Origin of the sequence: Sphingomonas soli NBRC 100801, assembly GCF_001591025.1 — a bacterium.
In the GTDB taxonomy this organism is placed as follows: Bacteria; Pseudomonadota; Alphaproteobacteria; order Sphingomonadales; family Sphingomonadaceae; genus Sphingomonas; species Sphingomonas soli.
Map to the genome: position 1 here is coordinate 223,092 of NZ_BCTZ01000001.1, position 112,136 is coordinate 335,227.

Annotated in this window: 104 protein-coding genes and 4 tRNA genes (2 of these 108 cut by a window edge); 65 read left to right on the forward strand and 43 right to left on the reverse strand. The window is 65.4% G+C overall.

Going from position 1 to position 112,136, the window contains the following annotated elements; genetic code table 11:
* Positions 1–388 carry the end of a D-alanyl-D-alanine carboxypeptidase/D-alanyl-D-alanine endopeptidase gene (gene dacB, locus SSO01S_RS01070; protein WP_066793850.1) on the forward strand. 1,043 nt of this gene lie to the left of the window's left edge, so the window shows 388 of its 1,431 coding nt (coding positions 1,044–1,431); the start codon falls outside the window, past its left edge; the stop codon is at positions 386–388.
* Between the two features lie 503 nt (positions 389–891).
* Here the strand turns inward: dacB and SSO01S_RS01075 are convergent.
* From SSO01S_RS01075 to SSO01S_RS01085, 3 genes are all read right to left on the reverse strand, one after another.
* Positions 892–2,091, reverse strand: coding sequence for a dipeptidase (locus tag SSO01S_RS01075; RefSeq protein WP_157073571.1), 1,200 nt, complete (start codon positions 2,089–2,091; stop codon positions 892–894).
* 129 nt (positions 2,092–2,220) lie between these two features.
* Positions 2,221–3,219, reverse strand: coding sequence for a serine hydrolase domain-containing protein (locus tag SSO01S_RS01080; protein WP_066793855.1), 999 nt, complete (start codon positions 3,217–3,219; stop codon positions 2,221–2,223).
* The gene (locus tag SSO01S_RS01085) at positions 3,216–4,793 is read right to left on the reverse strand and encodes an MFS transporter (RefSeq protein WP_245646542.1); all 1,578 of its coding nucleotides are present in this window, start codon (positions 4,791–4,793) and stop codon (positions 3,216–3,218) included. Before SSO01S_RS01085 ends, SSO01S_RS01080 begins: the two co-directional genes overlap by 4 nt.
* Before the next feature lie 257 nt (positions 4,794–5,050).
* Between SSO01S_RS01085 and SSO01S_RS01090 the strand changes: the two genes are divergently transcribed.
* The gene (locus tag SSO01S_RS01090) at positions 5,051–8,119 is read left to right on the forward strand and encodes a TonB-dependent receptor domain-containing protein (RefSeq protein WP_066793858.1); all 3,069 of its coding nucleotides are present in this window, start codon (positions 5,051–5,053) and stop codon (positions 8,117–8,119) included.
* An 81-nt stretch (positions 8,120–8,200) separates the two neighbouring features.
* On the opposite strand, the gene SSO01S_RS01095 is transcribed toward SSO01S_RS01090, so the two are convergent.
* The 6 genes from SSO01S_RS01095 to SSO01S_RS01120 form a co-directional block, all read right to left on the reverse strand.
* The gene (locus tag SSO01S_RS01095; RefSeq protein WP_066793861.1) at positions 8,201–9,259 is read right to left on the reverse strand and encodes a glycosyltransferase family 2 protein; all 1,059 of its coding nucleotides are present in this window, start codon (positions 9,257–9,259) and stop codon (positions 8,201–8,203) included.
* Positions 9,256–11,727 (reverse strand): DegT/DnrJ/EryC1/StrS family aminotransferase, encoded by a 2,472-nt coding sequence (locus SSO01S_RS01100; protein ID WP_369404234.1) that lies wholly within the window; start codon positions 11,725–11,727, stop codon positions 9,256–9,258. Before SSO01S_RS01100 ends, SSO01S_RS01095 begins: the two co-directional genes overlap by 4 nt.
* Before the next feature lie 43 nt (positions 11,728–11,770).
* Complete coding sequence (locus tag SSO01S_RS01105; protein ID WP_066794259.1) at positions 11,771–12,232, reverse strand: YaiI/YqxD family protein; 462 nt, start codon at positions 12,230–12,232, stop codon at positions 11,771–11,773.
* 8 nt (positions 12,233–12,240) lie between these two features.
* A complete protein-coding gene (locus SSO01S_RS01110) occupies positions 12,241–14,055 on the reverse strand; it encodes a DEAD/DEAH box helicase (RefSeq protein ID WP_066793867.1) in 1,815 nt (604 codons plus the stop codon).
* 175 nt (positions 14,056–14,230) lie between these two features.
* Positions 14,231–14,545, reverse strand: coding sequence for a YdeI/OmpD-associated family protein (locus tag SSO01S_RS01115; RefSeq protein ID WP_066793869.1), 315 nt, complete (start codon positions 14,543–14,545; stop codon positions 14,231–14,233).
* Positions 14,546–14,610: 65 nt separating this feature from the next.
* The gene (locus SSO01S_RS01120) at positions 14,611–15,774 is read right to left on the reverse strand and encodes a BaiN/RdsA family NAD(P)/FAD-dependent oxidoreductase (protein ID WP_066793871.1); all 1,164 of its coding nucleotides are present in this window, start codon (positions 15,772–15,774) and stop codon (positions 14,611–14,613) included.
* 79 nt (positions 15,775–15,853) lie between these two features.
* On the opposite strand from SSO01S_RS01120, the gene SSO01S_RS01125 reads away from it, so the two are divergent.
* Positions 15,854–16,258: a hypothetical protein gene (locus tag SSO01S_RS01125; RefSeq protein WP_066793873.1), complete on the forward strand. Its 405-nt coding sequence runs from the start codon at positions 15,854–15,856 to the stop codon at positions 16,256–16,258.
* Here SSO01S_RS01125 and SSO01S_RS01130 read toward each other — a convergent pair.
* Entirely contained in the window at positions 16,255–16,434 is a 180-nt protein-coding gene (locus SSO01S_RS01130; RefSeq protein ID WP_066793875.1) for a hypothetical protein, read from the reverse strand. The genes SSO01S_RS01125 and SSO01S_RS01130 overlap by 4 nt on opposite strands.
* Before the next feature lie 68 nt (positions 16,435–16,502).
* On the opposite strand from SSO01S_RS01130, the gene SSO01S_RS01135 reads away from it, so the two are divergent.
* Positions 16,503–16,901 (forward strand): hypothetical protein, encoded by a 399-nt coding sequence (locus SSO01S_RS01135; RefSeq protein ID WP_066793878.1) that lies wholly within the window; start codon positions 16,503–16,505, stop codon positions 16,899–16,901.
* Positions 16,902–17,013: 112 nt separating this feature from the next.
* On the opposite strand, the gene SSO01S_RS01140 is transcribed toward SSO01S_RS01135, so the two are convergent.
* Complete coding sequence (locus SSO01S_RS01140; protein WP_066793879.1) at positions 17,014–17,271, reverse strand: SWIB/MDM2 domain-containing protein; 258 nt, start codon at positions 17,269–17,271, stop codon at positions 17,014–17,016.
* Between the two features lie 261 nt (positions 17,272–17,532).
* Between SSO01S_RS01140 and SSO01S_RS01145 the strand changes: the two genes are divergently transcribed.
* The 4 genes from SSO01S_RS01145 to SSO01S_RS01160 all read left to right on the forward strand — a co-directional run bounded on the left by SSO01S_RS01145 (position 17,533) and on the right by SSO01S_RS01160 (position 21,206).
* Positions 17,533–17,772 (forward strand): hypothetical protein, encoded by a 240-nt coding sequence (locus tag SSO01S_RS01145; protein ID WP_066793881.1) that lies wholly within the window; start codon positions 17,533–17,535, stop codon positions 17,770–17,772.
* A 161-nt stretch (positions 17,773–17,933) separates the two neighbouring features.
* Positions 17,934–19,592: a 2-isopropylmalate synthase gene (gene leuA / locus SSO01S_RS01150; protein ID WP_066793883.1), complete on the forward strand. Its 1,659-nt coding sequence runs from the start codon at positions 17,934–17,936 to the stop codon at positions 19,590–19,592.
* Between the two features lie 26 nt (positions 19,593–19,618).
* Entirely contained in the window at positions 19,619–20,131 is a 513-nt protein-coding gene (locus SSO01S_RS01155) for a hypothetical protein (protein ID WP_157073572.1), read from the forward strand.
* Between the two features lie 124 nt (positions 20,132–20,255).
* The gene (locus tag SSO01S_RS01160; protein WP_066793889.1) at positions 20,256–21,206 is read left to right on the forward strand and encodes a homocysteine S-methyltransferase family protein; all 951 of its coding nucleotides are present in this window, start codon (positions 20,256–20,258) and stop codon (positions 21,204–21,206) included.
* 18 nt (positions 21,207–21,224) lie between these two features.
* Here SSO01S_RS01160 and SSO01S_RS01165 read toward each other — a convergent pair whose 3' ends face one another.
* From SSO01S_RS01165 to folE, 4 genes are read right to left on the reverse strand one after another with little or no spacing between them, the layout of a single operon-like run.
* A complete protein-coding gene (locus SSO01S_RS01165; protein WP_066793892.1) occupies positions 21,225–22,334 on the reverse strand; it encodes a zinc-binding dehydrogenase in 1,110 nt (369 codons plus the stop codon).
* A gap of 54 nt (positions 22,335–22,388) precedes the next feature.
* Positions 22,389–22,742 carry a dihydroneopterin aldolase gene (locus SSO01S_RS01170; RefSeq protein WP_066793894.1) on the reverse strand — a complete coding sequence of 118 codons (354 nt, stop codon included), beginning with the start codon at positions 22,740–22,742 and terminating at the stop codon, positions 22,389–22,391.
* Complete coding sequence (locus SSO01S_RS01175; protein ID WP_066793896.1) at positions 22,735–23,499, reverse strand: SDR family oxidoreductase; 765 nt, start codon at positions 23,497–23,499, stop codon at positions 22,735–22,737. The genes SSO01S_RS01170 and SSO01S_RS01175 overlap by 8 nt, the downstream gene beginning before the upstream one ends.
* Positions 23,499–24,119: a GTP cyclohydrolase I FolE gene (gene folE / locus SSO01S_RS01180; RefSeq protein WP_066793899.1), complete on the reverse strand. Its 621-nt coding sequence runs from the start codon at positions 24,117–24,119 to the stop codon at positions 23,499–23,501. Before folE ends, SSO01S_RS01175 begins: the two co-directional genes overlap by 1 nt.
* 230 nt (positions 24,120–24,349) lie before the next feature.
* On the opposite strand from folE, the gene SSO01S_RS01185 reads away from it, so the two are divergent.
* Positions 24,350–26,974, forward strand: a complete 2,625-nt coding sequence (locus tag SSO01S_RS01185) for a TonB-dependent receptor domain-containing protein (protein ID WP_066793902.1) — start codon at positions 24,350–24,352, stop codon at positions 26,972–26,974.
* 101 nt (positions 26,975–27,075) lie between these two features.
* Here SSO01S_RS01185 and SSO01S_RS01190 read toward each other — a convergent pair whose 3' ends face one another.
* From SSO01S_RS01190 to miaA, 5 genes are all read right to left on the reverse strand, one after another.
* A complete protein-coding gene (locus tag SSO01S_RS01190) occupies positions 27,076–27,717 on the reverse strand; it encodes a YceI family protein (RefSeq protein WP_083942776.1) in 642 nt (213 codons plus the stop codon).
* A 157-nt stretch (positions 27,718–27,874) separates the two neighbouring features.
* Positions 27,875–28,894: a ketol-acid reductoisomerase gene (gene ilvC, locus SSO01S_RS01195; RefSeq protein WP_066794265.1), complete on the reverse strand. Its 1,020-nt coding sequence runs from the start codon at positions 28,892–28,894 to the stop codon at positions 27,875–27,877.
* A gap of 117 nt (positions 28,895–29,011) precedes the next feature.
* Positions 29,012–29,527: an acetolactate synthase small subunit gene (gene ilvN / locus SSO01S_RS01200; protein WP_066793904.1), complete on the reverse strand. Its 516-nt coding sequence runs from the start codon at positions 29,525–29,527 to the stop codon at positions 29,012–29,014.
* Between the two features lie 3 nt (positions 29,528–29,530).
* Positions 29,531–31,276: an acetolactate synthase 3 large subunit gene (locus tag SSO01S_RS01205; RefSeq protein ID WP_066793907.1), complete on the reverse strand. Its 1,746-nt coding sequence runs from the start codon at positions 31,274–31,276 to the stop codon at positions 29,531–29,533.
* 78 nt (positions 31,277–31,354) lie between these two features.
* Positions 31,355–32,281, reverse strand: a complete 927-nt coding sequence (miaA, locus tag SSO01S_RS01210; RefSeq protein ID WP_174520743.1) for a tRNA (adenosine(37)-N6)-dimethylallyltransferase MiaA — start codon at positions 32,279–32,281, stop codon at positions 31,355–31,357.
* Here miaA and serB point away from each other — a divergent pair.
* Positions 32,280–33,158: a phosphoserine phosphatase SerB gene (gene serB / locus SSO01S_RS01215; protein WP_066793913.1), complete on the forward strand. Its 879-nt coding sequence runs from the start codon at positions 32,280–32,282 to the stop codon at positions 33,156–33,158. The genes miaA and serB overlap by 2 nt on opposite strands.
* Before the next feature lie 16 nt (positions 33,159–33,174).
* Here the strand turns inward: serB and SSO01S_RS01220 are convergent, their stop codons facing one another.
* Both SSO01S_RS01220 and SSO01S_RS01225 read right to left on the reverse strand, forming a co-directional pair.
* A complete protein-coding gene (locus tag SSO01S_RS01220; RefSeq protein WP_066793916.1) occupies positions 33,175–33,978 on the reverse strand; it encodes a MipA/OmpV family protein in 804 nt (267 codons plus the stop codon).
* Positions 33,979–34,091: 113 nt separating this feature from the next.
* Positions 34,092–35,027: an SPOR domain-containing protein gene (locus SSO01S_RS01225; protein ID WP_066793918.1), complete on the reverse strand. Its 936-nt coding sequence runs from the start codon at positions 35,025–35,027 to the stop codon at positions 34,092–34,094.
* Between the two features lie 177 nt (positions 35,028–35,204).
* Here SSO01S_RS01225 and SSO01S_RS01230 point away from each other — a divergent pair, with 177 nt between their 5' ends.
* From SSO01S_RS01230 to SSO01S_RS01240, 3 genes are read left to right on the forward strand one after another with little or no spacing between them, the layout of a single operon-like run.
* Complete coding sequence (locus SSO01S_RS01230) at positions 35,205–35,921, forward strand: AAA family ATPase (RefSeq protein ID WP_066793920.1); 717 nt, start codon at positions 35,205–35,207, stop codon at positions 35,919–35,921.
* Positions 35,922–35,923: 2 nt separating this feature from the next.
* Complete coding sequence (locus tag SSO01S_RS01235; protein ID WP_157073584.1) at positions 35,924–36,442, forward strand: hypothetical protein; 519 nt, start codon at positions 35,924–35,926, stop codon at positions 36,440–36,442.
* A 13-nt stretch (positions 36,443–36,455) separates the two neighbouring features.
* On the forward strand, positions 36,456–37,802 hold the full coding sequence (locus SSO01S_RS01240) for an SPOR domain-containing protein (RefSeq protein ID WP_066793925.1): 1,347 nt from the start codon (positions 36,456–36,458) through the stop codon (positions 37,800–37,802).
* A 556-nt stretch (positions 37,803–38,358) separates the two neighbouring features.
* Here the strand turns inward: SSO01S_RS01240 and SSO01S_RS01245 are convergent.
* The 4 genes from SSO01S_RS01245 to SSO01S_RS01260 all read right to left on the reverse strand — a co-directional run bounded on the left by SSO01S_RS01245 (position 38,359) and on the right by SSO01S_RS01260 (position 42,889).
* Positions 38,359–39,591, reverse strand: coding sequence for a dihydroorotase (locus tag SSO01S_RS01245; protein ID WP_066793927.1), 1,233 nt, complete (start codon positions 39,589–39,591; stop codon positions 38,359–38,361).
* Between the two features lie 151 nt (positions 39,592–39,742).
* On the reverse strand, positions 39,743–40,732 hold the full coding sequence (locus SSO01S_RS01250; protein WP_066793929.1) for an aspartate carbamoyltransferase catalytic subunit: 990 nt from the start codon (positions 40,730–40,732) through the stop codon (positions 39,743–39,745).
* A 334-nt stretch (positions 40,733–41,066) separates the two neighbouring features.
* Positions 41,067–41,531 carry a Holliday junction resolvase RuvX gene (gene ruvX / locus SSO01S_RS01255; protein WP_066793932.1) on the reverse strand — a complete coding sequence of 155 codons (465 nt, stop codon included), beginning with the start codon at positions 41,529–41,531 and terminating at the stop codon, positions 41,067–41,069.
* A 266-nt stretch (positions 41,532–41,797) separates the two neighbouring features.
* Positions 41,798–42,889 carry a DUF3089 domain-containing protein gene (locus SSO01S_RS01260; protein WP_066793935.1) on the reverse strand — a complete coding sequence of 364 codons (1,092 nt, stop codon included), beginning with the start codon at positions 42,887–42,889 and terminating at the stop codon, positions 41,798–41,800.
* A 140-nt stretch (positions 42,890–43,029) separates the two neighbouring features.
* Here SSO01S_RS01260 and SSO01S_RS01265 point away from each other — a divergent pair, with 140 nt between their 5' ends.
* The 6 genes from SSO01S_RS01265 (at position 43,030) to SSO01S_RS01290 (ending at position 49,346) form a co-directional block, all read left to right on the forward strand.
* Positions 43,030–44,772 (forward strand): DUF4153 domain-containing protein, encoded by a 1,743-nt coding sequence (locus SSO01S_RS01265; RefSeq protein ID WP_066793938.1) that lies wholly within the window; start codon positions 43,030–43,032, stop codon positions 44,770–44,772.
* Positions 44,773–44,810: 38 nt separating this feature from the next.
* Positions 44,811–45,098, forward strand: coding sequence for an Asp-tRNA(Asn)/Glu-tRNA(Gln) amidotransferase subunit GatC (gatC, locus tag SSO01S_RS01270; protein ID WP_066793941.1), 288 nt, complete (start codon positions 44,811–44,813; stop codon positions 45,096–45,098).
* A complete protein-coding gene (gatA, locus tag SSO01S_RS01275; RefSeq protein ID WP_066793944.1) occupies positions 45,098–46,582 on the forward strand; it encodes an Asp-tRNA(Asn)/Glu-tRNA(Gln) amidotransferase subunit GatA in 1,485 nt (494 codons plus the stop codon). The genes gatC and gatA overlap by 1 nt, the downstream gene beginning before the upstream one ends.
* Entirely contained in the window at positions 46,579–47,133 is a 555-nt protein-coding gene (locus SSO01S_RS01280; protein WP_245646543.1) for a TIGR00645 family protein, read from the forward strand. The genes gatA and SSO01S_RS01280 overlap by 4 nt, the downstream gene beginning before the upstream one ends.
* Before the next feature lies 1 nt (position 47,134).
* Positions 47,135–48,637: an Asp-tRNA(Asn)/Glu-tRNA(Gln) amidotransferase subunit GatB gene (gene gatB / locus SSO01S_RS01285; RefSeq protein WP_066793951.1), complete on the forward strand. Its 1,503-nt coding sequence runs from the start codon at positions 47,135–47,137 to the stop codon at positions 48,635–48,637.
* 109 nt (positions 48,638–48,746) lie between these two features.
* Positions 48,747–49,346, forward strand: a complete 600-nt coding sequence (locus tag SSO01S_RS01290) for a peptidylprolyl isomerase (RefSeq protein ID WP_083942777.1) — start codon at positions 48,747–48,749, stop codon at positions 49,344–49,346.
* Between the two features lie 3 nt (positions 49,347–49,349).
* On the opposite strand, the gene SSO01S_RS01295 is transcribed toward SSO01S_RS01290, so the two are convergent.
* On the reverse strand, positions 49,350–50,069 hold the full coding sequence (locus SSO01S_RS01295; RefSeq protein ID WP_066793954.1) for a Crp/Fnr family transcriptional regulator: 720 nt from the start codon (positions 50,067–50,069) through the stop codon (positions 49,350–49,352).
* 28 nt (positions 50,070–50,097) lie between these two features.
* Positions 50,098–50,286 (reverse strand): hypothetical protein, encoded by a 189-nt coding sequence (locus SSO01S_RS01300; protein WP_066793956.1) that lies wholly within the window; start codon positions 50,284–50,286, stop codon positions 50,098–50,100.
* Between the two features lie 109 nt (positions 50,287–50,395).
* Between SSO01S_RS01300 and SSO01S_RS01305 the strand changes: the two genes are divergently transcribed.
* The 3 genes from SSO01S_RS01305 to SSO01S_RS01315 all read left to right on the forward strand — a co-directional run bounded on the left by SSO01S_RS01305 (position 50,396) and on the right by SSO01S_RS01315 (position 53,203).
* A tRNA-Leu gene (locus tag SSO01S_RS01305) sits at positions 50,396–50,480 on the forward strand.
* A gap of 60 nt (positions 50,481–50,540) precedes the next feature.
* Positions 50,541–52,157 carry a trigger factor gene (tig, locus tag SSO01S_RS01310; protein WP_066793959.1) on the forward strand — a complete coding sequence of 539 codons (1,617 nt, stop codon included), beginning with the start codon at positions 50,541–50,543 and terminating at the stop codon, positions 52,155–52,157.
* A gap of 113 nt (positions 52,158–52,270) precedes the next feature.
* Positions 52,271–53,203: a glycosyltransferase family 2 protein gene (locus SSO01S_RS01315; protein WP_066793961.1), complete on the forward strand. Its 933-nt coding sequence runs from the start codon at positions 52,271–52,273 to the stop codon at positions 53,201–53,203.
* A gap of 6 nt (positions 53,204–53,209) precedes the next feature.
* On the opposite strand, the gene SSO01S_RS01320 is transcribed toward SSO01S_RS01315, so the two are convergent.
* Positions 53,210–54,214, reverse strand: coding sequence for an SDR family oxidoreductase (locus SSO01S_RS01320; RefSeq protein WP_066794269.1), 1,005 nt, complete (start codon positions 54,212–54,214; stop codon positions 53,210–53,212).
* A 189-nt stretch (positions 54,215–54,403) separates the two neighbouring features.
* Here SSO01S_RS01320 and SSO01S_RS01325 point away from each other — a divergent pair, with 189 nt between their 5' ends.
* The 3 genes from SSO01S_RS01325 (at position 54,404) to SSO01S_RS01335 (ending at position 57,151) form a co-directional block, all read left to right on the forward strand.
* On the forward strand, positions 54,404–55,042 hold the full coding sequence (locus SSO01S_RS01325) for an ATP-dependent Clp protease proteolytic subunit (RefSeq protein ID WP_174520744.1): 639 nt from the start codon (positions 54,404–54,406) through the stop codon (positions 55,040–55,042).
* Between the two features lie 96 nt (positions 55,043–55,138).
* Positions 55,139–56,395 carry an ATP-dependent Clp protease ATP-binding subunit ClpX gene (gene clpX, locus SSO01S_RS01330; protein WP_066793969.1) on the forward strand — a complete coding sequence of 419 codons (1,257 nt, stop codon included), beginning with the start codon at positions 55,139–55,141 and terminating at the stop codon, positions 56,393–56,395.
* Between the two features lie 99 nt (positions 56,396–56,494).
* Positions 56,495–57,151, forward strand: coding sequence for a hypothetical protein (locus SSO01S_RS01335; RefSeq protein WP_066793972.1), 657 nt, complete (start codon positions 56,495–56,497; stop codon positions 57,149–57,151).
* On the opposite strand, the gene SSO01S_RS01340 is transcribed toward SSO01S_RS01335, so the two are convergent.
* Both SSO01S_RS01340 and SSO01S_RS01345 read right to left on the reverse strand, forming a co-directional pair.
* Positions 57,148–57,726, reverse strand: coding sequence for a hypothetical protein (locus tag SSO01S_RS01340; RefSeq protein ID WP_066793975.1), 579 nt, complete (start codon positions 57,724–57,726; stop codon positions 57,148–57,150). The genes SSO01S_RS01335 and SSO01S_RS01340 overlap by 4 nt on opposite strands.
* A gap of 1 nt (position 57,727) precedes the next feature.
* On the reverse strand, positions 57,728–59,170 hold the full coding sequence (locus SSO01S_RS01345; protein ID WP_066793978.1) for an NCS1 family nucleobase:cation symporter-1: 1,443 nt from the start codon (positions 59,168–59,170) through the stop codon (positions 57,728–57,730).
* Positions 59,171–59,352: 182 nt separating this feature from the next.
* Here SSO01S_RS01345 and SSO01S_RS01350 point away from each other — a divergent pair, with 182 nt between their 5' ends.
* Both SSO01S_RS01350 and SSO01S_RS01355 read left to right on the forward strand, forming a co-directional pair.
* Positions 59,353–59,712, forward strand: a complete 360-nt coding sequence (locus tag SSO01S_RS01350; protein ID WP_066793981.1) for a hypothetical protein — start codon at positions 59,353–59,355, stop codon at positions 59,710–59,712.
* A gap of 143 nt (positions 59,713–59,855) precedes the next feature.
* Positions 59,856–60,590, forward strand: a complete 735-nt coding sequence (locus SSO01S_RS01355) for a hypothetical protein (RefSeq protein ID WP_157073573.1) — start codon at positions 59,856–59,858, stop codon at positions 60,588–60,590.
* A 129-nt stretch (positions 60,591–60,719) separates the two neighbouring features.
* Here the strand turns inward: SSO01S_RS01355 and SSO01S_RS01360 are convergent, their stop codons facing one another.
* Positions 60,720–62,435, reverse strand: a complete 1,716-nt coding sequence (locus SSO01S_RS01360; RefSeq protein ID WP_066793987.1) for a M1 family metallopeptidase — start codon at positions 62,433–62,435, stop codon at positions 60,720–60,722.
* A gap of 11 nt (positions 62,436–62,446) precedes the next feature.
* The gene (locus tag SSO01S_RS01365) at positions 62,447–64,168 is read right to left on the reverse strand and encodes a M1 family metallopeptidase (RefSeq protein ID WP_066793990.1); all 1,722 of its coding nucleotides are present in this window, start codon (positions 64,166–64,168) and stop codon (positions 62,447–62,449) included.
* A 172-nt stretch (positions 64,169–64,340) separates the two neighbouring features.
* Between SSO01S_RS01365 and lon the strand changes: the two genes are divergently transcribed.
* From lon to SSO01S_RS01380, 3 genes are all read left to right on the forward strand, one after another.
* Positions 64,341–66,737 carry an endopeptidase La gene (gene lon / locus SSO01S_RS01370; RefSeq protein WP_066793993.1) on the forward strand — a complete coding sequence of 799 codons (2,397 nt, stop codon included), beginning with the start codon at positions 64,341–64,343 and terminating at the stop codon, positions 66,735–66,737.
* A 138-nt stretch (positions 66,738–66,875) separates the two neighbouring features.
* A complete protein-coding gene (gene hbs, locus SSO01S_RS01375; RefSeq protein ID WP_066793995.1) occupies positions 66,876–67,148 on the forward strand; it encodes a non-specific DNA-binding protein Hbs in 273 nt (90 codons plus the stop codon).
* A gap of 99 nt (positions 67,149–67,247) precedes the next feature.
* A tRNA-Val gene (locus tag SSO01S_RS01380) sits at positions 67,248–67,322 on the forward strand.
* 55 nt (positions 67,323–67,377) lie between these two features.
* Here the strand turns inward: SSO01S_RS01380 and SSO01S_RS01385 are convergent.
* On the reverse strand, positions 67,378–67,950 hold the full coding sequence (locus tag SSO01S_RS01385) for an alpha/beta hydrolase (protein WP_066793997.1): 573 nt from the start codon (positions 67,948–67,950) through the stop codon (positions 67,378–67,380).
* Between the two features lie 273 nt (positions 67,951–68,223).
* Between SSO01S_RS01385 and SSO01S_RS01390 the strand changes: the two genes are divergently transcribed.
* Complete coding sequence (locus tag SSO01S_RS01390; RefSeq protein WP_066793999.1) at positions 68,224–69,846, forward strand: beta-helix domain-containing protein; 1,623 nt, start codon at positions 68,224–68,226, stop codon at positions 69,844–69,846.
* A gap of 95 nt (positions 69,847–69,941) precedes the next feature.
* On the forward strand, positions 69,942–72,620 hold the full coding sequence (locus SSO01S_RS01395; RefSeq protein ID WP_066794001.1) for a TonB-dependent receptor domain-containing protein: 2,679 nt from the start codon (positions 69,942–69,944) through the stop codon (positions 72,618–72,620).
* 9 nt (positions 72,621–72,629) lie between these two features.
* Here the strand turns inward: SSO01S_RS01395 and SSO01S_RS01400 are convergent, their stop codons facing one another.
* On the reverse strand, positions 72,630–73,295 hold the full coding sequence (locus SSO01S_RS01400) for a prolyl hydroxylase family protein (RefSeq protein WP_066794002.1): 666 nt from the start codon (positions 73,293–73,295) through the stop codon (positions 72,630–72,632).
* 94 nt (positions 73,296–73,389) lie between these two features.
* On the opposite strand from SSO01S_RS01400, the gene SSO01S_RS01405 reads away from it, so the two are divergent.
* From SSO01S_RS01405 to SSO01S_RS01445, 10 genes are all read left to right on the forward strand, one after another.
* Positions 73,390–73,466 (forward strand) — tRNA-His (locus tag SSO01S_RS01405).
* A gap of 25 nt (positions 73,467–73,491) precedes the next feature.
* Complete coding sequence (locus tag SSO01S_RS01410) at positions 73,492–74,541, forward strand: Leu/Phe/Val dehydrogenase (RefSeq protein ID WP_066794005.1); 1,050 nt, start codon at positions 73,492–73,494, stop codon at positions 74,539–74,541.
* 312 nt (positions 74,542–74,853) lie between these two features.
* Complete coding sequence (locus SSO01S_RS01415) at positions 74,854–76,437, forward strand: M20/M25/M40 family metallo-hydrolase (protein WP_083942779.1); 1,584 nt, start codon at positions 74,854–74,856, stop codon at positions 76,435–76,437.
* A gap of 124 nt (positions 76,438–76,561) precedes the next feature.
* Positions 76,562–77,284, forward strand: a complete 723-nt coding sequence (ccmC, locus tag SSO01S_RS01420; protein ID WP_066794009.1) for a heme ABC transporter permease CcmC — start codon at positions 76,562–76,564, stop codon at positions 77,282–77,284.
* The gene (locus SSO01S_RS17960) at positions 77,281–77,412 is read left to right on the forward strand and encodes a hypothetical protein (protein ID WP_281178659.1); all 132 of its coding nucleotides are present in this window, start codon (positions 77,281–77,283) and stop codon (positions 77,410–77,412) included. The genes ccmC and SSO01S_RS17960 overlap by 4 nt, the downstream gene beginning before the upstream one ends.
* Before the next feature lie 148 nt (positions 77,413–77,560).
* Positions 77,561–77,992 carry a cytochrome c maturation protein CcmE gene (gene ccmE / locus SSO01S_RS01425; protein ID WP_066794271.1) on the forward strand — a complete coding sequence of 144 codons (432 nt, stop codon included), beginning with the start codon at positions 77,561–77,563 and terminating at the stop codon, positions 77,990–77,992.
* Complete coding sequence (locus SSO01S_RS01430) at positions 77,989–79,911, forward strand: heme lyase CcmF/NrfE family subunit (protein WP_066794011.1); 1,923 nt, start codon at positions 77,989–77,991, stop codon at positions 79,909–79,911. Before ccmE ends, SSO01S_RS01430 begins: the two co-directional genes overlap by 4 nt.
* Positions 79,908–80,429, forward strand: coding sequence for a redoxin family protein (locus tag SSO01S_RS01435; protein WP_066794012.1), 522 nt, complete (start codon positions 79,908–79,910; stop codon positions 80,427–80,429). The genes SSO01S_RS01430 and SSO01S_RS01435 overlap by 4 nt, the downstream gene beginning before the upstream one ends.
* Positions 80,426–80,833, forward strand: coding sequence for a cytochrome c-type biogenesis protein (locus SSO01S_RS01440; RefSeq protein WP_245646544.1), 408 nt, complete (start codon positions 80,426–80,428; stop codon positions 80,831–80,833). The genes SSO01S_RS01435 and SSO01S_RS01440 overlap by 4 nt, the downstream gene beginning before the upstream one ends.
* Entirely contained in the window at positions 80,830–81,519 is a 690-nt protein-coding gene (locus SSO01S_RS01445; protein WP_157073574.1) for a tetratricopeptide repeat protein, read from the forward strand. Before SSO01S_RS01440 ends, SSO01S_RS01445 begins: the two co-directional genes overlap by 4 nt.
* Positions 81,520–81,773: 254 nt before the next feature.
* Here SSO01S_RS01445 and ald read toward each other — a convergent pair whose 3' ends face one another.
* Positions 81,774–82,877 carry an alanine dehydrogenase gene (gene ald, locus SSO01S_RS01450; protein ID WP_066794019.1) on the reverse strand — a complete coding sequence of 368 codons (1,104 nt, stop codon included), beginning with the start codon at positions 82,875–82,877 and terminating at the stop codon, positions 81,774–81,776.
* A 133-nt stretch (positions 82,878–83,010) separates the two neighbouring features.
* Between ald and SSO01S_RS01455 the strand changes: the two genes are divergently transcribed.
* The 5 genes from SSO01S_RS01455 to SSO01S_RS01475 all read left to right on the forward strand — a co-directional run bounded on the left by SSO01S_RS01455 (position 83,011) and on the right by SSO01S_RS01475 (position 87,694).
* Complete coding sequence (locus SSO01S_RS01455) at positions 83,011–83,478, forward strand: Lrp/AsnC family transcriptional regulator (RefSeq protein ID WP_066794022.1); 468 nt, start codon at positions 83,011–83,013, stop codon at positions 83,476–83,478.
* Positions 83,479–83,623: 145 nt separating this feature from the next.
* Positions 83,624–85,555 carry a potassium transporter Kup gene (locus SSO01S_RS01460; protein WP_066794025.1) on the forward strand — a complete coding sequence of 644 codons (1,932 nt, stop codon included), beginning with the start codon at positions 83,624–83,626 and terminating at the stop codon, positions 85,553–85,555.
* Entirely contained in the window at positions 85,552–86,064 is a 513-nt protein-coding gene (locus tag SSO01S_RS01465) for a 2'-5' RNA ligase family protein (RefSeq protein ID WP_066794027.1), read from the forward strand. The genes SSO01S_RS01460 and SSO01S_RS01465 overlap by 4 nt, the downstream gene beginning before the upstream one ends.
* A gap of 54 nt (positions 86,065–86,118) precedes the next feature.
* Positions 86,119–86,195 (forward strand) — tRNA-Met (locus SSO01S_RS01470).
* Between the two features lie 71 nt (positions 86,196–86,266).
* Positions 86,267–87,694, forward strand: a complete 1,428-nt coding sequence (locus tag SSO01S_RS01475; protein WP_083942762.1) for a tyrosinase family protein — start codon at positions 86,267–86,269, stop codon at positions 87,692–87,694.
* Here the strand turns inward: SSO01S_RS01475 and SSO01S_RS01480 are convergent.
* The 3 genes from SSO01S_RS01480 to SSO01S_RS01490 are packed head-to-tail and all read right to left on the reverse strand — an operon-like array spanning position 87,686 to position 89,450.
* Complete coding sequence (locus tag SSO01S_RS01480; protein WP_066794031.1) at positions 87,686–88,471, reverse strand: hydrolase 1, exosortase A system-associated; 786 nt, start codon at positions 88,469–88,471, stop codon at positions 87,686–87,688. The two genes, SSO01S_RS01475 and SSO01S_RS01480, sit on opposite strands and share 9 nt — an antisense overlap.
* Positions 88,459–89,181 (reverse strand): hypothetical protein, encoded by a 723-nt coding sequence (locus SSO01S_RS01485; protein ID WP_066794032.1) that lies wholly within the window; start codon positions 89,179–89,181, stop codon positions 88,459–88,461. The genes SSO01S_RS01480 and SSO01S_RS01485 overlap by 13 nt, the downstream gene beginning before the upstream one ends.
* Positions 89,178–89,450, reverse strand: a complete 273-nt coding sequence (locus SSO01S_RS01490; protein ID WP_066794035.1) for an acyl carrier protein — start codon at positions 89,448–89,450, stop codon at positions 89,178–89,180. Before SSO01S_RS01490 ends, SSO01S_RS01485 begins: the two co-directional genes overlap by 4 nt.
* A 74-nt stretch (positions 89,451–89,524) precedes the next feature.
* Here SSO01S_RS01490 and SSO01S_RS01495 point away from each other — a divergent pair, with 74 nt between their 5' ends.
* The 12 genes from SSO01S_RS01495 (at position 89,525) to SSO01S_RS01550 (ending at position 105,023) form a co-directional block, all read left to right on the forward strand.
* On the forward strand, positions 89,525–91,015 hold the full coding sequence (locus SSO01S_RS01495) for an acyl-CoA ligase (AMP-forming), exosortase A system-associated (RefSeq protein ID WP_066794036.1): 1,491 nt from the start codon (positions 89,525–89,527) through the stop codon (positions 91,013–91,015).
* A 44-nt stretch (positions 91,016–91,059) separates the two neighbouring features.
* Positions 91,060–92,208, forward strand: coding sequence for a pyridoxal-dependent decarboxylase, exosortase A system-associated (locus SSO01S_RS01500; RefSeq protein WP_066794281.1), 1,149 nt, complete (start codon positions 91,060–91,062; stop codon positions 92,206–92,208).
* 136 nt (positions 92,209–92,344) lie between these two features.
* The gene (locus tag SSO01S_RS01505) at positions 92,345–92,989 is read left to right on the forward strand and encodes an XrtA/PEP-CTERM system exopolysaccharide export protein (protein WP_066794039.1); all 645 of its coding nucleotides are present in this window, start codon (positions 92,345–92,347) and stop codon (positions 92,987–92,989) included.
* A 13-nt stretch (positions 92,990–93,002) separates the two neighbouring features.
* The gene (locus tag SSO01S_RS01510; protein ID WP_066794041.1) at positions 93,003–94,520 is read left to right on the forward strand and encodes an XrtA system polysaccharide chain length determinant; all 1,518 of its coding nucleotides are present in this window, start codon (positions 93,003–93,005) and stop codon (positions 94,518–94,520) included.
* A 4-nt stretch (positions 94,521–94,524) separates the two neighbouring features.
* Positions 94,525–95,526 carry an AAA family ATPase gene (locus SSO01S_RS01515; RefSeq protein ID WP_066794048.1) on the forward strand — a complete coding sequence of 334 codons (1,002 nt, stop codon included), beginning with the start codon at positions 94,525–94,527 and terminating at the stop codon, positions 95,524–95,526.
* Entirely contained in the window at positions 95,523–97,130 is a 1,608-nt protein-coding gene (locus SSO01S_RS01520; RefSeq protein WP_066794051.1) for a hypothetical protein, read from the forward strand. Before SSO01S_RS01515 ends, SSO01S_RS01520 begins: the two co-directional genes overlap by 4 nt.
* A gap of 10 nt (positions 97,131–97,140) precedes the next feature.
* Positions 97,141–98,265 carry an AAA family ATPase gene (locus tag SSO01S_RS01525; protein ID WP_066794054.1) on the forward strand — a complete coding sequence of 375 codons (1,125 nt, stop codon included), beginning with the start codon at positions 97,141–97,143 and terminating at the stop codon, positions 98,263–98,265.
* A gap of 5 nt (positions 98,266–98,270) precedes the next feature.
* The gene (locus tag SSO01S_RS01530) at positions 98,271–99,113 is read left to right on the forward strand and encodes an XrtA system polysaccharide deacetylase (protein ID WP_066794057.1); all 843 of its coding nucleotides are present in this window, start codon (positions 98,271–98,273) and stop codon (positions 99,111–99,113) included.
* The gene (locus SSO01S_RS01535; protein ID WP_066794284.1) at positions 99,110–100,183 is read left to right on the forward strand and encodes a FemAB family XrtA/PEP-CTERM system-associated protein; all 1,074 of its coding nucleotides are present in this window, start codon (positions 99,110–99,112) and stop codon (positions 100,181–100,183) included. The genes SSO01S_RS01530 and SSO01S_RS01535 overlap by 4 nt, the downstream gene beginning before the upstream one ends.
* Complete coding sequence (locus SSO01S_RS01540; RefSeq protein ID WP_066794060.1) at positions 100,183–101,439, forward strand: TIGR03087 family PEP-CTERM/XrtA system glycosyltransferase; 1,257 nt, start codon at positions 100,183–100,185, stop codon at positions 101,437–101,439. The genes SSO01S_RS01535 and SSO01S_RS01540 overlap by 1 nt, the downstream gene beginning before the upstream one ends.
* Entirely contained in the window at positions 101,436–102,974 is a 1,539-nt protein-coding gene (xrtA, locus tag SSO01S_RS01545) for an exosortase A (protein ID WP_066794062.1), read from the forward strand. Before SSO01S_RS01540 ends, xrtA begins: the two co-directional genes overlap by 4 nt.
* 156 nt (positions 102,975–103,130) lie before the next feature.
* Entirely contained in the window at positions 103,131–105,023 is a 1,893-nt protein-coding gene (locus SSO01S_RS01550) for an XrtA/PEP-CTERM system amidotransferase (RefSeq protein ID WP_066794066.1), read from the forward strand.
* Positions 105,024–105,102: 79 nt separating this feature from the next.
* Here SSO01S_RS01550 and SSO01S_RS01555 read toward each other — a convergent pair whose 3' ends face one another.
* Positions 105,103–105,531, reverse strand: coding sequence for an MAPEG family protein (locus tag SSO01S_RS01555; RefSeq protein ID WP_066794069.1), 429 nt, complete (start codon positions 105,529–105,531; stop codon positions 105,103–105,105).
* Positions 105,532–105,685: 154 nt separating this feature from the next.
* Between SSO01S_RS01555 and SSO01S_RS01560 the strand changes: the two genes are divergently transcribed.
* Entirely contained in the window at positions 105,686–106,243 is a 558-nt protein-coding gene (locus tag SSO01S_RS01560) for a hypothetical protein (RefSeq protein WP_066794071.1), read from the forward strand.
* Between the two features lie 63 nt (positions 106,244–106,306).
* Here SSO01S_RS01560 and SSO01S_RS01565 read toward each other — a convergent pair whose 3' ends face one another.
* Both SSO01S_RS01565 and SSO01S_RS01570 read right to left on the reverse strand, forming a co-directional pair.
* Positions 106,307–107,389 carry a 1,9-bis(guanidino)-5-aza-nonane synthase gene (locus SSO01S_RS01565; protein WP_066794073.1) on the reverse strand — a complete coding sequence of 361 codons (1,083 nt, stop codon included), beginning with the start codon at positions 107,387–107,389 and terminating at the stop codon, positions 106,307–106,309.
* A 151-nt stretch (positions 107,390–107,540) separates the two neighbouring features.
* Complete coding sequence (locus tag SSO01S_RS01570; RefSeq protein WP_083942763.1) at positions 107,541–108,761, reverse strand: type III PLP-dependent enzyme; 1,221 nt, start codon at positions 108,759–108,761, stop codon at positions 107,541–107,543.
* A gap of 152 nt (positions 108,762–108,913) precedes the next feature.
* Here SSO01S_RS01570 and SSO01S_RS01575 point away from each other — a divergent pair, with 152 nt between their 5' ends.
* Genes SSO01S_RS01575 through SSO01S_RS01580 form a run of 4 tightly spaced genes read left to right on the forward strand, consistent with a single transcriptional unit; the run spans position 108,914 to position 110,460 of the window.
* On the forward strand, positions 108,914–109,882 hold the full coding sequence (locus SSO01S_RS01575) for a threonine ammonia-lyase (protein WP_174520745.1): 969 nt from the start codon (positions 108,914–108,916) through the stop codon (positions 109,880–109,882).
* The gene (locus tag SSO01S_RS17410; RefSeq protein WP_157073575.1) at positions 109,882–110,058 is read left to right on the forward strand and encodes a hypothetical protein; all 177 of its coding nucleotides are present in this window, start codon (positions 109,882–109,884) and stop codon (positions 110,056–110,058) included. The genes SSO01S_RS01575 and SSO01S_RS17410 overlap by 1 nt, the downstream gene beginning before the upstream one ends.
* Positions 110,058–110,222 (forward strand): hypothetical protein, encoded by a 165-nt coding sequence (locus tag SSO01S_RS17415; RefSeq protein WP_169798294.1) that lies wholly within the window; start codon positions 110,058–110,060, stop codon positions 110,220–110,222. The genes SSO01S_RS17410 and SSO01S_RS17415 overlap by 1 nt, the downstream gene beginning before the upstream one ends.
* Positions 110,223–110,244: 22 nt before the next feature.
* Positions 110,245–110,460, forward strand: a complete 216-nt coding sequence (locus SSO01S_RS01580; protein ID WP_066794080.1) for a DUF2093 domain-containing protein — start codon at positions 110,245–110,247, stop codon at positions 110,458–110,460.
* 84 nt (positions 110,461–110,544) lie between these two features.
* Here the strand turns inward: SSO01S_RS01580 and SSO01S_RS01585 are convergent, their stop codons facing one another.
* A complete protein-coding gene (locus SSO01S_RS01585; RefSeq protein WP_066794083.1) occupies positions 110,545–111,201 on the reverse strand; it encodes an alpha/beta hydrolase in 657 nt (218 codons plus the stop codon).
* 92 nt (positions 111,202–111,293) lie between these two features.
* Here SSO01S_RS01585 and SSO01S_RS01590 point away from each other — a divergent pair, with 92 nt between their 5' ends.
* A protein-coding gene (locus SSO01S_RS01590; protein ID WP_083942764.1) for a cysteine desulfurase family protein crosses the window boundary here: on the forward strand, positions 111,294–112,136 show its 5' portion. The gene runs 222 nt beyond the window's last position; the window shows 843 of its 1,065 coding nt (coding positions 1–843); it begins with the start codon at positions 111,294–111,296; its stop codon lies beyond the right edge, outside the window.

The following is a 112,136-nucleotide window of genomic DNA, read 5'->3' on the forward strand; positions in this document are numbered from 1 at the left end:
GATGCTGAGGAGCGCCGGCGTGGCGCGCACCGCCTGGGACCTGTCCGACGGATCGGGCATGTCGACCTATAACCGGGTGAGCCCGCGCGGCATGACGCAGTTCCTTCGCTGGATTGCGGCGCAGCCCTGGGGCGCGCAGTGGCGCGATACGCTGCCGATCGGCGGGGTGGACGGCAGCCTGCGCAGCCGCTTCAAGGGCACGCCGCTGGAGGGCAGGATCTTTGCCAAGACCGGCACGATCAACGCCACCAACGGGCTGGCGGGCTATATGATCGCGGCGAGCGGCAAGCGGCTGACCTTTGCGATGTACGCCAATGACGTGCCCTCCGGCGCATCGGCGACGCGGATCATGGACGCGGCGCTGAACCTGGTCGCGGCGGCGAACTGAGCGCGGAAGGTGACACTAAGGTGACACCAACGCGCGCGTTTTGCGGCGTGGAGATTGCGCGGGTTTTTTGCCGTCACGGGGCCTGTTGAACCGACGATTTGAAAGAGCGGCGGCAATGCCGACCGGCTGAGCCAAGCAGGCGAAATCCTACATTGCAAGGGTAATGTGGGGGCGGTGGCTGGTGCGTAAGTCGTCATCCCGGCGTCCGTGCCGGGATCCCCGGTTCGGCGGGGGGGGGGATGGAGGCGCAAGGGTTGCGCGGGAGGCGCGGTGGACCCCGGCACGGGGCCGGGGTGACGGGGGGAGTGCGGTGCGTTCCCTGAGCACATGCTGCGGGGCGTGGTCTCCTTCCCTGTGGGGAGTGGCATCCAAAAATCGTCATCCCCGCGGAAGCGGGGATCCAGGGCCGCGCAGGGTGTCGGCTGTAACCCTGGGTCCCCGCTTTCGCGGGGATGACGGTTATCAGTTAATCTGACTTCGGCCGTCCTTTCGCCGGCGTCGGGCTACTTCGCTGCGTTCTTCGCGGCCCAGTCTTCGGCGGCCTTGAGGAGGCGGAGGGTGTTGCCGCTCCAGATCTTCTCTATGTCGGTGTCCGAGAAGCCTTCCTTGCGGAGGCGGGCGGTGATGCGGGGGAGGCGGGAGATATCTTCCATGCCGCGGACACCGCCGCCGCCGTCCCAATCGGCGCCGATGCCGACATGATCGACGCCCATCACCTTGATGGCGTGGAGCAGGCTCTTCATGAACAGCTCGAAATCGGGCGCTGCATAGGGATCGGTGGCATCCGCCACGGCCTTGTCCGCGATCAGCTTGCGCTGCTCGGCGTCTGACAGCGCCCACCAGTCATCCTGCCTGTCCTGCACAGCGCCGCGTGCCTTGTTGTCATCATAGGCGACGAGGAAGACGCTGTTGATCTGCATCACGCCGCCCGCCTTGGCGAGCTTGCGCATCCGATCGTCATCGAGGTTGCGTGGGTGATCGAAGATCGCCTTGGGCCCGGAATGCGAGAGGATGATCGGCGTTTTCGACAGTGCCAGCGCCTGATCGAAGGTCTCATCGCTCGAATGGCTGAGATCGACGACCATGCCCAGCCGGTTGACCTCGGCCAGCCACTGCTTGCCCAAGGGGCTGAAGCCGCCCCAGGTCCTGGTTTTGCCGGTGGTGCTGTCGGCGAACTGGTTGTTCCGCGAATGGACGGGCGAGGCCATGCGGACGCCGTGATCGTAGAACCATTTGAGCAGCGAGAGATCCTCGCCGAGCGGATAGCTGTTTTCGATGCTCTGATAGACGAAGCGCTTGCCGGTCTTGGCGATGCGCGCGGCATCGGCGGCGGTGGTCGCGAAGGCCAGTTTCTCGGGATTGGCGGCGACGACGCGCTGGATCCACATCGCGCGGGTGAGCGCGGCGTTGCGCGCCTTGGCATAGCCCTCCGCCGTGAGATCGCCTTGCCCCGTGTAGATCACGAAGAAACCGCCATCGAGCCCACCCTGCTCCATGCGGGGAATGTCGACCTGGCTCTTGTCGAAATCCACGTTGTGCCAGCGATTAAAGTCCCAGCCGGGGTGCTCGAAGAATTCGGGGGTGTCGAGGTGCGTGTCGAGCGTCAGCATCTGCTCATGCGCGAGGCGATCGGCGGGGGTGACGGGATCGTCCTGGAGCGGGGTGGCCGCGAGTGCGAGGCTGAGTGCGAGCATAGAGAACATGGTGACTTCCTAACGTCTTCGTCATGCTGAACTTGTTTCAGCATCCATCGTCCAACAAGCAAATTCCGCCCCCTGTTGAGGGTTGGACCCTGAAACAAGTTCAGGGTGACGGGCCGCTTCGGGCCGTCGTCATGCCAAAGCTCCGATCACTGCATCGCCCGTGGCAGGGCGCAGCGTGAAGATGCCGCTGTCGAAGTGACGGGTCGGGTGCACGCGGTTGGTGAGCAGGGTCCATGCCGTGCCGCGCTCGAAATCGATCCAGAGGCCGGTACCGGTGAAGCCGGTATGGCCGATCGTCTCGTCCGAGCAGGCCTGACCGCCCGACCAGCCGGGGAATTTACGCTCCCAGCCGCAGGTGCGGTGTTCATATTGGCGCGTGCGGATCGCTTCGAGCATCGCGGGGGACGCGCCGGTGCCGTCGAGCAGCCCCTGCGCGAAATCGAGTACGCCGGCGAGCGTGCCGAACAGGCCGGCATGGCCGGTGTCGCCGCCCAATGCCGAGCAATTCTCGTCATGCACCTCGCCCTTCAGCACGCGACCGCGCCAGTGGCAGAATTCGGTGGCGACGGCGGGTCCGGGAGGCGGGCCGAAGGTGAGGCCGGGAGGGAGGGGCCATTCGCGCAGCGACTTACCGGTGATCCGCTCGATCGCGATGCCGAGGATGATGAAGTTGATGTCCGAATAGACCGGCGGGCCATGCCGCCATTCGCGCTGGAGGACGAAGGCGCGCAGGCGCTGGGGATCGTCGCCATAGGTGTAGATCGGCTCGACCGCGGGGAAGAAGCTGCGATGGGCGATCATGTCGCGGAAGGTGAGCTTGCGCTCGGCCGCGTTCGCGACGTCATATTGGCGCAGATCGGGGATCGCGTCGGTTACCGGGCGATCGAGATCGAGCTTCCCCTGATCCGCCAGTTGCAGGATCGCGGTGGTGGTGAAGATCACCTTCGAGACCGAGGCGAGATCGAACCAGTGGTTTTCGGTGACCGTCTCGGGCTCGGGCACTTTCGCGGCGAGACCGGCATGGGTGGTCCAGCGGCGGCCGTCGGCGGTGACGACGCCTAGAGCGGCGCCGGGAATGCGGCCCTCGGCGATGGCGGCGGCGGCGGGGGCGAAGGCAGTTTCGATCACGCGGTTACAGGCTCTCTATCGTCGGGGCGGGGCTTCGCCTTGGCGAGCAACGGAAGGAACAGGAGGGCGGCGAGGCTGATCACGCCCGAGGCGTAGAAGAAGATATCGAAGCCGTTATAGCCCGCGGCATCGAGCTTGCTGACGATCGATCCGCCTGCTCCTGCGAGCAACCGGGCGAGGAGGAAGGCGAAGCCCGAGAGGAACGCATATTGCGCGCCGGGGAAGCGCGGATTGCACAGCATCGAGAGGTAAACCACGAAGACCGCGCCCGCCATGCCGTTGCCGAACTGATCGGCGGCGGTGGCGAGGTAGAGCGTGTTCTGGTTGACCGGCATGTGCGCCAGCCAGACAAAGCCGAAATTGCCGATCGCGGCGAAGACCGCGCCCAGCGTGAGCGTGATGCCCCAGCGCCATTTGGTGACCATCCAGCCGCCAAGCCCGACGCCGACGATGCTGGAGAGCAAAGCTACCAGACCATCGGCCCAGCCGATCTGCGACTTGGTATAGCCGAGATCGAGGATCATCGGCTTGGACAGGTTGAGCGCGAGCACGTCTCCCATCCGGTAGATCGAGACGAAGGCGAGCACGCCGATCGCGAGGAAGCCGTAACGCCAGAAGAAATCGGCATAGGGGCCGATGACGGTGGAGGCGCGGATCGGATCGGTCGGCTTGGCGTCGCGGATCCAGGGGAGCGCGAAGGCGAGCACGATGAACGGCGCCATCGCGATGCCGAGCACCCAGGGCAGCACGTTGGTGTCCGCCGTGATGCCGATGCCCGACGCGGCGGAGAGGATCACCCAGCCGATTGCCGCGGTGCCCGCAACGATCGCCAGCAGGATGCCCGCGCTGGCGGCGAGGCCGGTGAGCAAGGCGGGAATGCGCGCGCCGGTGCAACCCGGCTGGCGCGGGAGCAAGGCGAGGATGGGGAGGGGGATGAAGGCGCCGGCCGCGATCAGCAGATAGGAAGTGGTCCAGCCCGGCTCGATGCCGAAGCCGCGCAAGGTGCCCGAGATGCTGCCCGCCATGTCGGCGAACAGGAGCGCGCCGCTGCCCGCCGCGACCATTGCGGTGCGATAGCCCCACAGGTTCGACGCGGCGACGGGGCCCTGCTCCTCGGGCGTGGGGGCAAGCTCGATACGCCAGGCGTCGGCGGCGACTTCCAATGTGGTGGTCCAGAAGGCGAGGAGGACGGCCCAGAGCGCGGTTACCCACAGGTTTCCGTCCGACGAAGTAAGCGCCATCGCCAGCATCGAGGTGAAGATGCCGAGCTGCGAGAGCATGATCCAGCCGCGGCGCTTGCCCCAGAAGCGCGCGAAGCCGGGCACGTCATATTTGTCGAGCAAAGGTGCCCAGAGGAACTTGAAGGTGGGCAGCAACTGCACCCAGGCGAAGAAGCCGATGATCGCCAGCGCGACGCCATGTTCGGCCAGCCGCACGCTGAGCACGGTGGAGAACATGTAGAAGGGCAGGCCGGCGGAGAAGCCGAGCAGCACATAGAGAGCCATGCGGCCGGCGCCGGGCGGAATCGCGGGCGGCGGCACCAGGGTGTGCGGATCGGGCAGGGCCTCAGCCACGAGCGATCGTCCTGATTTGGGGCAAGCTACGCGGCATCGAACACTTCCTCCGGTGCCGCCACGCCTCCGGAAAGGGGCGCGCAAAGTCAATAAGGGGGGAAGTGTTGCCGCAGCGCAACGCTTAAGGGGCAGAGTGCACCTGTTAATGCCCCGAGGTTATGGCGCAGCGAAAAGAAACTATGATGCCGAGCCACAATTTTGTTACTTAATGCCATGGTCCGCAGGGCCCAAAGTCCGTGCTTCAGGGGGAATTCATAATGGCTGTATCGTCGCTTAAGCTCATTCTGGCCTCGGGCTCCGCGCTCGCGGCGCTCGCGGGCGCAATGCCGGCGTTGGCGCAGGACACCGCGACAACCGCTGCACAGCTGCCCCCGACGCAAGACGAATCCGCAGCGGAGGATGATGGCAAGGGCATCATCGTCACCGGTTCGCGCATCCGCCAGGACCCGAACCGGTCGGCGCTGCCGCTCCAGATCATCACCACGCAGGAACTGTCGCGCGAGGGCATCTCGAGCCCCGAGCAGCTCGTCATGTTCCTGTCGACCAACGGATCGGGCCCGGACAACCTCGCCTCGAACGGCGACGTGGTCGCGGGTGCGGCGCGCGGCGGCAATAACGGCCTTTCCTCGGCCAACCTTCGCGGACAGGGCGCAGGCGCAACGCTGGTGCTGCTCAACGGCCGCCGCGTCGCGGCGCACGGCATCGGCGGCGGTTCGGTCGACGTGAACCAGATTCCGTTCGCGGCGATCGAGCGCATCGAAATCCTGAAGGACGGCGCATCGGCCATCTACGGCACCGACGCAGTCGGCGGCGTGATGAACTTCATCACCAAGAATAACTTCCAGGGCATCTCGCTCTCGGGCTTCACCGACATCACCCAGGAAGGCGACGCCCCGATCTATCGGATCAGCGGGACCGCCGGCTATGGCGATCTCGACGAGCAGGGCTTCAACATCATGGCCGCCGTTTCCAAGAGCTGGAACGGCGTGCTCTATGGCCGCGACCGCGATTTCGTGAACGTCTATCAGCCGAACCGCGGCCTTTCGGTCGACACGCGCGGCACGCCGATCGCGACGGCGTTCGCGATCAACCCGACCGCAGCCGGCATCGGCATCACCCAGGGCGGCACGCTGCTGGGCAGCGCGAATGCGACCGGCAACCCGTACTTCCTGAGCGGCTTGGTCCTTCCCGGCACGACGACCTTTGCGGGCAGCGGCGGCATCAACCCGCTCAACCTGCCGGGCGGCGCGGGCTGCGACTCCTATGACGGCGGCATGCCGTATGACTATCAGCTGTGGAACATCCCCGGCGCCCGCTATGCCTGCGGATACGATACGGGCCGCGCTGCCGTGCTCCAGCAGCCGATCGAGACGCTGACCTATTATGGCCGCGGCACCGCCCGGATCGGCTCGCACGAGCTGTACGCCGAAGTTACCGGTTCGAAGGCGACGTCGCACAAGCGCTTCTCGGAGAACCAGTACACGGCGAGCAACACGGCAATGCCGATCGCCTTCCCGCTCAACTCGCTGACGGCGACGACGTATAACGACGTCTATGATCGCATCGCGGCAGTGTTCCCGGCGATCGGCGCCGTGGGCGACCGCACTGTCGATGCCGTAGGCAATTACGGCAAGCCGATCACTTTCCGCTACCGCTGCATGGATTGCGGCCTTCGCGAATACACCACCAACACCAAGACCTTCCGTGCCGCGATCGGCGCCGAAGGCCCGCTCTTCGGTGATTTCGACTATCGCACCGGGGCATCCTATTCGCGCAGCGAAGCCTCGTCGGTGCTCGGCACCGGCTATCACTATCGCGGCGTGTTTGCGTCCAACGCCACGGCGGTGGCCTCGGGCACCGGCGCGACGCTGGCAGGCCAGGCCGATCCGCGCGCGCCGACCGCGCCGGGCGCAACCGCGCCGGGCATCGTCGGCCTGTTCAACAGCGGCATCCTGAACCCGTTCTCGCTGACGCAATCGGCGCAGGCGCTGGCGGGTCTGGAGGCGATCTCGGCCAAGGGCGTGACGCTGTATGGTGGCCGCTACGAAGTGAAGCAGGCGGACGCATCGATCTCCGGCCCGCTGTTCGGCCTGCCGGGCGGGCAGGTCCAGATGGCGGTCGGCGTCGATTACCGCAAGGAAACCTACAGCTTCAACGGATCGGCTGCCGCTGCGGCGAACCAGCCCGACATCTTCAACGTGGCGTTCGATAACGCGAACGCGCTCACGCCGAAGAATCGCGACGTGAAGGCGGCCTATGCCGAGCTCCTCGTGCCGATCTTCCCGTGGTTCGAAGTCAGCGGTGCCGTGCGCGTCGACGATTATTCGGGCTTCGGCACGACGACCAATCCGAAGGTGACGGCCAAGTTCCGCCCCTTCGACTGGATCATGTTCCGCGGCTCATACAACACCGGCTTCCGCGTTCCGGCGTTCAACCAGATCTTCAACGGCGTCACCCAGTCGCCGAACCCCGGCAACGCGCGCGCCGACCCGACCACCTGCCCCGCAGGCGGCGTGATCAACGTGACTCCCGGCTGCGCCGCGATCACCCCGGATTCGCTGACGGGCGGCAACCTGAACCTGGGGCCGGAGACGTCGAAGCAGTGGAGCACGGGTGTCGTGTTCCAGCCGATCAGCAACTTCACCGCGTCGGTCGATTACTGGAACATCGCAGTCGACAACACGATCGGCTCGCTGACCATCGATCAGCTGCTCAACAACCAGTCCTTCTTCCCGGATCGCGTGACGCGGACCGGTGGCGTCATCACCCTGCTCGACGTTCGCGCCGACAATATCGGTTCGCGCCGCACCGAGGGCCTGGAAGTCACCGTGCGCGGCAATATCGAGGCGTTCGGCGGGCGGTTCGTCGCCGGTCTTGACGGCACCCGCCTGCTCAAGAAGCGCGAGAAGTTCCTGCCTTCGTCGCCCTACGGCCCGAGCCTGATCGGCGTGTTCACCTTCGGCGGCGACCTTGGCGTCGAGTGGAAGCACAATGCCTTCATCTCGTGGGCGAACGATGACATCAGCTTCTCGCTGAGCAACATCTTCCGCAAGGGCTATCGCAACTACCAGATCGGCGTCGTCGGCGGTGCCCGCCCCGATTACAACCGGTATGTGAAGGACTATTCGATCTACAACGCGGCGATCAGCTATACGGGTCTCGGCCCGAACTATAAGCTGACGCTGGGTGTTCGTAACCTGTTCAACACCGATCCGCCCTTCGCGATCACGTACAACACCGACACCGGTGCAGGCAGCTCGTGGGAACCCCGCGTTGCCGATCCGCGTGGCCGTTCGTTCACGGTCGCGGTGGAAACCAAGTTCTAAGACTATGCGACGGAGCGCCGCAGGGCGCTCCCGAGCAACCCGAAAAGGCCCGCTGCGCACCCGGTGCGCGGCGGGCTTTTTCTATCGGCGCCCGCCGAAGCTGCGCACCAAAGCGCGCGCCTGGCCGATCAGCGGCGACACGATCAGATCGGGATCGGCGGGGTGGATGCGCACGACACCGGGCCGTACGCCCAGCGCGCCGCGCAGCCCGACATGCCCCTGGCGCAGCGCCGGGCGGGCCAGCAGCCACCATAAACGGGCATATTCGCCATCAATTTCGGTGCGGGACTGGGGGGTGAGTTCGTTCTCTGCGACGAAGCAGGTGTGCAGCTTGCTCAGGATACGCGACAGTTTGCCGAGCGTCGGCAGGTCCGGCACCGGATCGCGGCCCATCAGATATTGCGCGACCAAGGCGGCATGGCCTTCGGCATCCTCGCCAAAGATACGGGCGTAGCGCCCGGCCAACACTGCGGCGGCGCTGGCCTGCATCAACGTGCGGAATTTCTGCGAAGCGCCACCCGGGTGGCAGCGATAGGCGAGCAGCGGCTCGTCGATCCGCGCGAGACGGCCAAAGGCGCGGATGCGGTGATAGAGATCGAAATCCTCGGCATAGCGCAGTTCCGGGCGCGTGAAGGGCGTGAGCGCGCGTGCGGCGTCGGCGCGGAACATCGAGGTCGACCATACGAGCGGGTTCTGCGTGAACAACAGCCAGTCGATCATCGCCGGGCTGAGCGAACGTTCGTTGGGCCAGCGGCCGGGGATGCCGTCTTCCATCAACAGCGCGGCGGAGGCAACGAGCACGGTTTCGGGATGCGCATCGAGATACGCGGCCTGGCGGGCGAAGCGATCGGGGGTGCACAGATCGTCCTGATCGAGCGCGGCGATATAATGGCCGCGCGCCTCTGCGATCGCGATGTTGCGGGCGCAGACCGGCCCCTGGTTCCGCTCGGAAGCGATCACGCGGATGCGCGGATCGCGGATGCTGCGCAGGACTTCGAGCGTGTTGTCGGTCGAGCAATCGTCGACGACGATCAGTTCCCAATCGGTGCGGGTCTGCTCGCGCAGCGTGGCGATCGTTTCCTCGACCAGCGACGCGCCATTATAGGCGGCCATGATGACCGAGATGGCGGGAAGGGTCATGCAGCCGCCCTCGCGCGGCGCTCCAGCAACTGGCCGACGATCAACTGGCCGACATCGTTCTGCCAGAGCCACAGCCCGTTCGCCTTGCCCTTGAAGCTCTTTTCGCCGCCCAGCGCGCCCATCGGCACGAAGCCCGCGGCGAGCCCGATGCCATAGGCACCGGGAAGCGGATGGCCGCTCGCGTCGATCACGCGGCATTGCTGATCGACGAGGCGCGGGCAACCGGGTGCGTGGGCGCTGAGCGCGATGCGGCTGCCGTCTGCTTCGAACAGCGGCAAGGCATGCGGCCGATAGCCGAGCGCGCCGATCACGATATCCGCGTCATCGAGCAAAGCGGCGGCCCGTGCATCCGCATCGCCGGTGATGCGATGCGTGTGGAGGCGCGGATCGGCGACGCGACCGCCCACGCCCAGGATGCGGAGGACCAGCTCGCGCGCTTCCAGCCGGAAGCCAGCGAGTCGATAGACGAAGCCTGAGACCGGGCAGATATCGTCGGGGCCGAAATCGGTGAAGCCATCGGCGCGCGCGGCTTCGGCGGAAGGATAAAAGGGGCGCAGCGCTTCGCGGTGGAGGAGCGTCAGTGCGCCTGCGCCGAGGGGCAGGCCGGATTTGAGCAGCAGGGTCGCGGTGGCGAGCGCGCTGGTCGAGGCGCCGACAATCGCGATGCGCGGGGCACGATGGCCGGCAAGGCGTTCGCGGATCGCGTCGACCCCGCCGATGCGCAGCGCGTCGTCCGACAGAACGAGGCGGTCGCCTACGCGTTCGCCGAGCGGCATGCCGGCGACGCGGGCCGCCGCGACATCCCCTGGTGACTGATAGCCGCCGGTGGCGAGGACCAGATTGTGCGAAAGCAGGTCGTGCTCCGCACCGCTGGCGCGATCGCGGACGCGCGATTGCCACAGGCCCGAGGGCGTGCGCCGCGCTTCGAGGACCTGGTGGCCGGTGAGGATGGTGCCGCCATTTTCTCGTACGGCCTGTCCGACGCGATCGCCCATCGCGTCGAGAAACGGTCCGGTGCGCGCGAGCGGGACGCCCAGCGAACCGGCATAGCGACCGATCTCGACGGCACCGGGATGCTCGATCAGCGCGGCGATGGCGGGGTGCGGATTATCCTTCACCGCGCTCAGGAAGGTTTCCGCCGTGCTGTCGGACGTGATGGCATAACCGCCAAGCTGGCCGCCGCCGAGCCGATCGCTGCCTTCGACGATGACGAGCCCTTGCGCCAGTTCGGCAAGCCGGTTCTGCTTGCTGGCCGAGATCAGCATCGCGGTACCCGCCGGGCCGCCGCCGACGAGCAGGGTCTGGTGGATGCGGGGCTTTGCCGAGGCGACGGCATGGACGCGGCTGCGGAGAGCGGTGCGGAGGGCGTGGGCGATGGTGGTGACGTCGGGGGTGGTCATCACATCGGTGACCGGAAGGGAGAGGATGCGGGCGGCGATGTTGTCACTGACCGGTGTCGGCTCGATCACACTGTGCTGCTGGAAATAGGGATGGTTTGCGAGGTGCGGGCTGAAATATTTGCCGGAGCCGATGCCCTGCGCGGCGAGGCTGGCCATGACCGCCTCGCGATCGACATGCGCGGGAAGGAGCAGCGGCATGAACTGGCTGACCTGGCGCGTGCCGTGCACGGCCTGGAACTCGAATTCGGGGAGCGCGGCGCGATAGGCGGAAGCGAGCGCGGCGCGGTGTTCTGCAACCTCCTCCATGGCGGCAAGGCGTGCTTCGGCCAGCAGGCCCAGCACTTCGGGAAGCTTGGCGTTCATGCCGATATCGGTGGCGGTGCGCGGCGCGCCGAAACCGAAATTGTGCATCACGCGGAACTGCTCGATCAGCGCGGTATCGGCGCTGTAGAGCACGCCGCCCTCCGCGACCGCGAAGGGCTTGGTCGCGTGCATCGAATAAACGCAGGCAAAGGGCGCACCGCTGCCATAGCCGCGCCCGTGCGCATCGAGCCCGCCGAGCGATGCGGCGGCATCGACGACCACGCCGACGCCGTAGTGCCGCGCATATTGAGCATAACGTTCGAGATCGAGGCCGGTGTTGAAAATATCATAGGGGACGACGACCGCGACCTGATCGCCATAGCGATCGAGCAGCGCCCGTTCGGCATCGGCCGAGGCTGCCCAGTCGGCGGGATCGATATCGCAGAGCAAAGGGGTGAGGCCGGCCCAGATCGCGGCATGCGCGGCCGCGGCGAAGGTGAAGCTGGGCATCAGCGCGTAGCGGCCCGGACGTCCCGCGCGCGCCTGGCGGATGGCGAGCATCAGGCCGAGCGTGGCATTGGCGACGGCGAGGCACGCGCCTTCGCCGCCAAAGCATTGTTCGACGAGCTGTTGCTCGAAGCGGCGCACGGCAGGGCCGCCATTGCTGTAGATCCCCGCGGCCTCGATCGCGCGCAACGCCTCCGGCATTTCGCTCAGCCTTGGCGGCCTGGTCGCTATCAGCGGCAGGTTGTGCTTCCCCGGCAAATTGACCCCCTTCTTCCCGTCTGAGAAGATATGCGGATCAATCCTAATATTGCGTAAGGGATCGCCGCTTGAGGGCCACGAGCGCGGTGTCGAGCGCCTGGAGGAAGCGCGATCGATCGGCAGCGGCGAAGGGGGCGGGGCCGCCCAGTTGCTCGCCGCCGGCGCGCAGATCGGCCATGATCGCACGGGTGGCGATGGCCGATCCGATCGAGCTGGTGGTGAAGGGCTTGCCGGTGGGGGCCAGCACGGTGGCACCGGCCTTGAGCGCGCGATCAGCCAGCAGGATATCGGCGGTGATGACGATGGCGCGCGCATCCGCCTGTTCGGCGATCCAGTCATCCGCCGCGTCAAACCCGTCGGTGACCACCTGGCGGGTGATCAGCGGGTGCTGGGGGATGCGCAGCCAGCTATTGCTGACGATCACCACAGGCACTTCGTGCCGCCACGCGACCTTGTAGATTTCGTCCTTTACCGGGCAGGCATCGGCATCGACGAGGATCCGCATGTCGGCGCTCACCGGGGACGCGGACCCTTGGGCGGACCCTTCTGATAGGGCTTGGCGTGGTGGCGCGGGGCCGGGCGGCCATCATTGCCGCGCGCATTGCCGGTGCGCGGCGGGCGGGGCGGCGCGGGAGGACGCGGACCATCGACGCGGAAGCCGCCGTCGGAAGGGGCCGCGCGGTGCAGCGTCGCGCGGGGCGCGGGGCCGGGGCGCGGTCCGCCGGCGGGCGGGCCATCGGAGGGGATGATGCGGACGTCATCGTCGCCCTCGGCGGTGCGCGAGATCGCAGCCTGGAACTTGCCCGCAATGGCGCGCGGGATCTGGAACGCGGTTTCGTTCGGGCCGATGCGGATCGCGCCGATCTCGTTCTTGGTGACATGGCCACGGCGGCAGATCAGCGGCAGGATCCAGCGCGCATCGGCATTCTGGCGGCGGCCGATATCCATGCTGAACCAGACAATGTCCTCAAACCCGGCGCGGTGCTTGTCCTGCTGGGCCTGGCGGCGCGCCTCGGGGGTCTGCTGGATCAGTTCCTCGGGCTGCGGCATCGCGGCGCGGTGGGCGCGGACGAGCAGGGCGGCGATATCCTCGGGCGACTTTTCGGCGAGCAGGCGCTGCGCGAGCTCGCGATCATCGTCCTCGATCTCCACGGGTTCGAGCAGGGTGGCGAGCAGGCGCTCGCGATCGTTCGCACGGATCGCCTCGGCGCTGGGCGGATCGATCCACTCGGCGTTGATCCGCGCGCCACGCAGCATGGATTCGACGCGGCGGCGGCGCTGGAACGGGACGATGAGCACGGCGGTGCCCTTCTTGCCCGCGCGGCCGGTGCGGCCCGAGCGGTGCTGGAGCGCCTCTGCGTCGCGCGGCAGCTCGACATGCACGACGAGGCTGAGCGTGGGCAGATCGATGCCGCGCGCCGCCACATCGGTGGCGACGCAGACGCGGGCGCGGCGATCGCGCAGCGCCTGGAGCGCGGCGTTGCGCTCATTCTGGCTATGCTCGCCCGAAAGCGCCACGGCGGAAAAGCCGCGCTCGACCAGAGTGGCGTGGAGATGGCGAACGTTGTCACGCGTCGCGCAGAAAAGGATCGCGGTTTCCGCCTCATGGAAACGCAGCAGGTTGATCACCGCATGCTCGATCTCGGACGGGCTGACAGTGACGCACTGATAGGCGATGTCGCCATGCCCGCGATCTTCGCCAACGGTGGTGATGCGCAGCGCGTCGCGCTGATAGCGCTTGGCGAGCGCGACGATCGGCTTGGGCATGGTCGCCGAGAAGAGCAGGGTGCGGCGTTCGGACGGCGAGCCATCGAGGATCGCTTCGAGATCGTCGCGGAAGCCCATGTCGAGCATCTCGTCGGCTTCGTCGAGCACGGCGGCCTTGAGCGCCGAGAGATCGAGCGCGCCGCGTTCGAGATGGTCGCGCAGGCGCCCCGGCGTGCCGACGACGATATGCGCGCCATGATTGAGCTGGCGGCGTTCCTTGCTGGCGTCCATGCCGCCGACACAGGTGGCGATGCGCGCGCCCGACTGGCCATAGAGCCACATCAGCTCGCGGCTGACCTGGAGCGCGAGTTCGCGGGTGGGGGCGATGATCAGCGCGAGCGGCTCGCGGCTGGGGAGGATGCGGCCGTCCTCTCCCAGCAGATCGCCGGCCATGGCGAGGCCGAAGGCGACGGTCTTGCCCGATCCGGTCTGTGCCGAGACGATGAGGTCGCGGCCCTCAGCCTCGGGCTGGATGACCTGCGCCTGCACGGGCGTGGGCGCGGCGTAACCACGCGCTGCGAGCGCTTCGGCGAGAAGCGTGGGGAGATTTGAGAATGGCATGGAGCGGCCCAGATGGGCGCGAGGGGGGAAAAGGGCAAGCTTTATGTAGGGGAAGGGGCCGGTAGTACGTAGTTTTACGCCGGTTGGGCGCTGCCTTGAGCCGAAGGGTTTGGGCCGGAAGAAGCGAGGCCCGGCCTCAAAGGCCCGGGGGCGGGGCTGTCCGGCTGAAACGCCGTCAGGAGTCGGGCTTCGACTTCTGATCGATCAACACCGCCTGTTGCCAGCGGCTGGGGGCCTTGTCGGTGCGGTGGATGCAGCCTGCCCAGCAGCAGGGGCGCTTCTTGCCCTCGATCAGCTCCTCGCAGGTGCGGCGGATGCGGCGCTCGCGGGTGGCGGGCTGCTTGGCATCCTCGACCCAGCAGATGAATTCGTTGCGTCCGAGCGGGGAGATGCTCTCCCACAGGGAAAGCACGTTCGCATCGGCGCGGAGCGCGGCCTGGAGATCGTCTGCAGCCTGATGGACCGTGCCGTGGGAAAAGGGTTCTGCCATAGAAGCTCCGCAGCGAAGGGAGCATAGTGCACCGATCGGGCGCTCCGTTCTAGAGGGCCTCTCTTCTAGAGGGCTTGTCCGGCCGCCCAGCCGCTGGCCCAGGCCCATTGGAAATTATAGCCGCCGAGCCAGCCGGTGACGTCGACCGCCTCGCCGATTGCGTAGAGGCCGGGAACCTTGCGAGCCTCCATCGTCTGCGACGAAAGTTCGGCGGTGGAAATGCCGCCGACGGTGACTTCGGCCTTGGCATAGCCTTCGGTGCCGTTGGGGGTGAAGGACCAGGCGGCGAGGCGCTGTTCGGCGGCGAGGAGCGCCTTGTCGGAATGGCTGTGGAGTTCGCCCGTCAGCGCGAGCTGTTCGGCGAGTTCGGATGCAAGGCGATCGGGCAGGGCTTCGCCGAGCAATTTGCGCAGCGTGGTGCGCGCGCGCGCGCGCTTGGCTTCGGTGAGCCAGCCGGGGCGGACATCGGGGAGGAAATCGATCGCGATGCTCTCACCGTGCCGCCAATAGGACGAGATCTGGAGGATCGCCGGGCCGGAGAGGCCGCGATGGGTGAACAATGCGGCTTCGCGGAAGGCGGCCTTGCCAGCGCGGGCGATCACATCCGCGGAGACGCCGGACAATTCCTTGAACAATGCCTGTTCGCCGCTGAGCGTGAGCGGCACGAGCGCGGGGCGTGGCTCGACGATCTTTAGCCCGAACTGGCGGGCGAGATCATAGGCGAAGCCGGTTGCGCCCATTTTCGGGATCGAGGGGCCGCCGGTCGCGATGACGAGCGACGGGGCCTCGGCGGCACGATTGCCGCAGGCGATGCGATAGCGGCCATCGGCATGCTCGACGGTCGCGGGCTGGCCGAGCCAGATCTCCACGCCGCCGATCGCGCATTCGCCGAGCAGCATATCGACGATCTGCCGCGCCGAACCGTCGCAAAAGAGCTGGCCCAGGGTCTTTTCGTGCCAGGCGATCCCATGACGCTCGACCAGATCGAGGAAATCGCGCGGGGTGTAACGCCGCAGCGCCGACTTGGCGAAATGGGGGTTTTGGGAGAGGTAGCGCGCCGGATCGGTGCCGATATTGGTGAAATTGCAGCGCCCGCCGCCGGAGATCAGGATCTTCTTGCCGACCTGATCTGCATGATCGACGAGGAGCACCCGGCGGCCGCGCTGACCGACGGTGAGCGCACACATCAGGCCGGCTGCCCCTGCACCGAGGATGATGGCGTCGTACATTTTGCGGGCCCTAGCAGTTGTTCAGGCGCGGGCAAGCGGCGGCGGGCGAGGGTGCGCGCGATGGGGAAGGGAGAGTGAGATGCACGTCGTTGCTGCCGTGGCATTGCTGGCCGGGCTGGGGCAGGCCGATCCGATCTGCGCCGACTTGCAGCGGCTATCCGCTGCGACCGCCGATCCGACGGCCTATGCCGAGCTTTACCGCTCGGACTTCGCGCCCAGGCTGCTGAACGGCTGCTTTCGAAGCGATGGCTATTTCTGCGGCCAGAGCATGTTGCCGCCGGACGTCACGCACGAGACGATGGCGGCGCGCATCGCGGCCTGCCTGCCGGGCGCGGAGATATCGCCGGGGGAAGAATGGCCGGGATTGCGCCGCACGAACGTTACCGGAGGCGGTTTGAGGTTCGAGCTTGCGGAAAGCGGATCCGAGCGTGCGCAGGTTGGGCGGACGCTGAAGATACGCATCCGGCCCGCAGCCAGCCGCTAGTGCAGCTTGGCGATGCCGAGCCCGTCCTGCTTGGCGCGTTCCTTCACCGATTCCTCGCTGCGGGTGAGCGCCTTGGCGATCTGGCGCAGCGGCATGCCCTTTTTGGCGAGCGTGTGAAGCTTCTGGATCTCGTCGGCGCGCCAGGGCTGGCGGTGACGCTCGAATTTCTCGGCCATGCGTTCTCTCCGTTCAGAGCCCGGCAATGCCAGCCGCGCTAATGATTGGATAGAGATAAGGAGCCGATATGCATTTCGCCGCCGCATTGCTTGCCCTGACCGCGCTGGCCGATCCCTTTTGCGGGGATATCGCCAAGCTGGTGGAGGGCGGGCGCGAGCCGATCCCGTTCCAGGAACTGCGCGATGCGGACTTCAAGCCGCAATTGCTGCGTTATGGCTGCTTCCCCGGCGGGGTCGGCTATTTCTGCCAGCAGAGCAAATTGCCGCCCGAGATCACGCGCGACGGGACCGCGAGCCAGATCGCGGCATGCCTGCCCGACGCCAAAATTACTGTGGAAAAGCAGCGCGGGGGCCTCCCGAAAGCCGTGGTGAGCGGCTCCGGGCTGCGATTCGAGCTACAGGAGACGGGCGGAGAGGGCGCGCCAGCGGGCCGAGTCCTGCGCATCGAGGTGGCCGCCGACCGCTGAGTCGGAGGGGCGCGGCGCTTCCGGAACTGCCCGAACGAGAACGGGGCGGCCCTCGCTGAGAGGGCCGCCCCGCTTCGTTTCAGCGCTGGCCGGCTGACGCCGGCCGAGCGGCTTACTTCATGTGCTTCGAGAGCAGCTTGTTCATTTCGAACATGGTGCACTTGTCGACGCCGAAGATCGGCTTCAACGTGTCGTCCGCCAGAATTTCCCGCTTGTTTGCAGGGTTTTGGAGGTTGTTCTTCTTAATGTAAGCCCAGATCTTGCTCACCACTTCGCTGCGCGGGAGCGCTGCCGAGCCGGTGATCTTCGCCAGCTCGGGCGAGGGGGTGACGGGCTTGGCGATGCCGCCGCGTGCTTTGGTCTCGGCCATATTCTCATCTCCTGTTCCTGCCCGCATTCGGGCTAAAGCTTGGTATGTGCGACCGGTTTCCCGCGACGCTCTCCCGCCGCTGATGCTCCCGACAAGCCGTCGCGAAGCATCTGCCGATGCACGTACCTGACGCCCTTTGATCTTGGTATCGCGCGTCTGTCTAGAGAGGAGTTTGCTCGGTGGCGCGCCTCCGCTCGATTTCCGGCCCGCCTGGCGCTTTCGTACGGCGCTGGACCGGGGCGCGGGGCATGCTATCGTGCCATGGCTGCGACTGGGGAGACGAAGATGCGGGCGGTGATCGGGCTGGGCGGACTGATGATGCTGGCGGCATGCGGCGGCGGCGGCACCACGGGCACCAATTATTCGGACGCGCCGCCAGTGGCGGAAATCGTCGCGACGCCTGCACCCCGGGCCAGCGAGACGCCGGTGCCCCCGCGCGAGGTGAACGCTAGCGAGACCATGGTGCCAAACCCCGACTTGGCCGCGGGCAACGCCAACTAGCTGGACAGGCGGCCTCGCGCGCGGCAATAAGCGCGCATCATGACCGCCACCGCGCTTCTCGGACTGCGACTTATCCGCCCTTAGGGGTGTGTCGCTGCGCGCGCGTCCCTAAGGGCCTTACCGACCTTTACCGACACCGCATAATCCGAGAGTTTTGAGCCATGTTGCGCGACCCTAGCGTCAAGTACCGCCCTTTCCCCCAGATCGACCTGCCCAATCGCGAATGGCCGGGCCGGACCATCACCCGTGCGCCGCGCTGGCTTTCCACCGACATGCGCGACGGCAACCAGGCGCTGATCGACCCGATGGACGGGGAGAAGAAGCAGCGCATGTTCGAGCTGCTCTGCAAGGTGGGGCTGAAGGAGATCGAGGTCGGCTTCCCGAGCGCTGGGGCGACCGAATTCGACTTCATCTCGGGGCTGGTGCGTGAGGACAAGATCCCGGACGACGTGCTGGTCCAGGTGCTCACCCAGTCGCGCCGCGACCTGATCGAGACCAGCTTCCAGAGCCTGAAGGGCGCCAAGCAGGCGATCGTGCATCTGTACAACGCCGTGTCGCCCGCATGGCGGCAGATCGTGTTCGGGATGACACGCGAGGAAGTGAAGGCGATCGCGATCGCAGGCGCGAAGGTGCTGCGCGACGAGGCCGCCAAGCAGCCCGACACCGACTGGCATTTCGAATATAGTCCGGAGACTTTCTCGACCGCCGAGCTCGATTTCAGCCTCGAGGTCTGCGAGGCGGTGATGGACATTCTCCAGCCGACGCCGGAGAAGCCGATCATCTTCAACCTGCCCGCCACCGTCGAGTGCGCGACCCCCAATATCTATGCCGACCAGATCGAATGGTTCGGCCGAAACATCCGCAACCGTGACTCGGTGGTGATCAGCCTGCACACGCATAATGACCGCGGCACCGGCGTGGCGGCGGCAGAGCTGGGCATGATGGCGGGTGCGGACCGCGTCGAGGGCTGTCTGCTCGGCAATGGCGAGCGCACCGGGAATTGCGATCTCGTGACAGTCGCTCTCAACATGTACACACAAGGCATTGATCCAAAGCTTGATTTCTCGAACATCGATGAGATCGTGAACACCGTGACCTATTGCACCAACCTGCCGGTGCATCCGCGCACGCCCTATGCCGGCGATCTGGTGTTCACGGCGTTTTCGGGAAGCCATCAGGACGCGATCAAGAAGGGCTTTGCTGCGCAGGGCGCGCGCAACGACGAATATTGGAGCGTGCCCTATCTGCCGATCGATCCCAAGGATCTGGGTCGCGATTACGAGGCGGTGATCCGCGTCAATTCGCAGTCGGGCAAGGGCGGCGTCGCCTGGGTGCTGGAGCAGGACAAGGGGCTGAAGCTGCCCAAGCGGATGCAGGCCGATTTCTCGCGCCATGTGCAGCAGCTCGCCGACGACACCAGCCGCGAACTCAACGCGGGCGATATCGGCGCGCTGTTCGAGCAGGTCTATCTGCCGGGCGACGCGGCGCGCATCCAGCTGGTCGATTATGAAGAGAGCGGCACGGTGGGCAATCGCACCTTTGTCGGGCGGCTGTCGATCGCGGGCGAGGAAACATCGATCTCCGGACGCGGCAACGGCCTGATCTCGGGCGTGATCGCGGCGCTGGCAAGCTCGACCGGCCCGGTGCTGGAGGTGGTCGATTATAGCGAGCACGCGATCGGTCACGGCGCCGATGCGCAGGCGGCGGCCTATATCGAATGCCGCACCGAGGACGGGCGCACCGTATTCGGCGTGGGCATCGATGCCGACATCGCAACGGCCAGCGTGCGCGCGGTGCTGAGCGCAGCCAACCGGGCCTGACGGCGGTGCTGATCGTCCAGCACATCATGCACCGCTGGACAAAGGCAAGCCGTGGGGCCGATCGCAGCGACCGGCGTCCGCTGCTGGAGCCAGTCTATCCGCTCCCCGAGATGGCGATCGAGGGCAATCCGCAACAGGTTGCCCTCGTCCATGAGGTCATTGCCGATTGCTGGGCCGACGAGCCGGTGGCGGTTCGCAGCGGCCCGGTGACGCACGAGGCGTGGACGCAAGGACATGCCTCGCTCGACTGGCGGCCCAGAGGCAAGGCGATGGGGATTTCGCTCAATGCTCCGTCGCGCTGGCGCCTCCAGACCAAATGGCCCGCATGGCTGCCGAGCCCGCTCTTCGTGCTGGAGCCGGAGGAGACCGCGCGGATCGAGTGGAACGGACGCTTCCGCTACTCGCTGTTCGGGAGCAATCGTTCATCCTATTTCGAGCAGCATATCTATTGGCTGGCGCTGACCGATGCGGCGCACCCCCGGCTTTTTCTGGATGCGGAGCCGCGCAAGAACCTCGATTACACGACGCATATTTATTGAGAACGGATGCGGGGCCAGAGAGGCCGGGCATTTCCTGCGACTATTTTCCGTTCTGGCGCTATTCGATGGACGAACTAAGGTTCAACGTTGCCAGTACGGGCAGAATAGCCGCAGGGGAATTCGGATGAGATACGCGACGCTTCCGCAGCTTGATCGTCCGTTTCTCACCGATGCCGGGCTTGAGACCGATCTTCTCTTCAACCACGGGATCGATCTGCCCTATTTCGCCTCGATCACCTTGCTCCAGTCGGAAGCGGGGCGGGCAGCGCTGAACGCCTATCTGACCGGCTTTCTCGACCTGGCGGCGCGGATGCGGTGCGGGCTGATCCTGGAAAGCGCGACGTGGCGGGCCAGCCCGGACTGGGCCGCGCCGCTGGGGCTTTCGGTGGACGCGCTCGATGCGCTGAATGGCGAGGCGATCGCCGGGCTGATCGCGCTGCGCGAGCAGTATCGGGACGCGGTGCCCGAGATTGTCGTCAGCGGCTGTATCGGACCGCGCGGCGATGGCTATGATCCGGGGCAGATCATGGCACCGGAGGAGGCGGAGGCCTATCACCGCCATCAGGGCGCAGTGCTCGCCGCTGCGGGCGCGGACATGCTTTCGGCGATCACGATGACCAATGTGCCCGAGGCGATCGGAATAACCCGAGTGGCGCAGAAGCTGGGGATTCCGGTGGCGATCAGCTTCACCGTGGAGACCGACGGGCGGCTGCCGACCGGCGACACGCTGGCCGATGCGGTGCGCGCGGTGGACGCGGCGACGGGCGCGGGGCCGGCCTATTACATGATCAACTGCGCGCATCCGGCGCATTTCTCCGATGCGCTGGAGCCGGGGGCGGCGTGGACCTCGCGGATCCGGGGCGTGCGTGCCAATGCATCCCGATGCAGCCATGCCGAGCTCGATGTGATGACCGAGCTGGACAAGGGCGACATGGCAGAACTGGCGGCGCTACATGCCGATCTGCGCCGCCGCGTGCCCGGGATCACGATCCTGGGCGGATGCTGCGGCACCGATCTTTCGCATGTGACGGCGATTGCCGAGGCGTGCCTGCCCGGGCAGACGGCGGCGCGCTGAACGCCGCCGCGCGCGCGTTCAGAGCGAGGGATCGATCAAGAACTTCTCGCCGGTCGCCTTCTTGTTGTACTCGGCTGCCACCTCCGGCTTGAGCACGTCGGCCAGGCTGATCGTCTGGCTGTAATGGCTGGCGAAGGTGGTGGTCAGCTCGGTGGCGACGCGGGCGCGCAGGCGGCCGATCGTCTCCATGCCGGCCTTCATCAGGAACGGCGTGAGCAGGAAGCCGCTGACGCTCCAGCTGAAGCCATAGCCGCGATCGAGCGTGGTCACGCCCGTATCGAGCATGCCGTAGATATAGACCTGCTTGTGGGTGAACGAGCCGTAGCGATTATAGGCGGTGAGCTTGCGCGCCTCGGCGGTTTCCATCGCGTGGAGGATGGTGTTCGCCATCGCGCCGCCGCCGATCGCGTCGAAGGCGAGGGTGGCGCCGGTTTCGGCGACGAGTTCGGTCAGTTGCTCGCGGAAATCGGGGGCGTTGCTGTCCAGGATATATTTCGCGCCGAGATCGCGCAGTATCTGCGCCTGCGCCTCGCTGCGGACCACGTTGATCAGCGGCACGCCGTCCGCGATGCAGATGCGGTTGAGCATCTGGCCGAGATTGGATGCGGCGGCGGTGTGGACCATCGCCTTGTGCCCTTCGTTGCGGAAAGTCTCGACGAACGCCAGGGCGGTCAACGGATTGACGAACATCGACGCGCCATCGGCGGCGGTGGCGTGATCGGGAAGGGGGATGCAATCGCGGGCAGCGATCTTGCGGTGCGTGGCGTACATCGCGCCGCCGATCATGCCGACCTTCTTGCCGAGCAGATCCTGCACATTGACGCCCGCTTCGATCACTGTGCCAGCGCCTTCATTGCCGACGGGCAGCGCCTGGCCCATCCGCGCCTGGACCGAAGCGAGGCGGGCCGGGAGGATGGCGCCGGTCAGCGCGCCGCCCTCGCTTCGCAGGCTGGCTATGTCGACCGGGCCGAGCAGCAGCGCGAGATCGGAAGGGTTGATCGGGGCGGCCTCGATCCGGACGATGACTTCGTCGGGGCCGGGGGCATCGATCGCGATGGGCTCCAGCGCCACGCGCAATTGGCCCTCTGCGCTGATCGTCGAGCGCAGCTCCAGTCCATCCACGGCCATTCCAGTCACTCCCAAATTTGAAGCTGTTTTCATCGGCCGCTGGCGGGGAATTGTCTACTGCCGTGCGCGTTCGATCTCGCAGCCGATGCGGGCGTCGGGGTAGATGTCGGGCTTCATGGAGCGGACGCGGACGCGGATGACGCGGGGGTCGGCAAAAGCGAGCGCGGCGATCTGGTCGCAGAGGGTCTCCTGAAGCTCGAAATGCTTTGAACTAGCGAGCATATGTATCTCGTTACGCAGGAAATCATAATCGACCACTGCGTCGATCCTGTCTTCGGGCGGCGCATCGTAGCGGCAGGTCATGGCGACGCTCAGCACGACCCGCTGAGGGGCGGCGCGTTCGACGGCGTGGATGCCGAGGCCCATGGTCACCGTGAGTTCTTCGAGGTGGATCGTATATTCAGGCATCGGGGCGCTCGCGGCCGGAGAACATGACATCGCCATCCCGCTTTATGAAGCGCTGGCCGCAATCGACGAAGACATTCTGCCCGGTGATGCTCCGGCTGGTGAGCAGATGCTCGACCGTGGCGGCGATATCGTCGAGCGCGACAGGCTGCTGGAGCAGGTTTTCGCGCGAATGCTCGGCGAATTCCTCGGCGCTTTGATCGAGGCTGGGGAGGGTGAGGCCGGGGGAGACGGCGTTGACCCGGATGCGCGGGCTCAGCGCCTGGGCCATCATCTCGGTCGCGGCGGCCAGGGCGGCCTTGCTGCAGGTATAGGTGAAGAAATCCGGATTGAGATTGGCGAGCTTCTGATCGAGCAGATTGACGATCGCGCCGGATTCGAGATCCTCCTGTGCAGCCATTGCCGAGGCGAGCGCGACCGGCGCACCGAGATTGATCCGCATGTGCCGGTCAAGCAGCGCGAAGCCGGTGAGCGGGATCGCGTCATAGGCGAAGAGCGACGCATTGTTGACGAGCCCGTCGACCGGCCCGCCAAGCCCTTCGCGCGCGGCATGGATCAGCGCAGCGGCGGTGGCGTGTTCCTCAAGCTCACCCGTCACGATGCAGGAAGAGCCTCCGGATGCTGCGATCAGATCGCGCAACGCTTCGGCGTCCTGCGGCGAATGATGGTGATGGATGGCGACATGGTGCCCGCGCAGCGCCAGGCGGCGGACGATGCCCGCGCCGATGCGCCGCGCGCCGCCGGTCACCAATATCCGCATCAATAGCCCATCAGCTTGAGCACTTCGGCCCGGCTGCGCTCATCATCGCGGAACACGCCCATCATCCGGCTGGTGACCATGCCGACGCCGGGGGTGCGGACGCCCCGCGCAGTCATGCAGGCATGGGTGGCGTCGATCACGACCGCCACGCCCTGGGGCTTCAGTTTTTCCCAGATGCAATCGGCGACCTGGGCGGTGAGCCGCTCCTGTACCTGGAGCCGACGGGCGAACCCCTGGAGCACGCGCGCCAGCTTCGAGATGCCGACGACGCGATCCTTGGGCAGATAGGCGATCGAGGCCTTGCCGATGATCGGCGCCATGTGATGCTCGCAATGCGACTGGAAGGGGATGCCGTTGAGCAGGACGATATCGTCATACCCGCCGACTTCCTCGAACACCCGGCTCAGATGATGCGCGGGATCCTCCGAGTAACCCTGGCAATATTCCTTCCAGGCGCGGGCGACACGCTCGGGCGTATCGATCAGCCCCTCACGCGAGGGATCGTCGCCAGCCCATTGAATCAGCGTGCGGATGGCGTCCGAAACGTGCGGCGGCACGGGAATCTTCGCCGCAGGGGCGACAATGTCGCCATCTTCGGGCTCGCCATGCAATTCCGCCATTTTCTCGTCCTTTCCGGCCGTGGCCGACTTTACGCTACGGCAACTTGCTTTTCCCTATTCCGGGGGTGTTGCCAATCTGTATCGCCCCGGGAAAAATGGCCGAAAACCGCAGAGTTCCGCCGTTCATTCCCGTTGACGGGTGCAAAAATGCAGCGTTAGTTGCGCAGGTAACAAAAGCATAGCCGTTACCGGACATATCGGGACGGACGCCAAGGAGGGGGACTGATCCCATGAAGAAGTTCGAATTGCTTGCCGCAACGGCTTTCTCGCTTTTCGTCGCGGCACCGGCGATGGCGCAGGATGCGCCCGCCCAGGACACGCAGGTAACCCAGGATTCGGACGAGATCGTCGTCACCGCCACCAAGCGCGAAACGACTTTGCTCGATACCCCGATCGCCGTGAGCGTCACCAACGCAGACACGATCGAGCGCGCGCAGATCCGCGACCTTATCGACCTCCAGTCGGTGGTGCCGTCGCTCCGCGTCTCGCAGCTCCAGTCTTCGGCCAACACCAACTTCATCATCCGCGGCTTCGGCAACGGGGCGAACAATGCCGGCATCGAGCCTTCGGTGGGCGTGTTCATCGACGGCGTCTATCGCTCGCGCTCGGCGGCGCAGATCGCCGATCTTCCTAACCTGGAGCGCGTCGAAGTGCTGCGCGGCCCGCAATCGACCCTGTTCGGCAAGAACGCGTCGGCCGGTATCATCAGCATCGTGACCGCGCGTCCGAAGTTTGAATTCGGCGGCAACGTCGAAGCCTCTTACGGCAACTACAACGCCATCGTGCTGAAGGGGAACGTCACCGGCCCGCTTAGCGATACGGTCGCGTTCAGCCTGGGCGGCAATTACAACAAGCGCGATGGCTATGTCCGCGACGTGGCGCTCAACAAGGACGTCAACAATCGCAACCGCTGGGGCGTGCGCGGCCAGCTGCTGTTCGAGCCGAATTCGGACTTCAGCATCCGCCTGATCGGCGATTACGACAAGATCGACGAGAATTGCTGCGCCGTGGCCAACGTGATCAACGGCCCGACCGGCGCGATCATCGCGGCGCTGGGCGGCAATCTCGACCGCGCCAATCCCTTCTCGTACCGCGTGTACAACAACATCCTGTCGAGCAACAAAATCGACAATTATGGCGGTTCGGGCGAAATCAACTATGCGCTGGGCGACGGGCTGAGCCTCACCTCGATCACGTCGTACCGCAAGGTGAAGGCGCTGACCGACCAGGATTCGGACTTCACCAGCGCCGACCTGATCGGCCACAACGCCCAGCAGCTCGACATCGGTACCTTCACCCAGGAATTCCGCGTCGCGTCTGACTTTGACGGCCCGATCAACTTCCTGGTCGGCGGCTTCTTCTTCGACGAGCGGATCAAGCAGGCGAACCAGATCAATTTCGGCGCCCATTTCCGCCCCTATGGCGATCAGCTGATCCGCGCTGCCAGCGGTAACGCGCTCAACGTCGCGCTTCTCGAATCCACCTTTGGCGCGCTTGAAGGTGCGCCGGCCCGCTATACCAACGCGTTCTTCCGCCGCGGTGACGGGCTGAACGAGAATTATCGCATGCACGATCGCTCGTTCTCGCTGTTCGGCACGGTCGATTTCGAAGTCACCGACAAGATCACGCTGACCGGCGGCCTGAACTACACCGACGATCGCAAGCGCTTCTCGACCAACGTGATCAGCACGGACGCGTTCGCGGGCATCAACCTCGACGCGCCGCAATATGCGCCGTTCCGCAACACGCTGTTGTTCCAGGGCGGACTGGCCGCGCAGATCGGCACGGCGCTCGGCCTCGGCCGTTCGGCGACCGCTGCGGAAATCGGTGCATTCGCGGGCGCGAACCCGGCAGCCTATGGCGCGATCTCGACCGCGGTGCAGGCCTATGCGACCGCAAACCAGAACAATGCGGCCGCAAACCCGCTTGCCGGCCTGCGCGCGCTGCAGTTCCTGCCGCCGTTCCTGAACGTGCCGAACTCGGTCGAGCCCGGCCGTACGCATGACAGCAACCTTTCGTACACGCTGCGTGCCGCGTACAAGGCGAACAACAACCTGAACTTCTACGCAACCTATGCGACGGGCTTCAAGGCAAGCTCGGTCAATCTCTCGCGCGACAGCCGCCCGACGATTGCCGACCTGGCGCTGATCCGCTCGGCGGGCTTCGCCACGGTCAACCTGGGTTCGGGTTCGCGCTTCGCGGGTCCGGAAAAGGCCAGCGTCTATGAAGTGGGCATGAAGGCTTCGTATCAGCGCTTCGCGTTCAACGCGGCGGTGTTCAAGCAGTACATCCTGGGCTTCCAGAGCAACGTCTTCACCGGCACCGGCTTCTCGCTGCTCAACGCGCCGAAGGAATCGGTGTTCGGCGTCGAGCTCGACACCAGCGTGACCCCGGTCGATGCGCTGAACCTCACCTTCGCAGTCACCTATCTCGATCCGAAATATGACTCGTTCGCAGGCGGCGGCGCGATCGGCGGCGCGAACCTGAGCGTCGTTCCGACCAACCTGACGGGCACGCGCCCGGCCGGCATTCCGGAATTCACGCTCTCGAGCGGCATCAACTTCACCCAGTCGCTTGGCGAGAGCGCCACGCTGCTGCTGCATGCCGATTTCGACCATAGCAGCCCGGTGCAGATCGCCGAGGGCGTGATCACCACCAAGCGCACGATCAACATGCTCAACCTGTCGGCGGGCATTCGCCTCGACAACGGGCTGGAGCTGTCGGTCTGGGGCCGCAACGTGACGAACGACAAGTACCTCTCGACGATCTTCTCGTCGGTGGCGCAGGCGGGCAGCATCTCCGGCTATCCCAGCATGCCGCGTACCTATGGCGTGACCGGCCGCTTCGGCTTCTGATCGGCCGCCCGTCAGGGCACAAAATAAAACGGGCGCCCCGATTGGGGCGCCCGTTCTCGTTTGCGGTCACGTGCTGCCCGGAAGGGCAGCGGGCGAGGCGGTCAGCTCTTGTAGAAGCCGACGGCGATCTTGAGCTTCACTTCGTCTGAAACCAGCGGGATCGCGTAGCCGATGCCGAACTCGCTGCGCTTGATCCTGGCTTCCGCCTCGAAGCCCAGCCCTTCCTTGCCGCCCATCTGCGCGGGCATCTTGCCGGCGCCATAGAATTCCACGTCGAGCGTCACCGGCTTGGTGATCCCATTCAGCGTGAGATTACCGGTCACCTTTGCCTCATCGCCCTTCGCCACGACCGAGGTGGAGACGAAGCGGGCATCGGCAGGCGATGGGCCGAAGAAATCGGGCTTGCCACCGGCTTCCTTGGGCGCGCGGAGAAGGTGATCGGTCAGCCCGGCACTCGCGGTGGTGACCTTCGAGACGGGGATGGTGATATCGACCTTTGCGGCGTTGGGGTTCTTTGGATCGATCTGGAGCGTGCCGGTGCTGCTGCCGAAGATGCCGAAATAGGGGGTGAAGCCGAAGTGATCGACTTCCCACGCGATGAGCGTGTGATCGGGATCGACCGTGTAGGTGCCCGCAGTGACGCGTGCAGCGTCCTTCGCGCCGGGCGTCTGCATCGCCTGCTGAGCGATGAGGGGCGTGGCGACGAGCAGGCCGGCGGCGAGGACGATCGAGCGAATGCGCATGTTGGTCTCCTGTTGAATCTCGCGGCCATGGTCGGGCGCTCTGCGCGCGGGGTCAAAGGCCAAGTTGGAAACGCTTGGTTTCGGCCGTCCGTTGCAGACGCAAAGGGGGCCGCAAGCGCGAACGCCCGCGGCCCCCTTGTTCCCGGTAACGCGAAGGTCAGTTCTTGGCCTTGTCCACCAGCTTGTTCGCGCCGATCCACGGCATCATCGCACGCAGCTCGGAGCCGACCTGCTCGATCGGATGGGCCGCAGCGGCCTTGCGGCTGGCCTTGAGCTCGGGCTGGCCGGCGCGGTTGTCGAGCACGAAGTCCTTGACGAAGCGGCCCGACTGGATGTCGGCGAGGACGCGCTTCATTTCCTTCTTGGTTTCTTCGGTGATGATGCGCGGGCCGGTCTTGATGTCACCATATTCGGCGGTGTTCGAGATCGAGTAGCGCATGTTGGCGATGCCGCCCTCATAGAGCAGGTCGACGATCAGCTTGGTCTCGTGGAGGCACTCGAAATAGGCCATTTCGGGAGCGTAGCCGGCCTCGACCAGCGTCTCGAAGCCCGCCTGGATCAGATGGGTGATGCCGCCGCACAGAACGGCCTGCTCACCGAACAGGTCGGTTTCGCATTCTTCCTTGAAATTGGTCTCGATGATGCCTGAGCGGCCGCCACCGACGCCCGAGGCATAAGCCAGCGCAACGTCATGCGCATTGCCGGTCGCGTCCTGATGGATTGCGATCAGGCACGGTACGCCGCCACCGCGCACATATTCGCTCCGCACGGTATGGCCCGGGCCCTTTGGCGCGATCATGATGACGTCGATGTCCGCAGGCGGCTCGATCAGGCCGAAATGCACGTTGAGGCCGTGCGCGAAGGCGAGCGCAGCGCCGGGCTTCATATTGCCCTTGATGTCGTTCTCGTAGATCGCGGCCTGATGCTCGTCGGGTGCGAGGATCATCAGGATGTCGGCCCACTGTGCCGCTTCCTTGTTCGACTTCACCGCGAAGCCGGCGTCGATCGCCTTCTTGGCGGTCGCCGAGCCTTCGCGCAGTGCGATCGCCACGTCCTTGACGCCGCTGTCGCGGAGATTTTGCGCATGGGCATGGCCCTGCGAGCCATAGCCGACAATGGCGATCTTCTTGTCCGAGATCAGGTTCAGATCGGCGTCGCGATCGTAATAGACACGCATTTTCATTTTCCTTTCGTCACCCCGGCCCCTGAGCCGGGGTCCCGCTTCGTGCTACCCGCTGCGAGAAAGCGGGACCCCGGGTCAAGCCCGGGGCGACTGTGGTGGGTGGTAGAAAAACTAGGCCGCTTCGGCTCCGCGCGAAATTGCGACGATGCCGGTGCGGGCGACTTCGACCAGGCCGACTTCGCCCATCAGCTCGACGAACTTGTCGATCTTTTCGGAACCCCCGGTGACTTCGAACACGAAGCTGGCGATCGTCGCATCAACGACGCGGGCGCGATAGACTTCGGCGAGGCGAAGCGCCTCGATCCGGTGATCGCCGGTGCCGGCGACCTTCACCAGCGCAAGCTCGCGCTCGACATGGGGGCCGAGCACGGTGAGGTCCTTGACCTTGTGCACCGGCACCAGCCGCTCAAGCTGCGAATGGATCTGCTCCATCACATGCTCCGACGCGGAGGTGACGATCGTGATACGGCTGACTGATTTGTCCTCGGTGATCTCGCTCACCGTCAGGCTCTCGATATTATAGCCGCGCGCGGTGAACAGGCCGGCGATCCGGGCGAGGATGCCGGGCTCGTTGTCGACGATCACGGCGAGCGTGTGCCGCTGCCGGGTTTCTTCCTTGATATGCATGGTTCAGACCAGCGCCTTGGCTTCGTCGTCCATTTCGCCGGAAACTTCGGCGGCCTGGAGGAGCATTTCGGTGTGGGCGGCGCCCGACGGGATCATCGGGAAGCAGTTTGCGAGCTTGGCGACGCGGCAGTCGACAACCACGGGGCCGTCATAGTCGAGCATCGCCTGAATGCCGTCTTCCAGCTCGCCGCGCGTCTCGATGCGGATGCCCTTCCAGCCATAGGCTTCGGCCAGCTTCACGAAATCGGGCAGGGCGTCGCTATAGCTCTCCGAATAGCGGCTCTGGTAGGTCAGTTCCTGCCACTGGCGGACCATGCCCATATATTCGTTGTTGAGGATGAAGATCTTCACCGGGAGGCGATATTGCGTTGCGGTCCCCAGTTCCTGGATATTCATCTGGATCGATGCCTCGCCGGCAATGTCGATGACCAGATCGTCGGGATTGCCGAGCTGCGCGCCGATCGCGGCGGGCAGGCCATAGCCCATCGTGCCGAGGCCGCCCGAGGTCAGCCACTTGTTCGGCGCTTCGAAATCGAAATGCTGTGCTGCCCACATCTGGTGCTGGCCCACTTCGGTGGTGATGATCGGCGCACGGCTCTTCGTCGCCTCATAGAGCGAGCAGATCGCCTGTTGCGGCATGATGACGTCGGCCTTGTCCTCATATTTGAGGCAGCCGACCTGACGCCAGCCCTCGATCCGGCCGAACCATTCGGTAAGGTCGGGCTTGGGATGCTGGCGCTCTTTCCAGCAATCGACCATCGCCGCGAGCGCGCGGCCCACATCGGCGATGATCGGCAGATCGACGCGAACGATCTTGTTCACGCTCGACCGATCGATATCGATGTGCACCTTGCGCGAATTGGGGGCGAAGGCGTCCAGCCGGCCGGTGACGCGATCGTCGAACCGCGCGCCGAGCGCGATGATCAGATCGGCCTTGTTCATCGCCCAATTGGCTTCATAGGTGCCGTGCATGCCCAGCATGCCCAGCCACTGATCGGACGACGCCGGGAAGGCGCCGAGGCCCATCAGCGTGGAGGTGACCGGCGCGCCGGTAAGCTCCGCGAGCTCACGCAGCAGGCGTGAGGCCTCCGGCCCCGAGTTGATGATGCCGCCGCCGGTGTAGAAGACCGGGCGCTCCGCCGCCGCGATCATATCTACGGCTTCCTGGATCTTTGCCTTGTCCGGGTCGGTTTGCGGACGGTAGGTCTTGTGCTGGATCGCCGCAGGCTTCGCATAGGTCGCAGACGCCACCTGCACGTCCTTCGGGATATCGATGACCACGGGACCCGGACGGCCCGAGGTGGCGATATAAAAGGCTTCGTGGATCACCGAGCAGAGGCTGGCAGGATCCTTCACCAGATAATTGTGCTTGGTGCAGTGCCGCGTGATGCCGACGGTATCGGCTTCCTGGAACGCATCGGTGCCGATCAGCCCGGTGGGGACCTGGCCGGTGATGACGATCATCGGGATCGAATCCATCAGCGCATCGGTGATCCCGGTGACGGCGTTGGTCGCGCCCGGGCCGGAGGTGACGAGCACCACGCCGGGCTTGCCGGTCGAGCGCGCATAGCCCTCTGCGGCATGGGTCGCTGCCTGCTCGTGGCGGACGAGGATGTGCTTGATGCGATCCTGCTTGAACAGCGCATCATAGATGGGGAGCACCGCGCCACCCGGATAGCCGAAGACGACCTCCACGCCGAGGTCGGTCAACGCCTCGATCAGAATGTCTGCTCCGCTTTTCTCGGCCACTGGTCTGCTCCTTGTTGCGGTGCGCCATAGCACCGCCCGAAGGGTGCTGCTAGTCGCACGAATATGTTGCGTCAAGACCTATAGAAGACATTTAATTTCAAAATAGCCTATCAGATCGTTTGTTTCCGTCTCTTCGCTGCGGTGCCATGTCGGCGGTGGCTGGCGGCGAAACCAGGTGTACTGACGCTTGGCATATTGGCGGGTGGCGAGGGCGCCTGCGGCCTCTGCTTCTTCGAGGTCGATCTCTCCGCGCAGAACCTGTCCGATCTCCGCGACGCCGATCGCGCGCAGCACCGGCGCATCGGGGGGAACATCGGTGCGGCCAAGCAAAGCCGCGACTTCGGTGCGGCCGGTATCGACCATTTCGCGGAAGCGCCGGTCTATCCGTTCGCCCAGCCATTGCCGATCGGGAAGCAGGACCAGCGCCGCAAGCGCGATCTCGCCGCCGATCCCGCCGATCCGCTCGGACTGCCACTCGTGGAGCGCACGGCCGGTGGAGCGGATCACTTCAAGCGCGCGGGCGACACGGGTGCTGTCGGTCGAGCGCAGGCGGGCTGCGCCATGCGGATCGAGATGCGCCAACTGGGCATGGGCATCGGCAACCGGGGTGGCGCGCACCTCGGCGCGGATTGCTTGGTCGATCTCCGGCACGGGCGCGATGCCATCGAGCAGCGTCCGCATATAAAGGCCGGTGCCGCCGACAAGGATCGGCAATCGACCCTCTTCATGCGCCTCATGGATCGCGGCGCGGGCCTCGGCCGCCCAGCGCGCGGCGGAATAGGCATCTGCGCCATCGACATGGCCGAACAGCCGGTGCGGCGCGCGAGCCTCTTCGTCGGGGCTGGGGCGCGCGCTGAGCACGCGGAGATCGGCATAGACCTGCATCGAATCCGCGTTGATGATCGTGCCCCGATGCTTTTCGGCAAGCGCAAGCGCGAGCGCGGACTTGCCGCTCGCGGTCGGCCCTGCGATGAGCGCCACCTTCGGAAGATCAGGGGAAGCCATGTTCATCGCCACGCTCATAGCAGAGACGCTTCGTTCGGGGCAGCTTTCGGATGCGGCGGACCGGCTGGCGGCGGCTGGCTGCGCACCGGGGGAGTGGCGCTGGCTCGACGAGGGCAAGGCGGCGGACGTCGCATTCGACGAAAATCCGAATCTTGCTCGCGAAACACTGGAAAGGGCGTTTGGTGGGACTGACGTAATCGTCCAGCCGCTCGCGAACCGCGAGAAGAAGCTGCTGGTCGCGGACATGGATTCGACCATGATCACCGTCGAGTGCATCGACGAGCTTGCGGACTATGCCGGGATCAAGGCGCAGATCGCCGAAGTGACCGAGCGGGCGATGCGCGGTGAGCTGGATTTCGGCGCTGCGCTCGATGCACGGGTGGCGCTGCTCAAGGACCTTGACGAAGCAGCGATCGATCAATGCCTGGCCGAGCGCGTTCGCGATTCAGTGGGCGCCGAGACGCTGGTCAAGACGATGGCGGCGCGCGGCGCGAGGACCGTGCTGGTGTCGGGCGGGTTCACCCGCTTCGCGGAGCCGGTGGGTGCGCGGCTGGGCTTCCAGCGCGTGATCGCCAACGTGCTAGAGATCGGTGACGGCAAGCTGATGGGCACGGTGGCCAAGCCGATCGTGGACAGCGCGACGAAGGAGACCACGCTTCTCTCCGTCCGCGCCGAACTTGGCCTGAGCCCGGATCAGACGCTGGCGGTAGGCGACGGTGCCAATGATCTGGCAATGATCCGCCAGGCTGGCCTGGGCGTCGCCTATCGCGCCAAGCCGATCGTTGCCGCCGCCGCAGGTGCGCGCATCGATCATGGCGACCTGACCGCCTTGCTCTATGCTCAAGGCATATCGCGCAGCGAATGGGTGACGGGCTGACCGGACGGCTGCCGGTCTAGCGGGCGATCCGCCCGAAAGTGTAGGTCAGCCCGACGCCGCCCGAGAACTGATCGCGCTTGCCATAAGCGGCGATCAGCGGCGAGCGTTCGGCGTCGCGGACGAGCCGGTCATATTTGACATAGCCGATCAGCCCCCAGCGCTCGTCGAGCGCATAGGTCGCGCCGCTGGCGACGCCGACCGAGTGGACGCCGCCGCCGGGACGATAGATGGGCAGGCCGGTGCGGGCGGAGGCGCCGGGGCTGACGCCGAAATAGGCCTGCTGATAGGTCCGATCGGAAAGCCCGAGGCGCGGACCGACCGAGACGACATATTTGTCGCCGTCGCGCACGACATAATCGGCGCTGAGCGAGCCGGTAATTCCGCCGTGGCCGTTAACGCCCTTGCGGCCCTCGGCACGGATTCGGAAGGAGCCCGTCAGCCAATATTGGACGAAGGCACCGGCTTCGAAGGTGGTGCCCACCTCATCGATCGGGGCACCGGCATGCTTGCGGCGGCGGCTGCTTTCCAGCGCCAGCGCGGGGCCGGCTTCCAACCCCGAGGCGCGCAGGATCGGAAAACCGAAGCTTTCGTCGGGCGCTTCATAATCGAAGGGCTTGGCCCCGCGCGTGACGGCGAAGTCCCAGAAGGGCTTTACCGACATATCCTCCGCGCCGGGGAATTTGGGGACCACCTGCGCGCCCAGCCCGACGCGTACGCGAACCGGCTCGCTGGTGCGCGGAGCGTTGTCGGTTTGGGCCAGGGCAGGGGAGGAAAGCAGAGCGCAGGAGACGAGCGCTACGGACAATATGGCTTTGATCATTGCGCCCTAACGAAGGCAGAAGGCATTTGTTGCGCAGTCGTACCGCATTATTCTCAATCATTACGGCGGCTTATTCGCGCCTGGTGTAGCGTTCCCGGCTTGCTTGCCCTGCTCTATTTGGAGACCGGCACGCAGGGGCTCACGCCGCCGCATGCTCCTGCCGCCTCGCCGCGGCTGGCATAGGGGCCGACGAGCACCCGGGTGAGGTTACCCTGCTTCACATAGCTGACCGAGCGGCCGGGGAAGCGGGCACCGACCTGTCCCCAGAGCTTGCGGGCGTTGTTCGGATCGCCGAACGCGCCGAGCTGGAGGCGCCAGCCGCCATCGCGGACCACCGGAGGCGCGACCGGCGGCTTGGGCGTCGCGGCCACGACCGGGCCGGGCTGCGCGGGGCGCGGGGTTGGGCGCGTTGCAGGTACGGCGGGTTCGTTCGACGCGACGCGCACGGGCGGCGGCAGATCGATATTGGGAGCGCGGTTGAACTCTTCCTCATATTTGCGCGCGAGGGTCAGGCCCTGCTGGCGTTCCTGCAACGACATATATTTGTCCATCTGCGCCAGCGCGGTGGAGGCTTCGTTCAGGCCGGTCTGCGACGAGCGGGTGACGAGCGCATAGGCGCGAACCCAATCCTTCGCGACCACATCGCCGTTGAAGTACATGGTGCCGAGAACATATTGCGCGCGGGGATCGTTGCGCTGGACGGCGCGCTGGAGCCAGGTGAGCGCTTCGCTGCGCTTGCCGTTCGCGAAGAGGGCGAGGCCATAGCTCGCCTCGGCTTGTTCGTGGCCCTGCCACGCGGCCTTCCCGTACCAGGTTTCTGCCTGTTTCAGGTCGGAGGGCACGCCGCGGCCCAGCTTATAGGCCTGGCCCAGATTGAACTGGGCATCGGCATTGCCCTTGTTCGCCGAGGCGCGCCAGAGATCAACGGCGGCCTTGTAATCGCCCTTGTCCCATGCATCGACGCCCGCCTTGACGGTCATATCCTGCGCGAGCGCGGGGGATACCAGCAGCGCGGCGCTCGCCACCACAGCCAACCAACAAGCCTTCATTCGATCTAACTCCCGCGCCCCCGCAACAATGGATAAGTGCCAGTTAACCATCGAAAGGGAAAGAAACCCTTACTTCACGCGTCCACAAGGTTCGTCCCGCAGCGGTACGCGTTAACGTATTCTTGAGAGAGCGCGTGGCATCCCATGATCGGTTTCGAGTAAATTCCGAGGGGGTACATGCGGGTTCTAGCGATGGCATCGCAGAAGGGTGGGTCTGGCAAGACGACCTTGTCCGGGCATCTCGCCGTGCAGGCGGAGCGCGCGGGCTGCGGCCCCGTCGTCCTTATCGACATCGATCCGCAGGGTTCGCTCTCGGACTGGTGGAACGAGCGCGAGACCGAGTTCCCGGCCTTTGCCCAGACCACCGTCGCGCGGCTCGCCGCCGATCTGGAGATCCTGCGCCAGCAGGGCTTCAAGCTCGCGGTGATCGATACGCCTCCCGCCATCACCATGGCGATCCAGAGCGTGATCCAGGTCGCCGAGCTGATCGTCATTCCGACCCGCCCGAGCCCGCACGACCTGCGCGCCGTGGGTGCCACCGTCGATCTTTGCGACCGCGCGGGCAAGCCGCTGCTCTTCGTGGTCAACTCCGCCACCCCCAAGGCGCGGATCACCGCCGAAGCTGCCGTGGCGCTTTCGCAGCATGGCACCGTCGCCCCGGTCACCATCCACCACCGCACCGACTTCGCATCGTCGATGATCGACGGGCGCACCGTGATGGAGATCGACGCGAACAGCCGTTCGGCCGGCGAGATTGTGGCGCTCTGGTCATACATCGCCGACCGGCTCGAGAAGAACTTCCGCCGCACCGTGTTTGCAGCGCCGGCCGCGATCCATAATCACTTCGGCGCGGCGCGCCCTGCAGGCGGGTTTGGCCGCCGGGTGGTGAGCTGATGATCGGTAGCTCCAAGCCGATGGCTTCGCTTTCGTCGAACCTTCTCGCCCGCAAGGGCACCGCCAAGCCGGCGATGCGCCCGCAGGGGTTCGTCGACCTTTCCGCGCACAATCCGCACGACGATCTGGGCTGGAACGACATGGGCGAAGTGCCCGCCGGCCAGCCGGTCCCGAAGCCGGTGGTGCTCCGGCAGATCGAGGCGATCGAGGAGAAGATCGCGCAGCCACCGGTTCCGGTTGCGGCACCTGCACCTGCACCCGCGCCCGCGCCTGTTCCGGTTGCTCGCGCGCCGAAGCCCGCTGCGGCGTCGCGCGTCGCGCGGGCGGCTGCTGCCAAGAGCAAGGCCGCGTTCACGCTGCGGCTCGATGCCGATCGCCATCTCCGGCTGCGCCTCGCGTCGGCCGTGACCAATCGTTCGGCGCAACAGATCGTGACCCAGGCGCTCGACGCCTTTCTGGATGCACAAACCGAGGTCGAGGCGCTCGCGCGCCAGATCGGCCCGGCAAAGGATCATGGGTGAGGGGGATCAAGCCATGAATACCCGTAGCAAATTCCTGTTCGGCCTTTCGGCGCTCGCGCTTGGCGGCGTGCTGGCCGGCGGGGCGATGACCCAGGGCTTCGCGCTCCCGGCCTTCGCAACCGAGGCACCGAACGCCAAGAAGGCAGTCTCCGAGGCGGCCCAGGCCCGCAAGGCGATCGCCAAGCGCAAGGCCGCGCAGGCCGTGAAGCACGCCGAAGCAGCGGTGGCGAACGACCCGCACAATGCGGATTACCGCGCGCTGCTGGGCCAGGCCTATCTGCTTTCGGGCCGCTTCACCTCTGCGGCGCAGGCGCTCAGCGACGCGCTGACGCTCAACCCCGAGGATGGCCGCGTTGCGCTCAACCTCGCGCTCGCCAAGATCGCCGGGGGCGATTGGGCCGGTGCGCGCTCGACGATCGAGACGCATGCCGATCATATCCCCGCAAGCGACCGTGGCCTTGCCCTCGCGCTGGCCGGGGACCCGGTTTCGGCGGTGGAAATACTGATGTCGGCTGCCCGCGCGGCCGATGCGACTTCGAAGACCCGCCAGAACCTTGCGCTGAGCCTTGCGCTCGCCGGGCGCTGGCAGGAAGCGCGCGCGCTGGCGGCGGTCGATGTGGCCCCCGATCAGCTCGATGCGCGGATCATGGAATGGGCCAAATTCTCGCGGCCGACCAATGCCTATGACCAGGTGGCTTCGCTGCTGGGCGTAAGCGCGGTGCAGGATGCCGGGCAGCCGGTGCGGCTCGCGCTGGCGCAGCAGCCGGGCGTGATGCTGGCGGCGGTCGCTCCGGCCACCCCGGCGGTGGACCCGATCGATCAATATATGCCGAGCGCACCCGCGCCGGCGGTGGTGGCCGAGAGCGACGTTCGCGTGGCGAGCGCCGATCCGATCGCCGTGGAAGAGCCGGTCTCGCAGCAGGTTGCGAGCGTGGTGTTCGGCCCGCGCGAGGAAATCGTGCAGCCGCTTCCGGCGGTGCGATACCGCGCGGCGGCTCCGGCTCCGGTCGCGGCGCCCGTGCGGTCCGCAAGGGTTTCGACGCCAGCGCCGGTGGCGCGCGGCGGCAAATTCTATGTCCAACTGGGCGCCTATACCAATGCCGCCGTCGCGCGCGACGCATGGGGACGCTATTCCCGCCGGGTTCCGGGGCTCTCATCCAGCGCGCCGCAGGGGGCGAAGGTCGCCACCCGCGCCGGCACCTTCTATCGCCTCTCGGTCGGTGGCTTCGCGCGGAACGATGCGGATACGCTCTGCCGCCAGGTGCGCCAGACCGGCGGATCGTGCTTCGTGCGCGTGCAGGCAGGCGACGCGGTGGCGAGCTGGGCCCGCCCCCGCGAGGGGCAGATGGCCTCGCGCTAAAGATTTCCCTCTCATCGGGGCAGGGAAGGGCGGGCGAAAGTCCGCCCCTTTCGTTTGGGGAAGCGGCGGATCGCGGCGGCGGCGTTTGCGGAAGGTGACACTAAGGTGACACCAAGAACGGTGTTTTGGCTGGGTGCGAATGTTCCCAATGTACGCACTGCCACGGGTGCTTTGACGACGATTTCAAAGAGCGGGCCGGCGTGCCGACCGGCTTAGCCCAAGCAGACGAAATCCTACATTACAAGGGGTTAGTTGGGCGAGAAGCGGGAGGCCGGGGTGACGGGGGGAGGTTTGTGCCTGGCCTCTTTCGTCATCCCCGCGGAGGCGGGGAGCCAGGGTTATGAAGGACGCCGCTTTTGGCTCTGGGTCCCCCCTTTCGCGGGGATGACGATTCGAGGTTTTCGGGATCTCGCGGGTAGCTTTTGGGTGGCGCGGGAGGAGCGAGGCTATCCGGGCCATCGCGCTAGGAGAAGAAGCGGGACCCCGGGTCGGAGCCCGGGGTGACGGGGGGAGGCTGGTGTTTCTTTTGCGGGGATGACGGAAAGGAGCGGGCTGCTTAGCGGTCCGCGCCGATTTCGGTGCCGCCCTTGAAGAGGCGGAGCGCCTTGCCCTGGACTGGGAGCTTGTCGAACGGGGTGTTGCCCGCGCGGGCGGTCATGCGGTCGGCGTCGATGATCCACGGGGTTTCGGGATCGAGGACGATCAGATCGGCGGGCATGCAGGGGGCGAGCGTGCCCGCTTCGATGTCGAGCACCCGTGCCGGATTGGCGGCGAGCAGGGCGAACAGGCGCTCGATCGGGAGCAGGCCGTCGCGGACCAGTCCGAGCGACAGCGCGAGCAAAGTTTCCGCGCCGGACATGCCGGGTTCGGAATCAGCGAAGGGCAGGCGCTTGGCCTCGGGGCCGCGCGGGTCGTGGCCGGACGCAATCACGTCGATCGTGCCGTCGCGGATCGCGGCGAGCGCGGCCTGACGATCGCTTTCGTCGCGCAGGGGCGGCGAGAGATGGGCGAAGGTGCGGAAGTCGCTCATCGCGATATCCGAAAGCAGCAGATGCGCGGGCGTGATGCCGCAGGTGACGGCGACGCCGCGACGCTTGGCGGCGCGGATCAGATCGAAGCCGGCGGCGGTGGTGACCTGGCGGAAATGGATGCGCGCGCCGGTCTCTTCGGCGAGCACCAGATCGCGCGCAATGGCGAGCGCTTCGGCGATGGCAGGGGCGGCGGGGAGGCCAAGGCGGGTCGCGGTCTCGCCTTCGGTGGCGGCGGCACCCTGGGTGAGGCCGCCATCTTCGGCATGCGCGATCACCGCGAGGCCGCAATCCTTCGCATAGGCCAGAACCCGGCGCATCACGCCCGCATTGGCGATCCAGCTACGCCCAGTGGCGACGGCGCGCGCACCGGCAGAGGCGTTGATCGCCATTTCGCCGATATCCTCGCCCGCAAGGCCCCGTGTGGCGGCGGCGATGGGATGGACCCACAGATCGGGCTTGCCCGAGGTCGCGGCGCGGCGGACGATGCCGGGATCGTCGAGCACAGGCGATTGATCGGGCATAAGCCCGACCCGCGCGATCCCGCCGAAGCGGCAGGCAGATGGATCGACTGCGAACACGCCCAGATCGATCAAAGCGGGGGCGAGGGTTTTGCCGGCGAGATCGATGACCTGCGCGTCGGCGGGGATCGCGATGTTGCCGCTGGCAGCGATCGCGCCGTTTTCGACGATGAGGTTGCCGGTGCTGACGCCGCCAAGGGGGCAGACGAGCGTGGCGTTGGTGAAGGCGAGAATGGTCATGCGGCTGCCCCTCCGACCAATGCCGTCATCCCCGCGAAAGCGGGGTTCCAGAGCCGCGAGCGAGCCGACTGGTACCCTGGGTCCCCGCTTTCGCGGGGATGACGAGGGGGAGTGCGGGGGTGACGATGCGGATTGGGGCGATGCGCGACGATCATGCCCAGCCCTCCACGCCGCGCGAGCGGCGGGTCAGTACGTCGAGACAGGCCATGCGGACCGCGACGCCCATCTCGACCTGTTCGGTGATCGCGCTGCGTTGCGGATCATCGGCGACCGAGGAGTCTATCTCCACGCCGCGGTTCATCGGGCCGGGGTGCATCACCAGCGCATCTGGCTTGGCAAGGGCAAGGCGCTCGGGGGTCAGGCCATAGCGCATGTGGAATTCGCGGGTGGAGGGGATGAAGCCGCCCGCCATCCGCTCATTCTGGACGCGGAGCATCATGACGACATCGGCCCCTTCGAGCGCGGCATCGAAATCGGTGAACGGGGTGACGTACATGCGCTCGATCCCGGCGGGCATCAGCGTGGAGGGAGCGACGACGCGGACCTCGGCGGCCAATGCGGTGAGCGCCAGCATGTTCGACCGGGCGACGCGGCTGTGGAGGATATCGCCGCAGATCACCACGCGTTGCCCCGCGACCGAACCACGGCGGCGGCGGATGGTGAGTGCGTCGAGCAGCGCTTGCGTGGGGTGCTCGTGCCAGCCGTCGCCCGCGTTGAGAACCGGGCAATCGACCTTTTGCGCGATCAGGTTCACCGCGCCCGAACTGCCATGGCGGATGACGATGACGTCGGCGCGCATCGCGTTGAGCGTGACGGCCGTATCGATCAGCGTCTCGCCCTTCTTCACGCTCGACTGGCTGACCTGCATGTTGACCACATCGGCACCCAGCCGCTTGCCCGCGATCTCGAACGACAGCAGCGTTCGGGTGGAGTTTTCGAAGAAGGCGTTGATCTGGGTGATGCCGTCGAGCCGGTGATCGCTCTTGGCGCGATTGCGATTGGCCTCGACCCATTGCTCGGCTTCGTCGAGCAGGAACATGATCTCATGCGGCTGAAGGCCCGCGATACCGGTGAGGTGCCGGTGCGGGAAAGCTGCGCTGCCGGAAAGCTGGGCAGCGGGACTGTGATCGGAGGCTTGCATTAAAGGGGCGGGTTAGTCGCGGCGGGCGCTGGAGGCAAGCGGTCGCTTTGGGGAGGCGGACCGACAGCGCCAGTGCATATGCGTCAGCATGGCAGGCGTTGGTGGAGCGGGGGTGGGGTAAAAGACTGAGCCGCGAACCTATAGACGATCGCTCTCAGCAATGAGCACCCGTCATCCCGGACTTGTTCCGGGATCCACATGGCGGCACTCGGTTGAGAAGAGGCTCCAGCCTAAACGCCTGAGGCTTGGTGGACCCCGGAACAAGTCCGGGGTGACAAAGATCCTAAGGTCTGCAAGGGATGGCCTCAACCCAAGCCGTGTCTGATGGCGGCCGCTAGCCGGCGGCAACCAGCGCGTCGATCGCGGCCTGGAGGATGTGCGCGGCGGCCATGTTGTCGATACGCTCGGCGCGCTTGGCGCGGCTGAGGTCCTGTTCGATCATCGTGCGCTCGACCGCGACGGTGGACCAGCGCTCGTCCCACAAGAGGATCGGCAGGCCGATATCGTCCATGTTGCGGGCGAAGGCGCGGGTGGACTGGGTGCGCGGGCTATCGGTGCCGTCGAGGTTGAGCGGCAGGCCGATGACGAGGCCCTTCACCTGCTGCTGCGCGATCATCTCGAGCAGCGCGGCCTTGTCCTTGCTGAACTTGGTGCGGCGGACAAGCGTGGCGGGGGAGGCGAAGCTCCAGCCCGCATCGCAGAGAGCCGTGCCGATCGTCTTGGTGCCGACATCGAGGCCGAGCAGGCGGCCGCCGGCGGGGAGGGCGGCGCGGAAATCGGCGGCGAAGGGGGTGATCATGGGGGTGTCCCTAACAAATCCTCCCCCGGAGGGGGAGGGGGACCAGCGAAGCTGGTGGAGGGGTAGTGCCCACAGGCGATATCGTCGCGCGGGGAGACTACCCCTCCGTCAGCCTGCGGCTGCCACCTCCCCCGGAGGGGGAGGATTGATTGGTTGGCGATGCCTTCCGCTCTTTCGTCATCCCCGCGGAAGCGGGGACCCAGGGTTACGGGCGAATCGCTGCTTGGCTCTGGGTCCCCGCTTTCGCGGGGATGACGGGGATCAGCTCATTTGAACGCGGCCAGCCGCCGTTCGGCATCGGCGCGGATATTGGCCCAGAACAGGCTGTAATCGAACACGTGGTAATTGTTGCCCGGCAGGACATAGGGGCCGAGATCGGGCGGGTTGGTGCCGATCAGCAGCACGCCGCGGCCGTCGCACCGGGCGGGGACGGCGCGGGGCGCGACGGTTGCGCCGCGCAGATCCTTGTCCTGGATCAGCGCGCCGAGATTGGCCGTGGCGGGGGCGGCGCCGGGCTTGCCGATGAGCGGATTGGTGCAGACCATCGGGGTTCCGGCGCGGGGAAGGCCGGTGAAACCGTTGCTCGCATCGAAGGTATCGAGGAGCAGCGCGGGATCGGCGGGCTCGCCGAAGCTTTGCCACGAAAGGATGCAGCCGGCCTGATCGGGCGCGGCGCAGGCGGGCAGGCCCAATTTGGGCAGATCGGCGGTGATCGAGACCGGCCAGCCGACGACATAGGCCGCGACGATGCGCTTCGCGAGCGGGGTGCCCGCGACGCGATCGGTGAGCAGGCGGGTGAGATGGAGCGCGCCCTGGCTGTGCCCGGCAAGGACGATCGGACGGTCGCCGGCCTGTTTCAGGAATTCATCGAACGCGGCGGCGACGTCGCGATAGGCGAAGTCGAGCGCCTGATGTGCCTGTGTCTTGGAAGTGAGGAACGCGCCGAAGGTGGCCTGGCGATAGCGCGGCGCCCATATCGCGCCGACCGAATTGAACGCGCTCGCCTGTCCGCGCAGGAACAGCTCGGCGCGGTTATTGGCATCGGCATTGTCGAGCGGCGCGTTCCAGGCGCTGCGATCGAGGAAGCTGGTCGGGTGGACGAAGAAGACTGCGGCCTTCGCATCATCGGCGGGCTTGAAGCCCTGGGGCGCCCAGAGCGCCGGATTGCCGGGCTTGTCCGGCCGGGCAAGCCACATATCGACGCGCTCATAGCTGCCGGGAGGCGCCAGCGCGACGATATCGGCGCTGGGCACCATCGCCTGGCGCAGGAGCTGGGCTCCCCAGAAGCGATAGGCGAAGGCGGCGGCGGTCACGAGCACGAGCAGGACGACGATCGCATAGAGGAACTTACGGGCCAAGCGACCACTCCATAGTGCAGATGGGGGCCAAAGCGGGCCCCGGCAATCGCGGTTCCCTGAGCCATGGATGCGCCGGATGCAACTGCGAGTTGACGGACATGGCAAAGCGGGCGGATGCTGCGGGCGAGGGGAGATCCGGGATGAGCGAGTCGCACGAGATCGAAAGCGAGGCCGCTGATTTCTCACCCCCATGGCCGCTGCGCCCGCTGCTGCTGGCGGGGCTGGGGCTCGCGACGGGGCTGGCGGTCCACCTGCTGATCGGGGATCTTTCCGAAGACAAGTTCAGCGCTGCGCTGCTGGCCGAGCTGGCCTTCATCACCGTCACCGCCGGGCTGATCGGCTTCACCATCGAGCGGCGTTATTGGCCGGCGGCGCTGATTTTCAGCGTGGTGGCGGGCGCGGTTGCCGCGGGCGTGGTGTGGTGGAACGGCACGCCCGACCAGTGGAGCGGCGGCGATGGCTGGCGCGGGGTGGCGCTGTTTCTGGCGATCGCGATCGCCGCGCCGCTGTTTCAGGCGGCGCAGGACCGGGGGCGGCCGAGCTTTCCCTATGCTTCGGTGCACGATCACGCCTGGACCAACATCGTGCTGTGGGGCGCGAGCTGGGCGTTCGTGGGCATCACCGCGCTGCTGACATTGCTGCTTTCGGAGCTGTTCCATCTCATCAAGCTCGACTTCCTCAGGGACCTGATGCGCGAAGACTGGTTCTGGCGGGTGCTGATCGGCGCGGCGTTCGGCGGCGGGCTGGGGCTGCTGCGCGAGCATGACGTGGTGGTGCGCACGCTGCAGCGCGTGGTGCTGACCGTGCTTTCGGTACTGGCGCCGGTGCTGGCGGTGGGGCTGATCGTGTTCGTGCTGGCACTGCCCTTCACGGGGCTGGCACCGCTATGGGAGGCAGGGAGCGCCACGGGCATCCTGCTGGCCTGCATCATCGGATCGCTGATCCTAGCCAATTCGGTGATCGGCAATTCGGCGGAGGAGGAACGCCGCTCGCCCGCGCTGCGCTATGGCGCGATGGGGCTGGGGCTGGTGATGCTGCCTCTGGGCGTGATCGCGGCAATCGCGATCGGGCTGCGGATCGGCCAATATGGCTTCACGCCCGAGCGGCTGTGGGTGCTGACCTTCGTGATCCTCGCCTGTGCCTATGGGCTGGCCTATCTGGTCTCGCTGCTGCTGGGGCGGATGGAATGGGCGGCGAAGGTGCGCCCCGCGAACCTCAATCTGGCGTTCGGCACCTGCGCGGTGGCGCTGCTGCTCGCAACGCCGCTGGTGAGCTTCAATGCGATTGCCACGCGGGATCAGGTCGCGCGGCTGGAGTCGGGCAAGCTGACGCCGGAGCAGTTCGACTGGCGCGCGCTGGCGTTCGAATTTGGCGAGCCGGGGCGGGAGGCGCTCGACAGGTTAAAGACTTCGGCCAATCCCAAAATTCGCGCGCTGGCGGTGGAGGCGGGCAAGGCGGAAAATCGGTGGGACGTGGCCCAGGAGGTGGCATCGCCAGAGGCTGTGCTGCGCAAGTTACGGGTTCTGCCCACCGGCACGGCGCTGCCCGATGGTGCGATCGAAGCGTTGAAGAAAGAGCAGTGCGATCAGGATGAGGGCTGCACCGTGCTGGTCGCGGATCCCGCCACCATCGCCATCTTCAGGAACAACTGCTTCGCGGCGAAGCGTGACTGGCTGTGCAGCAACGTCGATACCTATCGGCTGGCGGACGGGAAATGGGCCGCGACTTCGCCTCCCGCACCGCTGGCTTTAAAGCCGGAAGACGTCAGGGCAGAGGCCGAGGCGCAACACAAGGCCTATGGCGCGGGCGAGGTCGAGGTGCGCGAGATCAAGCGGCGGCAAGTGTTCGTGGGCGGAAAGCCGGTGGGCGAGGTCTTCGAATAGGTTGCGCTGCGGCAAGCGCGTCTGATAGGCGCGCCTGCATGTCTGTAGATACCGCAACTGTGAAGAAGGTGGCGAGCCTTGCGCGCATCGCGATCAGCGATAGCGATGCCGAGCGCCTTGCCCCAGAGCTCAACAATATCCTTGGCTGGATCGAGCAGCTGGGTGAGGTCGATACCTCGTCCGTGCAGCCGATGACCGCCGTGATCCCCAACACCCAGCGTCTGCGCGACGATGTGGTGACCGAGGGCGGCCAGCGCGATGCCGTGCTGGCGAATGCGCCGCAGGGCGAGCATGGGTTTTTCACCGTTCCCAAGGTGGTCGAATAATGTCGGATCTTACCGAACTCGGCGTCGCGGGCCTTCGCGACGGCATCCGCGCGGGCAAGTTCTCGGCGCGCGAAGTGGCCGATCAGTTTATCGTCAAGGTGAGCAAGGCCAAGGCGCTCAACGCATTCCTGGTCGAAACCCCCGATCATGCCATCGCCGCCGCGCGCGCAGCCGATGAGGCCGTGGCGAAGGGCGAGACGCTCAAGCCGCTGGCCGGCGTGCCGATCGGCATGAAGGATCTGTTCTGCACCAAGGGCGTGGAGACCACGGCGGCCAGCCACATCCTGGAAGGCTTCAAGCCGGTCTATGAATCGACCGTCTCGCAGAATCTGTGGGACGCGGGCGCGGGCATGCTGGGCAAGCTCAACATGGACCAGTTCGCCATGGGCTCGTCCAACGAGACCAGCTATTTCGGCAACGTGATCTCGCCCTGGCGGCGCGGCGGCGGCGACAATGCGCCGCTGGCACCCGGCGGCTCTTCGGGCGGCAGCTCGGCGGCGGTTTCGGCCGGCCTGTGCCCGGGTGCCACCGGCACCGACACCGGCGGCTCGATCCGTCAGCCCGCAGCGTTCACCGGCATCAGCGGCATCAAGCCGACCTATGGCCGCTGCTCGCGCTGGGGCACGATCGCCTTCGCCTCGTCGCTCGATCAGGCAGGCCCGATGGCGCGCGACGTGAAGGACTGCGCGATCCTGCTGGAGAATATGGCGGGCTTTGATCCCAAGGATTCGACCTCGCTGAACTTGCCCGTGCCCAAGTGGGAGGACGGCCTTTCCGCCGATCTGCGCGGCAAGAAGATCGGCATCCCCAAGGATTACAGGCTCGACGGCACGCCCGCCGAGATCCTGAACCTGTGGGATGCGGGCGTCGAATGGCTGAAGGACGCGGGCGCAGAGATCGTCGAGGTCAGCCTGCCGCACACCAAATATGCGCTGCCGGCCTATTACATCATCGCACCGGCAGAGGCTTCGTCGAACCTCGCTCGCTATGATGGCGTGCGCTACGGGCTGCGCGACCTGCCCGAGGGCGCAAACTTGCAGGACATGTATGCCGCAACCCGCGCCGCCGGCTTTGGCGACGAGGTGAAGCGCCGCATCCTGATCGGCACCTATGTTCTCTCGGCGGGATTCTACGACGCTTATTTCACACAAGCATCGAAGGTCCGCACGCTGATCGCGCGCGATTTCGAGATCGCGTTCAGCCAGTGCGACCTGCTGCTGACGCCGACGGCGCCGTCTGCGGCGTTCGCGCTGGGCGAGAAGTCTGCCGATCCGCTGGCGATGTATCTCAACGACGTGTTCACCGTGCCGTCGAGCCTTGCGGGGCTTCCGGCAATGTCGGTGCCCGGCGGTCTCGACGGCGCGGGTCTGCCGCTGGGTCTCCAGATCATCGGCAAGCCGCTCGATGAGCAGGGCGTGCTCAACGCGGGGCTGGCGATCGAGCAGCGCGCGGGCTTCGTCGCGCGTCCGGAGGCATGGTGGTGAGCGCAGTCTCCTCGGATCCCCTCGAGACCCCAGTAAAGCTGCGCCCGCTGCCGCTGCTGATCTTCAGCTCGCGCTGGCTCCAGCTCCCGCTCTATGTCGGCCTGATCGTCGCGCAGTGCGTGTACGTCTATCTGTTCATCAAGGAGCTTTGGCACCTGATCTTCCATGCCTGGGAGTTTAGCGAGCAGCAGATCATGCTGGTCGTGCTCGGCCTGATCGACGTGGTGATGATCTCCAACCTGCTCGTGATGGTGATCGTCGGCGGCTACGAGACGTTCGTCTCGCGGCTGGGCCTCAAGGGCCATCCCGACCAGCCCGAATGGCTCAGCCATGTGAACGCGGGCGTGCTCAAGGTGAAGCTGGCGATGGCGATCATCGGCATCTCCTCGATCCACCTGCTGCGCACCTTCATCGAAGCAGGCGCCATGGGCCAGCCCAATGGCCGCATCACCGAGCAGGCCGTCCTTTGGCAGACGATCATCCACATGGCGTTCATCGCATCGGCGATGGGCATCGCCTATGTCGACCGCATGACACAGCAGAAGCATTGATATGAGCGAATCCACCTACCGCATCCACGGCGAAACCGGCGAATGGGAGGTCGTTGTCGGCCTTGAGGTCCACGCTCAGGTCACGTCCAACGCCAAGCTCTTTTCGGGCGCGTCCACTGCGTTCGGCGCGGAGCCGAACAGCCAGGTCAGCCTGATCGACGCGGCCATGCCCGGCATGCTGCCCGTGCCCAATCAGGAGTGTATCCGCCAGGCGGTGCGCACCGGCATGGCGCTGGGCGCGGTGATCAACAAATGGTCGCGCTTCGATCGCAAGAATTATTTCTATGCCGATCTGCCGCAGGGCTATCAGATCAGCCAGCTCTTCCACCCGCTGGTGGGCGAGGGCTCGCTTGAGATCAGCCTGGACGAGAAGAACCCCGATGCCGAGGTGAAGACCATCGGGATCGAGCGCATCCATGTGGAGCAGGATGCCGGCAAGCTGATGCACGATCAGCATCCGACGCGCTCCTATGTCGATCTCAATCGCGCCGGCGTGGCGCTGATGGAGATCGTCTCGAAGCCGGATATGCGCTCGCCGCAGGAAGCTGGCGCCTATCTGGCCAAGCTGCGCTCGATCGTCCGCTATGTCGGATCGTGCGACGGCAATATGGATCAGGGATCGATGCGCGCCGACGTCAACGTCAGCGTCCGTCGTCCCGGCGAGGAATTCGGCACCCGTACCGAAACCAAGAACGTCAACTCGGTCCGCTTCGTCCAGCAGGTGGTCGAGATCGAGGCGAAGCGTCAGGTTGCGCTGATCGAGAGCGGCGGCAAGGTCGTGCAGGAAACCCGGCTGTTCGATCCCGATCGCGGCGAAACGCGCTCGATGCGTTCGAAGGAAGATGCGCACGATTATCGCTACTTCCCCGATCCCGATCTGCTGCCGCTCGAGCTGGACGATGCGTTTCTGGAAGCGTGCCGTGAGAGCCTGCCCGAGCTGCCCGACGCCAAGCGCCGCCGCTACGAAAGCGCGCTGGGCCTCAGCGCCTATAACGCCGCCGTGCTGACCGCCGATGCGGATACTGCGCGCTGGTTTGAAGCGCTGCTCGCCGAGAGCGTACGCGTGGCGGGCAAGAGCGAGAGCGAGCTGGCGCGGCCTGCGGCCAACTGGCTGATCTCCGACCTGTTCGGCGCGCTCAACAAGCTGGGCAAGGATCTCGACAGCTCGCCGGTCAGCCCGGTGCAGGGCGCCGAACTGCTCGCGCTCGCGGCCGACGGCACGCTTTCGGGCCCGCTCGCCAAGCAGGTGTTCGAGATCATGCTGGAGACCGGCGAAAGCGCGCCCAAGATCGTTGAGGAACGCGGCCTGAAGCAGACCAGCGACACCGGCGCGATCGAAGCCGTGATCGCCGAGATCCTGGCCAAGAACCCGAACCAGCTCGAACAGTATCGCGGCGGCAAGGAAGCCTTGTTCGGCTTCTTCGTCGGCCAGACGATGAAGGCGATGCAGGGCAAGGCCAACCCTGCCGTGGTCAACGAGCTGCTGAAGAAGGCGCTGGGCTAGGCTCGCACGACCCCTTATCGTCATCCCCGATAAAGCGGGGACCCAGAGCCGTAACCGGTCCCGCGGGTAACCCTGGGTTCCCGCTTTCGCGGGAATGACGGAGGTGTGGATGCGCGCGTTTTTTGCTTTCTGGATTTGCCTGTTCGCGCTGCCCGCCGCCGCGCAGACGGCTCCGGCCAATCCCCGCGTCGCTTTCGAGACGGAGGCGGGGCGCTTCGTGGTCGAGGTCTATGCCGACAAGGCGCCGGTCACAGCGGCCAATTTCCTGCGCTATGTCGATGCCAAGCGGCTCGACGGGATCAGCTTCTATCGCGTCGTGAAGGTGCAGGACCGTTTCGGCTTCGTGCAGCTGGGGCTGCAGAACGACGTCAAGCGCGTCTTCCCGCCGATCAAGCACGAATCGACCGAGCAGACCGGGATCAAGCATCTGGACGGCACGCTTTCGATGCCTCGCCTGAAGCCGGGCAGCGCGCAGGGCGAGTTTACGATCAGCGTGGGCGATCAGCCTTCGTTCGATGCGGGATCGGGCAGCCCGGAGGATAATCTGGGCTATGCCGCCTTTGCCCGGGTGGTCGAGGGGATGGACGTGGTGGTGAACATCATGGACGCCCCGATATCGCCCACCGCGACGCTGCGCGGGGGCACGTTCCTGGGGCAGGTGCCGGCCAAGCCGGTCAAGGTGCTGACGGTACGGCGGGTGGCCGGCTGAGGCTCAGGCCTCGCGCATGCCGAGATAGAGGAACGCCGGGTCGAACTCCGCCACGCGCCGGAGCCCGGCGAGGTTGAGCAGCACGACGCGGCCGTTGCGAAACTCGACGAGCCCGGCTTCGCGCAACTCGCGCAGTACGCGATTGACGTGGACGGAGGTGAGGCCGAGGCATTCGGCGAGCTCGGCCTGGGTGAGCGCCAGCGCATAGCCCGTATCATCGGCGAGCCCGACCAGCCCCAGCCGCACATGCAGCTCGCACAGCAGATGCGCCGTGCGTTCCAGCGCGTTGCGACGGCCGAGCGAGACCTCCCATTCGCGGTGGATGCACGCGTCGAGATTGGTGGAGAACCACAGGATGCGGGCGACGCGCGGGAAATCCTCGCACAGCTTGCGGATCCGCTCGTGCGGCGCGCGGGCGATGGTGCACGGCGTGAGCGTCATGATGTTGTGATCGAGATGCTTGAGCGTGAAGCTGTGCAGATCGGCGAAATCGCCGGGCACGTGGATCTCGGTGATCTGGCGCTGGCCGTCGCTCATATCCTTGTACCGGCACATCAAGCCATCGAGCAGCAGCGTCGAATGATTGAGTCTCTGGCCCGCGCGGATGAAGCAGTGGTCGGCCGGATAGCGCACGGTATCGGCGATCGATTCGCGAATCGCCGCTTCTTCCTCCGCGCTGATCGGGTCGCGCGCGCGGAGCTTCATGAGATATTTGCCGATCACCGGGCCTCCGGCCGCTGCGGTGCCATCCTCACCCTGCCTGCGCCGTTGGCTGCATCGGCGTGGAGGGCGGATCGCCGCCGGGATTGGGCGCGGGCACGTCGATGTCCGGGGCAGGGGGCACAACTTCGGGCGGCGGCGCCTCGGGCTGGCCGGGTTGCGGCGCGGCGGGCGTTTCGTCCGGCGGAGTGGTCGGCCGGATGGGCGGTTCGACGGGCATAAGGGCTCTCCTCTTGCCTCGCTCAACGCCGCTATCGCCGCCAAGTTGCCTTGTGCCCTTGCCCCCGCTCGCCTGATTGCTATAGAGCCGCCCGACCGGCGGTGCCCCTGCGGGCGTGGCGGAACTGGTAGACGCGCCAGATTTAGGTTCTGGTATCGAAAGGTGTGGGGGTTCGAGTCCCTTCGCCCGCACCAGCACCGCCGTTCCAGCAGCGTCCGGACGCCGCCTATCCAATTCAATTTGAAAGCCGTGAAATGCAGACTGTCGAGACGTTGAACGAGGGCCTCAAGCGCGCCTACACGCTCAAGATCACCGCCAAGGACATCGATTCGAAGGTCGATGCCGAAGTGAAGCGCGTCGCTCCGACGATCCGCATGCCCGGCTTCCGCCCCGGCAAGGTGCCCGCGAACCTGATCCGCAAGATGCATGGCGAGGCGCTGGCGCAGGACGCGCTCAACAATTCGATCCAGGAAGGCGTGCAGAAGCTGATCGCCGATCACAAGCTGCGTCCCGCGATGCAGCCTTCGGTGAGCCTTGAGGGCGAATATGCCCCTGGCGGCGATGCCGAGATCAAGGTCGAGCTGGAAGTGCTCCCCGACGTTCCGACGCCGTCGATCGAAGGCATCAAGCTCGAGCGCCTGACCGTTCAGGCCGACGACGCAGCCGTGCAGGCGCAGCTCGAACAGATCGCATCGGGCCAGAAGTCGTGGAACGACGCCCCCGCGAAGCACAAGGCCGCGACCGGCGACAACGTGACGATGGACTTTGTCGGCAAGACCGCTGACGGCGTCGCATTCGAAGGCGGCACCGGCACCGACATGGCCGTCGAGATCGGCTCGGGCCGGCTGATCCCGGGCTTCGAGGACCAGCTGGTCGGCGTGAAGGCCGGCGACGAGCTGACGATCAACGTGACCTTCCCCGAGGATTACGGCTCGAAGGATCTGGCCGGCAAGCCCGCCACCTTCGACCTCAAGATCACCAAGGTGCAGACCGCGGGCGAATCGAAGATCGACGATGATTTCGCCAAGCAGCTCGGCTTGCAGAGCCTTGAGCAGCTGACCGGGCTCCTCAAGGGCCAGATCGAGCAGCAGCTCAACGGCCTGACCCGCACCCACATGAAGCGCAAGCTGCTCGATCAGCTCGCCGCCGGCCATGATTTCCCGGTTCCGCCCTCGATGGTGGATGCCGAGTTCCAGCAGATCTGGCATCAGCTCCAGCACGAAGCCGAGCATGAAGCCGATGTCGAGGCCGCCAAGGCCGAGCTGGAAGCCGAGCGCGACGAATATCGTGCGATCGCCGAGCGCCGCGTGCGCCTGGGCCTGCTGCTTTCCGAAATCGGCAACGCCAATGGCGTGGAAGTCAGCGCGAACGAGATGAACCAGCTGATTGCGCAGGCCGCGCAGCAGTACAGCCCGCAGGAGCGTGACCGGTTCATCCAGTATGTGCGCCAGGAACCGATGGCCGCCGCGCAGCTGCGTGCGCCGCTGTTCGAGGACAAGGTCGTCGACTTCCTGTTCGACAAGGCGGAGATCACCGACCGCGAAGTGACCAAGGAAGAGCTGGAAGCCGCGATCGAGAGCGAAGAAGGCTTCGACACCGGCACGCACCATCACGACCACGACAACCACAAGCCCAAGGGCAAGAAGGCTGCGAAGCCCAAGGCTGAAAAGGCAGAGAAGGCCGAGAAGCCCGCCAAGGCCAAGAAGGTCGAGGCCGCCGATATCGAGCCCGCAGCGCCCGGCGACGAGCTGGTGCAGGCCGAGCCGGTGAAGAAGGCGGCCACCAAGAAGGCACCTGCCGCGAAGGCGGAGAAGGCCGCTGACGAGAAGCCCGCCAAAAAGGCTCCGGCGAAGAAGAAGGCGGCGGAGTAACTACTTCTTCGTCATCCCGGCCCTGAGCCGGGATCCCGCTTCCTTTTTGGGAGCGGGTAGCCGAAGAAGAAGCGGGATCCCGGCTCAGGGCCGGGATGACGTTGGGGGTATGAATGGCCACCGCCGAACCGCGCATCGCAGTCCTGCTGCCCTGCTATAACGAGGAAGCGGCGATCGCGCAGACGGTCGCCGGCTTCCGCGCGGCTCTGCCCGATGCCACGATCTATGTTTACGACAATAACAGCCGCGACCGCACGATCGAGGTGGCGCGCGCTGCCGGCGCCGTGGTCCGCACCGAGCGGATGCAGGGCAAGGGCAATGTCGTCCGGCGCATGTTCGCCGATGTGGATGCCGACATCTATGTGATGGCGGATGGCGACGCGACCTATGATCCCGAATCCGCCGCCGCGATGGTCGCGCGCGTGGCCGAAGAGGGCCTGGACATGATCGTCGGTACCCGCGTGCACGAAGCGGCGGAGGCCTATCGGCGCGGGCATGTGCTGGGCAACCGGATGATGACCGGGATACTTGCCCGCCTGTTCGGGCGCAGCTTCACCGATATCTTCTCCGGCTACCGCGTCTTTTCGCGGCGTTTCGTGAAGAGCTTCCCGGTGCTTTCCTCCGGCTTCGAGATCGAGACCGAGATCAGCGTGCACGCGCTGGAGCTCAAGATGCCGGTGGGCGAGGCCGAGACTCGCTATTTCGCGCGGCCGGAGGGTTCGGTTTCCAAGCTCAGCACCTATTCGGACGGGTTTCGCATCGCGCGCACCATCCTGACGCTCTACCGCGTCGAGCGGCCGATGCTGTTCTTCGGGCTGATCGCGGCGTTGTTCGGTCTGCTCTCGATCGGGCTGAGCGTGCCGCTGATCCTCACCTTCCTGGAAACGCACACCGTGCCGCGCCTCCCCACCGCGATCCTTTCGACCGGGCTGATGATCCTGGCGTTCCTCAACATATTCACCGGGCTGATCCTGGACACGGTGGTGCGTGGACGCCGCGAAGTGCGGCGGCTGGCCTATCTGGGCGTGCCGGGGCCGCTGAAGTAAAAGCCGTTATACCAGCTTCAGATCCTTGAGGCTCCGCGCGGTCGCGGCGATTGCTTCCTCGTTGCTCCGCGGTGTCCAGCCCAGCGCCAGCGCCTTGGCATTGCTCGCCCGCCCGCGAATCCCCAGCCGGGGCACGGCCTCGCGCGCCAAGGGATTGACCAATCCGAGCAGGCGAACCAGCCAATTCGGGAGCTGGCGCGGAACCTTCGCCCCGAAATGATCGTGCAGCACGAGTGCCATCTGGTGCAGCGACATCGGTTCTCCCGCTACGGCCAGGAAGCGCTCGCCAGCAGCGGCGGGATCGGTCATCGCCAGCACCTGCAGGCTCGCCACGTCGCGGACGTCCACCACGCTGAACCACAGATCGGGGGTGCCCGGCAGCTCGCCCGCCATCATCCGGCGAACCACCTCGATCGAGGTGGAAAGATCCCTGCCCAAAGCGGGTCCGAAGATGCCGACAGGGTTGACCACCGACAGTTCCATGCCGCCGCCTTCCGATGCGATGAAATCCCAGGCGGCGCGCTCGGCAAGCGTCTTGGATTTCATATAGGGCTGCACCGCGGGCCCGTTCACATCGGTCCAGTCCGCTTCGGTGAAGGCTGCCGATCGCTCGCCATGGCCATAGCCGATCGCGGCGAAGGATGAGGTGAGCACGACGCGTTTCACCCCGGCGGCGCGCGCGGCACGCAGGACACGCAATGTGCCCTCCACGGCCGGGCGGATGAGTTCCTGCTCGTCCTTGGGCTGACGGATCGGGAAGGGGGAGGCGACGTGGTGGACAAAGTCGCAATCCGCCGCTGCTTCGGCCCAGCCCGAATCCCGCTCCAGATCGGCGGCGGCAAAGCCGAGCCGATAGGTGTCGCCCCCGGCGCGCTCCAGCGTCGCGCGCACCTCCGCCTCGCGATCGAGGCTGCGCACGGTGGTGCGCACCAAATGCCCCGCCGCCAGCAATTGCAGGATTACATGGCTTCCAACGAAGCCCGAACCGCCGGTGACGAGTACCTTGCTCATGCCGAAATCGAATTCCTTGCTGATCCGAAACAATGTGCGCGCTGGTGCACGGATCGGCAAGACTTGGCTGTTAAGGCTGCGCTTTCACCGCGTTCACCCCTTGCGCGGCGCTAACCAAGCGCCGATGTAGTTGCCGGGCAAAACCATAACCGAAGAGATTTTCTCCTTATGCATCCGCTTGCAGGTCAGATGACCATCGATCCCGTCACCGGCGGGCTGGTTCCCATCGTCATCGAGCAGTCGAGCCGTGGCGAGCGCAGCTTCGACATCTTCTCGCGGCTGCTGCGCGAGCGGATCATCTTCGTCACCGGCGGCGTCGAGGACGGCATGGCCTCGCTGATCACCGCCCAGCTGCTCTTCCTCGAATCCGAGAATCCGAAGAAGGATATCTGGATGTACATCAACTCGCCGGGCGGCGTCGTGACCGCCGGCATGGCGATCCACGACACGATGCAATATATCCGCCCCAAGGTGGGCACGGTGTGCATCGGCCAGGCGGCGTCGATGGGCAGCTTCCTGCTCGCGGCCGGCGAACCCGGCATGCGCGTGGCGCTGACCAATTCGCGCATCATGATCCACCAGCCTTCGGGCGGGGCGCAGGGCATGGCTTCTGACATCCAGATCCAGGCAAAGGAAATCCAGCGCATCAAGGATCGGATGAACGCGCTGTACGTAAAGTATACCGGCCAGCCGCTGGAGCGCATCGAAGCCGCCATGGATCGCGACACGTTCCTGGAGGCAGACGAGGCCAAGGCGTTCGGTCTGGTCGACGAAGTGTATGACAAGCGGCCGGGCGTTGCCGAAGACGGCGCGTCAGCAGCTTCTTAAGCAAGACGGGCTATAGCCGTTTTCGGATTGCCCGAGATTTGCCCGCGTGTAGATTGTGGGCAGCGTAGCGCGCTACGTGCGCGAAGGATGGATTGAATGACGAAGCTAAGCGGCGGTGACTCGAAGAGCACGCTATATTGCTCGTTCTGCGGCAAATCGCAGCACGAGGTGCGCAAGCTCATCGCGGGCCCGACCGTGTTCATCTGCGATGAGTGCGTCGAGCTCTGCAACGACATCATCCGCGAGGAAACCAAGTCCGCGCTTGTCTCGAAAAAGGACGGTGGCGTCCCCACGCCGCAGGAAATCTGCGACGTGCTGGACGATTATGTCATCGGCCAGAAGCAGGCGAAGCGCGTGCTTTCGGTGGCGGTCCACAACCATTACAAGCGCCTGAACCATGGCGCGAAGGGTGCGGACGTCGAACTCGCCAAGTCGAACATCCTGCTCGTCGGCCCCACCGGCTGCGGCAAGACGCTGCTCGCGCAGACGCTGGCGCGCATCCTGGACGTGCCGTTCACGATGGCGGATGCCACCACGCTCACCGAAGCCGGCTATGTCGGCGAGGACGTGGAGAACATCATCCTCAAGCTGCTCCAGGCCAGCGACTATAATGTCGAGCGGGCGCAGCGCGGGATCGTCTATATCGACGAGATCGACAAGATCAGCCGCAAGGCCGAGAATCCCTCGATCACGCGCGACGTATCGGGCGAAGGCGTGCAGCAGGCTTTGCTCAAGCTGATGGAAGGGACGACTGCGTCCGTTCCGCCGCAGGGTGGCCGCAAGCATCCGCAGCAGGAATTCCTGCAGGTGGATACCACGAACATCCTGTTCATCTGCGGTGGTGCCTTCTCGGGCCTCGAAAAGATCATCGGCGATCGTTTGCAGGGCAAGTCGATCGGCTTTGGTGCGCATGTCGCCGGGCCGGACGAGCGCCGCACCGGCGAGCTGCTCCGCCAGACCGAGCCGGAGGATCTGCTCAAGTTCGGCCTGATCCCCGAATTCGTCGGACGTCTTCCCGTCATCGCGACGCTGGAGGATCTGGACGTCGAGGCGCTGATCAAGATACTTACCGAGCCGAAGAACGCGCTGGTGAAGCAGTATCAGAAGCTGTTCGACATGGAGGGTGTGAAGCTCAGCTTCAACGACGATGCTCTGGTCGCGATCTCCAAGCGTGCGATCGAACGCAAGACCGGCGCGCGCGGCCTGCGCTCCATCCTCGAAGGCATCCTGCTCGACACCATGTTCGATCTGCCCAGCATGGACGGCGTTGATGAAGTCGTGGTCGACAAGGATGTGGTCGAGGGGCGCAAGGAGCCCGTTCGCGTTTACGCCAAGAAGGAAAAGGCGGGCTGAGGCCCCAGCCGCCATCCCGGCGAAAGCCGGGATCTCTGGCCAGCAATCTAGCCGCGCGGCACGAGACTCCGGCTTCCGCCGGAGTGACGGCCTGAGCCGTTGACCGCTCTCGATCCTCTTGGCGAAGCGCATGCGCGCAGGCGCAATGTGCGCTTCTGGCATGCGTTTGTCTGGCTGCTGGTCGGCGCGGTCATCTATGCGATCGCCCTGGCGTTGGCCTTGCTGCTTTATCCTGATCCCAAGGATGCGCTGGCGCCGGTCGTAGGCCCCAGCCTGTATCTCACGCCGCTGTTCGGGCTGCCCTATCTGCTGGTCAGTGCCCGGCAGCGCGGGTGGATCCGGCGGGTGATCTACTTCAACGTGCTGCTGCCCGTTGCGCATATCGCCGCCAACGATCTCGCCTGGGCCTATGGCGCCACGCATTTCCCGCTCGAGCTCGATCCCGGCAACTATCTCCATTATCTTGCGACCGGCGCGCTGGGCGGGTTCGCTGGAAGCGTGCTCGCCTTTGCGCTGCTGATCTGGACGCGTCTCGCGCCCTTCACACCCGCGACCCGAACAATCGCACTGTTCGGGATCGCGTCGCTCACGTTGCTCGGGGCGCTGGGCATGGCGCAGGGCCTGGTGATGAGCGATGCGCTGGCGATGCCGTTCAAACCCTCGCGCTTCGTCTTCTGGTTCCTCTGCGTGCATCTGCCCTGGCAGGCGGCGTTCGCCTTCTTCCTTGCCTGGCTGATGCGGTTGCGACCGGCTTAGTCGGCGACCTCCTTTGGCCAGGTGATCGCGCGTAGGAGCATCGCCGTGTCACGGCTCAGGTCCTGCGATGCGGGCCAGGCAGACCGAACCTTGATGATCCATCGGGATCCCGGCTTGCAATAGACATAAACGTCCGACGTCACCGGGACGGCGGTTTCGGTCCCGTATTTGGTCGTGAGCGAATAGCTTGCATGCGACGCCGCGCCCTCTTTGCCACCAGGCGAAGCGGCCGCGCCCAATTTGCGCAGCGTGACCGAGGGGTCAGAAGTGGCGAGAACGGACCGGGAGCTGTCGAATTCCTCCTTGCAGTTCAGCGCGTCGGCATAGCGCAGGAATACGGAGACCGTGTTCGCCCGCTTTCCCTCCCGCCGAAGCACATAGGTGACGGAATGCCAGCGGGGACCGATTTCGGTGACCCCGGCTCGCTGATAGTCACCGATCGTCTCCGGGAAGATTGCGGCTATGCCCGGCGGGCTCCAGTTTCCCGGGCCCGGGTTGAGCTTGGTCTGTGCGGTCGCCGCAGCGGGCACGAATATCGACGCCAAGCCAATGGCCATGAACTTGAGCGGGCGCATGTCATCCTCCCTGATGGGATGCCGTGGCCCGCATGAGCAACATATAGACGACCAGCGCGATGCCAAGCCCCACGAACCAGGCCCAGGTATAGATGCCCATCCATAGCGGCCCGGCGCTGAATGTGCCCGGCGCGGCAGTGGCGAGGAAGCCGGGCAGATTGGGGAGTACCCCCGCCGCGAAGGCGATCAGCGCAACCGGGTTCCACGCGCGGTAGCGGCCATCGGCGCGGTAGAGATCATCGGTGTCCAGCTCGGTGCGGCGCAGCAGCCAGTAATCGGCGATGAGGATCCCCGCGATCGGCCCGAGCAGCGCCGAATAGCCCGCCAGCCAGACGAAGATATAGCCGCCCGTGGAGGCGAGAAGCTTCCACGGCATGATCAGGATCGCGATGATCGCGGTGATCATGCCCCCGGTCTTGTAGCTGATCTTGCCCGGCCGGAGCGACGAGAAGTCATAGGCCGAGGAGACGAGGTTCGCGGCGATGTTGCACGAAACGGTGTCGAGGCTGATCACGACGAGCCCGAGCAGCACCAGTGGCCCCGCAAAGCGTCCGGATAGCGCCACAGGATCCCAGATCGCCTCGCCATAGATGACGACGGTGGCGCTGGTGGTGATGACGCTGGCGAGCGCGATCAGGCCCATCATCGGCGGCAGTCCGATCGACTGCCCGACGATCTGGTCGCGCTGGGTGCGCGCGAAGCGGGTGAAATCGGGGATGTTGAGCGCGAGCGTTGCCCAATAGCCGATCATCGCGGTGAGCGCGGGCCAGAAGACCAGCCAGAACTGCCCCTCCTTCGCCCCGCCCGCCACGAAGGCCGAAGGTGCCGCGAAAATCGGGCCGAGCCCGCCCGCGGCATCGACCGCCCACCACACCAACGCCGCGCAGACGAGAATCTTGAACGGCGCGGTCCAGGTCTCCAGCCGGCGGATGGTCATCAGCCCCTTGCGCACGAAGAAGAGCTGGATCGCCCAGAAGACGAGGAACGCGGCCAATTGCCCCGCGCCGATATCGAGCACGGGCAGGGGGCTCCCGCGCAGATCGGCGCCGACCGCGATGCTGAGCAGCGTCAGCAGCGCTTCGCCGCCGATCCATGTCTGGATGCCGTACCAGCCGCACGCGACCAATGCGCGGGCGACCGCCGGAATCCGCGCGCCGGTGGTGCCGAAAGATGCGCGGGCGAGCACGGCATAGGGGATGCCATGCTTCGCCCCGGCATGGCCAACCAGCAGCATCGGGATCAGTACGATGGCGTTGCCGAGCAGGACGGTAAACGCCGCCTGGCCCGCCGACATGCCCTGTTCGATCAGCCCCGCCGCGAGCATCCATGCCGGCACCGCGACGACCATCCCGATCCATAGCGCGGCGTAGTGATACCAGGCCCAGGTCCGCTGATCCGGCCCGGTCGGCGCGAGATCGGTGTTCCACAGCGTGTCGTCATGCATGGCAAGGCCCCCCCTTCACCCGATGGCGTGAGACTGGAGCAGATCGGTGCGGCGGCCAAGCGGGAATCCCGGTGCAGCCTGGACATCCCTGAAACTACATTGTTTCGGAAGTGCAATTATGCGTAGGAGCGATAAACTTGCAGGAAAGTTCGTGGGAACCGGGGAGGTTGCGGGGGGACTTTATGAGAATCATTCCGATGGGAATCGCGCTGTTCATCGCGCTCGCTTTCTCCGCATCTCCGACCAGCGCCGTGGCGCAGGAGGCGGGACCCGGCGCGGGGTATCTCGATCACCTAACCAACAAGGTCTTCCGCGTCGCGGACGGCAGCAAGGTGAAGATCACGCTGACCGAGCAGGGGGAGTGGAAGTTCGGTACCGCGACGACTACCTTCGTCCCGCGCGATCCCGCCGGTGGCTTCAAATTCTGGTTCAGGAGCCCTCTGGGCATCCGTGCCGACGCCGAAGGGCGGGTCGGCGCAAGGGCGGTGGCTGGCTCAAGGGGCTGGCCAAAGTGGTGCTGTTCCCCGCCAAGGTGGCATTGACCATCGGCTAAGCGATGGCCGCCAATCCCGGCGCTTTTACCGAAAGCTACCAGCAGGCGCAGCGGGACAATGCGCATCTCCAGCCCTCTACCCCTACCGATTGGGCGAGACGCATCAATTCCAGCCCCGCCGCTATCGGCGATATGGGCGGCAGCTATTTCGTCGCGGCTCCCCGGATGACGCCGGAGGAGCAGCGCAGGTTTAACGATCTGGAAGCGTTCAAGATGCGCGAGCAGCAGGCGCGCGGCGAGGTGCCGACGACCTTTGCCAGCGATGCCTATGCCAGGAGTGACGCGGATGCTGCCCGCATTGCGGCGGACAACCGGCGCCGCGCAGACGAAGCGCGCGGGCGCGATGCGCAGCGGCCTGCGCCGGGTGTGAGAGACAACACCGCCCAAAACGAGCGCATTGCCGAGGAAAACCGCAAAGCCGAAGCCGCGCGCAAGGCCGAGGAGGTCGCCAAGGCCGAGAAGCTTCGCAAGGAAAAGCTGGCCGCCGAGGAAGCGGCGCGCAAGAAGGAAGCCGAGCGCATCGCCAACCTTCCCGTCGAGTGGAAAGAGGGGGTGGTGCTGTGCGAACCGGCCAAGGCGCCAAGCCGCAGCGCCACCTGCCATGGCCCGCTGCAAACGACCTGGGGCACGCTGGGCGAACCGAGCGGAAAGATCGCGCTGCAACAGGCCTGTGGCGGTGACACTCCGGTGCGCGAACTCGGTCAGGCGGGCGGCTTCCTCGCTTTTGGCTGCGGCTGGGGCATCCATCCGGACAAGACCAGCAGCGATATGGGCCTGCGTCACGAGGTGAGTTTCATTCCCGGCCGGGGCACTTTCTACTGCTCGCGCAAGCAAACCACGGTGTGCACCAGCAATACAGGGCGTTAACCGGGGCCGTGGCGGTAATGCTGCGGCTCCGCATTGCCTGAGGTCCGCGCGAAGCCCGCCCGACACTTCAGGGCCGTCTGGCACCGTTCCCCCGGCTCTCGCCGGATGAACGGTGGAGCAGGCTGGCGATCAATTCCGCCGGAAGCGGAAGTTCTGATATTCCTCGACATTGGCCGAGCGCTTGAGGATGCGCGCGGCGGGATCGACGATCACATGCGCGTTTGCGGGCGCCTTGATCGTCGCGGTGCCGCCCGGCATCTGCACGAGCTGGACGACGCCATCGATCGACACCTCCACCGGCAGCGGGAAGGGCTTGTCGTTTGTCACCTTCCAGCGGAGCGTGAGCGTATCCGCGCCGCGGCTTTCCACCAGCTCGGGCAAGGGAGCCTGCTTTAGGTACACGTCGAAGAACCAGTTCATGTCCTTGCCGGTCACCTGGTTCACAAAGCCGATATATTCGGGCGTCGAGCTGAAGCGCGGCTTGAAATTGCCCGGCTTCGGATCGGTGCGGCCATAAACCAGCAGGCGCGTGATCGCATAGAATTGGTCGTCGCCGATCAGGTTGCGCAGCGTGTGGAGCACCCATGCGCCCTTGACGTAGATATCCTGGCCGGGGCCGCCATTCTCGGCCTCGTAGACCTCTTCCTCGGTCTTGATCTTGCCCGATACGATCGCGCCCTGATTGGTGATCTGCTGGCGGAACTCGTCCATCATGATCGCATAGCGGGCCTCGCCCTCGCGCCAGCGGCCATAGAGCGGCTGCATGTACTGGGCGTATCCTTCGTGCAGCCAGTAATCGTCCCAGTTCGCGGCCGACATCTGGTTGCCGAACCATTCGTGGCCCAGCTCGTGCTGGAAGATCTCGTCAAAGCCGGAAGGGGTCTTGCGATAATTGTTGCCATACGCGTTGACGGTCTGGTGCTCCATGCCGAGATGCGGCGTCTCGGCGACGCCGACCTTCTCGTCATGCCAGGGATAGGGGCCGATCACGGCTTCGTAGAAGTCGAGGCTCGGCGCGAACTCGGCGAAGAGCCCGGCGGCCTTCTTGTCCCGACCGGGCAGATACCAATAGGCCATGGGGATCGTGTTGCCGAAGCGGCTCTGATAGGTTCCGGTCAGCAGCTTGTATGGCGCGATCTGGAGCGTCACCGAATAGGGATTGGGGCTGCGCGCGCGCCAATGCGCGGTGGTGCGGCCATCGGGAAGCGTATCGGTCTTGATCAGCGTGCCGTTGCCTGCGGCGGTGAGCCCGGCGGGTGCGGTGATGTGGAGATCGACGCTGTCGGGCTCGCCCTTGGGGAAATCGAGGCACGGCCAGAAGAGATCGCAGCCATAGCCTTCGGACGTGGTGGCGATCCACGGCTTGCCGTCGGGCGTCTTGCCCCAGACGATGCCGTCATCCCAGGGGGCGCGCACCGCGACATGCGGCGTGCCGCCATAGGTGATCTTGACCGACACCGTCTGTCCCGCGCGCAGCGGCCGGGCCAGGGTGATGAACAGGCGGCCTTCGGGGTTGCTCCATGCGCCCGGCTTCAGCGGCTTGCCCTCGATCGAGATCGCGGAGACCGGCAGGTTCTTGTCGAGATCGATCTGGAGGACGCTTTGCGGGATCGCGGTGGTAAGGCGCAGCGTCGCGACCCCCGCCAGCTTCTGGCTGTCCGGAAACACCTCGATCGCGAGATCGACATGGTTCAGGTGCAGCGCCTCGCGCTCCGGGGCGATCGGGCCGCCGGATGCCTCGGTGATCTTGGTGATCGGCGGCTCGCCCGGTTTCACCTGGGCGATCGCGGGCGCAGCCGTGAGGAGCGCGAGCAGCGCTCCCCCGGCCAGAAGCTGGTGGTTCAAGTCGGTTCTCCTCAGCGGCGCATCTGGCTGGCGCGATAGGCCTGGAAGGCCTCGATATCGGCCGAGCGGCGCAGGATCTTGGACCAGGGATCGAGCGTGACATGCGTGCCTGCCGGCACGTCGATCGTCGCGGTGCCGCCCGGCATCTCGACGGTCTGCACCTTGTCACCGATCTGCACCTCCACCGGCATTGGGAAGGGCTTGTTGCCTTCGGTCTTCCAGGTGAGCGTCAGCTTGTCGCCGCTGCGCGTCTCGACCAGATCGGGCACCGCGCCCGAATAGAGATAGACGTCGAAGAACCACTGGTAATCCTTGCCGGTCACCTTGTTCACGAAGCCGATATATTCGGGCGTGGTCCGGTAGATCGGCTTGAAATTGCCCGGCTTGGGATCGGTGCGGCCATAGATCGCCAGACGCAGCGATTCGAAGAATGCCTTGTCGCCGATCAGGTTGCGCAGCGTGTGGAGGACCCAGCTGCCCTTGGTGTAGATATCGCCGCCGCGGCCCGAGGGGCTTTCATAGACGTCCTCTGCCGATTGCGGCGTGCCGGTGACGATCGGCGCGAGCGAGCGGATGCCCGCGCGCGACTGGATCATCGCCGCGGTATAGGCGCCCTTGCCGCTGCGCCACTCGGTGTAGAGCGGCTGCATATAGGTGCCGGTGCCCTCGTGGAGCCAGAAATCGTCCCAGTTGCTGACGGTCAGCTGGTTGGCGAACCATTCATGGGCGAATTCGTGCTGGAACAGTTCGTCATAGCCCCAGGGGGTCTTGGCGTAATTGTTGCCATAGGCGTTGATCGACTGGTGCTCCATGCCCTTGTGCGGCGTTTCCACCACGCCGAGCTTCTGATCGGCAAAGGGATACGGCCCGATCATTTCCTCGAAGAAATCGAGGGTAGGGGCGAATTCGGCGAAGAGCGCCTTGGCCTTTGCCTCCAGCCCGGGGCCGGGGAGGTACCAGAAGTGCATCGGGATCGTGTTGCCGAAGCGGCTCTTATACGTGTCCGAGATTTCCTCGTAGGGGCCAACGTTGATCGCGACGCCGTACAGCGTCGGGTTGCGTGCCTTCCAGTTCCAGGTGGTGCGGCCATCGGGCAACTTGTCGACGCCCTGGAACACGCCGTTCGACGGCGCCTTGAGCCCGGCGGGAACAGTGATGTGCAGGTCGATGCTGTCGGGCTCGTAGGTCGGATAATCGATGCACGGCCAGATCAGGTCGCAGCCTTCCATCTGCACCGAGGTGGCGACCCAGGGCTTGCCGTCGGGCGTCTTGGACCAGGTCCAGCCGCCATCCCATGGCGGGCGCACGGCGATGTGCGGCGTGCCGCCATAGGCGATCGTCGCGGTCACGGTCTTGCCCGCGCCGATCGTCTTGCCGAGGCGAATCGTCATGCGGCCCTCGGGATTGCTCCACGCGCCGGCCTTGAGCGCCTTGCCGTCGATCGAGACGGCGCTGACGGGCAAGTTCTTGTCGAGATCGATCACCAGCGTATCGGTCGCCGCCTTGGCGGTGAGCTTCAGCGTTGCGACACCCTTGATCGACTGGGTGTCGGGAAGCACTTCGAGTTTCAGGTCGACGGTGTTGAGCCGGACCTTCTCCTGCGCCGGATCGAGCGGCCCGCCCGAGCTGGTGGTCTGCTTGGTGATCGGTGGCTCGCCGGGCTTGAGCTGGGCGAATGCAGGCGAAACCGACAGCGCCACGATTGCCGCAGCGGAAAGGAACTTGATACGCATGTTTGCCTCCCTAGAAGGCGGCCAGTCCTAACGGTAAGCCGGGCTGGTGTCACGGTGCGACAGCACGCTCGGAAGCGGTAATCCACCACGAATCCCTCGCGCCGATTGATGGATCGCGCGCGCGCACCATATAAGAGGCTAGCGGGTCCGCCTGGACCCGGCCGGAGTAGATATGAAGCAGTCCTATCCCGTACTTCCCCTGCGCGACATTGTCGTATTTCCGCACATGATCGTGCCGCTGTTCGTCGGCCGCGACAAATCGGTCGCCGCGCTCGAAGCGGCGATGGCCGCCGACAAGGAGATCTTCCTCGTCTCGCAGCTCGATCCGGCGCAGGACGATCCGGGCCGCGAGGATCTGTACGATACCGGCGTCACCGCCGAGGTGCTCCAGTTGCTCAAGCTGCCGGACGGCACCGTGCGCGTGCTGGTGGGCGGCAAGGAGCGCGGCCAGCTCCAGTCGCTCGACGAGAGCGGCGCATTCCTGACCGGGACGATCGAGCCTGTCGCCGAAGAAGCGGTGCAGGGGCCCGAGGTCGAGGCGCTGATGCGCTCGGTGGTCGATCAGTTCGAGAATTACGCCAAGCTCAACCGCAAACTTCCGGCGGAGACTGCAGTTCAGCTAGCGGAACTGGAAGACGCATCGCGCCTTTCGGATGCGGTAGCCGCAAACATCGCCGTCAAGGTTTCCGACAAGCAGTCCCTGCTTGTCGAAACGAACCCCCAAAAGCGCCTCGAAATGGTTTTCGCCTTCATGGAGGGCGAACTGGGTGTGCTCCAGGTCGAGAAGAAGATCCGCAGCCGCGTGAAGCGCCAGATGGAGAAGACCCAGCGCGAATATTACCTCAACGAGCAGTTGAAGGCGATCCAGCGCGAGCTGGGCAATGAGGGGGAGGAAGGCGATGGCGACGAAGTTGCCGAGCTGACCCAGAAGATCGCGACGCTCAAGCTCAGCAAGGAAGCGCGGACCAAGGCGACCGCCGAGCTCAAGAAGCTCAAGACCATGGCGCCGATGAGCGCCGAGGCCACCGTCGTGCGCAACTATCTCGATGTGCTGCTGGGCCTGCCATGGGGCAAGAAATCAAAGATCAAGAAGGACATCGCCGCTGCACAGGCGATCCTCGACGAGGATCATTACGCGCTGGAGAAGGTCAAGGACCGCATCGTCGAATATCTGGCGGTGCAGGCGCGAACCAACAAGCTGAAGGGGCCGATCCTGTGCCTCGTCGGCCCGCCCGGCGTCGGCAAGACCTCGCTTGGCAAGAGCATCGCCAAAGCGACCGGTCGTGAGTTCATCCGCCAGTCGCTGGGCGGCGTGCGCGACGAGGCCGAGATCCGCGGCCACCGGCGCACCTATATCGGCTCGCTGCCGGGCAAGATCGTCACCAATCTCAAGAAGTCGGGGACCAGCAATCCGCTGTTCCTGCTCGACGAGATCGACAAGCTTGGCCAGGATTTCCGCGGCGATCCCGCCTCGGCTTTGCTCGAGGTGCTCGATCCCGAGCAGAATTCGAAGTTTCAGGATCACTATCTGGAGATCGACATCGATCTCTCGGACGTGATGTTCGTCTGCACGGCGAACTCGCTGAACCTTCCGCAGCCTCTGCTCGATCGCATGGAGATCATCCGTCTCGAGGGCTATACCGAGGACGAGAAGGTCGAGATCGCCGAACGGCACCTGATCGAGAAGCAGATCGCCGCGCATGGGCTTAAGAAGGGCGAGTTCACCCTCACTACCGAAGGCCTGCGCGCGCTGATCCAGCAATATACCCGCGAGGCCGGGGTTCGCACGCTCGAGCGCGAGATCGCCAAGCTGGCGCGCAAGGCGCTGCGCCAGATCCTGGAGAAAAAGACCAGCAGCGTGACGATCACGCCCGCCAATCTCCCCGAGTTCGCTGGCGTCCAGAAATACCGCCACGGGCTCTCCGAGGAGGAAGACCAGATCGGCGCGGTCACCGGTCTCGCCTGGACGGAGGTAGGCGGCGAGTTGCTGACGATCGAGAGCGTGACCGTGCAGGGCAAGGGCGCGATCAAGACGACCGGCAAACTGGGCGACGTGATGAAGGAGAGCGTGGAGACCGCGTTCAGCTTCGTCCGCGCGCGTGCGCCGAGCTATGGGATCAAGCCGAGCCTGTTTCAGCGCAAGGACGTCCATGTCCATCTGCCCGAAGGCGCGGTTCCCAAGGATGGCCCTTCGGCGGGCATCGGCCTGGTCACCGCAATCGTCTCGACGATGACCGGGGTGCCGGTGCGACGCGACGTGGCGATGACCGGCGAGGTAACGCTGCGGGGCAGGGTGCTGCCGATCGGCGGCCTCAAGGAAAAGCTGCTCGCGGCGCTGCGCGGCGGGATCAAGACGGTGCTGATCCCGCACGAAAATGAGAAGGATCTGGCAGAAATCCCCGCCAACATTCGCGAGGGGCTCGAGATCATCCCGGTGAAGCATGTCGATGAGGTGCTCAAGCTGGCACTGACCGAAGGGCTCACGGCGATCGACTGGACCGATGCAGATGAGCTGGCGGTGCAACCGCCTGCGGGAATCCCGCCGGTGGGAGATGCCGTTCATCATTGAACAACCCTGATTTTACGCGGGTTTGGGCCGGAAAGGCTTTGACAGCGGCTGCGCTCGCGTGCTGACTGGCGCTTCGAGTTGCCGACGCGACTCAACGATCTTTTCAGTCATGACCTTTGTCAGGGGGACGCCAGCAACATGAACAAGCAGGAACTGATCAGTCAGGTCGCCGAGACCTCGGGCCTGGGAAAGGGCGACGCAAGCAAGGCAGTGGAGGCCGTGTTCGACGCGATCTCCGCCAGCCTCAAGAAGGGCGACGAAGTGCGCCTGGTCGGCTTCGGCACTTTCTCGGTCAGCAAGCGCAAGGCCTCGACGGGCCGCAATCCGCGCACCGGGGAGGAAATGACGATCAAGGCTTCGAACCAGCCCAAGTTCAAGGCCGGCAAGGGCCTGAAGGATTCGGTCAACTAATTGTCTGTGCGGCCAATGCCGCACACCTAAACGGGCCTCTGGACAGCGCACCCCGCTAAGGCTAGAGGCCCGCTTCCGGTTTTGGCCACATGGCCGATCGGGCGCGTAGCTCAGCGGTAGAGCACACCCTTCACACGGGTGGGGTCACAGGTTCAATCCCTGTCGCGCCCACCATTTAGAGCCCGCCGGTCGAAAAACTGGCGGGCTTTTGGTTTTGATTGTCCCTGCTTCAGACGATGACGTCGAACGCCTTGGCCACGCGCATTTCGCGTTCCACCACACGCGCGGTGAGGCGCAGGATGGCGGCCTGGGCCTGTTGCCAGGCACGCGTATCGCCTTGGCCCTGCCAGCCCTCCTCCAGCAGCCCGCTGCCCCAGCTTTCGGCCAGTGCGAGCGCGTGGCGCGTCGAGTGGCGCTCGACCACGGCGGAGGGGAAGGGGAGGGGCGTTCGGGGCGATGCGAACAGATCGCTCTCGCTCTGAGGGCCGCGCGGCGTGAAGAGCAGTGCGCCGGCAACCTTGGACACATAATCGGCGGGCGATAGCCGGGCCCACCAGGCGGCGGCGACGCAGGTCTCCCCGCTGGCGATCAGCAGCACCGGCTTTTCGGCGCGGCGTACCGCTTCATCGAGCCGGGTGGCCCAGAGGTTGCGCTGGTGCGGGGTGTCCGCCGCGTAATCGACATGGGTGTCGCCAAAGCGAGGCCAGTTGAGCAGCGACTTCCAAGCGGCAGCGCGTGCGCCGGGGCTGGAGGTGGTGATGATCGAAAAAGGATTGGATACCGGCATAGCCAACGACGTCATCGCCCGTCTCCTTTTACCTACCCATTTCGAGCATATGGCTGGCACGATCGCTTGCAATTGTCTTGCGCCAGGGGGCGGCGCGGCTGCGACGAACGCCGACTTATCCACAGGCGTCATATCTCTGTCACGACGGAGTCCCTGAATCGTCTCCGAACTTCCACGGACGAGTCACGCAGTCGCCCTAGCGGAGCGCCGGGGCCGAGGGGGAACAAACCGAGTCGGTCCCGCAACCAGTTCACCTCGCTAGCCGGCGTTCGCCGGAACGGAGAATCTATGCCCAGCCTCAAGCGCCTCAGCCTGATCCTTTTGACCAGCTGCGCGGGATTCGCCGTGGCTGCCTGCGACGGCGCCAGCAGCGTCGCTTCGCCCGGAGGCGGGACCATCGTGTTCCCGACTCCGACCCCGGCAGCCACGCCTACCCCGACGCCGACCACCACGCCGACCCCAACCGCGAATTTCGCGGCGACCACAGTCAGCGGCGTGACCGTGACGCAGGACGAGCAGCTCGCGATCTTCAACGCAGGGATCGGCAACACGCTGAACGGATCGAACCCGCTGAGCGGCTTCGCGCCGCTGGGAGCGGCGGCCACGCTGGCACCGTTCAACGCCGCGACGCTCAATCCCTTCCTCGTTTCGACCGGTTATGTCGGTGCGGTCGCGAACAGCAGCGACACGTCGTTCCGCGACTGGACGTGCAGCTCGTCGACGCTGAACTTCACCACTTCTTCGAGCATCCCCGCAGCAAATAACTGTGTCACGTCGCTGGCCCGCAGCGCCGCTGCTCCGGCAGCCAGCGCCTGCATCGCGGGAACCACGGATGCGGGGACGAACAATAATTACCGCCTGTGCCGCCTGCCCGCGCAGATTTCCGGCACGCTGACGCTCAGCAAGGTCGATGGCGTGGTCTATCAGATCAATGGCCGGGTCGATGTCGGCGTCGACGTCGGCACAACCGGGGCTGCAGCAGGGGGCGTCGCCGCGACCCTCAATATCGATGCGGGCGTGATCCTGGCGGCCAACCCGAACGACGCGGCGAACGACTTCATGGTCGTCAATCGTGGATCAAAGATCAACGCTATCGGCACGGTCAACCAGCCGATCATCTTCACCTCGCAGCAGAATCTGAACCCTGCCGGCACCAGCGATGCGACGCAGGGGCAGTGGGGCGGCGTGATCCTGGCCGGCCGCGCGCCAATCTCGAACTGCATCAGTGGCGCAAATGACGCCGCTGGCAGCAGCACCACCTGCGAAGCGGTTGTCGAGGGCACGGGCAACGCGCTCTACGGCGGCGCAGTGGCAAACGACAGCAGCGGCACGATGCAATATGTGCAGATCCGCTATTCCGGCACCGAGATTACGCCGAACAACGAGCTGCAGGGTCTGACGCTGGGCGGTACGGGATCGGGCACGACCCTGGACCATATCCAGATCCACAACAGCTCGGATGACGGGATCGAGATCTTCGGCGGCCGCAGCAACCTGAAATATATCGCGATCACCGGTGCCGACGATGACGGCTTCGACGTGGACGTGGGCTGGCGCGGGTTCGTGCAGTTCCTGATCGTTGCGCAGAAGACGATCGGCGCGACGAGCGACTCCTTCTCCACCGAAATCGATTCGAACGGCAGCGAGGATCTGCTCCCGCGGACCTTCGGCACCATCGCCAATTTCACCTTCATTGGCACCACGGCCAGCGTACCCGCCACGATCCGTCTGCGCGGCGGCGCGGACTTCAGCTTCATCAACGGCATCGTGAAGACTGTCGGTCCATGCATCAACATGGTCGCAGGCGTCGACAATAGCGGCAAATCGACGATCCGCCCGGCCAACTCGGCGCTGCAGGATGTCGGCCCGCCGGTGTTCAATTCGATCTACCTGGCCTGCAACGGCGCCTGATTGCCGCGCGCAACACACATCGACGGTGCCGGAGCAGCGAAAGGCCCGCTGCTCCGGCACACGCCCAAGACAGACCCTCGCTCCGGATGGCAGCCATGAAACAGAAAATAGCTTTCGCCTCGCTCTTGATAGGGACCGGCACTCTGGTGAGCCCGGAGGCGCTTGCGCAGGTGGCGGCGCAGGCCGCGGCCACCGATCCAACGCAGGTTTCCACACAGGACAAGGGGGCCAGCCCGGACGTCTCCGCTCCCGGTTTCGACCCCGATGCGGGTTCCGAAATCGTGGTTGTCGGGCACAATATTCCGGATGTGGTGCGCGCGACCCCGCAGGTCGTCTCCGTGCTTTCGACCGAAGACATTGCGCGGACGGGCGAAGGCGATATCGCGGGGGCACTGACCCGGGTGACGGGGATGAGCGTGGTCGGCAACGGCTTCGTTTTCGTGCGCGGCCTCGGGGATCGCTATTCTTCTTCCTTGCTCAACGGCTCCCCGCTGCCGAGCCCGGAACCGCTGCGCCGGACCGTTCCGCTCGATATCTTCCCGACGAGCATCGTAGGCAGTGCCCTGGTGCAGAAGACCTATTCGGCGAATTATCCGGGCGAGTTCGGCGGTGGCGTGATCAACCTGACGACGCGCGCCGTGCCCCAGGAGAGCTTCCTCCAGGTGGGCGGCAACCTGGCCTATGACAGCGCGACGACCAACCAGTTCGGCTATGTCTATGACGGCGGCCGGCTGGACTCGCTCGGCTATGACACTGGCGAGCGCAAAGTGCCGGACTTCATTCGCGAAGGTGGCCTGACGACCAACGTGTTCACCTCGCGCCAGGCTGCCCAACTCACCAATGCCGAGACGACCCTGCTCCAGCAGAACGACAGAATTCCGGTTAACTGGAGTGCGGACATGAGCGCCGGCCACGCCTTCGATCTGGGCGGTGTCCGCCTGGGCCTGATCGCATCGGCCAGCCTGGGCAACAGCTTCCGCACGCGTGATGCGATCCAGCAGGATACCGCCGATCCCAGCGGCGCGGTGCGCAGCGATTTCCGCACGGTGCTGACCGACAACCGCATCGTCGCCAACGGCTTGCTCGGGCTGGGCGCGGAATTCGGCGAGCACCGCATCCGCTGGACCAATCTCTATATCCACGACACGCTGAAACAGGCGCGGTTGGGCGCGGCGACCGTTTATCCCAACAGCAACGGCAATCAGGTGCTGGAGCAGAACACCAACTGGTTCGAGCGCCAGCTGATCGACACGCAGCTGACCGGCGAATTCAAGTTCAACGACCTCTCGGTCGATCTGCGCGGCAGCTATGCAAATACCAAGCGCAACGCGCCGTATGAGCGCTTCTTTTCCTATCGCCTCGACCCGGTGCGAAGCGCCTATGTGAACAGCCTGAACGGCCTGGGCGAATCGGCGACGGTGGCGTTCAGCGAGCTCGACGAGACTTTGTGGAGCGGGCAGGCGGACCTTCGCTACCGATTCCCCTTCGCGACGCTTTCGGTCGGCTATTTCTACAGTGACGCGCAGCGCAGCTCGACGCGCTTCGATTTCCGATACCGCACCTTCAACGGCAGCGGGCTGAGCGCGCCGGCAAGCTATCTGCGCCCTGATATGCTGCTCTCGATCGATTCGATCATGGGCGCGTGCCCGAACCCGACGACGGTGGTCGAGGAACAGGGCTGTATTCGCCTGTTCAACCTTTCCAACGCGCAGGGGGCCGCGCAATATGATGCCAGCCTGACGATCCATGCCGGCTATTTCCAGATCGAAAGCGAGATCACGGGGGGCCTGCGCGCGACCGCCGGGGTGCGCTACGAGAAGGGTGACGAGCGCGTTTCGACCAACAGCGCGCTCTTTCAGGGCACGCGGCTGAACAACGGCTATTGGCTGCCGGCGGCGACGGTCACCTGGAACTTCGCGAGTGACATGCAGCTTCGCGCGCACGCGTCCAAGACTATCGCCCGCCCGCAATTCCGCGAGCTCGCCCCGCAGGTCTATCGCGATTTCGAATCAGATCGGCTGTTCTTCGGCAACCCCCAGCTCGTGGATTCCAAGCTGCTCAATTTCGAAGGCCGCTACGAATGGTTCTTCGGCCGCAACGAGCGCTTCACCGCGGCGGGATTCTACAAGAAGATCGACAACCCCACCGAGCAGGTCGCGTTCTTCCCTACGCCGGATTCGAGCCTGCAGACGGGCTTCTCCTACGCGCCCAGCGCTACGCTGTGGGGTGGCGAGGCCGAAGTGCAGAAGTTCGTTTCGCTGGAAGGGTGGGGCGGATTCTTCACCAGCCGCCGCCTGCTGCTGAACGCGAACTACACGTACACCAAGTCGAGCATCCAGTCCGGATCCCAACTGGTGCCGAGCCCCATCCAGAATGGAAGCGGCGTCGCCGTGCTGGTCCCCTCCAGCCAGCTTTTCCGCGATGGCGCGCCGCTTACCGGCCAGTCCGACCATCTGGTCAACCTGCAGGTCGGCATCGAGGATACCGACCGGCTCTCGCAGCTGACGCTTTTGTTCAGCTATGCCAGCGAGCGCGTGACCAATCGTGGGGCCAATCTGCTTCCCGACATTATCGAGAGGCCGGGCGTCCGGCTCGATTTGGTGGGACGGCAGGGAATCTCGCTGGCGGGCGTCGAGTTCGAGCTCAAGTTGGAGGCACGCAACCTGACCGGGACGGGGTATCGCGAATATCAGCAGTTCCAGAAGAATGCCGTGGAGATCAACCGCTACAAGGTTGGCCGGACCTTCTCCGTGGGGCTGGGCGCCAAGTTCTGATCTTCGGCCTCAGCCCCAGGGGCGCTCGCGGAACCACTGGGTAATGACGTATTTCAGCCCCGCCCGTACCTTCATCGCATGGTGGAGCGTCGACGGGTTGGGCGTACCGTTCACCCGCATATTGTTCCACACGAGCAGCTTACCGGTCTCAGGCTGGACGATCTTGTCGATCGCCTTGAACCGGGTCGCGCCGCCCGCCTCGACTTCGTTGAGATAGAGCATTGCGGTCCAGGTTCGCTGGCCGGCGACGCTGCAATATTTGGCGAAGTCGGCACCACTTGGCTCGAAATAGTCGGTGTGCGCCTTGAACTCCTGGCCCACATCGTAGCGCTGACCCTGCATCGGCTCGCCATTCTCGGACGGCAGGCCAGTGAGCCCGATGATCCGGCGCTTCAATTCAATCACCAGCGAATCATAGGAGGAGAGATCGCAGGTCTCGCTGGTGCGAAACGCATAGTCGCCGTTCGCATCGGCGAGCGTGGAGGGGCGCCGCTCGGCATCGATCTTCATCATCAGGAGCTGGCACAGCTCCGGCTCCAGGAAATCCTTGGCAATGAACATCTCGACCTTGGGATTCGGCACGCGCTGCACGCCGCCCTGCCGCATGATGTGCTGCGCGACAGGTGAAAGGGCCGGGGCGGGGCTCGAACCGAAGGTCACGGTGATGTTGTGCATCACAGTTTTCTGCCAAAATCGCCGCGACGATGCCAGAGCACTCGCAACTATCTTGCGCAATGCCTCCACCCCCGCTAAGCGGCCAGCCTTCGCGGCGACCGTAGTTCAATTGGTTAGAGCGCCGGCTTGTGATGCCGGAAGTTGCGGGTTCAAGTCCCGTCGGTCGCCCCATTCTTTTGCAGCCTTGGACTGACCCATGCTCACCGACTGGGGATTCCCCGATTTCGACGACCATGAGGGCGTCCATCTGTTCAGCGACCGCGATTCGGGGCTGAGCGCGATCATCGCGGTACATTCGTCGAAACTGGGCCCGGCGGCGGGCGGCGTGCGCTTCTGGCACTACGCCGACCACCGCGCTGCGATCACCGACGCGCTGCGCCTATCGCGCGGCATGAGCTACAAGAACGCGATGGCCGATCTGCCGCTGGGCGGCGGCAAAGGCGTGATCCTGGCCGACCGGCCGGGCGCCGAAGTCACCACCGCGCAGCTTGAAGCGTTTGGCCGCGCTACCGAGTCGCTGGGCGGGCGCTATGTGACCGCCGAGGATGTCGGCATGTCCGAGGAGCGGATGAAGGTGGTCGCCAGCCAGACGCGCCACGTCTCGGGCCTGCCCGTGGCGGCGGGCGGCGCGGGCGGCGATCCGGGCCCGGTGACCGCGCGGGGCGTATATCTGGGTGTCAAGGCAGCGGCGAAGCGCGGGCTGGGCGCGAGCGACATGCGCGGCGTGCGCGTGGCGCTGCAGGGCGTCGGCTCGGTGGGCGGCGGCGTGGCCCGGCTGCTCGCGGCGGATGGCGCGAAGCTGACGCTGGCCGATGTGAACGTCGAGCGTGCCAGGGCGCTGGCGGTGGAACTGGGCGTGGACGTGGTGGACGCCTCCGCGATCCTGAGCCACGACGCCGATCTGTTCAGCCCTAATGCGCTGGGCGCGATCCTGACCGAGCAATCGATCCCGACGCTGAAGGCCAAGGTTGTCGCCGGAGGTGCGAACAACCAGCTCGCCACGCGCGCGGACGGCCAGCGCCTGCACGATGCGGGCGTGCTCTACGCTCCCGATTATGTGATCAACGCGGGCGGCATCATCAATGTCGGGCTCGAATATCTCGGCCAGGGCGACCGCGACGAAGTGATGGCGCGCGTCGACCGCATCCCGCTGCGGCTGGAACAGGTATGGGACGAAAGCGCCCGCACCGGCGACCCCGAGAGCGAAGTGGCGGACCGGATCGCGCAGCAGCTGATCGGCCGCTGATTCGCGGGGGCGCCCGTAGGGGCGGCGGTTCTAGGCATCTCGCTTTTCACGCCACTCGAGCTGGCAGAGTGCGATGCCCTCATACGTCACCCCGGGCTTGACCCGGGGTCCCGCTTCTTCTCCTTCTTCCTCCTTTGCGAAGGTCACCCGCGTCTTAAGCGCGGTAAAGCGTCGCGGCTGCGAGAAGACTAGCGGGACCCCGGGCCAAGCCGGGGGTGACGAGGGGTGTCAGTCCTGCGCCCCGAAGCCGCTTGCCACCGTCCTGCCCGCGCCATAGCGTCCGGCATCCGCCCTCTGATGCCCTGGAGCCTCATGCACAAACTTCCATTTTTGCTCGCCCCGCTGTTTCTCGCCGCCAGCCCGATCGCGGCGCAGACGGTGGAGGGGACGCAACTCGCCACGATCATCGCAGAGGGCACCAGCCATTCCGAGGTGATGCAAATCGCCGAGCATCTGACCGATACGATCGGGCCGCGCATGACCAATTCGCCGGGGATGCGGCAGGCCGAGCAATGGACGCAGGAGAAGTTCAAGGACTGGGGGCTGAGCAACGTCCACAAGGAAGGGTTCGATTTCGGGCGCGGCTGGTGGATCGAGCGATCGAGCGTGCGGATGGTGACGCCGCGCATCGCGAGCCTCACCGCGATCCCGATCGCCTGGACGCCCGCGACCAAGGGCGTGGTGAGCGCGCCGATCGTGGTCGCGCCGATGAGCAGCGCGGGCGATTTCGCAAATTGGCGCGGCAAGCTGGCGGGGAAGATCGTGCTCGTGTCGAGTCCCGGCACGCCCACGGACAAGACCCAGCCGCCGTTCAAGCGGCTGAGCGATGAGGATATCGCCAAGCTCGACGTGTTCGAGCAGCCGAAATGGGACCCGGCGAAGTTCGCGGCGGCGATGGCGGGCGCGCGCTTCGAGAAGGAACTGACCGATTTCCTCGCCGCCGAGGGCGCGCTGGTTTACGTCACGCGCTCGCGCAACGACGGAAAGCTGGTCCACGGGGAAGGGTATCAGCATTTCGCGGGGGATACGCCGACCGTTCCTGGCGTGGAGCTGGCGACGGAGGATTACCGGCGGTTGGTGCGCATGGCCAAGGCGGGCGCGGCCCCGACGCTGGAGATCGAGAGCCTCGTCCATTTCGATGACAGCGATCCGATGGCGTACAATGTCATCGCCGACATCAAGGGCAGCGATCCGAAGGCCGGCTATGTGATGGCTGGCGCGCATCTGGATAGCTGGGCGGCAGGAGATGGCGCGGCGGACAATGCCGCGGGATCGGCCATGGTGATGGAAGCGGCACGGATCATCGCGGCTTCGGGGATCAAGCCGAAACGCACCATTCGCTTCGCCCTCTGGTCGGGCGAGGAGCAGAGCCTGTATGGCAGCATCGCCTATATCGAGAAGCATCTGGCGACGCGCCCGGCGCCCGATCGCAAACTGACCGACGACGAATTCTATTATAGCTGGGCAACGCGTTTCCCGATCACCACGCTGCCCGGGCACAAGGACCTAGTGGCCTATTTCAACCTGGATAACGGGTCGGGGAAGGTTCGCGGCATCTATGCCGAGAACAACATGGCCGCAGTGCCGATCCTCCGCGAATGGCTGGCCCCGTTCGCGCCGATGGGGGCCTCTTCGGTGGTGATCCAGAAGACCGGGGGCACCGATCATCAGTTCATGCAGAGCGTGGGGATTCCGGCGTTCCAGTTCATCCAGGATCCGCTGGATTACTCGTCACGCGTGCATCATTCGCAGCTCGACACCTATGATCACCTGCGCGCGGATGATATGCGGCAGGGCGCAATCATCCTGGCGGCGATGCTGCTGAACGCGGCCAATGCCGACAAGGCGCTACCGCGCATGCCGGTGCCGAAGCAGCCAAGCCCCACGGTGCAGTAAGCCCCGGGGAATCCGGCATTCTCCGCTCGCTTCGGCGCATTCGTGCAGGGGCGGGCGAGGAATCCGCGATTGATATGCTCCATAACCATGGATTCCCGGTGAGAACCCCGCTAGGCCGCAACGCGTGCCCGCTCTTCACGCCTTCGCCAACCCCGCGCGCTTCCTGAAGATCGCCCGTCCGCTGACTCCGGTGCTGTTCTGGGCCGGGGCCGCCCTCGCGCTGTTTGGGGCCTATTCGGGCCTGGTGCTGACGCCCCCCGATTACCTTCAGAAGGAGACGGTGCGGATCCTCTACATCCATGTACCAAGCGCGTGGCTGGGGATGGGGGCGTGGAGCGGGATCGCGATTTCGAGCCTGATGTATCTCGTCTGGCGGCATCCGCTGTCGAACCTTGCCGCGCGGGCGATCGCACCGGCGGGGGCGGTGTTCGCGGCGCTCTGTCTGATCACCGGATCGATCTGGGGACGTCCAACCTGGGGCACCTGGTGGGAATGGGACGGGCGGCTGACCAGCATGCTGCTGCTGTTCTTCGTCTATATCGCCTATATCGCGCTTGCGCGTGCGGATGCCGATCGCGGCGGCGACGGGCGCGTGCCGGCATTGTTCGGCGTGGCGGGCAGCGTGCTGCTGCCGATCATCCGCTATTCGGTGGTGTGGTGGAATACGCTGCACCAGGGGCAGAGCATCGGGCTGACCAGCAGCACGATCGACAGGAGCATGATCTGGCCGCTTTTCTTCACGCTGGGCGGCTTCACGCTGTTTTTCGGCGGGATCGTGCTGATGCGGATGCGGGCGATGCTGGCGGCGCAGAAGGTGGAAGCGCGGATGCGGCGGATGGCGCAATGAACCATTGGGCTTTCGTGATTGCCGCCTATGCGGTGGTGCTGATCGGCGCTGGCGGGCTGGCGGTGGCGAGCTATCTGGCGATGCGGAAGGCGGAAGCCGCCGCAGACGCGATGAAGGGTAAAAAGTGAAGATCGGAGTGGAAGCAATTCTCCCCCGGGGGGTGAACTGGCAGGCCAGGCCTGACGGAGGAAACTCCGCCTGCGATGCCGCTGGTGGCGACACCCCCTCCACCGCTCCGCGGTCCCCCTCCCCCTCCGGGGGAGGAATTTAATGGCGATGAAGGCCAAGCATCAACGGCTGGTTCTCGCTGCGCTGGCGCTGGTCGCGGTGCTGGGCGCGGCGGGGCTGGCGCTTTCGGCGCTGAAGGATCAGGCGGCATTCTTTTACGCGCCGGGCGATCTGGTGGGTAAGCCGGTGCCCGCCGACAAGCATGTGCGGCTCGGCGGGATGGTGCAGAAGGGCTCGATCCAGCGCGAGGCGGATGGCGTCTCGATCCGCTTTGTCGTGGAAGATGGTGTCTCGACCGTGCCCGTCACGTTCCGCGGGGTGACGCCGGACCTGTTCAAGGAGGATTCGGGCGTGGTTGCCGAAGGACGGTTCGCGCCCGATGGCAGCTTCATCGCGGACAATCTGCTCGCCAAGCATGACGAGCGCTACATGCCGCCACAGTTGAGCGGCAACCAGCACATCACGCAGTCGCTCGAATGATCGCCGAAGCAGGACTGGCGGCGCTTTGGATGGCGGCGGCGTTCGCGGTGATCCAGCTTGCGCTGGGCGTGGGTGCGGCGCGTGGCGGCTCGGACGATCTGATGCTGGCGCTGCGCCGGATCGCGCTGGTGCAGGGCGTGTTGGCGATGCTCGCGTTCGGCCTGCTCGTCATGCTGTTCGTGCAATCCGATATGTCGGTGCTGCTGGTCGCGACCAACAGCCATTCGGCCAAGCCGCTGATCTACAAGATCGCCGGCGCATGGGGGAACCATGAGGGCTCGATGCTGCTCTGGGTCACGGTGCTGGCGATGGCCGGTGCGGGCGTCGCCCTGTTCGAGCGGCGGCTGGCGCTGAAGACGCTCGCAGCCACGCTGGGCGCGCAGGCGTTTATCGGGCTGGGCTTCTACGCCTTCCTGGCCTTTGCCTCCAATCCGTTCGTGCGGCTCAACCCGGCGGCACCGGAAGGGCAGGGGCTCAACCCGCTGCTGCAGGACCCCGGCCTCGCCTTCCACCCGCCGACGCTCTATTTCGGCTATGTCGGGCTCTCGATCGCGTTCAGCTTCGCGGTGGGGGCGCTGATCATGCGCGACGTGGGACCTGCATTCGCGCGGGCGATGCGGCCCTGGGTGCTGGCCGCGTGGATATTCCTGACCATCGGCATCACGGCGGGATCCTATTGGGCCTATTACGAACTGGGCTGGGGCGGCTGGTGGTTCTGGGACCCGGTTGAGAACGCGTCGCTGATGCCGTGGCTGGCGGCGACCGCCTTGCTCCATTCGGTGACCGTCCTGGCGACGCGCGACGGACTGCGCGCCTGGACCCTGATGCTGGCGCTGGTGGCGTTCGCCATGTCGATGATCGGGACGTTCCTGGTCCGATCGGGCATATTGGTGAGCGTCCACGCCTTTGCGGTCGATCCCACGCGCGGCAGCTTCATCCTGGCCCTGCTCGGTATTTATATCGGCGGCGCGCTGGCATTATTCGGGGCACGGGTGGGGACGGTGACCCAGGGCTCCACCTTCCGCATCGTCAGCCGCGAAGGCGCGCTGGTGCTCAACAATCTGCTGCTCACCGTGATCCTGGGCCTGGTCTTTATCGGCACGCTTTATCCGCTGGTCGCGCAGGCGGTGGGTGTGCAGCTTTCGATCGGTGCGCCTTTCTTCAACAAGACGATCGCGCCGATTGCGCTGGTGCTGGCGCTAGCGACCGCAGTGGGGCCGCTGCTCAACTGGCGGCGGGACGTGCTGGACACTTTGGCGCGCAAGCTGCTGGTGCCCGCCGCGCTGGGCGGGATCGGGTTCGCCGTGTTCCTGGCGCTGAATCCACGGGCGCCGGTGATCGCGCTGATCGGGATCGGCGTCGCGATCTTCCTGGGCGTGGCGAGCATGTTGCCGTTGGTCCGGCGCAAGCTGCGGCGGACGCCGTTGCACATCTGGGGAATGGTGATCGCCCATGTCGGCGTGGCCGTCTGCATCGGCGGGGTGAGCGCGGATGTGGCATATAAGACCGAGCGGCTCACCGCGATGGCGGTGGGACAGAAGGCGGCCGTGGGTCCGTTCACGGTCGAGCTGGTCGAAGTGCGTCCGGCGCTGGGGCCTAACTGGTCCGCCGTTGAGGCGCGGCTGAAGGTGACGCGCGGGAGCAGCAAGCCGTTCGAGATGTTCCCGCAGCAGCGCTTCTTCAGCGCGCCGCCGACCAATACCAGCGAGGCGGCGATCACGACCGTGCTCGACGGCCAGCTTTATACTGTGCTGGGCGTGGGCGATGCGGAGGGGCGCTGGCAGCTTCGGCTGTGGTGGAAACCGTTCATCACCTTGATCTGGCTGGGCGGCGCGTTGATCGCGCTGGGCGGGTTGCTCGCGCTGATCGGGCGTGTCCTGCGCGAGCGGCGCACGGCGGATCAGGAGAGCTACGCATGAAGCGGCTGCTCCTATGGCTGCCACTGGCGTTTTTCGCCGCCGTGCTGGCGCTCGTGGCGAGCGGGCTCATCAAGCCGGCCGACCGCGCGATTCATTCCGCGCTGATCGACAAGCCGCTGCCCGAGATCGATCTGCCCCCGCTGCTTGCGGACAAGCCTGGGATCAAGGGCGGGTTTGGGGGCAAGCCACGGCTGGTGAACGTCTTTGCGAGCTGGTGCCTTCCGTGCATCGCCGAGGCGAAGCAGTTGATGAAGCTCAAGGAGATGGGCGTCGAGATCGACGGCGTGGCGACGGCGGACACGACCCCCGCGATGCAGGCATTCCTCGCGCAGAATGGCGATCCCTATGCGCGGATCGGCGATGACCGGAACCGGAAGGTGCAATTCTCGCTGGGTTCGGCAGGCGTGCCCGAGACCTTTGTGATTGATGGGCGCGGGCGGATCGTGATGCAGCACATTGGCGACGTGCGCGAAGAACATCTGCCCGAATTGCTGGCCGCGCTGGAGGCGGCGAAGTGAGGCGCGCGCTCACCCTGGCGCTCGCGCTGATCGCAGCGCCTGCGATGGCCGATTCGGGCCTGCCCCCGCAGCAGCTTGCCTATACCCAGCTTGCCGATCCCGCGAAGGAAGCACGGGCCAAGGCGCTGATGGAGAAACTGCGCTGCCTGGTCTGCCAGGGCCAGTCGATCGCGGACAGCGATGCGGAGATGGCGGGCGATATGCGCGCGCTGGTCCGCCAGCGGATTCAGGCGGGTGAGACGCCGGATCAGGTCGAGACATGGCTGATCCAGCGCTATGGCGATTATGTCAGCTATGACCCGCCACTGAGCTGGGTGACCGCGCCGCTGTGGATCGCCCCGCTGGTGCTGCTGGGGCTCGGGCTGTTGCTGAGCGCCCGCCTGTTCCGGAGGGGCAAGAAATGATGGGCTGGGCGATGCTGGGCCTGGTGGCGCTGGCGGCGGTGATCCTGCTTGCGATCACGCGTTTTCCGAAGCGGTTGTGGACTATAGCGGCCACAGGTGTGATGCTGGGTGCTGCCGGCTATGCCTGGCAGGGCAGTCCCGGTTTGCCCGGGCGCTCAGCATCGATCGAGAAACAGGCGGGCGAGGTCGATCCCGGGCTGGTCGCGCTCCGCGAGGCGATCTTCGGCAAATATGGAACCGCGGTCTTTACCTATGCGACTGCGGCGGAATCGATGATCCGGACCGGGCGCCCCGATCTGGCGACGGTGGTTTGGCTGGGCGCCGTGCGCAAATACCCCGAGGATTATGCGCTGTGGAGCGGGCTGGGGCTGGCGCTGGCCGAACAGGATGGCAACCAGATCTCTCCGGCTGCCAAGCTGGCTTTTGACAAGGCGCTGGCGCTGCACCCGTCGCATCCCGGACCGCAATTTTTCTATGGGCTGGCATTGGTCCGAGCGGGGCAGTTTGCCGAAGCGCGGCCATATTGGGCGAAGGCGGTGGAACTGACACCGGCAGACATCAGCTACCGCGACGAACTGCGCGTGCGTCTGTTCCTGCTCGACCGGTTCCTTGCGGCCCAGGCTGAGCAGGCGAAGCAGAAGGCACCGGGTCCGCAACCGGCACCGGAGGCGCAACCAGCGCGCTGAGCCGCTGCGGTGACGACCCCAGAGCGGGATCCGGATATCTTGTTTCGTCATCCCCGCGAAAGCGGAGAAGGAGGATTGTCCGGCGACATCCCGCTTGGCTCTGGGTCCCCGCTTTCGCGGGGATGACGGCTATTCAACAGGGCGAATCGATCTCGAGGGGGTGCGACGACGCTTGGCTATGCGGCCACGCAGCCACATTGGCGCGACGTACACCCCCGGGACGGCCCCTCCGCCGAAAGGTAGGGGAGGGTCGCTCAGGCCCATGCCTCGTATGGTAGGTCGAGATCGTCCGCGACGGCCTTGAAGGCGATCTTGCCCTTATAGACGTTGAGGCCGTTGGCGAGGTGCCTGTCCGCCTTCATCGCGGCTTCGGCGCCGAGATTGGCGAGGCGGAGGACGAAGGGCAGTGTGGCGTTGTTGAGCGCGAAGGCCGAGGTGCGGGCAACTGCGCCGGGCATGTTCGCAACGCAATAATGGATGACGCCGTCGACTTCATAGACGGGATCGTCATGCGTGGTGGCGTGGCTGGTTTCGAAGCAGCCGCCCTGATCGATCGCGATATCGACTAGCACCGAGCCGCGCATCATCGTTCCCAGCATCTCGCGGGTGACGAGCTTCGGAGCTGCCGCACCGGGGACGAGAACCGCACCGATCACGACTTGCGAGCGAGCGACCGCTTCGGCGATCGCCGCCTTGGAGGCATAGGCAGTCTTGATCTGGCTGCCGAAATGCATGTCGAGCTCGGCCAGACGTTCGTTGCTGATGTCGTAGATCGTGACGTCGGCGCGCTGGCCGACCGCCATCTGCGCAGCATTGATGCCCGAGACGCCGCCGCCGAGGATCGCGACCTTGCACGGCGCGACGCCGGGGACGCCGCCGAGCAGTTCGCCGCGGCCGCCCTGTTCCTTCTCGAGATAGTGCGAAGCGACCTGGACCGACATGCGGCCGGCCACTTCGCTCATCGGCTTGAGCAGCGGCAGCGCGCCCGAATTGGACGTCACCGTCTCATAGGCGATGCAAGTGGCACCCGACTTCATCAGGCCCTCGGCCTGGGGTTTGTCGGCAGCTAGATGGAGATAGGTGAAAAGCAGGTGGCGCGGCTCGAGCATCGCGATCTCGCCGGGCTGGGGCTCCTTGACCTTCACGATCATGTCCGAGTCGGCGAATACCGCGGCGGCCTCGGGCGCGATCTTTGCGCCGACCTTCGTATAGGCGGTGTCATCGAAATCGATGCCCATGCCGGCCTTGGTCTCGACCAGCACTTCGTGGCCGGCAGCAACGAGTTCCGCGACAGACGCGGGGGTAAGACCAACGCGATATTCGTGATTCTTGATTTCCTTGGGGACACCGATCTTCATGGCTGCTCTCCTGGATTTGATGAGAATAACGTACCGCGAAGCGATGGGGCGAATCCCTGCAAAGTTGCGCGTTGAAGCTGGCATGGTTGCATGGAACCGCTATATCCGGCGCCATGATCGCAGAATTTCTCTGATGGACCGGATTTTCACTTCGATCCTGAGATCGCTGGCGGCGGATGCGCGGGCGTCCGTCAGCACGATCGCGGCGCAGGCCGGACTCTCGCAATCGGCCTGTACGCGGCGCATTCAGGCGCTGGAGGCGTCGGGGCATATCCAGGGCTATGGTGCCCGGCTCGGCCATCGCGAACTGGGCTTCAAGGTGACGGCGCTGGTGGATATCACGCTGGGAACCCAGGTGGAGGAAGACCTTGCCGCCTTCGAGCGCGCAGTCTCCGAAATCGAGGGGGTGGTGGAATGCGCGCTGGTTTCGGGCGGGCAGGATTACCGGCTGAAGATCCTGGCGCGTGATCTGGACGATTATGAGCGGCTCCATCGCGAACATCTGGGGCGGCTACCTGGCGTGGTGACGATCAATTCCAGTTTCGTGCTGCGGGCGGTGCCGACGCGCAGCGAAGCTGACGCTCTGTTCGCCGCGCGCTGACAGGGAACCCGGCGGCCCGTGCCGCGTCTGGCAAATGTGCGCCGTTGCTACGCAATGCTGCAAGTGCTAACTGCGCGCGTTCCAAAGCCAAGCGAGAACTCCAGGTCGCTATGACCATATCAATCTCCGCAGCGCGACAGCCCCAGTGACAGCCGCAACAGTCGAACCAGCGCAGGACGCGGTTCACCATGACGATGCTGGCCATGGCCACCATCCGAAGGGGTCTCTTCGCGCGCTCGCTTTGGGGGCGATCGGCGTCGTCTTTGGCGATATCGGGACTTCGCCGCTTTATGCGATGAAGGAGACCTTTGTCGGGCATCACAAGCTCGCGGTCGATCTCGTCCATATCTATGGCGTGGTCAGCCTGATGTTCTGGTCGCTGCTGATCATCGTCACTGGCAAATATATCTTCCTGACGATGCGGGCGGACAATAAGGGCGAGGGCGGGAGCCTGGCGCTGCTCGCGCTGATCCAGCGCAAGACGGGGCAGGGTCCGGGCCGGTGGAGCCACGGGCTCGTCATGCTGGGCGTGCTGGCGACGGCATTGTTCTTCGGCGACTGTATGATCACGCCAGCGATCTCGGTGCTCTCGGCCGTCGAAGGGCTCGTCGTCGTGCAAGCGGGGTTCAAGCCCTATGTGCTGCCGATCGCGGCGGGCATCCTGATCGGGCTGTTCGTGATCCAGGCGCGCGGCACCGACATTCTCGGCAAGTTCTTCGGGCCGATCATGCTGGTCTATTTCCTGACGCTGGCCGGGCTGGGCCTCAACAGTGTCGTCCAGTCGCCTGAGGTGCTGCAGGCGTTCAATCCGGTCTGGGGCTATCGCTTCTTTGCGGCCGATCCCTGGCTCGCCTTCCTTGCGCTAGGATCGGTCGTGCTGGCGCTCACCGGGGCCGAGGCGCTCTATGCCGACATGGGGCATTTCGGGCGAAAGCCGATCCAACTCGCCTGGGTCGGGCTGGTGCTGCCAGCGCTGATGCTCAACTATCTGGGGCAGGGCGGGCTGATGATCCGCGACCCCAGCGCCGCGAACAACCCGTTCTTCCTGCTGGCCAGCGAAGGCTGGCGGCTGCCGCTGGTCATCCTGGCGACGATGGCGACGATCATCGCCAGCCAGGCGGTGATCACCGGCGCGTTTTCGGTGTGCCAGCAGGCGGTGCAGCTTGGGCTGATGCCGCGGCTCAGGATCAACCACACTTCGGCATCGGCGCTGGGGCAGATTTATCTGCCGACTGTAAACTGGGCGCTGATGGTGATGGTGCTGCTGCTCGTCCTGAGCTTCCGTGAATCGTCGAACCTTGCTGCGGCTTATGGCATCGCGGTGACCGGCACGATGTTCATCACCACCTGCATGCTGATCGTGCTGGTGAGGCGGGTTTGGAACTGGCCGCTACTGATCGCGATCCCGCTCATTACCCTCTTCCTGATCTTCGACGGTGCCTATTTCGCGTCCAACGTCACCAAGATCCCCGATGGCGGCTGGTTCCCGCTGCTCGTGGGGGTGGTGGCGTTCACGCTGCTGACGACCTGGGCGAAGGGGCGGCAGCTGATGATCGCGCGGCTGCGCGAGAGCGCGATGCCGATCAAGATTTTCATCGAATCGGCGGCAAGCGCTGCCAGCCGTGTGCCGGGCACCGCGGTGTTCATGACCTCGACCCCCGATGGCGTCCCGCACGCGCTGCTCCATAATCTCAAGCACAACAAGGTTCTGCACGAGCGCGTGATCCTGTTGACCGTAAAGATCGCCGACGAACCCTATGTCGAGGACGAGAGCCGGATGAAGGTGGAGGATCTGGGCAAGGGATTCCACCGGATGGTGATCAAATACGGCTTCATGCAGGACGCCGACGTGCCGAGCGCGCTCAAGCAGGTCAGCGCCTGCGGGGCGCAGTTCAAGATGATGGACACCAGCTTCTTCCTAGCGCGGCAGACATTGCTGCCCTCGGCCAAGCCGGGGATGGCGATCTGGCGCGAGAAGCTGTTCGCGTGGATGCTGCGGAATGCCGAAAGCGCGATGGAATTTTTCCGCCTGCCGACGAATCGCGTGGTGGAGCTGGGCAGCCAGGTGGAGATTTGAGCGGCTCCGCTGCGCCGATCATCGTGACGGCGCTGTTCGGGCGGCAGGATCAGGCTTGGTTCAACGCGCTGCGCCGCGAGCATTATCCGCCCGAACGCAATGTGATCGACGCGCATCTGACTCTGTTCCACCATCTGCCGCCTTCGGTATCCGAAGAACTGAAACACCGGCTGACGCAGGAGACGCGGAGCGTTCGTGCGCCCAGGGCGAAGGTGACGGGGCTGATGCATCTCGGACGGGGCGTAGCCTACCGGATCGAGGCACCCGAACTGAGCACGATTCGCGAGGGGTTGGCCGCCGCGTTCTCGGGGCTGCTGATCCCGCAGGACGCGATACGCTGGCGTCCGCACGTGACGATCCAGAACAAGGTGACGCCCAGCCTCGCCAAGTTCGTGCTCGCCCAGCTCTCGCAGGGATTCGTGCCGCGCGAGCTGGAAATCGCCGGTCTGGCCACCTGGCTTTATCGCGGCGGGCCGTGGGAGCCGCTTTCCCGGCATATGTTCGCTTGACCGGGGGAAAAGGCCAACCTATGTCGCCCGCTCTTCGAAGCTGAAGCACCGCATGGCGGAGTAGCTCAGTTGGTTAGAGCACGGGAATCATAATCCTGGGGTCGGGGGTTCAAGTCCCTCCTCCGCTACCAGCTTCGAAGCCTGCCACTTCCATCATCGGCGCACGGCGTCATGATGCCCGCGAAACGAATCGGGGGCAGTCATGGCGGGTATGAAACGTCGCGAGATCATCGCGATGCTGGCGGCGATCGGCGCGGGCGGGCCGGCGCTGGCATGGTCCGTGACGGGGCCGGTGCAGGAGCGACTGCCTTGGGCGAAGTTCCGCATGTCTGGCGATTATGCGAAGCTGGTGAGCGCCGTTCGCACCATGAAGGCGAATCTCGATCCGGCGAGCCCGGATAGCTGGCTGTTCTGGGCGAATATCCACCAGAATCATTGCCCGCACGGGAAGGACTATTTCCTCGCCTGGCACCGCGGATATCTGTTCCTGTTCGAGCAGCAGCTACGCAAGGTGGCGAAATCGACCACGCTTCGGCTCCCTTATTGGGACTATTTCGCCGATGCCAAGGTGCCGGCTGAGCTGATGGCGGGAAACCTCGCCACCAATCCGCTGTTCGAGACGCGCAAGGGCGAGGATGTCAGCAAGGCGCTGGTATATGGGGCGTTCGGCGACGATGTGACGATCTTCGAGCGGAGTTCGAAGGACTGCTTTGAGACCAGGGTCGAGCAGTTCCACAACAATGTCCACAACCTGATCGGCGGGCGGATGGCGACGATGCAATCACCGCAGGACCTGATCTTCTGGATGCATCACGCCAATATCGACCGGCTGTGGGCCGCGTGGACGCTGGCGGGTCAAGGGCGGCAGATGCCGACGGCGGACAAGCCCTATTGGGGCGGACAACTCGATTATGCGAGCACGCTAAGCGTGCAGCGCGCGGAGACCTTTTCGCCCGAGAAGCTGGGATATCGCTACGCCAACCTGAAGATGCCTGCAGCGGGCGCACCTGTGCCTATAGTCGAATCCGCGCCGGTGAAGCATCAGCCGCCGCGCATGGCGGGTGCCGCGCCTGCTCCGGCTCCGGTGCCCATGCCGGTGCCGGCTCCCGCTCCGCGCCCTGTAATGGCGGAGCCCCCAGCGGCCGCTGCCCCTGCGCCCGCAGCCCCCATACCATTTCGCGGGATCTGGCTGGGGCGCGAATCGCGTTCGGTGCGAATGCCGCTACGCCGCGAGGAGGCACCTCTTGCAATGGCCGACCATCATCATGGCGGCATCGATGACGGGCTGAGTGTGGTGCTCGATGCCGTGACGCTCACCAAAATGGGCGAGGGCGGTGGCTTCTTCTACAAGCTGTACCTTGATCTCGATGACCTCGATTATGACGTCATACCGCCGGAAGACCGGCTGATCGGCACGGTGGGGCCGTTCCAGATCGCTGCGGCGCTTGCGCATGGCGAGAATGGCAAGGCACGGATCGAACTGCCGGTGGGCGACATGGTGCGGCGGGTCGCGGAGGGGCGCGATCCGGACGATCTGGGCGTGACCTTCGTGCGCATCGACGCGGCGCGCGCGCCGGGCGGTTCGGTCATCAATATCGAGAACGTCGCGTTTCGCGGACGTCTAGGCTAAGGCGGCAAGCACCCGCTCGAACAGCCAGTCCTTGTCCGCGACGCGGGCAAAGCTGTGGCTGTCGCTGTCGAGCGTTTCGATAGAGACACGCGTGCGCGTTGCGTCGAAGGCCGACCCTCTATAAGCCTCGGCGAAGGCGATCGCGGTGTTGTCGCCCTTGGCCAGCAATATCCGCGTGGGTGGAGCGCTCGCTAGTGCAGTCCCCAGCCTGGTTGCCAGACCGTCGGTCACCTGAGACTGTTTCCTCGACACCTTAGCCAGGCCCTTGATTATATTACCGATATTGACGCCTCCTCGAAGCAGGCGCAGCCATTCCTTCGGATCCTTCAGACGCTGGGCGTAATGCGATCGAATGGCGGCGGCCGGGGGCAAATCGTCCGCCGCTTCGATCGTCCATGGATTGGCGAGGAGCAGCGAATCAACGCCCGCTGCCCGATGAAAGAAGGCAAGTGCAGTGGCGGCGTCGCAATTGCCGAACGCGACAATCCGGGTGACCCCGGTCTCGCGCAACGCGGTGGCGGCTGCGGCGATATCCTCGGCCGCGCTCTCGAAGCCGCCATTTGCACCGGTGGAATCGCCGATCCCGCGCCGATCGAAGCGGAGCGCGGGATATCCCGCTTCGGCGACGCGCTGGCCCAGCAGCGCCATCCCGCGATGCGCGCCACAGCGGATCTCGTTACCGCCGGATACGATCAGCAGGCCGGTCTTGCCCGGCGCCTCGTCGAGCGTGCCGACCAGCGTTTCGCCCGCGCAAGGGATTTGGATCAGCCTTCGCATGCGCGGATCCAGTCGGCGATATCGTCGGCGAGCCGGGCAGCAAGCGCGGGATCGTTATCAGGCTCGGCCCGGCGCCAGAGGGGTGCGCCGGGAACCTTGAGGTCGGCCGCCTTCGCGTCAGTCTCGTGGCGTACGGTTCGGAGGGGAATATCCGGCGCATCCTCTATCGAAAATGCTGACTTCACTTTCAGATCCGTGAGCAGATCCGGTGAGATAAGATTCCCCGCGATCTCGACGAGAGCATCTTCCTCCCCATCAAAATACCAAAGCTCGCCAAGCTTCCGACTTGATCCAACCTCTACCTGCTTGACGCGGGTAAGTTCGCGTAAGACCTGCGCGCCATCGACGGGCGCAAAATGCCATCTGCCATAGGCAATTGCGTAGGTATCGAGCAGGGCACCGCTCCGAATGCCCATCGCATAACAATTTCGGCCGGCTCGGTCGAAAGTCGCGCAAGCGGCCTGGAAGGCATCTTGAAGCGTAAGGATGGACGGAGATGTGGGCATCAGGCTTTCACCCTGTCCCGGCAGATCGGGCAGGGCGCTGGCGATCCCGCGCTCGGCCAAGGCCCGGAGGATCGTCACCGCGAAGGTGCGGGTGCGATTGGCTTCCTCGAACAGCGGCAGCGCCGCGACTATGACCGGGCCGGTGGACGGGCCGAAGCGAAGCATGGCTTCGCGGCCCCCCTCCCAGTCATAGTGATCGATCATCCGAGCGCCTTCGACTGGGCAAACCGGGCAAGCGCGCCAAAGGTCTCCAGCATCTCGCCATCTACCTCGTCATCCTCGATCAGGATGCCCAGCCGGTCCTCAAGTTCGGTGAGCACCCCGGCGACGGCGAGCGAATCGAGTTCGGGCAAAGCGCCGAAAAGGGGCGTTTCCTCGCGAAATGCTGCAGCGCGCTCTTCGCTCAGGCCCAGCACGTCGCGAAGGACGGCGCGAACTGCATTTTCTACTTCAAGCGACCCGTCGGGCTGCACTGGATAACCCCCTGCACTATTTTTTCGCCGCCGTAAGGCTATGCGAACGACCTGCCAAGTATAAGGGTGACGAAATGGTGCCGCTCGATTCCGTCCCGCAGCCGCTGGATGCGCTCACCTTGCGTGGGCACCGCGATGCCGTGGCGCTGGAAGATCGCGCCGGTACGATGGCCTATGCCGAGCTGGAAGCAGCGGTGGGGCGGATGGCGCATGCGCTCTCGCGCCTCGGACTGGCGAAGGGCGAGCGGGTGGCGACATGGCTGCCCAAGACCCGAACCGCCTGCCTGATGCCCTTGGCGGCGGCGCGGGCGGGGCTGGTGCATGTGCCCGTAAACCCGATGCTCAAGCGGGCGCAGGTGGCGTACATCCTGGCCGATAGCGGCGCGCGGGCGCTGGTTTCGCAGAATGCGCGGCTGGAGACCCTGGAGGCGGGCGACGTGCCCACGGACTGCCGGTTGCTTGATGATGACGCCTTGGAGAGTGTGGACTCGCTTCCGGTGTCGAAGGCAGAAACGGACGCGCTGGCGGCGATCCTCTATACCTCGGGCTCGACTGGCAGGCCAAAGGGCGTGATGCTAAGTCACGCCAATTTATGGCTCGGTGCCATAAGTGTAGCGCATTATCTTAAAATTGAATCTGAAGATCGCGTGCTGGGCGTTCTGCCGCTCAGCTTCGATTATGGGCAGAATCAGTTGCTGTCCACCTGGGCCGCCGGCGCGCGGATCATTCCGTTGGATTATCTAACCGCGCGCGACGTCGTGAAGGCGGTGGAACGGTTCGACGCCACTACGCTGGCGGGAGTGCCGCCGCTCTGGGTGCAATTACTTGAGGCAGAATGGCCGGTGGAAGCGGCGGCGCGGCTCAAGCGGTTGACCAATTCGGGCGGCGCGCTGACACGCGGGATGGTGCGTGGCCTGCGTGAGCGATTCCCGCAGGCGCGGCTCTATCCGATGTATGGGCTGACCGAGGCGTTTCGATCGACCTATCTCGATCCCGATCTGGTTGATGCGCACCCCGATTCGATTGGGCGTGCGATCCCCTTTGCCGAGGTGCTGGTGGTGGGGCCCGATGGCAAGCGCGCGAAGCAAGGAGAACTGGTGCATGCCGGACCTTTGGTGGCGCAGGGCTATTGGCGCGATGCCGAGCGGACCGCGCAGCGCTTTCGTCTGGCGCCTCCTTTCGCCAGGAGTGGCGGGATGGCGGTGTGGTCAGGCGACACGGTACACGAAGGCGATGACGGGCTGCTCCGCTTCGTGGGGCGCGACGACGAGATGATAAAGTCGGCGGGCAACCGGATCAGCCCCACCGAGATCGAGGAAGCCGTGGTTTCCGGCGGGGAAGCTGCGGAAGCGGTAGCGATCGGCGTGCCCGATGCGCGGCTGGGCCAGGCGATCGTGGTGGTCGTGCGCGGGGATTCGGCGCGCGAGGATGCTCTGCGTGATCGGATGCGGCGCGAATTGCCGAGCTTCATGCAGCCAGTCCGCTATGAATGGCGGGAAGAACTGCCGCGCAACGCCAATGGCAAGCTCGATCGCTCGGCATTGAAGGCGGAGATCAGGGCGTGAACGGCAGCAAGGCATTTGGCCCGATCCCTCCCGAATTCGCGGGCATGGAAGCGCTGCCATGGGTTGGCGAAGCCACGCCCGTCTATGTCTATGATTTCGCGATCGTCGCTGCGCGGATCGCGCTGCTACGGGCCACCATGCCTCCGCAATTGGCGCTGCATTATGCGATCAAGGCCAATCCGATGCCCGAATTGCTCGCGGCGATCGCGCCGTTGGTGGATGGGCTCGACGTGGCCTCGGCAGGCGAGATGGGGCGTGCGCTTTCCGTAAAGCCTGCCGATGCAATCAGCTTTGCCGGGCCAGGCAAGCGCGATGCGGAACTCGAAGCAGCGATCCGCGCGGGTGTGACGCTTCACCTCGAATCAGAAGGCGAGGGCGCGCGTGCCCTGGCGCTGGGCGACCGGATCGGCGGTGCGCCGCGGCTCGCGGTTCGCGTGAACCCCGATTACGAGCTTCGCGGATCAGGGATGAAGATGGGCGGTCGACCCTCGCCCTTCGGGCTCGATGCGGCGCGCGTGCCTGCTTTGGTCAAGCGAATCGTGGCGGCGGGTGCCGATTGGCGCGGCTTCCACATCTTTGCCGGTTCGCAATCGCTCGATACCGCAGCGATCATGGAAACCCAGGCGGCGACATTGGCGCTGGCGGACCGTCTTGCTGGTGAATCTGACGTCAAGCCGCCTTTGGTCAATATCGGCGGCGGGTTCGGAATCCCCTATTTTCCAGGGGATGCGCCAATCGATACTGCTGCGATCGGCGAGGCGCTGGGCAGGGAAATCGCGCGATACGATATGCCCGTGGCGATCGAGCTGGGCCGCTTCCTGGTCGGCGAGGCGGGCGTGTATCTGGCGCGCGTTGTCGATCGCAAGGACAGCCAGAGCGAGACCTTCCTGGTCGTGGATGGCGGGCTCAACCATCACCTCGCCGCGACAGGCAATTTCGGCACGGTCGTGAAGCGCAATTATCCTGTCGCGGTGGCGCACCGGATGCAGGATCCGGCCGAGGAGATCGTGACCATCGTCGGCCCGCTGTGCACTCCTCTTGATCGCCTTGCGGACAAGGTCGCCTTGCCGCGCGCGGAGGTGGGGGACGTCATAGCGATATTCACTTCGGGGGCGTATGGGGCTAGCGCGAGCCCCAGCGGGTTCCTGGGACATGCCCCGGTTCGGGAAATCCTTGTGAACCGTCCCCGCTGAAGTGCGCGGATCTGGGCCAAAATCGCCCAACTCCTAACCCGATGTTTACCTCTTACTCGCATAGCTGAGCCTGACCCAACCGGGTTTGCGGCCGAGACGTCGGCTGCTTTTGCCCCGGTTGGTGAGGAGCTCGAGCATGCGTTTTCTCTCCGTTGGCAGGGCATTGATCGCCCCCGTACTGGCCGCGGTCCTCCTTTCCGGTTGTGCCGGCGGAGGCGGCCGTCCCGAACTGCCGCCCGCCATCTCTGTCGCCGGCCGCGAGACGCCGAGCGAGGAATATGTGATCGGCCCGCTCGATCAGCTCCAGATCTTCGTGTGGCAGAACAAGGAATTGTCCGCGGACGTGCAGGTGCGCCCCGATGGCCGCATCACCGTGCCGCTGATCAACGACATGCCGGCGGTGGGCAAGACGCCCGCGATGCTGGCGGACGACCTGAAATATGCGCTGGGCGAGTATATCAACAATCCGATCGTCTCGGTGATCGTCAAGAATTTCTCGGGAACGTACAGCCAGCAGGTCCGCGTCGTCGGCGCGACCGAAAAGCCGGCCTCGATCCCGTATCGCGCGAACATGACCGCGCTCGACGCGATGATCGCCGTGGGCGGCCTGAGCGAATTCGCTTCGGGCAACCGTTCGCGGCTGGTGCGCGTCGACAAGGCGACGGGGCGGCAGCGCGAATTCAAGGTGCGCCTGGGCGATCTGCTCAAGAACGGCGACATCAGCGCGAACGTCAAGCTCGAGCCGGGCGACGTGATCATCATCCCTCAGAGCATGTTCTAAGGAGCCGCGGGGGATGGGGAGCCTGTTCGATGAAGTGCGCGGGATGCTCCACGCCATCTGGATGCGGCGCTGGATTGCGCTCGCCGTGGCCTGGGGCATCTGCCTTGCGGGCTGGCTGGTCGTGTCTCAGATGCCGAACAAATATGAATCGCGGGCGCGCATCTTCGTGCAGCTTCGTCAGATCCTGCCGGGTGCCGACGGCGCCAATCAGGCGGCGCAGGCGCGCGATATCGATCGCGTGCGCCAGACGCTGACTTCCACCGTCAATCTGGAAAAGGTAGTGCGCGGCACCGACCTGGCGCGCACCGTGGCCACGGATCGCGACATCGCGGATCGGATCGCAGGGCTGCAAAAGTCGATCAAGCTGACCGCGCAGGCCGACAATCTCTTCGAGATCACTGTGACTGCGTCCAGCGGCAAGCTGGCCAAGCAGATCGCGGAAAAGCTGATCAACATCTTCGTCGAAGGCAGCCTGGCCGATAATCGCGATGCCAGCAGCCAATCGATGGAATTCCTCGATGCGCAGCTCGATGCGCGCCAGAAGCAGCTTGCTGAAGCCGAGGCGAAGAAGGCCGATTTCCAGGCGCGCTATCTTGGTGCGCTGCCGGGCACGGGTTCGCTGAACGATCGTATCGCGGCAGCACGCACCCAGCTTGCCAGCGTCCAGTCTGACCTGGCGGCGGCGCAGAGCGGGCTCAACGCCGTCAATGCGCAGATGGCAGCGACACCGGCCAACATCGCCGGCGCAGGCGGCGCTGCTACTGCGGGGCCTGCGCGCGCACGGCTGGCGACGCTGCAGGGCCAGCTCGGCGAGGCGCGCGCGCGCGGCTTTACCGACAATCATCCCGACGTGATCGCGCTCAAGGCGCAGATCGCGCAGGCAACCGGTGCCGCACAGCGCGAGCCGATGTATGGCGGGGGCGGGGGTTCTGCTTCCAACCCGCTCTATCTGAGCCTGAAATCGATGCAGCTCGACAAGAGCGCGACGGTGGCCTCGCTGATCCAGCGCAAGAACCAGATCGAAGGCGATCTCAACGCGCTGGAGGCGAAACTCTCCGAGGCGCCCGGCGTCGCCGCCGAGCAGAGCCAGATCGACCGCGAATATCAGGTGCTCAAGGACCAGTATGACAAATTGCTGGCCGACCGGGAGCAATTGAAGGTCACCAGCTCGGCGCAGAGCGTGTCGGACACGGTGAAGTTCAACGTGATCGATCCGCCGACCCAGCCGCGCAGCCCCAACGCGCCCAACCGCCCGCTGCTGCTGGCCGCAGTGCTGATCGCCGGGCTGGGTGCGGGCGTGGCGGCCGCGTTCGCGCTGGCCAAGCTCAAGACGACGTTCTCGACCGCTGCCAAGCTGGAAAAGGCATCGGGCATGCCGGTGATCGGATCGATCGGCGAGGTGCTGACGCAGGCGCAAATCGCCATGCGCCGCAAGAAGCTGACCCTCTTCGCCGGGGGAATGGCGGCGCTGGGACTCGCGTTCCTTGGCCTGGTCGGCGTCGAATTCCTCCAGCGCGGAATGGGAGCCTGATCGCATGAACGAACAGACTCCGCGCCGCTATCGCGGGACGCTGCTCGAAAGGGCGGCGGCGCAATTCCATTATGCGCCCACGGGCCCCGTCATCCCCGACGTCGCGGCTGCGCCTGCCTCCCCGCCGCCCGCACCTGCGCCCGCTCCGCAGGCACAACAGCCCATGGCTGGCAATATTCCCGATGGTCCGGCGCTGCGCAGGGGCGCTGGCGAATATGAGCAGGCGAGCATCGCGGTGCCGCAACAGCCCACCGAGGGCCGCCGCATAGCGCCGATCGACCGCACCGCGCTGCGCGCGGGCGGGATGATCGTGCCCGGCGGGCAGATCACGCCGCTGGCAGAAGAATTCCGCATGGTGAAGCGCCAGCTTTTGCTGACCGCACGCGCCGTGGCGGCCAAGGACACCGCCAAGGCCGCAGATCGGGCACGCATGGTTCTGGTCTGTTCGGCAAACCCGGACGAGGGCAAGACCTTCTGCGCGATCAACCTGGCGCTTTCGATGGCGGCCGAGAAGGATGTCGAAATCCTGCTGGTCGATGCCGATTTCGCCAAGCCCGATATCCTCGACCGGCTTGGTATCACCGGTGGCCCGGGGTTGCTTGATGCGCTTTCCGGAGCGGTCGCCAATGTCGAAGACTGCATCATCGACACCGATATCCCGCAGCTTTCGGTGCTGCCTGCCGGTGCGAAGACCGTCAGCGACACGGAACTTCTCGCCAGCGACCGCGCCCGCGCGATCCTGGACGGGCTGGCGCAGGCCAATCCGCGCCGCATCGTAATCTTCGATTCTCCCCCCGCACTGGCGGCGTCACCGGCTTCGGTGCTCGCATTGCATGTGGGGCAGGTTCTTGTCGTGGTCCGCGCGGACCAGACCAGTGAAGGCGACCTTCGGGACGCCGTGAGTGCCCTCGACGGGTGCGAGCATATCCAGCTCGTCCTCAATTCGGTCTCGTTCCAGCCAGGCGGACGCCGGTTCGGAAGCTATTATGAGGAGGCGGGCAAGTGACCCGGCTGATTTTCGCAACCGCGACCCTGGCCTGCGTGGCTGGACTCGCATCGCCCGCCAATGCGCAGAAGGTACGCGTAGGACCGTATATCGAAGCGAGCCAGGTGGTGACTGCCGATCTGAGCGGTGGGGACGTGCTGACCTATACGACGGCGGCCGTGGGCGTTGATGCGTCGGTCCACACGAAGCGGGTGGAAGTGCAGCTGAGCTACAAATATGAGCGCCGCTTCGCCTATCAGAAGCCGCTGAACAACGATCAGATGCATTCGGGCCTGGCGCGCGTGAAGGCGGCGGTTGCGCCGGGATTCAGCATCGAGGCGGGCGGCATCGCCACGCGCACGCGTTCGGATATTCGCGGCGACGCGCTGCTCACCAACCAGGGCAACAGCCGCAATTCGGCGCAGCTCTATTCGGGCTATGTCGGCCCCAACTTCGCAAGCCGTATCGGGCCGATCATGGCCAATGCCGCCTATCGCTTTGGCTATACCAAGGTCGAGTCACCGGGTGCGACGGGCGTGGGCGCCGGGCCCCGGCTCGATGCCTATGACAGCTCGAAGGTGCATGTCGCGACCGCGAGCCTGGGCGTGAAATCGGGGACGGTGCTGCCCGTGGGCGTGACCGTCAGCGGCTCCTACACGCGCGAGGATGCCGGGCAGCTCGACCAGCGCTTCGAGGGCAAGTTCGCTCGTGGCGACGTGGTTCTGCCGATCGCCCGCGGCTTCGCCATCGGTGGCGGCGTGGGCTATGAAAAGATCCAGATCAGCCAGAAGGACGCGGTGCGCGACGCTTCGAACAACCCGGTGGTGGACGCCAGGGGCCGGTTCGTGACGGACAATGCCTCGCCCCGGCGGCTGGCCTATGACCTTGACGGGATATTCTGGGACGCGGGCGTGATCTGGAAGCCGAGCCGCCGCACCTTCCTCGAAGCGCGCGTCGGCAAGCGCTACGGCTCGATGAGCTATACCGGCTCGCTCAGCTACCAGATGGGCCCGGGCAGCGGCATCCAGATCGGCGTCTATGACAATGTCCAGACGTTTGGCCAGCAGGTCAGCGGCTCGCTTGCGACGCTGCCGACCAGCTTCGTCACCACGACGGATCCCTTTGGCAATCAATATGGCGGCTGCATCTATGGCACGACGGGAAGCGCTGCGGGCGGCTGCCTGAACAACGTCTTCGCCTCCGCTGCCACCTCCGCATATCGCTCGCGCGGCGTGACCGGCGTGGCCGTTCTCAACCGGGGCGGGACGCGCCTGGGGCTGGGCGGCGGCTATTCGCGCCGCACCTTCATCGCGCCGACCGGGACGCCTGGCTTCAACATCAATGGACGTTCGGACGAGAGCTTCTACGCCCAGGTGTTTGGATCCACCGATGTGGGCCGCAACGGCGCGTTTTCCGCCAGCGCTTTCGGCAGCTATTACGATACCGATATCGCGGGCGCAGACGGCGTGCTCGGCTGGGGAGCCAATACGGCCTACACGCATCGCTTCGGCCCGCTGGGCGCCACGGTTTCGGCAGGCGTCTTCGGGTTCGACAACAAGAATTCGACGACCGGAAGCAGTAATACCGCGGCGCAGGCCTTGCTCGGCTTGCGGTACGGGTTCTGAGGATAGCCAGATGTACGACGACCATTACGGATTGACGGGCAGGCCCTTCCAGCTCACCCCCGATCCCAAATTCTGGTTCGACACCGCCACGCACCGCAAGGCGATGGCCTATCTCGGCTATGGCCTGAGCCAGGGTGAAGGATTCGTCGTCATCACGGGCGATCCCGGCGTAGGCAAGACCACCCTGATGGGGCATCTGCTCGGCGAGATCGATCGCGAGCGGCTCAACGTCATCAAGATCGTATCGTCGCAGCTTCGCCCCGAGGACCTGTTGCGGCTGGTGTGCGCGGGGCTTGAGATCAATGCGGCCGGCATGACCAAGGCCGACATGCTCGCCGCCATCGAGCGGGGGCTGCACGGCGTCGCGCGGAGCGGCCGCCGCACCCTGCTGGTGGTCGATGAGGCGCAGGCGCTGCCGATCGAAAGCCTGGAGGAGCTGCGGATGCTCTCCAATTTCCAGGCGGGCGGTTATCCGCTGCTGCAAATCTTCCTGCTCGGACAGCCCGAATTCCGCGTCACCCTGGCCGAACCGCGGCTGGAGCAGTTGCGCCAGCGCGTGATCGCGATGCACCATCTGGAGCCGATGGAAGCGGACGAAGTCGAACCCTATCTGATCCACCGCTTGTCGTGCGTCGGCTGGCGGGGCAAGCCGCGTTTCACCAACGATGCGGTGGCGGCGATGTATCGCTGGTCGAACGGCTCGCCGCGCCTGCTGAACCAGCTTGCCAGCCGCGTGCTGCTGTTCGGCGCGGTCGAGCAGATCGAGACCTTTGGCGAGCGCGAAGTGACGACGGTTATCGCCGATCTGCAGGGGGATACGGTCACCGGCGGCTATATGCCGAGGGAAACCGAGCCGCTGGAGCTGAACGAGATCGCGCCGATGCCGATGGGTACCCCCGCGCCGCCGCCGCCGGTGGATGCGCTGCCGCTGCGCCCGGCTGTGGCGGCACCTCCGCCTGCGCCTGCGCCCGCGGGCAACGACCCGATGGTTGAGCGGATCGCTCAGCTGGAAGCGCAGGTGAAGGATCAGGATGAGGCGCTGCGCCGCGTGCTGAGCCTGCTGGTCGACTGGGTCGAATCCAACGACACCGGCCGCCGCCCGGACCTTTCCGGGCTGCGCGGAAACGCGGCCTGAGACGCATGATCACCAACGCCCTCTCCGTAGATATCGAGGACTGGTTCCAGGTCGGCGCGTTCGAGAACACGATCTCGCGCGACGATTGGGATTCGCTCGAGCATCGCGTGGAGGCGAATACGGACGCCGTGCTGGCGCTGTTCGACGAAAGCGGGGTGAAGGGGACGTTCTTCACGCTCGGCTGGGTGGCCGAGCGCTACCCCGCGCTGATCCGCCGCGTCGCGGATGCAGGGCATGAAGTCGCCAGCCATGGCTGGGACCATCAACGCGTATTCAACATGGGACCCGATCAGTTTCGCGCCGACCTGGCCAAGGCGAAAGCGGCGCTTGAGGATGCCTCGGGCACAGAGGTGACCGGGTATCGTGCGCCCAGCTTCTCGATCGACCGGCGCACGCCCTGGGCGCATGCCGTGCTGGCCGAGCAGGGCTATCGTTATTCCTCCAGCATCGCACCGATCGCGCATGATCATTATGGCTGGCCCGATGCACCGCGCGGCGCCTTCAAGCCGGTGGCGGGTGCGGAGCTGATCGAGATACCGGTCACGATCGCGAAGTTTCTCGGCAGGGAGATCACCGCGGGCGGCGGGTTTTTCCGGCTGCTGCCGGGGCGGGTGACCGGCGATGCGGTGCGCGCTTCCAACCAGAGCGACCGCCCGGCGGTATTCTATTTCCATCCGTGGGAGATCGACCCCGGCCAACCCCGCGTGGCGAACGCGCCGCTCAAGTCGCGGCTTCGTCACTATGCGCGGCTAGGGGCAATGGCAGGGAAGCTGAAGACGCTGATCGGCAATCATCGATGGGGGCGCATGGACGCGATCGCGGCACGCGAGGCGGAGAAGCTGGCATGAACGCGCCGCTGCTCGCCCGCCCGGTGGGGCTTCGTATCGCCGATCTGGGCGACGCCATCGAACGCGCGCGGATCGGCGCGTTCGTACACGATTCCGCTGATGGCACGCCGTTTCACCTGCCGGCCTGGAGCGTCGCGGTCGCGCGCGGGTGCGGGCAGAGGAACCATTATCTGGTCGCAGAGGGCGGCAATGGCCAGCTGGTTGGCGCAATGCCGCTGACCGAGGTGCATTCGCCGCTGTTTGGGCGCGCCCTCGTGTCCGCGGCGTTCGGGGTTGGCGGCGGCATCCTGGCCGATAATCCGCGCGTGGCGGCGGGGCTTGGACAGGCTGCATGGGCGCTGGCCGGGCGACTGAGCTGCCCGGTGATGGAAGTGCGCGGCGGGCCGCTGCCGGGGCCCGAATGGGACGTGGATACGACCCGCTATCTGGGGTTCGTCCGTGACCTGGCGGCGGACGATGAGGCTGAGTTGCTGGCGATCCCGCGCAAGCAGCGCGCCGAGGTGCGCAAGTCGCTCGACACCGACCTCGAGGTGATCGTGGGCAATGGCGAGGACGAGCAGCGTACGCATTATGCGGTCTATGCCGAATCGGTCCGCAACCTGGGCACGCCGGTATTCCCCAAAGCGCTGTTTTCCGAAGTTTTGAAGGAGTTTGGCAAAGCCGCCGACCTGCTTATAGTCCGCCGTGGCGGAGTAGCGGTGTCGAGCGTTTTGAGCCTGTATTGGAAGGGAACGGTCTATCCCTATTGGGGTGGCGGGACCCGCGATGCGCGCGCGCTGCGCGCCAATGACCGGATGTATTTCGAGCTGATGCGCCATGCGCGCGCACGCGGATGCGCGCGGTTCGATTTCGGGCGATCCAAAACCGGCACCGGCGCGGCCGCATTCAAGAAGAACTGGGGTTTCGAGCCGGCACCGCTGACCTATTATGAGCGCGTCGCCGAAGGCGCGAAGGCGCGCGACGCGAGCCCGGCCAATCCCAAATTCAGCCTGCAGGTGAAGCTGTGGAGCAAGCTGCCGCTTGCCGTGGCGAACCGCGTCGGTCCGTGGATTTCGCGGGGGCTGGGCTGATGGGTGACATCCTTTTCCTGGCGCACCGCGTGCCTTATCCGCCCGACCGGGGCGACAAGATCCGCGGCTTCAACATACTGAAATATCTGTCCACCAAGCAGCGCGTCCACCTGATCGCCTTTGCTGACGATCCCAAGGATCTGAAGCAGAAGGGCGGGCTGGCCAAATATACCGGCAACCGATCGATCATCTGGCGCGCCAAGAGCCAGATGAAGGCGGGCTTGCAGGCGCTGTTCTCGCATCGCCCGATATCGCTGACCGCGTTCGACAATGATGCGGTGCGCGAGGCCGTGGAGAATATGCTGACGCGGCACGCGATCGATACGATCTTCGTGTTTTCAAGCCAGATGGCGCAATATCTTCCGGCGCGCCCGCATCAGCGGGTGATCATGGATTTCGTCGATATGGATTCGGCGAAGTTCGCCGCCTATGCGCAGACATCGAAGGGAGCGATGGGCTGGATGCTGGGCCGCGAGGCGCGCCTGCTGCTGGCGCACGAGAAGGCGATCGCGGCGCGCGCGGACGCCAGCCTGTTCGTCAGCGAGGCAGAGGCGGAGCTGTTTCGCCAGCGTACGGGCGCGGACCGGGTCCATGTCGTCGAGAATGGCATCGATACCGACTTTTTCGATCCGTCGGCGGCGTTCAAGCGGATCGACACGATGGGGCGGTCGATCGTGTTCACCGGGCAGATGGACTATCGCCCGAACGTGGAGGGCGTCACCTGGTTTGTCGAGACGATCCTGCCGCATATCCGGCTGGTGCATCCCGATGCGCGCTTCATGATCGTGGGCCGGAACCCGACCGACGCGGTGAAGGCGCTGACCAAGCATCCGGGCGTGACCGTGGTGGGCGAGGTCGCCGATGTGCGAGGCTGGCTGGCGCAGGCGGCGGTGGTCGTCGCGCCGCTCAAGTTGGCGCGCGGTATCCAGAACAAAGTGCTGGAAGGCATGGCGATGGCGCGACCCGTGGTCGCATCCGAAGCAGCCGCGACCGGCATCGAGCATAATGGCACGATCCGGGTAGGCTCGACCGTGGGCGAGATCGCGGAGCATGTGACGCAATTGCTGTCCGATCGCCGCAAGGCCGCTGCGATGGGCGAGGCGGCGCGCCAGCAGGTTATGGATCATTATAGCTGGGCCGCGCGGCTCGCCCCGCTCGACGAAGTGCTGGGCCTGCCGCTGCGCGACGCCAAGCAGAAGCATACCGCCCGGGCGACCGATGTGGTCAAGCCGCCACGGAGGCGGCACGTGGCATGACCGTGGCAGCGCCTGCGGGCGATTTCGTCCCTGCGAAGCGCCTGTTCGATGCGCGCTGGCGGCGTCATGCCGGATTGCTGGTGGCGGTCTGGCTCGGCCTCCTCGTCCTCTTCCGGGGCGATACCGCCGATCTGGCGACGATCTATTGGACGAACACCACTTTCGGGCATTGCCTGTTCGTCGCGCCCGTCATTGCATGGCTGGTGTGGCAGCGCAGGAACGAGCTGGCGCTGGTAGTACCGCAGGGCTGGTGGCCGGGGCTCGCATTGGTCGCAGCCGGCGGCTTTGGCTGGGTTCTGGGCGATGCGGCGAGCGTGGCATTGTTCCGCCATGCCGGGCTGGTGTTGATGCTGCAGGGCGCTGTGGTGACGGTGCTTGGCCCGAACGTGGCGCGGGCGCTGCTGTTTCCGCTTTGCTACATGGCGTTTCTGGTGCCCTTCGGGGACTTTTTGGAGGGGCCGCTCCAGGACATCACCACGGCTATCGTGATCCCCTTGCTGCACGTGACCGGGGTGCCCGCCGTGGTGGATGGCGTGCTGATCACCACGCCCAACGGCTTTTTCGAGATCGCCGAGGCCTGTTCGGGCGCGAAATTCGTGATCGCGATGGTTGCCTATGGCGTTCTGGTCGCCAACGTCTGCTACGTTTCGTGGCGCAGGCGCGCCGCGTTCCTCGCGATGGCGCTGATCGTGCCGATCATCGCCAACGGCATCCGCGCCTGGGGGACGATCTATGCCGCGTGGTGGACCTCGGTGGAGCGCGCCACGGGGATGGATCATATCGTCTATGGCTGGGTGTTCTTCGCGGTCGTGATGGTCGTAGTGCTCGCGATCGGCTGGAAATGGTTCGATCGCGATCCGGATGCCGCCTGGTTCGATCCGGCATCGCTCGCTACGGCGCCGACGCGGCGGATCGAAGCCCCGCTGGCATCGCTGCTTGTATTGCTGGTGGCGAGCCTGTTCCTTGGCTGGTCGAGCCTGAATGCGGCGCGGGCGGCGCCTTTGCCGGAGGCGGTGGAACTGCCCGAAGTTCCGGGCTGGCAGCGCGCCGCACTCAGCACCCGCGCCGCCTGGTCGCCCAATTATCCGGGCGCCGATCATTTCCTGATCGGGCGCTACGTGGATGCGCAGGGCAGGGCGGTGGACCTTGCGGTCGCGGTCTATGCCAGCCAGCACGAGGACAAGGAACTGGTGGGCTTCGGGATCGGCGCGATCCGCGAGAACGACAAATGGGTGCGCATCGAAGGGCTGTCGCGCGCCGATGGCGGGAAGGCGCTGCGCATGGTCGGCCCGGGGCGGATCGAGCGCGAGACGGTTACCTGGTACCGGATCGGCGGAATGCTGACCGGCAGCGACAATCGCGTGAAGCTGATGACGCTCAGAAACAAGATGCTCGGTGGCGATCAGGCGGCGGCAGCGGTGCTGGTTTCGGCCGAGCAGGATGGCGACGGGCGCGCGCATGGCGCGATCGAGGATTTCCTGCGCGCGCTAGGGCCGCTGGACGCGTTTGCGGATCGGATGACGGGCGTTCGTTAATCTCCCCCTTTTTCATCCCGGCCTTGTGCCGGGGTTCACCGGGAGGCAAACGCTGTCACAAGAGCTCTGGGGATGACATTCGGGGCACCGTGGACCCCGGCACAAGGCCGGGGTGACAATGTAGAGCGTGGGGCCGCGATGGGGGATCTTCGTTAAATGTGCGGCATTGCCGGTCTCTATTATCCCGCGATGGCGCGGCCCGTGGATCCTGCCCGCATCGTCCAGATGAGCGACGCGCTGGCACACCGCGGGCCGGATGGTTCGGGCGTTTGGACCACGGCGGGCGTGGGCCTGGGGCATCGCCGCCTTGCGATCATCGACCTGGAAGGCGGCGTGCAGCCCATGGCGACGCCCGATCAGGGGACGGTCGTCAGCTATAACGGCGAGATCTATAATTTCCGCGAGGTGCGCGCCGAGCTGGAAAAGCTGGGCGCGCGCTTCCTGACCGACAGCGATACCGAGGTGCTGCTGCACGGATGGCGCGCCTGGGGGCCGTCGATGCTCGCGCGGCTGAATGGGATGTTCGCCTTCGCGCTCTATGACAGCGACAAGCGCAGCCTGTTTCTGGCGCGCGACCGCTTTGGCGTGAAGCCGCTGCATTATGCCGAGTTGTCGGACGGGGCGGTGGCGTTCGCATCCGAGCTCAAGGGGCTGCTCGCGCATCCGCTGTTCCGCCGCTCACCCGATTTCCGCGCGGTCGAGGATTATATGGGTCTGGGCTATGTGCCCGACGACGCATCGATGCTGCAGGGCGTGAAGAAGCTGCCCGCCGGGCATTTCCTGCTGCTGGAGCGCGGCAAGCCGGTGCCCGAGCCCGTGCGCTGGTTCGATGTCGATTTCTCAAAACGCGCAACGGGCAAGCAGAAAGATCTGGAAGCCGAGCTGATCGATCGGATGCGCCAGGCCGTGCGCGCGCGGATGATCGCGGATGTGCCGCTGGGGGCGTTCCTGTCGGGCGGGGTGGACAGCTCCGCCGTGGTCGCGCTGATGGCCGAGGCGAGCAAGGCGGCGGTGAAAACCTGCACGATCGGTTTCGACGAGGCGGGATATGACGAAAGCGCGCATGCGAAGCTGGTCGCCGAGCGGTTCGCGACGTCGCACCGCACGCGCACCGTCGCGGCAGACGATTATGCGCTGATCGACACGCTCGTCGCCGCGTTCGACGAGCCCTTTGCCGATGCATCGGCGCTGCCGACCTACCGCGTCTGCGAACTGGCGCGCGAGACGGTGACCGTGGCGCTTTCGGGCGACGGGGCGGATGAGGCGTTTGCGGGCTATCGCCGGTACAAATTCTTCGCGGGCGAGGAGCGCATCCGCGGGCTGCTGCCCGAGGAAACGCGCACCAAATTATTCGGCACGCTGGGGCGGATCTACCCCAAGGCGGATTGGGCGCCGCGCATGTTCCGCGCCAAGACGACGTTGCTCGCACTCGCCGAGAATGGCGAGTTCGCTTATCCCAAGGCGGTGGGCGTCACCACGCCGGCGCTTCGCCAGCAGCTATACAGCGATACCGCGCGCAAGGCGCTGGACGGGCATAATGCCGAGCAGCGCTATACGGATGCGATGCGCCGGGCGCCCGCGCGCGACGGGCTCGACCGCGCGCAATATGCCGATATCCAGCATTGGCTGCCGGGCGATATCCTCACCAAGATCGACCGCACCAGCATGGCGGTGAGCCTTGAGGCGCGTGAGCCTTTGCTCGATTACCGGCTGGTCGAGTTCGCCGCGACGCTGCCGCCCGAGCTCCGTATCAAGGCAGGCCAGGGCAAGTGGCTGATGAAGAAGGCGCTGGAGCCCTATCTGCCGCGCGAGATTCTCTATCGCCCCAAAATGGGGTTCGTGACGCCGATCAGCGCATGGTTCCGCAAGGCGCTGGCGGAGGATGCGGCGGCGCTTTCGCGCTCGCGGCTGCTCGAATCGACCGGCTGGTTCGATCTATCGGTGATCGAGCGCCTGGCTGTGGAGCACAAGTCCGGCCGCGCCGAGCATGGCCGGACATTGTGGCAGTTGCTGATGCTCGAACGTAGCCTGGCGCGGCTGTTCGGCTGAGGGGTCCTGTCCAGTCCCGTGATCCCGGAAAAATCCGGGGCGAGGTAACCACCCCGCCCGTTGTTCTACCGCAGCGGACTCAGTGCCAGATCGCCATTCCCGCGTGGAGCGTGAGTGCGATCAGCGCGAAGCTGGAGAGCACGAACAGCGTGAAGCGGATCGCGATCTTGTTGACGGTCGCCTGGACGAGACTGTGCAGCACGCGCAGCCCGACATAGATCCAGGCGATCGTCGCGTTCATCCCATTGCCCTGATCGAGCAAGGCGAGCGTCAGGGCAACCGCGTAGAACAGGGTCGGTTGCTCGACCAGATGGATGTAATTGTGCGCGGGCCATTGGTCCTTTTCGTCGAGCAGCGTGTCGAGCAGCCCAGGCCGGCCGCCGCGCGCCTTGGACATGTCGATACCGGCGCGTTTGAGCGCTGGCAGGCGGACGGCCATCGTCCAGACGAGCATGACCAGGGTCCAGGCGACGAGCGCCACGACGGGCGACAGAATTTGGCTGTGCATCGGCTTTCCCCTCCGTTGTCTGCTGAGAGGTTGCAGCAATAAGTTCGTAAATGCAACGGATATGCATTTCAGCGAATGCTCACGCTTTGCTCATGCCGCTCATGCGCGGGGCGGATAGACCCGGCGCATCGGTTACTGGCAAAGGACACGGGCAATGCGGTCAGAGGCAATCGGCAAGCGGAACGGCAATGGTTGGCGGATCGCCCGCTGGGGCGCGGGGGCTGCGCTGCTGATGGTACCCGCCGTCGCGATGCGCTTCACCAGCGAAGTGAACTGGGGGCCGGAGGATTTCTTCGTCATGGGCGCGATGATCGCGCTCGCGCTGGGTGCCTATGACCTGCTGGCGCGGATGGCGGGCAACGGCGCGTACAAGGTCGCATCGGCGCTGGCGGTGCTTGGGGCGTTCCTATTGGTCTGGATCAACCTGGCCGTCGGCATCATCGGCGATGAGCGGAACCCCGCGAACCTGATGCACGTGGGCGTGCTCGCGATCCTGATCGGCGGTGCTGCCGCGGTGCGGCTGCAGGCCGGGGGCATGGCGCGGACGCTGTTCGCAGTCGCGGGAGTGCAGGCGCTGATCGCGACGATCGCCGTGCTGGGCGGGATGGGAGCGGATGGCCCGATCTGGCCGCGCGACGTTCTGGGCGTGACCGTCGTGCTGAGCGGGATCTGGCTGCTCTCGGGCGCACTGTTCCGTCACGCGGCGCGCTGAAGCGCATAAAGCAAAACGGCCGGGGATCGCTCCCCGGCCGCTTGTTGTCGGTCGCGCAGAGGGTCAGGCAAAGAGCTTCGCCCAGCCGCGCTTGGCGCGGTCCTTCCAGTGCCCGCGGTGATAGGCGTCGCTGGCCAGCAGCGGCATCACCGAGCCGGCTTCGGCGAAGACCATCTGCTCGATGCCGGTGTTGACCTTGCCCCACGAAGCCGCTTCCTGCAGCGTCGAGGACGAGCAGGCGCCGTCGCGCACGTCCGCCACGGTGATCTGAACCGCGTATTTGTGCACTTCGACATCCTCATGGCCGAGGATCTCGGCGCAGACGACGGTGTCCTGGATGAAGTTCTTCGGCACGCCGCCGCCGATCATCAGCAGGCCGGTTGTGCCCGCCGCGATCTTGATGTCGGTCAGCTCGCGGAAGTCCGCGACCGCGTCGATCATCAGATAGGGCTTGCCCGACTTGGCGTTGTCGACCTGGTGCTTGACGAGGCCGAAGCCCGCCGACGAGTCGACGAATGCCGGGCAGAAGATCGGCACGTCATGCTCATAGGCGAGCTTGACGAGGCTGTTTTCCTTCTTGCCGTGCTCGACCAGATACTTGCCCATCGCGCGGATGAATTCGCGGCTCGAATAAGCACGCGGCTCCAGCTCGTTCGCGATCTTGTTGATCGTGAAGTCGCAGTCCTGGAGCTGCTCCTCGTCGATATAGGTGTCGTAGATACGATCGATGTAGAGCGAACGCAGCGTATCGTCGTCCGGGATCTCCAGCGCCTGATAATGCTTGTGGCCGAGCCCCTCGAAGAAATCCATGTCGACGATGGTGGCGCCGGTGGCGACGATCACGTCTACCATGTTGTTGCGCACCAGCTCGGCATAGAGATCCATGCAGCCGCCCGCCGAGGTCGAGCCCGCGATCACCAGCACGACCGTGCAATCCTTGTCCGCCAGCATCTGGTTATAGATGTTGGTCGCGCGGCCGAGATCGCGGCTGGTGAAGCTCATGTCCGCCATCGCATCGACGATCGGGCGCGCATCGAACTTGGTGATGTCGATATGCTTGACCTGCTTCGACAGCAGTTCCGCCTTGCGGGTGTCGTTGATCGGCGCGTTGGCGGCCGCCTGCTTGTTGAGCGTGGTATCGGTCATCTGTCTTCCATCATCACAAGAACCGCCGTCATTCGAAGGGGACGCGGGAACCCGGAATACTGCCGTCACCCCAGCCGTAGCTGGGGTCTCGGGCCGCAAGCAGACCCTTGCGGCACGAGATGCCAGCATTCGCTGGCATGACGGCTTGTGTTTACAGCTTTACGACGTTCGAGGCCGGGGCCTGTTCCGCCGGAACATAAAGCGATGCCATCGGCTCGTCTTCGACGATAACGGTCTCGTCCGAGCCGAAGCCGTTGAACGCGGTGCGCATCGCCGAGCCATAGGCGCCGAGCATGCCGATCTCGATATAATCGCCGGCGCGGGTGTCCGCCGGAAGGGCGAACGGGCCGGCCATATGGTCGAGATCGTCGCAGGTCGGGCCGTAGAAGCTGAACTCCACGTCCTTGGCATTCGATTCGGGCTCGCGCAGCAGGCGGACAGGGAAGCGCCAGCCAATATGCGCCGCATCGAACAACGCGCCATAGGCGCCGTCGTTGATGTAGAGCTCGTCGCCACGGCGCCTTTCGACGCGCACGATGATCGAGCTATATTCGGCGCACAGGGCACGGCCCGGCTCTGCCCAGAGCTCGGCCGAATAGCTGACCGGCAGGCTCTCGAACGCGCGGTGGATCGTCTCGAAATAGAGCTCGAGCGGTGGGGGCTCCATGCCGGGATAGCTCGAGGGGAAGCCGCCGCCGACATCGACGACGTCGACGGTGACCGCCGCCTCGACGATCGCGGCGCGCACGCGCTCCATCGCCTGGGCATAGGCGTCGGGCGACATCGCCTGGCTGCCGACATGGAAGCAGATGCCGAGCGCATCCGCCACCTGACGGGTGGCCATCAGCAAATCCTTGGTCTCGCCCGGCGCGACGCCGAACTTGGATGCAAGGCTGAGCTTTGACAGGTCCGACGAGACGCGAATGCGGACACACAGCGTCAGATCCTCGGCACCGCGGGTAGCGCTGACGATCTTTTCCAGCTCTTCCATGCTGTCGAGCGAGAAGACGCGAACGCCATGCTCGAAATACGCCTGGTGAATCGCTTCCTCGGCCTTGACCGGGTGCATGAAGCACAAAGTCGCCTCGGGAAGGGTGCGCGACACGAGGCGCACCTCCGCGATCGAGGCAACGTCATAATGCGTGACGCCCGAATCCCACAGGACCTGCAACAGTTCCCGGGATGGATTCGCCTTCACGGCATACATCGAGCGGCCCGGGAACTTCTCCGTAAAGAAGCGGGCGGCACGCGATGCGGCGTGCGGACGAACGAGCGTTACCGGATTAACCGGAGCGCTCTTGGCGATGTCTACTGCGTCGGTCGCAGTGGAATGGGCAGTCGCTAGCCCCAGCGCGCTATGGTGCTTGTGCAATTCAAGGGACCTCCAAGTGCCTTTCGGCGATCGTTGACAATTGCTGCCTTGCGGTTGGAAGTCCCATGGGGCAGCGGGAAGCGGGCATTTAGGGTCGCTGGACCCCCGTGTAAAGTGATTCGAGGACCCATGTTTCGTAGCGGGGGTGAAGTGTGACGATTGTGCGACAGCCGACCCGGGCGGGCGTGCGCGACGCCGCCGCAAAAATCGCAGCGATTTTGCCGCAAACCCCTTTGTTCACGGTGGAAATCCGTGGGGTCCCGGTGTCGTTCAAGGCGGAATGTCTCCAGCCGATCGGGGCGTTCAAGATCCGCGGCGCATGGCATCGCCTGACCGCTCTGGACGCGGAGGCGCGCGACAAGGGCGTGGTCGCTTTCTCGTCGGGGAATCATGCCCAGGGAGTCGCCTGGGCGGCGAAGCGGCTGGGCATGCCCGCAGTGATAGTCATGCCTTCCGATGCGCCGGCAGTGAAGCGCGATGCGACCATGGCGATGGGGGCGGAAATCGTTCCCTATGACCGCATGACTGAAAACCGCGCAAAGATTGCGGCGCATCTCGCACATGCGCGCGGCGCTGCGCTGGTTCCGTCGTTTGACGACCCCTGGATTATCGAGGGGCAGGGGAGCGCTGGCATCGAGGCGATGACTCAGATGGTGGAGGCGCGGCTGCCCGATCCCTCGCACGTGATTACTCCGTGCGGCGGGGGCGGGCTCGCGGCCGGGCTGGCGCTGGCGCTGCCAGAAGCGAAGATCACGATCGTCGAGCCCGAAGGCTGGGACGATATGTGCCGGAGCCTGGAAGCCGGGTGGATCGAGCCGGTGGGGCCGAATCCGCCGCCCACGGCCTGCGACGCGCTCCAGACGATTGAGGTTTCGCCGCTGACGTTTGATGTGCTTTCCCGGCGCGGGGCAACCGGCGTGCGGGTCAGCGAGGCAGAGATTCGGACGGCGCAGCGCTGGGCGGCCGCGAAGTTGCGGGTCGTCGTCGAACCCGGCGGGGCGGTGGCGCTGGCTGCGGTTCTGGCGGCCAAGGTTGAATTGAAGCCGGGGCTGTTGGTGATCCTGTCGGGCGGCAATGCCGATCCGCACGCCTATGCCGCCGTGCTGGGTGGGAACGATTGATGCCGAACCGGTTTGGCGGCGCGATCGCGAATGCGATGGGCGCCATTGCGAAGGTGCTGGGATACGGCATCTATTATTTGCTGCGGGTGATCTACCGCCCGCGTGACCGGATGATCGCGTTGGCCGGCGCAGCCGCACTAGCGGTGATCATCGCAGCTCTGGTATATTTTCTATGATGGACCCGTCGCTCAACCGGCTCATGCTGAGCATTGCCGCGCTCGCGATGTTCGCGCTCGTCTGGGGAGGCGTGCGGCAATATCGCACCGATCGTACCAAGGGCGTGCTGATGCTCGTCTGCGCGGTGGTGCTGCTAGGGAACCTGCTTATCTGGACAATTTGAGGCGGATGCCCAAATAGGCTCCATGCTGAAGCCCGCGACCCCTGCGCACCTGATCTACGAGACCCCGGAATTCGAGGTGGTGATCCCCGGTACCTATGTGCTGTGCGCGGTCAGCGGCGAGCGCATCGATCTCGATAATCTGAAATATTGGAGCGCGGAATTCCAGGAGGCGTATCGCGGCGCAGAGGAATCGGCCGCGGCGTTCCTGGCGGGCGGCGCAAAGAACATACGGAAATAGCCGTCATCCCGCCGAAGGCCGGGATCTCAGGGGTAGGACGAGCTCGCGGTACGCGATCCCGGCTTTCGCCGGGATGACGTCTTGTCAGCGGATCGGCGAGTTAGGATCGAGCCGCATGTCCAAATACTGGTCCACGCTGCCCATCAACTGATCCATCTCGTGCTCGAAGAAGTGATTCGCGCCGGGAATGGTATCGTGGTGGATGGTGATGTGACGCTGGGTGCGCAGCTTATCGACCAGCTTCTGGACCGCGCCGGGCGTGACCACTTCGTCATTCTCGCCCTGGATGATGATGCCCGACGAGGGGCAGGGCGCGAGGAAGGTGAAGTCGAACATGTTGGCGGGCGGCGCGACCGAGATGAAGCCGCGGATTTCCGGGCGGCGCATCAGCAACTGCATGCCGATCCACGCGCCGAAGCCGAAGCCGGCGACCCAGGTGGTCGAGGCTTCCGGGTGGAAACTCTGCACCCAATCGAGCGCGCTAGCGGCATCCGAAAGCTCGCCGATGCCGTTGTCAAACGTACCCTGGCTCTTGCCGACGCCGCGGAAATTGAAGCGGAGCGTCGCGAAGCCGCGGCGCTGGAAGGTCTTGTAGAGCTCCTGCACGATGCGGTTGTTCATCGTGCCACCGGCATTCGGATGCGGATGAAGGATCATCGCAACAGGCGCGCGGGGGCGCGGAGCGGGAGCGAAACGGCCTTCGAGGCGGCCTTCGGGGCCGGGGAAAATGACTTCGGGCAAATCGGACCTGCTGAATCTGTGCGCGCACGGTGGCGTAGGAAGCTGCGCGCTATATAGGCAGAGACGCCTTTTGCGCAATTGGAACGAGTTTCTTGGCCGACCGCATCTATCTCGATCACGCCGCGACCACGCCGATGCTGCCCGAAGCGATGGCGGCGGTAGCCGATGGCATGGCGCGCTGGGCCAATCCGTCCTCACCTCACGCGGAGGGGCGGGCAGCCCGCGCGCTGCTGGAAAATGCGCGCAGCCGGATCGCCGCGGCCTATGGCTGGGCGCATGAGCTGATCCTGACAGGAGGCGCGAGCGAATCGCTGCATCTGGCGCTGTCACGCTCCATGGCCGAGCGCCGGCTGATCACCGCGGTGGAGCATGATTCGGTGCTGCGCCACGGCGAGGGCGCGCGCGTCTTGCCGGTTCTGGCGGACGGAACGCTCGATCTCGACGCGCTGCGGACCTCGATAGGCCCTCGCGCTCTGCTGTGCGTGCAATGGGCGAACAGCGAGACCGGTGTGCGCCAGCCGATCGAGGCGATCGCGGAGATTGTTCACGAAGCGGGCGGGCTGCTGCTCGTGGACGCGGCGCAGATGCCTGCGCGCGCGGACATGGCGGTGATGCGTCATGCCGATCTGGTCGCGGTGTCGGCGCACAAGCGCGGTGGGCCGCCGGGCATCGGGGCTTTGCTTGTTCGCGATTTCTCATCCCTGATGCCCATGGGCGGGCAGGAGAAGGGTTATCGCGCCGGGACGGAGAACCTGCCGGGTGCGCTGGGCTTCGCGACGGCGGTGGAAAAGCCGGAGGATCTGCGCGGCCCTGCTGCGCTTCGGGCGCGGCTGGAGGCTGCATTGCCCGGTGTCGAGATTGTCGGCGCCAGTAGCGCGCGAACGCCGCTGATCGGGGCGTATCGCATGCCGGGCGTATCTTCCGCCGCGCAACTG

What these genes read in the sequence shown, in the direction of transcription:
- SSO01S_RS01345 (WP_066793978.1), bottom strand. Translation starts at nt 59,170, where the DNA reads ATGCATGACGACACGCTGTGGAACACCGATCTCGCGCCGACCGGGCCG.
- SSO01S_RS01175 (WP_066793896.1), bottom strand. Translation starts at nt 23,499, where the DNA reads ATGCGGATATTGGTGACCGGCGGCGCGCGGCGCATCGGCGCGGGCATC.
- SSO01S_RS01355 (WP_157073573.1), top strand. Translation starts at nt 59,856, where the DNA reads ATGGGCGGCAGCTATTTCGTCGCGGCTCCCCGGATGACGCCGGAGGAG.
- SSO01S_RS01220 (WP_066793916.1), bottom strand. Translation starts at nt 33,978, where the DNA reads ATGATCAAAGCCATATTGTCCGTAGCGCTCGTCTCCTGCGCTCTGCTT.
- lon (WP_066793993.1), top strand. Translation starts at nt 64,341, where the DNA reads ATGAAGCAGTCCTATCCCGTACTTCCCCTGCGCGACATTGTCGTATTT.
- ilvC (WP_066794265.1), bottom strand. Translation starts at nt 28,894, where the DNA reads ATGCGTGTCTATTACGATCGCGACGCCGATCTGAACCTGATCTCGGAC.
- SSO01S_RS01225 (WP_066793918.1), bottom strand. Translation starts at nt 35,027, where the DNA reads ATGAAGGCTTGTTGGTTGGCTGTGGTGGCGAGCGCCGCGCTGCTGGTA.
- SSO01S_RS01430 (WP_066794011.1), top strand. Translation starts at nt 77,989, where the DNA reads ATGATCGCCGAAGCAGGACTGGCGGCGCTTTGGATGGCGGCGGCGTTC.
- SSO01S_RS01565 (WP_066794073.1), bottom strand. Translation starts at nt 107,389, where the DNA reads ATGACCGATACCACGCTCAACAAGCAGGCGGCCGCCAACGCGCCGATC.
- SSO01S_RS01245 (WP_066793927.1), bottom strand. Translation starts at nt 39,591, where the DNA reads ATGACCATTCTCGCCTTCACCAACGCCACGCTCGTCTGCCCCCTTGGC.
- SSO01S_RS01140 (WP_066793879.1), bottom strand. Translation starts at nt 17,271, where the DNA reads ATGGCCGAGACCAAAGCACGCGGCGGCATCGCCAAGCCCGTCACCCCC.
- SSO01S_RS01125 (WP_066793873.1), top strand. Translation starts at nt 15,854, where the DNA reads ATGCACGTCGTTGCTGCCGTGGCATTGCTGGCCGGGCTGGGGCAGGCC.
- SSO01S_RS01075 (WP_157073571.1), bottom strand. Translation starts at nt 2,091, where the DNA reads ATGTTCTCTATGCTCGCACTCAGCCTCGCACTCGCGGCCACCCCGCTC.
- SSO01S_RS01190 (WP_083942776.1), bottom strand. Translation starts at nt 27,717, where the DNA reads ATGCGCATTCGCTCGATCGTCCTCGCCGCCGGCCTGCTCGTCGCCACG.
- ccmE (WP_066794271.1), top strand. Translation starts at nt 77,561, where the DNA reads ATGAAGGCCAAGCATCAACGGCTGGTTCTCGCTGCGCTGGCGCTGGTC.
- SSO01S_RS01115 (WP_066793869.1), bottom strand. Translation starts at nt 14,545, where the DNA reads ATGGCAGAACCCTTTTCCCACGGCACGGTCCATCAGGCTGCAGACGAT.
- SSO01S_RS01320 (WP_066794269.1), bottom strand. Translation starts at nt 54,214, where the DNA reads ATGAGCAAGGTACTCGTCACCGGCGGTTCGGGCTTCGTTGGAAGCCAT.
- SSO01S_RS01105 (WP_066794259.1), bottom strand. Translation starts at nt 12,232, where the DNA reads ATGCGGATCCTCGTCGATGCCGATGCCTGCCCGGTAAAGGACGAAATC.
- SSO01S_RS01315 (WP_066793961.1), top strand. Translation starts at nt 52,271, where the DNA reads ATGGCCACCGCCGAACCGCGCATCGCAGTCCTGCTGCCCTGCTATAAC.
- SSO01S_RS17410 (WP_157073575.1), top strand. Translation starts at nt 109,882, where the DNA reads ATGCCGAACCGGTTTGGCGGCGCGATCGCGAATGCGATGGGCGCCATT.
- SSO01S_RS01485 (WP_066794032.1), bottom strand. Translation starts at nt 89,181, where the DNA reads ATGATCGATCACTATGACTGGGAGGGGGGCCGCGAAGCCATGCTTCGC.
- SSO01S_RS01555 (WP_066794069.1), bottom strand. Translation starts at nt 105,531, where the DNA reads ATGCACAGCCAAATTCTGTCGCCCGTCGTGGCGCTCGTCGCCTGGACC.
- miaA (WP_174520743.1), bottom strand. Translation starts at nt 32,281, where the DNA reads ATGGCTTCCCCTGATCTTCCGAAGGTGGCGCTCATCGCAGGGCCGACC.
- SSO01S_RS01540 (WP_066794060.1), top strand. Translation starts at nt 100,183, where the DNA reads ATGGGTGACATCCTTTTCCTGGCGCACCGCGTGCCTTATCCGCCCGAC.
- SSO01S_RS01130 (WP_066793875.1), bottom strand. Translation starts at nt 16,434, where the DNA reads ATGGCCGAGAAATTCGAGCGTCACCGCCAGCCCTGGCGCGCCGACGAG.
- SSO01S_RS01410 (WP_066794005.1), top strand. Translation starts at nt 73,492, where the DNA reads ATGCTCACCGACTGGGGATTCCCCGATTTCGACGACCATGAGGGCGTC.
- SSO01S_RS01095 (WP_066793861.1), bottom strand. Translation starts at nt 9,259, where the DNA reads ATGACCCTTCCCGCCATCTCGGTCATCATGGCCGCCTATAATGGCGCG.
- SSO01S_RS01455 (WP_066794022.1), top strand. Translation starts at nt 83,011, where the DNA reads ATGGACCGGATTTTCACTTCGATCCTGAGATCGCTGGCGGCGGATGCG.
- SSO01S_RS01480 (WP_066794031.1), bottom strand. Translation starts at nt 88,471, where the DNA reads ATGCGAAGGCTGATCCAAATCCCTTGCGCGGGCGAAACGCTGGTCGGC.
- SSO01S_RS17960 (WP_281178659.1), top strand. Translation starts at nt 77,281, where the DNA reads ATGAACCATTGGGCTTTCGTGATTGCCGCCTATGCGGTGGTGCTGATC.
- leuA (WP_066793883.1), top strand. Translation starts at nt 17,934, where the DNA reads ATGTTGCGCGACCCTAGCGTCAAGTACCGCCCTTTCCCCCAGATCGAC.
- SSO01S_RS01385 (WP_066793997.1), bottom strand. Translation starts at nt 67,950, where the DNA reads ATGACGTCGTTGGCTATGCCGGTATCCAATCCTTTTTCGATCATCACC.
- gatB (WP_066793951.1), top strand. Translation starts at nt 47,135, where the DNA reads ATGAGCGAATCCACCTACCGCATCCACGGCGAAACCGGCGAATGGGAG.
- SSO01S_RS01510 (WP_066794041.1), top strand. Translation starts at nt 93,003, where the DNA reads ATGGGGAGCCTGTTCGATGAAGTGCGCGGGATGCTCCACGCCATCTGG.
- SSO01S_RS01400 (WP_066794002.1), bottom strand. Translation starts at nt 73,295, where the DNA reads ATGCACAACATCACCGTGACCTTCGGTTCGAGCCCCGCCCCGGCCCTT.
- SSO01S_RS01170 (WP_066793894.1), bottom strand. Translation starts at nt 22,742, where the DNA reads ATGCCTGAATATACGATCCACCTCGAAGAACTCACGGTGACCATGGGC.
- SSO01S_RS01395 (WP_066794001.1), top strand. Translation starts at nt 69,942, where the DNA reads ATGAAACAGAAAATAGCTTTCGCCTCGCTCTTGATAGGGACCGGCACT.
- ald (WP_066794019.1), bottom strand. Translation starts at nt 82,877, where the DNA reads ATGAAGATCGGTGTCCCCAAGGAAATCAAGAATCACGAATATCGCGTT.
- SSO01S_RS01475 (WP_083942762.1), top strand. Translation starts at nt 86,267, where the DNA reads ATGGCGGGTATGAAACGTCGCGAGATCATCGCGATGCTGGCGGCGATC.
- ruvX (WP_066793932.1), bottom strand. Translation starts at nt 41,531, where the DNA reads ATGATCACCCCCTTCGCCGCCGATTTCCGCGCCGCCCTCCCCGCCGGC.
- hbs (WP_066793995.1), top strand. Translation starts at nt 66,876, where the DNA reads ATGAACAAGCAGGAACTGATCAGTCAGGTCGCCGAGACCTCGGGCCTG.
- SSO01S_RS01120 (WP_066793871.1), bottom strand. Translation starts at nt 15,774, where the DNA reads ATGTACGACGCCATCATCCTCGGTGCAGGGGCAGCCGGCCTGATGTGT.
- SSO01S_RS01350 (WP_066793981.1), top strand. Translation starts at nt 59,353, where the DNA reads ATGAGAATCATTCCGATGGGAATCGCGCTGTTCATCGCGCTCGCTTTC.
- SSO01S_RS01580 (WP_066794080.1), top strand. Translation starts at nt 110,245, where the DNA reads ATGCTGAAGCCCGCGACCCCTGCGCACCTGATCTACGAGACCCCGGAA.
- SSO01S_RS01240 (WP_066793925.1), top strand. Translation starts at nt 36,456, where the DNA reads ATGAATACCCGTAGCAAATTCCTGTTCGGCCTTTCGGCGCTCGCGCTT.
- SSO01S_RS01185 (WP_066793902.1), top strand. Translation starts at nt 24,350, where the DNA reads ATGAAGAAGTTCGAATTGCTTGCCGCAACGGCTTTCTCGCTTTTCGTC.
- gatA (WP_066793944.1), top strand. Translation starts at nt 45,098, where the DNA reads ATGTCGGATCTTACCGAACTCGGCGTCGCGGGCCTTCGCGACGGCATC.
- SSO01S_RS01265 (WP_066793938.1), top strand. Translation starts at nt 43,030, where the DNA reads ATGAGCGAGTCGCACGAGATCGAAAGCGAGGCCGCTGATTTCTCACCC.
- SSO01S_RS01365 (WP_066793990.1), bottom strand. Translation starts at nt 64,168, where the DNA reads ATGCGTATCAAGTTCCTTTCCGCTGCGGCAATCGTGGCGCTGTCGGTT.
- SSO01S_RS01230 (WP_066793920.1), top strand. Translation starts at nt 35,205, where the DNA reads ATGCGGGTTCTAGCGATGGCATCGCAGAAGGGTGGGTCTGGCAAGACG.
- SSO01S_RS17415 (WP_169798294.1), top strand. Translation starts at nt 110,058, where the DNA reads ATGGACCCGTCGCTCAACCGGCTCATGCTGAGCATTGCCGCGCTCGCG.
- SSO01S_RS01145 (WP_066793881.1), top strand. Translation starts at nt 17,533, where the DNA reads ATGGCTGCGACTGGGGAGACGAAGATGCGGGCGGTGATCGGGCTGGGC.
- SSO01S_RS01500 (WP_066794281.1), top strand. Translation starts at nt 91,060, where the DNA reads ATGGAAGCGCTGCCATGGGTTGGCGAAGCCACGCCCGTCTATGTCTAT.
- ilvN (WP_066793904.1), bottom strand. Translation starts at nt 29,527, where the DNA reads ATGCATATCAAGGAAGAAACCCGGCAGCGGCACACGCTCGCCGTGATC.
- SSO01S_RS01165 (WP_066793892.1), bottom strand. Translation starts at nt 22,334, where the DNA reads ATGGCCGTGGATGGACTGGAGCTGCGCTCGACGATCAGCGCAGAGGGC.
- SSO01S_RS01415 (WP_083942779.1), top strand. Translation starts at nt 74,854, where the DNA reads ATGCACAAACTTCCATTTTTGCTCGCCCCGCTGTTTCTCGCCGCCAGC.
- SSO01S_RS01250 (WP_066793929.1), bottom strand. Translation starts at nt 40,732, where the DNA reads ATGCAAGCCTCCGATCACAGTCCCGCTGCCCAGCTTTCCGGCAGCGCA.
- folE (WP_066793899.1), bottom strand. Translation starts at nt 24,119, where the DNA reads ATGGCGGAATTGCATGGCGAGCCCGAAGATGGCGACATTGTCGCCCCT.
- SSO01S_RS01110 (WP_066793867.1), bottom strand. Translation starts at nt 14,055, where the DNA reads ATGCCATTCTCAAATCTCCCCACGCTTCTCGCCGAAGCGCTCGCAGCG.
- SSO01S_RS01300 (WP_066793956.1), bottom strand. Translation starts at nt 50,286, where the DNA reads ATGCCCGTCGAACCGCCCATCCGGCCGACCACTCCGCCGGACGAAACG.
- SSO01S_RS01325 (WP_174520744.1), top strand. Translation starts at nt 54,404, where the DNA reads ATGACCATCGATCCCGTCACCGGCGGGCTGGTTCCCATCGTCATCGAG.
- tig (WP_066793959.1), top strand. Translation starts at nt 50,541, where the DNA reads ATGCAGACTGTCGAGACGTTGAACGAGGGCCTCAAGCGCGCCTACACG.
- SSO01S_RS01530 (WP_066794057.1), top strand. Translation starts at nt 98,271, where the DNA reads ATGATCACCAACGCCCTCTCCGTAGATATCGAGGACTGGTTCCAGGTC.
- SSO01S_RS01160 (WP_066793889.1), top strand. Translation starts at nt 20,256, where the DNA reads ATGAGATACGCGACGCTTCCGCAGCTTGATCGTCCGTTTCTCACCGAT.
- SSO01S_RS01090 (WP_066793858.1), top strand. Translation starts at nt 5,051, where the DNA reads ATGGCTGTATCGTCGCTTAAGCTCATTCTGGCCTCGGGCTCCGCGCTC.
- SSO01S_RS01290 (WP_083942777.1), top strand. Translation starts at nt 48,747, where the DNA reads ATGCGCGCGTTTTTTGCTTTCTGGATTTGCCTGTTCGCGCTGCCCGCC.
- SSO01S_RS01535 (WP_066794284.1), top strand. Translation starts at nt 99,110, where the DNA reads ATGAACGCGCCGCTGCTCGCCCGCCCGGTGGGGCTTCGTATCGCCGAT.
- gatC (WP_066793941.1), top strand. Translation starts at nt 44,811, where the DNA reads ATGTCTGTAGATACCGCAACTGTGAAGAAGGTGGCGAGCCTTGCGCGC.
- SSO01S_RS01495 (WP_066794036.1), top strand. Translation starts at nt 89,525, where the DNA reads ATGGTGCCGCTCGATTCCGTCCCGCAGCCGCTGGATGCGCTCACCTTG.
- SSO01S_RS01155 (WP_157073572.1), top strand. Translation starts at nt 19,619, where the DNA reads ATGCACCGCTGGACAAAGGCAAGCCGTGGGGCCGATCGCAGCGACCGG.
- SSO01S_RS01340 (WP_066793975.1), bottom strand. Translation starts at nt 57,726, where the DNA reads ATGCGCCCGCTCAAGTTCATGGCCATTGGCTTGGCGTCGATATTCGTG.
- SSO01S_RS01560 (WP_066794071.1), top strand. Translation starts at nt 105,686, where the DNA reads ATGCGGTCAGAGGCAATCGGCAAGCGGAACGGCAATGGTTGGCGGATC.
- clpX (WP_066793969.1), top strand. Translation starts at nt 55,139, where the DNA reads ATGACGAAGCTAAGCGGCGGTGACTCGAAGAGCACGCTATATTGCTCG.
- serB (WP_066793913.1), top strand. Translation starts at nt 32,280, where the DNA reads ATGTTCATCGCCACGCTCATAGCAGAGACGCTTCGTTCGGGGCAGCTT.
- SSO01S_RS01135 (WP_066793878.1), top strand. Translation starts at nt 16,503, where the DNA reads ATGCATTTCGCCGCCGCATTGCTTGCCCTGACCGCGCTGGCCGATCCC.
- xrtA (WP_066794062.1), top strand. Translation starts at nt 101,436, where the DNA reads ATGACCGTGGCAGCGCCTGCGGGCGATTTCGTCCCTGCGAAGCGCCTG.
- SSO01S_RS01515 (WP_066794048.1), top strand. Translation starts at nt 94,525, where the DNA reads ATGAACGAACAGACTCCGCGCCGCTATCGCGGGACGCTGCTCGAAAGG.
- SSO01S_RS01435 (WP_066794012.1), top strand. Translation starts at nt 79,908, where the DNA reads ATGAAGCGGCTGCTCCTATGGCTGCCACTGGCGTTTTTCGCCGCCGTG.
- SSO01S_RS01550 (WP_066794066.1), top strand. Translation starts at nt 103,131, where the DNA reads ATGTGCGGCATTGCCGGTCTCTATTATCCCGCGATGGCGCGGCCCGTG.
- SSO01S_RS01390 (WP_066793999.1), top strand. Translation starts at nt 68,224, where the DNA reads ATGCCCAGCCTCAAGCGCCTCAGCCTGATCCTTTTGACCAGCTGCGCG.
- SSO01S_RS01445 (WP_157073574.1), top strand. Translation starts at nt 80,830, where the DNA reads ATGATGGGCTGGGCGATGCTGGGCCTGGTGGCGCTGGCGGCGGTGATC.
- SSO01S_RS01525 (WP_066794054.1), top strand. Translation starts at nt 97,141, where the DNA reads ATGTACGACGACCATTACGGATTGACGGGCAGGCCCTTCCAGCTCACC.
- SSO01S_RS01505 (WP_066794039.1), top strand. Translation starts at nt 92,345, where the DNA reads ATGCGTTTTCTCTCCGTTGGCAGGGCATTGATCGCCCCCGTACTGGCC.